The organism is Variovorax sp. KBS0712, assembly GCF_006323185.2.
Taxonomy (GTDB): domain Bacteria; phylum Pseudomonadota; class Gammaproteobacteria; order Burkholderiales; family Burkholderiaceae_C; genus Variovorax; species Variovorax boronicumulans.
The window spans coordinates 1-115,343 of sequence record NZ_VCCD02000006.1; the positions used below are offsets into that span (position 1 = coordinate 1).

At 68.3% G+C, this 115,343-nt stretch carries 90 protein-coding genes, 1 tRNA gene and 3 pseudogenes (1 of these 94 running past the window's edge); 50 read left to right on the forward strand and 44 right to left on the reverse strand.

The window, feature by feature from the left end; all coding sequences use genetic code 11:
* Both FFI97_RS32685 and FFI97_RS32690 read left to right on the forward strand, forming a co-directional pair.
* The coding region (locus FFI97_RS32685) for a dipeptide ABC transporter ATP-binding protein (RefSeq protein ID WP_144004559.1) at positions 1-1,356 on the forward strand (1,356 nt) is incomplete at its 5' end.
* Between the two features lie 140 nt (positions 1,357-1,496).
* The gene (locus tag FFI97_RS32690; protein ID WP_139706256.1) at positions 1,497-2,492 is read left to right on the forward strand and encodes a cupin domain-containing protein; all 996 of its coding nucleotides are present in this window, start codon (positions 1,497-1,499) and stop codon (positions 2,490-2,492) included.
* Here FFI97_RS32690 and FFI97_RS34245 read toward each other — a convergent pair.
* From FFI97_RS34245 to FFI97_RS32725, 6 genes and pseudogenes are all read right to left on the reverse strand, one after another.
* Positions 2,383-3,408 (reverse strand): annotated as a pseudogene (locus FFI97_RS34245) (ATP-binding cassette domain-containing protein); the annotation flags it as partial. The gene FFI97_RS32690 and the pseudogene FFI97_RS34245 sit on opposite strands and share 110 nt — an antisense overlap.
* On the reverse strand, positions 3,405-4,220 hold the full coding sequence (locus FFI97_RS32705) for an ABC transporter permease (RefSeq protein WP_139706260.1): 816 nt from the start codon (positions 4,218-4,220) through the stop codon (positions 3,405-3,407). The pseudogene FFI97_RS34245 and the gene FFI97_RS32705, both read right to left, overlap by 4 nt.
* The gene (locus tag FFI97_RS32710; RefSeq protein ID WP_139706261.1) at positions 4,217-5,161 is read right to left on the reverse strand and encodes an ABC transporter permease; all 945 of its coding nucleotides are present in this window, start codon (positions 5,159-5,161) and stop codon (positions 4,217-4,219) included. The genes FFI97_RS32705 and FFI97_RS32710 overlap by 4 nt, the downstream gene beginning before the upstream one ends.
* A 15-nt stretch (positions 5,162-5,176) precedes the next feature.
* Positions 5,177-6,775, reverse strand: a complete 1,599-nt coding sequence (locus FFI97_RS32715; RefSeq protein WP_139706264.1) for an ABC transporter substrate-binding protein — start codon at positions 6,773-6,775, stop codon at positions 5,177-5,179.
* A gap of 38 nt (positions 6,776-6,813) precedes the next feature.
* Positions 6,814-7,911: a C45 family autoproteolytic acyltransferase/hydolase gene (locus tag FFI97_RS32720; protein WP_095745749.1), complete on the reverse strand. Its 1,098-nt coding sequence runs from the start codon at positions 7,909-7,911 to the stop codon at positions 6,814-6,816.
* A gap of 53 nt (positions 7,912-7,964) precedes the next feature.
* Complete coding sequence (locus FFI97_RS32725; protein ID WP_260685262.1) at positions 7,965-9,323, reverse strand: aspartate aminotransferase family protein; 1,359 nt, start codon at positions 9,321-9,323, stop codon at positions 7,965-7,967.
* 163 nt (positions 9,324-9,486) lie between these two features.
* Between FFI97_RS32725 and FFI97_RS32730 the strand changes: the two genes are divergently transcribed.
* The 3 genes from FFI97_RS32730 to gabT are packed head-to-tail and all read left to right on the forward strand — an operon-like array spanning position 9,487 to position 13,010.
* Positions 9,487-10,434 carry a GntR family transcriptional regulator gene (locus FFI97_RS32730; protein ID WP_185993773.1) on the forward strand — a complete coding sequence of 316 codons (948 nt, stop codon included), beginning with the start codon at positions 9,487-9,489 and terminating at the stop codon, positions 10,432-10,434.
* Positions 10,435-10,450: 16 nt separating this feature from the next.
* Positions 10,451-11,689 (forward strand): serine hydrolase domain-containing protein, encoded by a 1,239-nt coding sequence (locus FFI97_RS32735; RefSeq protein ID WP_260685263.1) that lies wholly within the window; start codon positions 10,451-10,453, stop codon positions 11,687-11,689.
* Positions 11,690-11,720: 31 nt separating this feature from the next.
* Positions 11,721-13,010: a 4-aminobutyrate--2-oxoglutarate transaminase gene (gene gabT / locus FFI97_RS32740; RefSeq protein WP_139706272.1), complete on the forward strand. Its 1,290-nt coding sequence runs from the start codon at positions 11,721-11,723 to the stop codon at positions 13,008-13,010.
* Between the two features lie 4 nt (positions 13,011-13,014).
* Here the strand turns inward: gabT and FFI97_RS32745 are convergent, their stop codons facing one another.
* On the reverse strand, positions 13,015-13,398 hold the full coding sequence (locus FFI97_RS32745; RefSeq protein ID WP_062473196.1) for a response regulator: 384 nt from the start codon (positions 13,396-13,398) through the stop codon (positions 13,015-13,017).
* Between the two features lie 236 nt (positions 13,399-13,634).
* Between FFI97_RS32745 and FFI97_RS32750 the strand changes: the two genes are divergently transcribed.
* The 4 genes from FFI97_RS32750 to FFI97_RS32765 all read left to right on the forward strand — a co-directional run bounded on the left by FFI97_RS32750 (position 13,635) and on the right by FFI97_RS32765 (position 17,271).
* A complete protein-coding gene (locus FFI97_RS32750; RefSeq protein ID WP_139706274.1) occupies positions 13,635-14,432 on the forward strand; it encodes an acetoacetate decarboxylase family protein in 798 nt (265 codons plus the stop codon).
* Between the two features lie 46 nt (positions 14,433-14,478).
* Positions 14,479-15,294 carry a helix-turn-helix transcriptional regulator gene (locus tag FFI97_RS32755; RefSeq protein WP_139706276.1) on the forward strand — a complete coding sequence of 272 codons (816 nt, stop codon included), beginning with the start codon at positions 14,479-14,481 and terminating at the stop codon, positions 15,292-15,294.
* Positions 15,295-15,325: 31 nt separating this feature from the next.
* Positions 15,326-16,321, forward strand: a complete 996-nt coding sequence (gene dusA / locus FFI97_RS32760) for a tRNA dihydrouridine(20/20a) synthase DusA (RefSeq protein WP_139706278.1) — start codon at positions 15,326-15,328, stop codon at positions 16,319-16,321.
* 164 nt (positions 16,322-16,485) lie between these two features.
* Positions 16,486-17,271 (forward strand): IclR family transcriptional regulator, encoded by a 786-nt coding sequence (locus FFI97_RS32765; protein ID WP_062473201.1) that lies wholly within the window; start codon positions 16,486-16,488, stop codon positions 17,269-17,271.
* Positions 17,272-17,406: 135 nt separating this feature from the next.
* Here the strand turns inward: FFI97_RS32765 and FFI97_RS32770 are convergent, their stop codons facing one another.
* Complete coding sequence (locus tag FFI97_RS32770; protein WP_095947169.1) at positions 17,407-18,054, reverse strand: GntR family transcriptional regulator; 648 nt, start codon at positions 18,052-18,054, stop codon at positions 17,407-17,409.
* Positions 18,055-18,184: 130 nt separating this feature from the next.
* Here FFI97_RS32770 and scpA point away from each other — a divergent pair, with 130 nt between their 5' ends.
* Genes scpA through FFI97_RS32805 form a run of 7 tightly spaced genes read left to right on the forward strand, consistent with a single transcriptional unit; the run spans position 18,185 to position 27,071 of the window.
* Positions 18,185-20,350 (forward strand): methylmalonyl-CoA mutase, encoded by a 2,166-nt coding sequence (scpA, locus tag FFI97_RS32775; RefSeq protein WP_139704975.1) that lies wholly within the window; start codon positions 18,185-18,187, stop codon positions 20,348-20,350.
* An 11-nt stretch (positions 20,351-20,361) separates the two neighbouring features.
* Entirely contained in the window at positions 20,362-20,835 is a 474-nt protein-coding gene (locus FFI97_RS32780) for a GNAT family N-acetyltransferase (RefSeq protein ID WP_139704974.1), read from the forward strand.
* Positions 20,829-21,878: a methylmalonyl Co-A mutase-associated GTPase MeaB gene (gene meaB, locus FFI97_RS32785; RefSeq protein WP_139704972.1), complete on the forward strand. Its 1,050-nt coding sequence runs from the start codon at positions 20,829-20,831 to the stop codon at positions 21,876-21,878. The genes FFI97_RS32780 and meaB overlap by 7 nt, the downstream gene beginning before the upstream one ends.
* Positions 21,879-21,937: 59 nt before the next feature.
* Positions 21,938-23,482, forward strand: a complete 1,545-nt coding sequence (locus tag FFI97_RS32790; RefSeq protein WP_062473211.1) for an acyl-CoA carboxylase subunit beta — start codon at positions 21,938-21,940, stop codon at positions 23,480-23,482.
* 21 nt (positions 23,483-23,503) lie between these two features.
* Entirely contained in the window at positions 23,504-25,552 is a 2,049-nt protein-coding gene (accC, locus tag FFI97_RS32795) for an acetyl-CoA carboxylase biotin carboxylase subunit (protein ID WP_139704970.1), read from the forward strand.
* A complete protein-coding gene (gene bioB, locus FFI97_RS32800; protein WP_062473215.1) occupies positions 25,552-26,589 on the forward strand; it encodes a biotin synthase BioB in 1,038 nt (345 codons plus the stop codon). Before accC ends, bioB begins: the two co-directional genes overlap by 1 nt.
* Positions 26,586-27,071: a VOC family protein gene (locus FFI97_RS32805; protein WP_139704967.1), complete on the forward strand. Its 486-nt coding sequence runs from the start codon at positions 26,586-26,588 to the stop codon at positions 27,069-27,071. The genes bioB and FFI97_RS32805 overlap by 4 nt, the downstream gene beginning before the upstream one ends.
* Here FFI97_RS32805 and FFI97_RS32810 read toward each other — a convergent pair.
* Positions 27,061-27,558: an Lrp/AsnC family transcriptional regulator gene (locus FFI97_RS32810; RefSeq protein ID WP_062473217.1), complete on the reverse strand. Its 498-nt coding sequence runs from the start codon at positions 27,556-27,558 to the stop codon at positions 27,061-27,063. The two genes, FFI97_RS32805 and FFI97_RS32810, sit on opposite strands and share 11 nt — an antisense overlap.
* A 116-nt stretch (positions 27,559-27,674) precedes the next feature.
* Here FFI97_RS32810 and yedA point away from each other — a divergent pair.
* Positions 27,675-28,599: pseudogene (yedA, locus tag FFI97_RS32815) on the forward strand (drug/metabolite exporter YedA).
* Between the two features lie 12 nt (positions 28,600-28,611).
* Here the strand turns inward: yedA and FFI97_RS32820 are convergent.
* The 4 genes from FFI97_RS32820 to FFI97_RS32835 all read right to left on the reverse strand — a co-directional run bounded on the left by FFI97_RS32820 (position 28,612) and on the right by FFI97_RS32835 (position 32,705).
* The gene (locus FFI97_RS32820) at positions 28,612-29,247 is read right to left on the reverse strand and encodes a LysE family translocator (RefSeq protein WP_139704965.1); all 636 of its coding nucleotides are present in this window, start codon (positions 29,245-29,247) and stop codon (positions 28,612-28,614) included.
* Complete coding sequence (locus FFI97_RS32825; protein WP_139704963.1) at positions 29,244-29,876, reverse strand: RnfABCDGE type electron transport complex subunit B; 633 nt, start codon at positions 29,874-29,876, stop codon at positions 29,244-29,246. The genes FFI97_RS32820 and FFI97_RS32825 overlap by 4 nt, the downstream gene beginning before the upstream one ends.
* Positions 29,877-29,895: 19 nt before the next feature.
* Positions 29,896-31,353 (reverse strand): polyhydroxyalkanoate depolymerase, encoded by a 1,458-nt coding sequence (locus FFI97_RS32830; RefSeq protein ID WP_139704962.1) that lies wholly within the window; start codon positions 31,351-31,353, stop codon positions 29,896-29,898.
* A 155-nt stretch (positions 31,354-31,508) separates the two neighbouring features.
* Positions 31,509-32,705 carry an amino acid aminotransferase gene (locus FFI97_RS32835; RefSeq protein WP_139704960.1) on the reverse strand — a complete coding sequence of 399 codons (1,197 nt, stop codon included), beginning with the start codon at positions 32,703-32,705 and terminating at the stop codon, positions 31,509-31,511.
* Between the two features lie 105 nt (positions 32,706-32,810).
* On the opposite strand from FFI97_RS32835, the gene uvrB reads away from it, so the two are divergent.
* The 10 genes from uvrB (at position 32,811) to FFI97_RS32885 (ending at position 41,556) form a co-directional block, all read left to right on the forward strand.
* Complete coding sequence (uvrB, locus tag FFI97_RS32840; RefSeq protein WP_139704957.1) at positions 32,811-34,928, forward strand: excinuclease ABC subunit UvrB; 2,118 nt, start codon at positions 32,811-32,813, stop codon at positions 34,926-34,928.
* A gap of 238 nt (positions 34,929-35,166) precedes the next feature.
* Positions 35,167-35,703 carry a Fe-S cluster assembly transcriptional regulator IscR gene (iscR, locus tag FFI97_RS32845; RefSeq protein WP_056580055.1) on the forward strand — a complete coding sequence of 179 codons (537 nt, stop codon included), beginning with the start codon at positions 35,167-35,169 and terminating at the stop codon, positions 35,701-35,703.
* A gap of 88 nt (positions 35,704-35,791) precedes the next feature.
* Positions 35,792-37,012, forward strand: coding sequence for an IscS subfamily cysteine desulfurase (locus FFI97_RS32850; protein WP_139704955.1), 1,221 nt, complete (start codon positions 35,792-35,794; stop codon positions 37,010-37,012).
* A 50-nt stretch (positions 37,013-37,062) separates the two neighbouring features.
* Positions 37,063-37,485 (forward strand): Fe-S cluster assembly scaffold IscU, encoded by a 423-nt coding sequence (iscU, locus tag FFI97_RS32855; RefSeq protein ID WP_062473231.1) that lies wholly within the window; start codon positions 37,063-37,065, stop codon positions 37,483-37,485.
* 1 nt (position 37,486) lies between these two features.
* Positions 37,487-37,810, forward strand: a complete 324-nt coding sequence (gene iscA / locus FFI97_RS32860; protein WP_007828190.1) for an iron-sulfur cluster assembly protein IscA — start codon at positions 37,487-37,489, stop codon at positions 37,808-37,810.
* Between the two features lie 63 nt (positions 37,811-37,873).
* Positions 37,874-38,392 (forward strand): Fe-S protein assembly co-chaperone HscB, encoded by a 519-nt coding sequence (gene hscB / locus FFI97_RS32865; protein WP_139704953.1) that lies wholly within the window; start codon positions 37,874-37,876, stop codon positions 38,390-38,392.
* A gap of 6 nt (positions 38,393-38,398) precedes the next feature.
* Positions 38,399-40,261: a Fe-S protein assembly chaperone HscA gene (gene hscA / locus FFI97_RS32870; RefSeq protein ID WP_139704951.1), complete on the forward strand. Its 1,863-nt coding sequence runs from the start codon at positions 38,399-38,401 to the stop codon at positions 40,259-40,261.
* A gap of 13 nt (positions 40,262-40,274) precedes the next feature.
* Entirely contained in the window at positions 40,275-40,613 is a 339-nt protein-coding gene (gene fdx, locus FFI97_RS32875; protein WP_070061051.1) for an ISC system 2Fe-2S type ferredoxin, read from the forward strand.
* 85 nt (positions 40,614-40,698) lie between these two features.
* Positions 40,699-41,406 (forward strand): DNA polymerase III subunit epsilon, encoded by a 708-nt coding sequence (gene dnaQ / locus FFI97_RS32880; RefSeq protein WP_095745690.1) that lies wholly within the window; start codon positions 40,699-40,701, stop codon positions 41,404-41,406.
* A gap of 75 nt (positions 41,407-41,481) precedes the next feature.
* Positions 41,482-41,556 (forward strand) — tRNA-Val (locus FFI97_RS32885).
* 109 nt (positions 41,557-41,665) lie between these two features.
* Here the strand turns inward: FFI97_RS32885 and gmd are convergent.
* The 20 genes and pseudogenes from gmd to FFI97_RS32980 all read right to left on the reverse strand — a co-directional run bounded on the left by gmd (position 41,666) and on the right by FFI97_RS32980 (position 73,024).
* Positions 41,666-42,703 (reverse strand): GDP-mannose 4,6-dehydratase, encoded by a 1,038-nt coding sequence (gene gmd / locus FFI97_RS32890; protein ID WP_139704949.1) that lies wholly within the window; start codon positions 42,701-42,703, stop codon positions 41,666-41,668.
* Positions 42,704-42,738: 35 nt separating this feature from the next.
* Complete coding sequence (locus FFI97_RS32895) at positions 42,739-44,226, reverse strand: mannose-1-phosphate guanylyltransferase/mannose-6-phosphate isomerase (RefSeq protein ID WP_139704947.1); 1,488 nt, start codon at positions 44,224-44,226, stop codon at positions 42,739-42,741.
* 60 nt (positions 44,227-44,286) lie between these two features.
* Positions 44,287-45,033 carry a LuxR C-terminal-related transcriptional regulator gene (locus FFI97_RS32900; protein WP_062473275.1) on the reverse strand — a complete coding sequence of 249 codons (747 nt, stop codon included), beginning with the start codon at positions 45,031-45,033 and terminating at the stop codon, positions 44,287-44,289.
* A 40-nt stretch (positions 45,034-45,073) separates the two neighbouring features.
* A complete protein-coding gene (gene galE, locus FFI97_RS32905; protein ID WP_139704945.1) occupies positions 45,074-46,183 on the reverse strand; it encodes a UDP-glucose 4-epimerase GalE in 1,110 nt (369 codons plus the stop codon).
* Positions 46,180-47,451 carry a glycosyltransferase WbuB gene (locus FFI97_RS32910; protein WP_139704943.1) on the reverse strand — a complete coding sequence of 424 codons (1,272 nt, stop codon included), beginning with the start codon at positions 47,449-47,451 and terminating at the stop codon, positions 46,180-46,182. Before FFI97_RS32910 ends, galE begins: the two co-directional genes overlap by 4 nt.
* The gene (locus FFI97_RS32915; RefSeq protein WP_139704941.1) at positions 47,448-48,716 is read right to left on the reverse strand and encodes a polysaccharide biosynthesis protein; all 1,269 of its coding nucleotides are present in this window, start codon (positions 48,714-48,716) and stop codon (positions 47,448-47,450) included. The genes FFI97_RS32910 and FFI97_RS32915 overlap by 4 nt, the downstream gene beginning before the upstream one ends.
* Positions 48,713-49,669, reverse strand: coding sequence for a hypothetical protein (locus FFI97_RS32920; RefSeq protein ID WP_139704940.1), 957 nt, complete (start codon positions 49,667-49,669; stop codon positions 48,713-48,715). The genes FFI97_RS32915 and FFI97_RS32920 overlap by 4 nt, the downstream gene beginning before the upstream one ends.
* 25 nt (positions 49,670-49,694) lie before the next feature.
* Positions 49,695-50,648: a hypothetical protein gene (locus tag FFI97_RS32925; protein WP_139704937.1), complete on the reverse strand. Its 954-nt coding sequence runs from the start codon at positions 50,646-50,648 to the stop codon at positions 49,695-49,697.
* Positions 50,645-51,736: a glycosyltransferase gene (locus tag FFI97_RS32930; RefSeq protein WP_139704936.1), complete on the reverse strand. Its 1,092-nt coding sequence runs from the start codon at positions 51,734-51,736 to the stop codon at positions 50,645-50,647. Before FFI97_RS32930 ends, FFI97_RS32925 begins: the two co-directional genes overlap by 4 nt.
* Before the next feature lie 24 nt (positions 51,737-51,760).
* A complete protein-coding gene (locus tag FFI97_RS32935) occupies positions 51,761-53,074 on the reverse strand; it encodes a hypothetical protein (protein WP_139704934.1) in 1,314 nt (437 codons plus the stop codon).
* A 19-nt stretch (positions 53,075-53,093) separates the two neighbouring features.
* Positions 53,094-54,071, reverse strand: a complete 978-nt coding sequence (locus tag FFI97_RS32940; RefSeq protein WP_139704932.1) for a GDP-L-fucose synthase family protein — start codon at positions 54,069-54,071, stop codon at positions 53,094-53,096.
* 37 nt (positions 54,072-54,108) lie between these two features.
* Positions 54,109-54,792, reverse strand: coding sequence for a sugar transferase (locus tag FFI97_RS32945; protein ID WP_139704931.1), 684 nt, complete (start codon positions 54,790-54,792; stop codon positions 54,109-54,111).
* Positions 54,789-57,068, reverse strand: a complete 2,280-nt coding sequence (locus FFI97_RS32950; protein WP_070061038.1) for a polysaccharide biosynthesis tyrosine autokinase — start codon at positions 57,066-57,068, stop codon at positions 54,789-54,791. The genes FFI97_RS32945 and FFI97_RS32950 overlap by 4 nt, the downstream gene beginning before the upstream one ends.
* Positions 57,069-57,114: 46 nt before the next feature.
* Positions 57,115-58,293, reverse strand: a complete 1,179-nt coding sequence (locus FFI97_RS32955; RefSeq protein ID WP_062473261.1) for a polysaccharide biosynthesis/export family protein — start codon at positions 58,291-58,293, stop codon at positions 57,115-57,117.
* 28 nt (positions 58,294-58,321) lie between these two features.
* Positions 58,322-59,245 (reverse strand): hypothetical protein, encoded by a 924-nt coding sequence (locus FFI97_RS32960; protein WP_062473263.1) that lies wholly within the window; start codon positions 59,243-59,245, stop codon positions 58,322-58,324.
* A complete protein-coding gene (locus FFI97_RS32965; RefSeq protein ID WP_139704929.1) occupies positions 59,238-60,059 on the reverse strand; it encodes a serine aminopeptidase domain-containing protein in 822 nt (273 codons plus the stop codon). The genes FFI97_RS32960 and FFI97_RS32965 overlap by 8 nt, the downstream gene beginning before the upstream one ends.
* Positions 60,056-60,829, reverse strand: coding sequence for a 4'-phosphopantetheinyl transferase family protein (locus FFI97_RS32970; protein WP_139704927.1), 774 nt, complete (start codon positions 60,827-60,829; stop codon positions 60,056-60,058). Before FFI97_RS32970 ends, FFI97_RS32965 begins: the two co-directional genes overlap by 4 nt.
* Positions 60,830-60,831: 2 nt before the next feature.
* On the reverse strand, positions 60,832-64,353 hold the full coding sequence (locus FFI97_RS32975) for an amino acid adenylation domain-containing protein (protein WP_260685264.1): 3,522 nt from the start codon (positions 64,351-64,353) through the stop codon (positions 60,832-60,834).
* A gap of 158 nt (positions 64,354-64,511) precedes the next feature.
* Positions 64,512-65,831: pseudogene (locus FFI97_RS34250) on the reverse strand (condensation domain-containing protein); the annotation flags it as partial.
* Entirely contained in the window at positions 65,828-73,024 is a 7,197-nt protein-coding gene (locus tag FFI97_RS32980; RefSeq protein WP_139704925.1) for a polyketide synthase, read from the reverse strand. The pseudogene FFI97_RS34250 and the gene FFI97_RS32980, both read right to left, overlap by 4 nt.
* A gap of 1,245 nt (positions 73,025-74,269) precedes the next feature.
* Between FFI97_RS32980 and FFI97_RS32985 the strand changes: the two genes are divergently transcribed.
* From FFI97_RS32985 to FFI97_RS33000, 4 genes are all read left to right on the forward strand, one after another.
* Positions 74,270-74,392 carry a hypothetical protein gene (locus tag FFI97_RS32985; RefSeq protein WP_062479916.1) on the forward strand — a complete coding sequence of 41 codons (123 nt, stop codon included), beginning with the start codon at positions 74,270-74,272 and terminating at the stop codon, positions 74,390-74,392.
* A gap of 35 nt (positions 74,393-74,427) precedes the next feature.
* Complete coding sequence (locus FFI97_RS32990; protein ID WP_139704923.1) at positions 74,428-75,531, forward strand: NAD(P)/FAD-dependent oxidoreductase; 1,104 nt, start codon at positions 74,428-74,430, stop codon at positions 75,529-75,531.
* A 133-nt stretch (positions 75,532-75,664) separates the two neighbouring features.
* Entirely contained in the window at positions 75,665-75,961 is a 297-nt protein-coding gene (locus FFI97_RS32995) for a glycine zipper domain-containing protein (protein WP_056580064.1), read from the forward strand.
* Between the two features lie 84 nt (positions 75,962-76,045).
* Positions 76,046-76,747, forward strand: a complete 702-nt coding sequence (locus FFI97_RS33000) for a phage holin family protein (protein ID WP_139704921.1) — start codon at positions 76,046-76,048, stop codon at positions 76,745-76,747.
* A 28-nt stretch (positions 76,748-76,775) separates the two neighbouring features.
* Here FFI97_RS33000 and FFI97_RS33005 read toward each other — a convergent pair whose 3' ends face one another.
* Entirely contained in the window at positions 76,776-77,855 is a 1,080-nt protein-coding gene (locus tag FFI97_RS33005; RefSeq protein WP_139704919.1) for a quinone-dependent dihydroorotate dehydrogenase, read from the reverse strand.
* A gap of 40 nt (positions 77,856-77,895) precedes the next feature.
* Here FFI97_RS33005 and rpiA point away from each other — a divergent pair, with 40 nt between their 5' ends.
* On the forward strand, positions 77,896-78,600 hold the full coding sequence (gene rpiA / locus FFI97_RS33010; protein WP_139704917.1) for a ribose-5-phosphate isomerase RpiA: 705 nt from the start codon (positions 77,896-77,898) through the stop codon (positions 78,598-78,600).
* A gap of 49 nt (positions 78,601-78,649) precedes the next feature.
* Here the strand turns inward: rpiA and FFI97_RS33015 are convergent, their stop codons facing one another.
* The 5 genes from FFI97_RS33015 to FFI97_RS33035 all read right to left on the reverse strand — a co-directional run bounded on the left by FFI97_RS33015 (position 78,650) and on the right by FFI97_RS33035 (position 85,621).
* A complete protein-coding gene (locus FFI97_RS33015) occupies positions 78,650-79,279 on the reverse strand; it encodes a glutaredoxin family protein (RefSeq protein WP_260685265.1) in 630 nt (209 codons plus the stop codon).
* 59 nt (positions 79,280-79,338) lie between these two features.
* Positions 79,339-81,387 (reverse strand): M3 family metallopeptidase, encoded by a 2,049-nt coding sequence (locus FFI97_RS33020; RefSeq protein WP_144004561.1) that lies wholly within the window; start codon positions 81,385-81,387, stop codon positions 79,339-79,341.
* A 129-nt stretch (positions 81,388-81,516) separates the two neighbouring features.
* Positions 81,517-82,368 carry a bifunctional methylenetetrahydrofolate dehydrogenase/methenyltetrahydrofolate cyclohydrolase FolD gene (folD, locus tag FFI97_RS33025; RefSeq protein WP_062479931.1) on the reverse strand — a complete coding sequence of 284 codons (852 nt, stop codon included), beginning with the start codon at positions 82,366-82,368 and terminating at the stop codon, positions 81,517-81,519.
* A gap of 80 nt (positions 82,369-82,448) precedes the next feature.
* Positions 82,449-83,084 (reverse strand): response regulator transcription factor, encoded by a 636-nt coding sequence (locus FFI97_RS33030; protein ID WP_056580071.1) that lies wholly within the window; start codon positions 83,082-83,084, stop codon positions 82,449-82,451.
* Positions 83,081-85,621, reverse strand: a complete 2,541-nt coding sequence (locus tag FFI97_RS33035; RefSeq protein ID WP_062479933.1) for a PAS domain S-box protein — start codon at positions 85,619-85,621, stop codon at positions 83,081-83,083. Before FFI97_RS33035 ends, FFI97_RS33030 begins: the two co-directional genes overlap by 4 nt.
* Positions 85,622-85,804: 183 nt before the next feature.
* Between FFI97_RS33035 and aceE the strand changes: the two genes are divergently transcribed.
* The 4 genes from aceE to lpdA (FFI97_RS33055) are packed head-to-tail and all read left to right on the forward strand — an operon-like array spanning position 85,805 to position 92,634.
* Positions 85,805-88,534 carry a pyruvate dehydrogenase (acetyl-transferring), homodimeric type gene (gene aceE, locus FFI97_RS33040; protein ID WP_062479935.1) on the forward strand — a complete coding sequence of 910 codons (2,730 nt, stop codon included), beginning with the start codon at positions 85,805-85,807 and terminating at the stop codon, positions 88,532-88,534.
* Between the two features lie 49 nt (positions 88,535-88,583).
* Complete coding sequence (aceF, locus tag FFI97_RS33045) at positions 88,584-90,227, forward strand: dihydrolipoyllysine-residue acetyltransferase (protein WP_139706300.1); 1,644 nt, start codon at positions 88,584-88,586, stop codon at positions 90,225-90,227.
* On the forward strand, positions 90,224-90,817 hold the full coding sequence (locus FFI97_RS33050; protein ID WP_095745669.1) for an MFS transporter: 594 nt from the start codon (positions 90,224-90,226) through the stop codon (positions 90,815-90,817). Before aceF ends, FFI97_RS33050 begins: the two co-directional genes overlap by 4 nt.
* Positions 90,814-92,634, forward strand: a complete 1,821-nt coding sequence (gene lpdA, locus FFI97_RS33055; RefSeq protein ID WP_139706299.1) for a dihydrolipoyl dehydrogenase — start codon at positions 90,814-90,816, stop codon at positions 92,632-92,634. Before FFI97_RS33050 ends, lpdA (FFI97_RS33055) begins: the two co-directional genes overlap by 4 nt.
* A gap of 88 nt (positions 92,635-92,722) precedes the next feature.
* Here the strand turns inward: lpdA (FFI97_RS33055) and FFI97_RS33060 are convergent, their stop codons facing one another.
* On the reverse strand, positions 92,723-93,298 hold the full coding sequence (locus FFI97_RS33060) for a C40 family peptidase (RefSeq protein WP_062480809.1): 576 nt from the start codon (positions 93,296-93,298) through the stop codon (positions 92,723-92,725).
* 322 nt (positions 93,299-93,620) lie between these two features.
* Here FFI97_RS33060 and FFI97_RS33065 point away from each other — a divergent pair, with 322 nt between their 5' ends.
* Positions 93,621-94,673, forward strand: a complete 1,053-nt coding sequence (locus FFI97_RS33065) for a PQQ-dependent sugar dehydrogenase (RefSeq protein WP_260685267.1) — start codon at positions 93,621-93,623, stop codon at positions 94,671-94,673.
* An 8-nt stretch (positions 94,674-94,681) separates the two neighbouring features.
* Here FFI97_RS33065 and FFI97_RS33070 read toward each other — a convergent pair whose 3' ends face one another.
* Positions 94,682-95,482, reverse strand: a complete 801-nt coding sequence (locus FFI97_RS33070; RefSeq protein WP_139706295.1) for an alpha/beta fold hydrolase — start codon at positions 95,480-95,482, stop codon at positions 94,682-94,684.
* A 10-nt stretch (positions 95,483-95,492) separates the two neighbouring features.
* Positions 95,493-97,118, reverse strand: a complete 1,626-nt coding sequence (locus FFI97_RS33075; protein ID WP_139706294.1) for a 4-hydroxyphenylacetate 3-hydroxylase family protein — start codon at positions 97,116-97,118, stop codon at positions 95,493-95,495.
* Between the two features lie 128 nt (positions 97,119-97,246).
* On the opposite strand from FFI97_RS33075, the gene FFI97_RS33080 reads away from it, so the two are divergent.
* The 8 genes from FFI97_RS33080 to FFI97_RS33115 all read left to right on the forward strand — a co-directional run bounded on the left by FFI97_RS33080 (position 97,247) and on the right by FFI97_RS33115 (position 108,284).
* Entirely contained in the window at positions 97,247-97,933 is a 687-nt protein-coding gene (locus FFI97_RS33080; RefSeq protein ID WP_095745663.1) for a TetR/AcrR family transcriptional regulator, read from the forward strand.
* A 12-nt stretch (positions 97,934-97,945) separates the two neighbouring features.
* Complete coding sequence (locus tag FFI97_RS33085) at positions 97,946-98,551, forward strand: isochorismatase family protein (RefSeq protein ID WP_062480816.1); 606 nt, start codon at positions 97,946-97,948, stop codon at positions 98,549-98,551.
* A gap of 150 nt (positions 98,552-98,701) precedes the next feature.
* Positions 98,702-100,615, forward strand: coding sequence for a propionate--CoA ligase (locus FFI97_RS33090; protein WP_139706292.1), 1,914 nt, complete (start codon positions 98,702-98,704; stop codon positions 100,613-100,615).
* A gap of 195 nt (positions 100,616-100,810) precedes the next feature.
* Positions 100,811-103,687, forward strand: a complete 2,877-nt coding sequence (locus FFI97_RS33095; RefSeq protein ID WP_139706290.1) for a 2-oxoglutarate dehydrogenase E1 component — start codon at positions 100,811-100,813, stop codon at positions 103,685-103,687.
* A 54-nt stretch (positions 103,688-103,741) separates the two neighbouring features.
* Entirely contained in the window at positions 103,742-104,998 is a 1,257-nt protein-coding gene (gene odhB, locus FFI97_RS33100) for a 2-oxoglutarate dehydrogenase complex dihydrolipoyllysine-residue succinyltransferase (protein WP_070061019.1), read from the forward strand.
* Positions 104,999-105,017: 19 nt separating this feature from the next.
* Positions 105,018-106,448 (forward strand): dihydrolipoyl dehydrogenase, encoded by a 1,431-nt coding sequence (gene lpdA, locus FFI97_RS33105; protein WP_139706288.1) that lies wholly within the window; start codon positions 105,018-105,020, stop codon positions 106,446-106,448.
* Between the two features lie 82 nt (positions 106,449-106,530).
* A complete protein-coding gene (gene zapE / locus FFI97_RS33110) occupies positions 106,531-107,628 on the forward strand; it encodes a cell division protein ZapE (protein ID WP_062480826.1) in 1,098 nt (365 codons plus the stop codon).
* Positions 107,625-108,284, forward strand: a complete 660-nt coding sequence (locus tag FFI97_RS33115; RefSeq protein WP_139706286.1) for a hypothetical protein — start codon at positions 107,625-107,627, stop codon at positions 108,282-108,284. Before zapE ends, FFI97_RS33115 begins: the two co-directional genes overlap by 4 nt.
* A 21-nt stretch (positions 108,285-108,305) precedes the next feature.
* Here the strand turns inward: FFI97_RS33115 and FFI97_RS33120 are convergent, their stop codons facing one another.
* Positions 108,306-109,076: a PP2C family protein-serine/threonine phosphatase gene (locus FFI97_RS33120; RefSeq protein WP_139706284.1), complete on the reverse strand. Its 771-nt coding sequence runs from the start codon at positions 109,074-109,076 to the stop codon at positions 108,306-108,308.
* A 107-nt stretch (positions 109,077-109,183) separates the two neighbouring features.
* On the opposite strand from FFI97_RS33120, the gene FFI97_RS33125 reads away from it, so the two are divergent.
* Both FFI97_RS33125 and FFI97_RS33130 read left to right on the forward strand, forming a co-directional pair.
* The gene (locus FFI97_RS33125; RefSeq protein WP_095745658.1) at positions 109,184-109,390 is read left to right on the forward strand and encodes a YdcH family protein; all 207 of its coding nucleotides are present in this window, start codon (positions 109,184-109,186) and stop codon (positions 109,388-109,390) included.
* Positions 109,387-111,468 (forward strand): ATP-dependent DNA helicase, encoded by a 2,082-nt coding sequence (locus tag FFI97_RS33130; RefSeq protein ID WP_144004562.1) that lies wholly within the window; start codon positions 109,387-109,389, stop codon positions 111,466-111,468. The genes FFI97_RS33125 and FFI97_RS33130 overlap by 4 nt, the downstream gene beginning before the upstream one ends.
* Before the next feature lie 24 nt (positions 111,469-111,492).
* Here the strand turns inward: FFI97_RS33130 and FFI97_RS33135 are convergent, their stop codons facing one another.
* A complete protein-coding gene (locus FFI97_RS33135; protein ID WP_070061014.1) occupies positions 111,493-112,302 on the reverse strand; it encodes an outer membrane protein assembly factor BamD in 810 nt (269 codons plus the stop codon).
* Between the two features lie 14 nt (positions 112,303-112,316).
* Between FFI97_RS33135 and FFI97_RS33140 the strand changes: the two genes are divergently transcribed.
* The 3 genes from FFI97_RS33140 to FFI97_RS33150 all read left to right on the forward strand — a co-directional run.
* Positions 112,317-113,342, forward strand: coding sequence for an RluA family pseudouridine synthase (locus tag FFI97_RS33140; RefSeq protein WP_409574662.1), 1,026 nt, complete (start codon positions 112,317-112,319; stop codon positions 113,340-113,342).
* Between the two features lie 128 nt (positions 113,343-113,470).
* The gene (gene scpB, locus FFI97_RS33145) at positions 113,471-114,412 is read left to right on the forward strand and encodes an SMC-Scp complex subunit ScpB (RefSeq protein WP_139706579.1); all 942 of its coding nucleotides are present in this window, start codon (positions 113,471-113,473) and stop codon (positions 114,410-114,412) included.
* On the forward strand, positions 114,409-115,343 hold the 5' portion of the coding sequence (locus FFI97_RS33150; RefSeq protein WP_139706581.1) for a pseudouridine synthase. It continues 907 nt past the right edge of the window; only the first 935 of its 1,842 coding nucleotides appear in the window; the start codon lies at positions 114,409-114,411; its stop codon lies beyond the right edge, outside the window. The genes scpB and FFI97_RS33150 overlap by 4 nt, the downstream gene beginning before the upstream one ends.

Here is a 115,343-nt window from a genome sequence, read left to right on the forward strand (position 1 = left end):
GTGAGCGAGCAGGAGGCGCGCCGGCGCGCGCTGGCGCTGCTGGCCGATGTGGAGATTCCCGACCCCGAAAGCCGCATCGACCAGTACCCGCACCAGTTCTCGGGCGGCATGCGCCAGCGCGTGGCGATTGCGCTCGCGCTGTGCGCCGAGCCGCAGCTGCTGATTGCCGACGAGCCCACCACCGCGCTCGACGTGTCGGTGCAGGCGCAGGTGATCCGCGTGTTCCGGCGCGTCTGCCGCGAGCGCGGCACGGCCGCGATGCTCATCACGCACGACATGGGCGTGATCGCCGAGGCGGCCGACCGCGTGATGGTGATGTACCAGGGTCGCGTGCTCGAGACCGGCCCGGTGCGCCAGGTGCTCGACCACCCGCGCGAGCCGTACACGCGCGCGCTGATGGCCGCCATTCCTTCGGTGCACGACAGGCTGCATCGGCTGCCGGTGCCGGAGATCGGCGCGGACATCGCGGTGGCTGCCGCGCTGCCGCCTGCGCAGATCGAGACCGTGGCGGCGCCGGCCGACAGCGCGCCGCTGATCCGCGTGCAGGGCCTGTCGCGCGAATTCGATCTTTCGGCCGGCTGGTTCGTCCGCACGCTCGCACGCCAGCCGAAGAAAGTGCTGCACGCGGTCGACGGCGTGAGCTTCGACATCGCGCGCGGCCGCACCTTCGGGCTGGTCGGCGAGTCGGGCTCGGGCAAGTCGACCGTGGCGCGCATGATCGCCGGCCTCACGCGGCCCACGGCCGGCAGCGTGCATTTCGACGGCATCGACCGCTGGGGCGACGCCGCGCAGACGGCCGCGCTGCGGCGGCGCTTCCAGATGATCTTCCAGGACCCGCATGCCAGCCTCAACCCGCGCTGGCGCGTGGACCGGCTCATCGCCGAGCCGGTGGAGGTGCTGGGCCTGGCCGCCAGCGCCGACGAAACCGCCGAGCGCGTCGCCCAGGCGCTGCGCCGCGTGCGCATGTCGCCCGACGACGGGCGGCGTTACCCGCACCAGTTCTCCGGCGGCCAGCGCCAGCGCATCGCCATCGCACGGGCGCTGGCCAGCCAGCCCGAGTTCATCGTCTGCGACGAACCGACCTCGTCGCTCGACGTCTCGGTGCAGGCCCAGGTGCTGAACCTCATGCGCGACCTGCAGGACGAGTTCGGCCTGACCTACCTGCTGATCAGCCACAACCTCGCGGTGATCCGCCACATGTGCGACGACGTGGGCGTGATGCAGCGCGGGCGGTTGGTGGAGCAGGGCAGCGCGAGCGAGGTGCTCGACGCGCCGAAGCACGCCTACACGCGGGCCTTGATGGCGGCGGTGCCGGACATGCGCGGCGCGCAGGCGCCTGAGGCGATACGCGTCTGAGGCTTCGAGGTCGTCGTGGGATGAGCGCTTGCCATACGCCCCCCCGCCGTTGCTGGCCCGGTGCCATCATCGCCCAGGCATAAGCTCACGCCGATTCGTTCTTTGGTTCCGCCCGGGTGCTCGGCCACACTCGGGCCCCTATGTCTTTCGTACGACAGTTCGATGCCTGCGTTCCTTCCGTCGATACCGCCGATGCCGGCGCGGACGCACAGGTCGACCGCGTGGTCGACTGGCTGCTGGGCAGCCTCGAATGGAACGCCACGCTGTTTCATGTCGGCCAGTACTGCGGTCGCTGGCGCGCCTCGACGGCGGGGCGTGCGCGGGCCAGCTTTCACCTGATCCTCGAGGGGCGCTGCTGGCTGCACATGCCGGGGCGCGCGTCGGTACAGCTGTCGCCGCGCGATGGCGTGTTCCTGATGCGCGACGTGCCGCACTTTCTCTCGCCCTATGCCGACCCCGGCATCGACTGTGCGCCGCGGCAGATGCAACCCTTGTCGGGCAGCGCCGCCCTCGGCGAAACCGGCCTGGCCTGTGGCTTCTTTTCCTTCGACGGGCCGTTTCGCGACGTGATCGCCAGCGCCTTTCCCGATTGCCTGGTGCTGCGCGCGGGCGACCTGGCCATGGCCTCGGCGGGCACGCTGTTCGACCTGATGCGCAGCGAGGCCTTGCGCGTGGGCGCCGAGCCCTCGGTGGCGATGGACCGGCTCGCGGGCCTGCTGTTCTTCTATGGCCTTCGGCACGTGGCGCACAGCGAAGTGCATGCACAGGGCCTGTGGACGCTGCTGCGCAAGCGCGGCTTTGCGCCGCTGCTGGCCGACATCCTGCAATCGCCCGCGCGCGACTGGAGCGTGGCCGAGATGGCGCGTCGGGTGAACCTGTCGCGCACCGCATTCTTTCGCCAGTTCGGCGAAGCTTGCGACCAGTCGCCCTTGCAATTCCTGCTGCTGTTGCGCATGCAGCTGGCGGCGCGGCGCGGTCGGCGCTGCGCACGTCGTCGCCGCGAAACAGGATCTGCCCCGCGTGCGACGGCGCGAGCCGCAGGATGGCGCGGCCCAACGTGGTCTTGCCCGAGCCGCTGCCGCCCACCAGCGCGACCATCTCGCCGGGGTGGATGTCCAGGTCGAGCTTGTCGATGACCTGCACCGGCGCATGACGCTTGAAGAAGCCGGCGCGCGCGCCGGGGTAGCTCACGCACAGGCCGCGCACCTGCACCAGCGGTTGCTGCGCCGCGGCCGGGGCCGGCTTCGCGGCCTGGCGACGCGGCAGGGCGTCGACCAGCTTGCGGGTGTAGGGCTGCTTCGGGTCGACGAGGATGGCGGGCACGTCGCCGGTCTCCACCAGCTTGCCTTTTTCCAGCACGATGGCGCGCTGCGCATAGCGCCCGACGAGCCCGAGGTTGTGCGTGATGAGCATCACGGCCGTGCCCTGGTCCTTCGCGAGGCCGACCATGAGGTCGAGCACTTCGCGCTGGCTCAGCGTGTCGAGCGCGGTGGTCGGCTCGTCGGCAATCAGCAGGCGCGGCTGGAGCAGCATCACGCTGGCCAGCATGATGCGCTGGCGCATGCCGCCCGAGAACTCGTGCGGGTAGGCGTGCAGGCAACGCTCGGGGTCGGCGATCTGCACGCGGCGCAGCATGTCGAGGCAGCGCGCGCGAATCTCGGTGGCCGACAGCTTCGTGTGCATGCGCAGGCCCTCGGCCATCTGCTCGCCGATGCGGTGCACCGGGTTGAGCGAGACCATCGGTTCCTGGAACACCATGCCGATGCCGGGCCCGCGGATGGGGCGCATGGCCTTCACGTCCCGCGTGCTCAGGTCTTCGCCGTCGAACACGATCTGCCCGCCGCTTTGCGCGATGCCGGGCGGCAGCAGCTGCAGGATGGCGCGCGCGGCCATGGTCTTGCCGCTGCCCGATTCGCCCACCACGGCAAGGAACTCGCCGGGGCGCACGTCGAATGAGAGGTCGTGCACCAGTGTCTGGGCGCCGCCGTGCAGGTCGATCTTCAGGTGCCGCACCGAGAGCACGGGCGCTGCGGAAGTAGAGGGATGGGTCATGACTTCTCCGTGCGCGGGTCGAGCCGGTCGCGCAGCGATTCGCCCAGGAGGTTGATGCCCAGCAGCGTGAGCGCGATGCACAGGCCTGGCACCAGGCACAGCCACACGGCCGAGGCCATGTAGGGGCGTGCGCTGGAGAGCATGTTGCCCCAGGTGGGCGCGGGCGGCGGCACGCCCAGGCCGAGGAAGCTCAGGGCGCTTTCCGACAGCAGCACCCAGCCGAACATGCTGGTGGCCAGCACGGCGACGGGCGCCACGCAGTTGGGCAGGATGTGGCGCCACATGGTGTAGATCTCGCCGTTGCCGATCATGCGCGAGGCCTCGACGTACTCGCGCTCGCGCAGCGACAGCACGGTGCCGCGCACCACGCGCACCACCGAGGGCGCGTAGGCCATGCTCAGCGCGAGCACGATGCCCCACTGGTTGGCGCCCACGATCACCATCACGCCCAGCGCCAGCAGCAGGCCCGGAAAGGCCAGCAGCGTGTCGTTGAAGGCCATGAGCACGCGGTCGGTCCAGCCGCGCACGAAGCCGGCGAGCACGCCCACCACGAGGCCGACAGCGGTGGCCAGCGCCACCGTGAGCAGCGCGATGAGGCAGCTGGTGGAGGCCGCGCGCATGGCGCGGCTGGCCACGTCGCGCCCGAACTCGTCGGTGCCCAGCCAGTGCGCCATCGACGGCGGCTGCAGCTTGCCGCGCAGGTCGATGCCCAGCGGGTTGTAGGGTGTCCACAGCGCGGCCACCAGTGCCAGGACCAGCAGCACGCTGATGAGCACGCCGCCCACGAGGGTATGGGTCTTGAGCTTTTTCACTGCACCGACACCCGGGGATCGAAGAGGGGATAGCACATGTCCACGATCAGGTTGATGACCACGTAGATGCAGGCCGTGAACAGCAGGCAGCCCTGCAGCACCGGGTAGTCGCGCGCGAAGATCGAATCGATCATCAGGCGGCCCAGGCCGGGCAGGGTGAACACCGTTTCGAGCACCGCGATGCCGCTCAGCAGATGGCCCAGGATGAGGCCGATCATGGTGAGCGTGGGGTTGAAGGCGTTGGGCAGCACGTGGCGGCGCAGCACCTGCGACTCGGGCACGCCCTTGGCGCGCGCGTGCGTCACGTACTCGAGCCGCAGCACCTCGATGGTACTGGCGCGCGACATGCGCGTGAGCACGCCGGTCTCGACCAGCACCAGCGTGACGATCGGCAGGATGACGTACAGCAGGCCCTGCGAGAAGTCTTCCGACATGGGCACGTAGCCCACCACCGGCAGCCAGTGCAGGTACTGGCCGAAGAACATCAACAGCAGCAGGCCGAGCCAGAAGCTCGGCACCGACAGCATCAGCGTGGCCGCGCCGATGATGGCGAGGTCGGTCGGCCGGTCCTTGCGCCAGGCGGCGACGAGGCCAGCGGGCACGGCGATCAGCGAGGCCAGCGCCACGGCGGTGAGCACGATCACTGCGCTCACGTGAAAGCGCTCCCAGATCAGCGGCAGCACGGCCAGGCCGTTGGTGGTCGACACGCCCAGGTCGCCGGTGAGCGCGTGGCGCAGCCACACGACGTACTGGGTGACCAGGGGCTGGTCCAGCCCCATCTGCTGGCGGGCGAGTTCGAGCTGCGCGGGGTCGGCGCCTTCGCCGAGCATGAGCTGCACCGGGTCGCCCGGAATCAGCCGCATGAGCGTGAAGACGGCAATCGACACCAGCAGCAGCGTCGGGATCGTCATGGCGATCCGGCGCAAGAGGTAGGCAAGCATGGCGGCGGCGCCCCGTCAGCCGCGCGCGTCGAGCCGGACGTTCCAGAACCGCGGCTTGGCCGGCGCCCAGCCCTTGAAGCCGGTCACGCTCTTGCGCATGGCGGTGGCGTCGCTGGCGTTGAAGAGCACGACCATCGGCACGTCCTGCAGCATCTGCTTGTGCAGCTCGTCGAACAGCACCTGGCGGCGCGCCTTGTCGCGCGAGACCATGCTTTCGGTGAGCCGCGTCTGCGCGGCGGCGCTGTCCCACACCTTGCGCGGCTGCGTGGCCTTGTCGCCGGACACCATCTCGTAGTTGAGCGAGGGGTCGATGCGCGCCGAGTAGATGAAGGCCATGCTCTGGTACTGGCCCTTGGTGTAGCGGTCGAGCTGCGTGGCCCAGTCGAGCACTTCGAGTTCGATGTTGATGCCGGCTTCGGAGGCCATGGCCTGCACCAGCACGGCGGCCGAGTACAGCGCCTCGTAGCGCTTGTTGGCGACGAGCTTGATCGGCTGGCCGCGGTAGCCGGCTTCGGCCAGCAGCTTCTTGGCACCGGCGATGTCGCGCTTGTAGCCGCCGGCCTGCACGGGGCTGTAGAACGGGCTGGACGAGGGCACGACCGAGTTGTTGACGGCCGACAGGCCCTCGGTGACCGACTTGGCGATCTCGGGCGTGTCGAGTGCCAGTGCCAGCGCACGGCGGATGCGCACGTCCTTCAGCAGCGGGTCGGTGGTCTGCAGGAGCAGCGCCACCATGGTCATGACCGGCGTGGTGTCGACGCGCACGTCGCTGCGCCCGCGCATCTCGACCACGTCGGCCGGGCTGGGGCTGATGAAGGCGTCGATGCCGCCGCTGTACAGCGCCGCCTTGGCCGCGGCCGAGTCGGGAATGACGACGAAGCGCAGGTTCTCGATCTCGGCCTTCTTGCCGCCCGTGAGGCCGTCGCGGGCTTCGGGGCGCGAGGTGTAGCCGTCGAAGCGCGTGAGCTCGATGTACTGGCCGCGCTTCCACTCCTTGATCTTGTAGGGGCCGGTGCCCACGGGCTCCTTCCACTGGCCGTCCGCGCCCAGCGAGCTGCGGTGCAGGATGGCGGCGCCGCCGCAGTCGGGGCGCGCCATCATGGTGAGAAACAGCGCGCTCGGGCGCTCGATCTTGAACACCACCGTCTTCGGCGTGGGCGCTTCCACCGCGAGCACCTTGGTCATGCCCTTGCCGTCGAACTCGGGCAGGCAGCGCCAGCCGCTGGTGGGCTTGAGGTAGCGCTGCCAGCTCCACACCACGTCGTCGGCCGTGAGCACCGCGCCGTTTTGGAACTTCACGCCGTCGCGCAGGGTGAAGGTGTAGGTCAGGCCGTCGGCCGAGGTGTCGACCTTGCTCGCGAGCATCGGGCCGACCGAGGTGTCTTCGCGCAGCGCGACCAGGCCTTCGACCACGTGGATGAGCACGTTGTCGGTGTTGTCGTCGCGGTTGCCGCCGGGGTCGGTGGAGCGGATGTCGGAGTTGATCTGGATCCGCATCGTCTGGCCGGCCGGGGCCTGGGCGAAGGCCGCGCTGGCGGCCAGGCCGAGACCGAGGGCCAGTGCGGCAGCGGCGCGCGCAGCGGGAGGGAGGGACGGGGGCGTGGGCAGGTTCATGGCAACACTCCTGGCGATGGCTGGGCGGGGCGGGCGGATCAGAGGGAATACTCGGTGAAGCGGTGCGCCTTGAAGGGCGCCGGCGCGATGCGCATCTTTCGTGCCGCCGGGTCCATGACGATGGTCGCCACGGTGGCCGACGAAGCACCGCCGGGGCCTGCGCTCGGGCTGCGGCACACGGCGCGCGGCGCGCCGAAGCGGTCCTGCAATGCGTCGAGCACGTCCTGCTCGGTGAGCAGACCGGCCGCGCGCTTGTTGTGCAGCGCCTCGGTCACGCGGCGGTCGCGGTAGAGCGAATCGGGCGTGGTCTCCAGGCTGCGGTCGACCACGCGCGCCAGCGCGGCCGGGGTCTTGAAGTGGTTGGCGTGCACCAGGATGCCGCCTTCGGGCTGTTGCCAGAACACCTGCTCGGGGCAGGTCTCCAGGCTCACGGCCTCGCCCTCGGCGTGCGTGATGATCATGTTGTTGGAGATCGAGCGCGCGCTGCGGCACACCACGCCCAGTGCGTTGGCGTACAGCGTCGACTGCAGGATGCCGCGGCGGATCAGCGCCAGCGGCACGCCTTGCTGCTTGCCGTCGTTGTCGGCCTTGATGAAGTTGCCGGTGACGGCGATGCCCGCGCTGTTGAGCCCCGCGCGCGCCAGCGTGCCGGCCTCGGCGAAGGTGAGCATGGCCGGGCCTTCGTCCGGCTGGATGCGCAGCACCACGCCGAGTTCGAGGCTCTCGACGCGCCAGTCCCAGTTCTGCGCATGGATGAGCTTGCCGTCGCGCGCGGCCGAGGGCATGACGACCACGCCGGTGCAGCCGTCGGGCGGCTCGGTGGCTTCGAGCTGCTGGAAGGCGTAGAGCATTTCGCTGCGCGCGTTGAGCGCCACGATGTCCTCGGCCGGCACGCCTGCGCCTTCACCCACGCCCTCGATCTCGCGCAGCATGCCGGCGTCGAAGGCCTCGACCATCGGCATGAAGCGGCGCGCCAGCGCGCGCGTGCGCTCCCAGCTCAGGCCCACGCGCTCGAAGGCGGCGCGGTAGGTGCGCAGGCTCAGGTCGATGCGGTCGCCGGCGGCGCGGCCGTACTGGCGCCCGCGCTGCTGTGCGTCGCCTTCGATGTCGTACAGGGGGAACGATTCGATGTCCATGGTGTGTCTTGTCTCCGGGGCTTGTCTTGTGTGTGCGATGCGGCCTGAGGTGCTCAGGCCGCGGTGTCGGTGGCTTGTGCGGTCTGCGCGATGGCGGCGCGCAGGCTGTCGATGATCTGGTCGATGTGCCGGCGCTCCAGCGTGAACGGCGGCGACAGCGCAATGGTGTCGCCCACCGAGCGCACCAGCACGCCGCTTTCGTCCAGGCAATGTTGCGCCACGGCCTGCGCATGCGTGCCGGGGCCCGAGGCCCAGCCTTGCAGCTCGATGCCGGCCAAGAGGCCGACATTGCGCACGTCGATCACACCCGGCAGGCCGCGCAGGCTGTGCAGGCCGTCTTCGAAGTAGGGCGACAACTCGGCGGCGCGGGCGATGAGGCCGTCTTCGGTGTAGGCGTCGAGCGTGGCCATGGCGGCGGCGCAGGCCAGCGGATGGCCCGAGTAGGTGTAGCCGTGCGACAGCTCGACGGCGCTCACGCTGCCGTGCATGAAGGCGTCGTGCACCGCGCCGCGCATGAGCACCGCGCCCATGGGCACGGCGCCGTTGGTCAGGCCCTTGGCGGTGGTGATGAGGTCGGGCGTCACACCGAACAGGTCGGACGCGAAGTTGCTGCCCACGCGCCCGAAGCCGGTGATGACCTCGTCGAAGATCAGCAGGATGCCGTGCCTGTCGCAGATCTCGCGCAGGCGCTTCAGGTAGCCGCGCGGCGGCGGCAGCACGCCGGTGGAGCCGGCCACGGGCTCGACGATCACGGCGGCGATGGTCGAGGCGTCGTGCAGCGAGACCAGCGCTTCGAGCGCGTCGGCCTTGTCGATGCCGTGCGGCGGCTCGCCGCGCGAGAAGGCGTTGCGCGCCAGGTCGAGCGTGTGCGGCAGGTGGTCCACGCCGTTGAGCAGCGGCCCGAAGGTGCTGCGCTGGCGCCCGATGCCGCCCACCGAGATGCCGCCGAAGCCCACGCCGTGGTACGAGCGCTCGCGCCCGATGAGCCGGTAGCGGCCCGCGTCGCCGCGCGCCCGGTGGTAGGCCACGGCGATCTTCAGCGCGGTGTCGACCGACTCCGAGCCCGAGTTGGTGAAGAACACGTGGTCCATGCCGGCCGGCGCCATCTGCGTGAGGCGCTGCGCCAGCGTGAAGGCGGCGGGGTGGCCGATCTGGAAGTTGGAGGCGTAGTCGAGCACGTCGATCTGCGCCTTCATCGCCGCGCTGACCCGCGGGTTGCGGTGCCCGGCGTTCACGCACCACAGGCCGGCGATGGCGTCGAGCACGCGGCGGCCGTCGGCCAGGTCGTAGTACAGGCCCTCGCTGCCGACGATGAGGCGCGGCGCTTGCTTGAACTTGCGGTTGGGCGTGAAGGGCATCCAGAACGCGTCGAGCGAACCGGGTGGCGTTGTCAGGGTATCGGCGGAAGCCACGGTGTTTTTCTCCTTGAGGAAACGACCCGTCGTCCGGGTCGGCGTGGGGCCGATCTTGAAATCCAAATTGTATTTTTGGCGCGAGATGTACATGGTTTTTGGGGTCAAAATACAAAAGACCCGCGATGATCGGCACCCAGCCCGTGTTTCAGGAGACCCATGGATGGCCCCGCAGCAGCAGATGCAGACGCAGATGGACAACAAGTCGGTCCTGCCGCTCACCCAGCGCGTGAGCCGCTACATCCTCGACCAGGCCCTGGCCGGCGGCTACGAGAACGGCCGCCACATGACCGAGACCGACCTCGCGGGCCGGCTCGGCATTTCGCGCACGCCGGTGCGCGCCGCGCTGCGTCTCTTGCACGAGCGTGCGCTGCTGGCGCACGTGCCCAACCGCGGCTACACGCTGGTGGCCGACCGCGAGGCGCTCGACCGCGCGCGCCGCGAGATGCCGGAAGACGAAGAGAAGACGCTCTATTACCGCGTGCTGCGCGACCGCCTCGCGGGCAAGCTGCCGACGCGCGTCAACGAACTCGAGCTGGCCCAGACCTACGGCGTGCCGCGCCCGCTGCTGCGCAACGTGATGACCACGCTGCTGCAGGACGGCGTGCTGCGCGGTCGCCACTACCAGCGCTGGGAGTTCACTGAAACCCTCGACTCGGTCGAGAGCGAGCGCGAGAGCTACCGCTTTCGCCTGGTGGTGGAATGTGCGGCGCTGCGCGAGCCGGGCTTCAAGGTCGAACACGAGCGGCTGCTGGCCTGCCGCGAACAGCAGCAGACCTTGCTGACGCACGCCTCGCGCCATTCGTGGATGGAGTTCTTCGAGGCCAACGCGCAGTTCCACGAGCTGCTGGCCAACGCCTCGGGCAACCGCTTCATCCTCGATGCCGTGAAGCAGCAGAACCGGCTGCGCCGCATCTCCGACTTGTCGGACTACCCGCTCGTGAACATCGACCTGCTGCGCAAGTCGTGCCGCGAGCACCTGCAGATCCTCGACGCGGTCGAAGAGAACAAGCTCGAAGTCGCCGCGAAGCACATGCACGCCCACCTGAGCCGTGCCAGCGACATCCTGGAGCGCCGTGTGATGGGCGACCTGGATGCGCTCGGCGAATGAGCCACGACACCCTTTTATGACCCCCCAAGAAACGACGGCTCCCGATGCCGCGCTGGCCGACGGCTGGCGCGATGGTTTTTCCACCGCCGGCACCGCGGTGCAGCGCCCGCGCGAACGCCCGATCTTCCAGGTCCCCGAGAACCGCTGGGCCTTCTCGCACCTGCGCGAGCTGCAGCCGACGCGCAACGTGTCGCGCGGCACTGGGCCGGTGTCGGTGCTGCCGCGCGCCGAGCGGCCGGAGCTCGACACGCTGGCCTTCACCTTGCCCGCCGACGGCTCGCGCACCGACTGGCGCAGTGCGCTCACAACGATCTGTGCCGACGGCGCGGTGGTGCTGCACCGCGGGCGCATCGTCTACGAGCGCTACTTCGGCGCGCTCGACGAGCACGGGCAGCACATGGCGATGTCGGTCACCAAGTCGGTCGTCGGCACGGTCGGCGCGATGCTCGCGGCCGAGGGTGTGCTCGATGAGCATGCACAGGTGCGGCACTACATCCCCGAGCTGGCGACGAGCGCCTTCGGCCACGCCACCGTGCGCCAGGTGATGGACATGACGACGGGCATCGACTACTCGGAGGACTACACCGACCCCGACGCCGGCGTGTGGAAGCATGCGCGCGCCGGCCAACTGCTGCCGCGTCCCGCGGGCTATGTGGGCGCTGAGGGCTACCGCCAGTTCCTGCAGACCGTGCAGGGGCAGGGCACGCACGGAGAGGCCTTTGCCTACCGCACGGTGAACACCGACGTGCTGGGTTGGCTCATCAGCCGCGTGGCGGGCCAGCCGCTGGCGCGGGTGCTGGGCGAGCGCATCTGGTCGCGCCTGGGCGCCGAGCAGGACGCGGCCTTTGCCGTGGACGGGCAGGGGGCCGAGTTCGCGGGCGGTGGCCTGTGCACCGGCCTGCGCGACCTTGCGCGGCTGGGCGAAATGATGCGGCTGGGCGGCGCGTTCAACGGCATGCAGATCGTGCCCGAGGCCGTGGTGGCCGACATCCGCCGCGGCGCCGATCCGGCGCGCTTTGCGCTCGCGGGCTACACGCGGCTGGCCGGCTGGAGCTATCGCAACATGTGGTGGGTGGCGCACGACGCGCGCCGCACCTTCACCGCGCAAGGCATCCACGGCCAGGCGCTGCATATCGACCCCGAGGCCGAGATGGTGGTGGCGCGTTTCGCCTCGCACCCGCTGGCCGCCAACGCGCACCTGCCGACCTCGATGCCCGCCTTTCGCGCGCTGGCCGAGCACTTGATGCGCGGCTGATTTCCGTCTCTTCTCTTTCTATTTTTTCTTCATGCTCACCCAAGTCACGACCAACGCGAGCCTGCAGGCCCGCAAGAACGCCGCCTGTGCGCAGGGCATCGGCACGCTCACGCCGCACTTCACCGCCTGCGCCGACAACGCCGAGCTGTGGGACGTGGAAGGCCGGCGCTTTGTCGACTTTGCCAGCGGCATCGCCACGCTTGCCACCGGTCATCGCCACCCGCGCATCGTGGACGCCGTGCGCGCGCAGCTCGACGACTTTCACCACACCTGCTTCCACGTCACGCCCTACGAGGAATACGTGGCGCTGTGCGAGCAGCTGAACCGCGTGGTGCCCGGCCCCAGCGCGAAGAAGAGTGCGCTCTTCACGACCGGCGCCGAGGCCATCGAGAACGCGATGAAGGTGGCGCGCGCTGCCACCGGCCGCAGCGGCGTGGTGGCGTTCTCGGGCGCCTTCCACGGCCGCACCTTCATGGGCATGGCGCTCACCGGCAAGGTCGCGCCGTACAAGGCGGGCTTCGGCCCGATGCCGGGCGACGTGTGGCATGTGCCGTTCCCCGCCGCGCCGCTGGGCGTGACGGTGGACGACAGCATCGCGGCACTCGAGCGGCTGTTCAAGACCGACGTCGATCCGCAGCGCGTGGCCGCGATCGTCATCGAGCTGGTGCAGGGAGAGGGCGGTTTCTACGTGGCGCCGCCCGCACTCATGGAACACCTGCGTGCGGAGTGCGACCGCCACGGCATCCTGCTGGTCGTCGACGAAATCCAGACTGGCTTCGGGCGCACCGGCAAGCTGTTTGCGCTGGAGCACTACGGCATCGAGGCCGACCTGGTCACGACCGCCAAGAGCCTGGCCGGCGGCTTTCCGCTGTCGGCGCTCACGGGGCGCGCCGAACTCATGGACGCCACGCGCGTCGGCAGCCTCGGCGGCACCTACGCGGGCAACCCGCTGGCGGTGGCCGCGGCGCTGGAGACGATGCGTGTCATCGAGGACGAAGGGCTGGTCGCACGTGCCCGCATGCTCGGCGAGCGATTGACGGCGTGCCTCGCGGCGCTGCGCACCGAGGTGCCGCGCATCTGCGACGTGCGCGGTCTGGGCGCGATGGTGGCGGTGGAGTTTCGCGATCCGCACAGCGGCGAGCCCGACGCCGAGTTCACGAAGCGCGTGCATGCGGCGGGGCTCGAGCGCGGCCTGCTGCTGTTGACCTGCGGCGTGCACGGCAACGTGGTGCGCTTCCTGTTTCCGCTCACCATTCCGGAGGCGGTTTTTGAAGAAGGGCTGGGGCTGCTGGCCGAATCAATTCGGGCGGCCAACGTCTGAACGACTAACGGCGCGGCGCAATGCCGAGCGTGCGGCAGAAGTCGTAGAAGTCTTCGAGCTGCAGTGACTTGTCGAACACCGCATCGACGCCTGCCGACAGCGCGCCTTCACGCACCTCTGAGGTCGCGTGGTTCATGAACACCACGGTGCGCTGCGCGGGCGACTTGCGTTCCCTCAGGTGGTTGGCCACGGTCAGGCCGTTGCCTTGCGCGAGGAACACGTCGATCACGGCGGCGTCCCAGGCGTCGGGGTTCGCATCGAGCCAGTCGATGGCTTCATCGCTGCTGCTGGCGGTGGCGACGACTTCGCATCCGGAGAATTCCCTCAGTCCATCGGTCAGGGTGGTGGCGATCAGGGGGTTGTCTTCTATGAGGTAGATGCGGGTCATCGGTGCGTAGCCTGGAAATGAAATGCGTCGGCTCGTCTGCGCTTGTGGCGCGGGTCTGCCGGGCCGGTCCATTGTCACGAGGCGAGGGCGGGCCGGAGTCGGACAACGCCGCCACATGGCGTCCCCCGCGCACGCGAAAGCGCTGTTTGTGCATTGCATCACTGGCGTACAAGACGCGGGCGCGGGGCGTGCCTATCTTGCGGGGCTTCTTTGACTCCGTCACGACAGGTTGTTTGATGTCGCCTTCTTCTTCGTCTTCCTTCGCTCCACCCTTCACCGCCTCGGGCCGCAGCGCGCTCGTGCAGGCGCCGCCGTGGCACTACGCCGGGTGGCTGGTCAACGTGGACTTCTCGTTCGATGCCGCACACGGCGCGGCGCTGGTGCCGCCAGAGGTCGGCGTGGCCACGGGCCATGGCTGCGTGCACTTCGCCGACTGGCAATCGTGCGGCGACGACGGGCGCGAAATGCTCGACCCCGTGTACGCGCAGTACCGCGAGACCATCGTGGTGCTCGAGATCGAACCGGCGCGCGGCGACACATCGCGCCGCTGCTTCTACTGCCCGCTCATCTACGTCGACCAGGACATCTCGATGCTGCGCGGCTGGCTGCAGGGCTGGCCCAAGAAGATCGGCCAGACCTGGCTCACGCGCAGCCTGCCGCTGATCCATCCGGCCGCCGCGCCGATGGCCGCCGGCAGCCGGCTCGGCGCGAGCCTCAGCGTGAAGGAGCGTCGACTCGTCGATGCCTCGGTCACGCTGTCGGGCGAGGCGAGCGGGCCGCTCGGCTTCCTGGCCGCGCCCACCATCGGCGCCATCGGCTGGCCCGACCTGACGCAAGCAGGCAGCGTGACGGTGCCGCGCTACCTGCGCGCCGACATCATCGACCGTGTCGAAACCGGCTGGGTGCAGGGCGAGGCCACGCTGCGCTTTCACGAGCATCCGGTCGAGGAACTCGCGCTGCTCGGCCCCGTGCAGGCGACGCAGGCCAGCGCGGGCTGGATGGGCCTCACGGTGCGCGGCGCGATCGCGGTGTGAGGAGAGCGCTGCCTCCGGTGGACGGCTGCGCTACCCTCGGCGGGTCATGACGCTTCCCGCCCCGACGACCTCGCATGTGATCGGCCTGCCGCTGGCCGACGGCACGCCGGTCGAGGTGATGTTTGCGGGCGATCCCAAGGCGCACTTCGCGCTGCACTGGCATGCGGAGTGGAGCGTGGGCGCGATCGTCGAAGGCCGCTGCGAGTTCGTCTGTGCGGGCGCGCCCCGTTCGGCACAGGCTGGCGAGCTGGTGCTGATGCCGCCGTTCGCGCTGCACACGGCCGGCGTGAGCGCGCAGGGCTTTCGCATGGTGATGCTGTATGTGCCGCACGCCTGGGTGGCGGCGCGAATGGAGTGGCCGAATAGTCGGCGCGGGTTGTTGCGGCAGGACGTCTGGCGCGACGAGGCGAGCGTCGATGCGCTCGCGCAGGCGGCATCGGCGAAGGACGGTGCGCGCATCGGCGCGCTGCTCGACGGCATCTTCCGCACGCAGACGACCGACCCGCTCGTGGCGGTCGCACGGGCCGCGGGCGATGCGCGCGTCGAGGCCGTGTGCGACCTGCTCGCGACCGAGGACATCTGCCGCATCGAACCCACGTCGCTCGCCGAACGGCTCGGCGTGTCGCGCGAGCATTTCCATCGCCTGTTCCGCGCGGCGGTCGGCATGGCGCCGGCGCAGTACGCGCGGCTGGCGCGCATCGCCCGCGCCAAGGTGCTGCTGCGCGAGGGCCATGCGCCCGCCGAGGTGGCCGCGCAATGCGGCTTTGCCGACCAGGCGCATTTCTCGCGCTGGTTCCGCCGCTGCTTCGGCGTGACGCCGGGGAACTACCGGGCGGGCGGCTCGCCAAAAACCGTCGCGTGAGAAACTACGCCCCCGAGCGAGCGCCCCGCGTATGAACGACAAGTCCTTGAATCTGAAAGAAAAAATCATCTCCGTCGCGCCCATGATGGATTGGACCGACAGGCATTGCCGCGTTTTCCATCGCCTCATGACACGCCACGCGCTGCTCTACACGGAGATGGTGACCACCGGCGCGCTGATCCACGGCGACGTGCCGCGCCACCTGCGCTTTCATGAAGAAGAACACCCCGTCGCGCTGCAGCTCGGCGGCAGCGAGCCGCACGACCTCGCGCACTGCGCGAAGCTCGGCGAGGAGTGGGGCTACGACGAGATCAACCTGAACTGCGGCTGCCCGAGCGAGCGCGTGCAGCGCGGCGCGTTCGGGGCCTGCCTCATGAACGAGCCGCAGTTGGTGGCCGATTGCGTGAAGGCGATGGTCGACGTGATCGATGTGCCGGTCACGGTGAAGCACCGTATCGGCATCGACAAGATCGAGAGCTACGAGTTCGTGCGCGACTTCGTCGGTGCGGTGAGCGAGGCCGGCTGCGGCACGTTCATCGTGCATGCGCGCAACGCCTGGCTGCAGGGCCTGAGCCCGAAGCAGAACCGCGAGATTCCGCCGCTGCGCTATGCGCTGGTGCACCGCCTGAAGCACGACTTTCCGGCGCTGCAGTTTTCGATCAACGGCGGCATCGCCACCAACGCGCAGGTGCACGAGCACCTGCGGCTGCTCGACGGCGCCATGATCGGCCGCGAGGCGTACCACAACCCCTGGTGGCTGGCCGAATGGGACGCCGAGTTCTACGGCGACGCCCCGCAGACGCTCACGCGCGAGGACATCGAGGCGCGGATGTGCGACTACATGGTCCGCGAGGCGGCCGAACACGGCACCAACTGGTGGTCGATCGCGCGTCACATGCTGGGTCTGCGCAACGGCCTGCCCGGCGCGCGCCGCTGGCGCCAGGTCTGGAGCGACCACCGCCTGAAGACCCGCCCGCCGCACGAAGTGATGGCGCTGGCGCACGAACCTGCCGCACAGGCCGCCTGAATTCCGGCCTCGTCGCCCCGACTTTGTAGACAGTCAACACAATTGAGCGAAGTTGACGCTCGATGGAACACAGTTTCATGACAATGCAACAACAAGTGTGAGCGAAGCACCTGTTTTTGCTCAAGAATAAGGCGGTCAGGGAAACAAGAAAAAGGTTCTGTCTTATGAGTGAAGCTGCAGGCAGCAAGGAAGAAGTCAGTGCGCTTGCCAGGGGGTTGTCGCTGCTGAAGGTCATCGGGATGGCGGCAGCGCCCGTCGGAAACCGGGAATTGGCCGACACCACCGGCATTCCGAAGGCCACGGTGTCGCGCCTCACGGCGACGTTGGTGGGGGCGGGGTATCTGCGGCAGTCGCAAGACAGCGAGCGTTTCAGCCTGGGGCCGGTGTTGCTTGACATGAGCAGCCGCTACCTGCGCAATTTCGACCTGAGGGCGCTGGCGCGTCCCCATCTGAGCAACCTGGCCGAACTGTCGGGCGCCAGCATCCACATGGCGGTGCGCGACGACCTGGACATGCTGGTCATCGATTCGCTGCGCCCGCGCTCGGCGCTCATCAGCTCCCGCATCGACGTCGGCTCGCGCATGTCCATCGCCACCTCGGCCTCCGGCCGCGCCTACATCGGCGCCTTGCCCGGGCCCGAGCAGTCGGCATTGCTGGAGCAGATCCGCCTCGAAACCGGTGAGAACTGGCACGCCATCGAGCCGCGCCTCATCGCCAGCCTCGAAGAGCACGCCCGCCTGGGCTACTGCACCTCCTTCGGCGAATGGAACCCCCAGATCCACGCCCTGGGCTTTGCGCTCGAAGGCCCGCGCGGCGAACGCTACGGCGTGAGCTGCGGCGGCCCCGCCTACCTGCTGCCGAGGGAGGCCATGCTCAGCCGTGTCGCCCCGCGCATGCTGGAAATCGCCCAGCGCATCGCGACAGAGGCAGGCACTCTCACACTGGGCTGAAAAAGGGGTTAGACCGCGCCCGAAGGGCGCCGGTCACCTTCGTGAGACGCCGCGGAACCGGCTCTGCCGGGCCGCAGGCGTCGCCCCCGAAGGGGATTGGCGAAGCGACACGAAGTGCGCGCAGCCTGGGGGAACTCAGACTGCGGCTTCTAGGCCGTTGAGGAAGTGCTCGCGCATGCGAGCCATGGCCGTGGCGGCGTCGCGCGCCTCGATGGCCGCCATCACCGCGCGGTGCTCCGCCAGCGATTCGGCAATGCGCCCCGCCTTCAGCAGCGAGTTGTGACGATTGAGCTTCATCACCTTGCGCAGGTCGGCCACCATCTGGTCGCGCCACTTGTTGTTGGCGATGGCCAGCAGGCTCATGTGGAAGCGCTCGTTCACCGCAAAGAAGTGCTCGCGGTCTTCCTTGCCGGGGGCGGCGGCGGCTTCCAGCTCGGCGTGCAGCGCCTTCAGCTCGGCGCGCTGGGCGTCGGTGGCGCGCTCGGCCACCACGCCGGCGGCGTCGCTCTCCAGCAGCGAGAGCAGGTGGTACACGTCGGCCAGGTCCTGCTCCGACACCTCGGTGACGTACGCGCCGCGGCGCACCTTCATCGTCACCAGCCCTTCGGCGGCCAGCACCTTCAGCGCCTCGCGCAGGGGCGTGCGGCTGATGCCGTATTCCTCGGCCAGCTTGAGCTCGTCGATCCAGCTGCCCGGCTCCAGCTCGCGGCGGAAGATCCGTTGGCGCAGGAGCTCGGCCACCTCTTCATAGAGGGCGCGGGGGGTCAGGGTGACGGCGGACATGGGCTGAACTGTACTTCAAAATCGCGTTTGAATTAATAATTACAGATGGGTTAGACTTGTGAACGGCTTGCAAATCCGTGCAAGCGACCTTGCGAATCCCGTCAGACCACCGCCTGGAGCGGCGCCTTCCATGAGCAGCAGCACACCCGAACCCACCTACAAGCCGGCCGACCTCGACGCCTGGGCCAAGTCCGCCGCCAAGTCGGCGCCCGGCGGCGACGTGAATGCGCTGAACTGGATCACGCCTGACGGCATCAGCGTGAAGCCGCTGTACACCGCGGCCGACCTGCAAGGCCTGAAGTACACCGACACGCTGCCCGGCTTCGAGCCCTACCTGCGCGGCCCGCAAGCCACCATGTACGCGGTGCGCCCCTGGACCATCCGCCAGTACGCCGGCTTCTCCACCGCCGAAGAATCGAACGCGTTCTACCGCAAGGCCCTGGCCGCCGGCGGGCAGGGCGTGAGCGTGGCCTTCGACCTGGCCACCCACCGCGGCTACGACAGCGACCACCCGCGCGTGACTGGCGACGTCGGCAAGGCCGGCGTGGCGATCGATTCGGTCGAGGACATGAAGATCCTGTTCGACCAGATCCCGCTCGACAAGGTGAGTGTCTCGATGACCATGAACGGCGCCGTGCTGCCGGTGCTCGCGGGCTACGTGGTCGCGGCCGAAGAGCAGGGCGTGGCGCAAGATCAACTGAGCGGAACCATCCAGAACGACATCCTCAAGGAGTTCATGGTCCGCAACACGTACATCTTTCCGCCGGCGCCGAGCATGCGGATCATTGGCGACATCATCGAGTACACGGCGCAGAAGATGCCGAAGTTCAACTCGATCTCGATCAGCGGCTATCACATGCAGGAAGCCGGCGCCAACCAGGCGCTGGAGCTCGCGTTCACGCTGGCCGACGGCAAGGAGTACGTGAAGACCGCGCTGGCCAAGGGCCTGGACGTCGACGGCTTTGCCGGCCGCCTGAGCTTCTTCTGGGCCATCGGCATGAACTTCTACCTCGAAGTGGCCAAGATGCGCGCGGCGCGCCTCTTGTGGTGCCGCATCATGAAGGAGTTCAACCCCAAGAACCCCAAGAGCCTGATGCTGCGCACGCACTGCCAAACGTCTGGCTGGTCGCTCACCGAGCAGGACCCGTACAACAACGTGGTGCGCACCACCATCGAGGCGATGGCCGCGGTGTTCGGCGGCACGCAGAGCCTGCACACCAACGCGCTCGACGAAGCCATTGCGCTGCCCACCGAGTTCAGCGCCCGCATCGCGCGCAACACGCAGCTCATCATCCAGGAAGAGACGCACATCACGAACGTGATCGACCCCTGGGCCGGCAGCTACATGATGGAGAAGCTCACGCAGGACATGGCCGACGCCGCCTGGACCATCATCGAAGAGGTCGAGGCGATGGGTGGCATGACCAAGGCCGTGGACAGCGGCTGGGCCAAGCTCAAGATCGAGGCCGCCGCCGCCGAGAAGCAGGCGCGCATCGACTCGGGCAAGGACGTGATCGTCGGCGTCAACAAGTACAAGCTCAAGAACGAAGACGCGATCGACAGCCTGTCGATCGACAACGTCAAGGTGCGCGAGCAGCAGGTGGCGCGCCTGCAGAGCATCCGCGCGTCGCGCGACAACGCCAAGGTGCAGGCCGCGCTCGACGCGCTCACCGACGCCGCCGAAAGCAACACCGGCAACCTGCTGGCGCTGAGCATCGACGCGGTGCGCGCCCGCGCCACCGTCGGCGAGATTTCCGACGCCCTCGAAAAATCCTTCGGCCGCCATCGCGCCGACACGCAGAAGGTGACCGGTGTGTACGCTGCCGCCTACGACTCGGCCGAAGGCTGGGAAAACCTCAAGACCGAGATCAACGCGTTCGCCGAAGCGCAGGGCCGCCGCCCGCGCGTGATGATTTCCAAGCTGGGCCAAGACGGGCACGACCGCGGCGCGAAGGTGGTGGCCACCGCGTTCGCCGACCTGGGCTTCGACGTCGACATGGGCCCGCTGTTCCAGACGCCCGAAGAGTGCGCGCGCCAGGCCATCGAGAACGACGTGCATGCCGTGGGCGTGAGCACGCTCGCCGCCGGCCACAAGACGCTTGTGCCGGCCATCATCGAAGAACTGCGCAAGCAGGGCGCGGACGACATCATCGTCTTCGTCGGCGGCGTGATTCCGCGCCAGGACTACGACTTCCTGTACGAAGCCGGCGTCAAGGGCATCTACGGCCCGGGCACGCCCATCCCGGCCAGCGCCAAGGACGTGCTGGAGCAGATCCGCGCGGCCGTCGCAGTCTGAGACGAAGCGACGTGGGCGATCTCTTGTCGCGGCTGTCGCTGCAGCCCGTGGATTCCAGCGATTTCGAAGACATGCTGGCCGTGCGCATCGATGCGATGCGTCCGAGCCTGGAGCGTGTCGGCCGCTTCGACCTCACGCGCTCGCGCGAGCGCCTGTCGGCCGGTTTCGTGGTCCCGTACATGCACCACATCGTGCTCGACGGTGAGCAGCGCCTGGGCTTCATCACGCTCAAGCCCGAGGACGCGGATGCGCTGCGCCTCGATCACCTGTACCTGCGCACCGGCTTCCAGGGGCGCGGCATCGGCGAATGGGCGCTGCGCTGGGCCAAGGCGCAGGCGCGCGAACAGCAGCTGGACATCAAGCTCACCGCGCTCGTGAAGAGCGACGCCAACCGCTTCTACCAGCGGCACGGCTTCGTGCTCGAAGGCGAGGAGGGCGTCGACCTGCACTACCGTTGGCGCGTGGCGTCGGAGGCCGCGTGCTGAACACCGTCGGCGCGCTCGAACGCGCGCTCGCCGATGCGCCGGGCATGGCGCAGCGCCGTGCCATCGCCAAGGCGATCACGCTGCTCGAATCGACGCGCGCCGACCACCGCGCGCAGGCCGACGAACTGCTCACGGCCTTGCTGCCGCGCACCGGCGCCTCGTTTCGCCTGGGCATCTCGGGCGTGCCCGGCGTGGGCAAGTCGACCTTCATCGAAACGCTGGGCCTGCTGCTGATCGGCAAGGGCCACCGCGTGGCGGTGCTCACCATCGACCCGTCGTCCACCGTGTCGGGCGGCTCCATCCTGGGCGACAAGACTCGCATGGAGCGCCTGTCGGTGCACGAGCGCGCCTACATCCGGCCCAGCCCCTCGAGCGGCACGCTCGGCGGCGTGGCCGAGAAGACGCGCGAGGCCATGCTGGTCTGCGAGGCCGCGGGCTACGACATCGTGATCGTCGAGACCGTGGGCGTGGGCCAGAGCGAAACCGCCGTGGCCGGCATGACCGACATGTTCGTGCTGCTGCAGCTGCCCAACGCGGGCGACGACCTGCAGGCGATCAAGAAGGGCGTGATGGAGCTGGCCGACCTGGTCGCCATCAACAAGGCCGACATCGACCGCGACGCCGCCACGCGCGCGCAGGCCCAGATCACTTCGGCGCTGCGCCTCTTCGGCCACCAGGGCAACCCCGACCATGCGCACGCGGTGCACGACGCGCACAGCGGCGTGGAGCGGCGCTTCTGGCTGCCCAAGGTGCTGCAGCTCAGTGCGCTCGCCGGCACCGGCGTCGACGCCTTCTGGGACGCCGTGCTCGAATTCAAGGCGCTGCAGACCGCCAACGGCAAGCTCGCCAAGCGCCGCGAAAAACAGGCCACCGCGTGGATGTGGGAACGCATCGACGCCGGGCTCAAGCAGGCGTTTCGCCACCATGCGCAGGTGCGCGAGCTGCTGCCGCAGCTCACGCAGCAGGTGGCGCAAGGCAGCCTGCCGGCCTCGACGGCGGCGCGCCAGCTGCTCGCCGCGGCCGCCATCACTGCCCGGGTGTGACACCCCGGCCTCCACAAGACTCTCCCAGCAATCCAGAACCACAGCTTCGGAAGCACACCATGCAAGAACTGATCGAACAACTCGAAAAGAAGCGCGCCCAGGCGCGACTCGGCGGCGGGCAGAAGCGCATCGACGCGCAGCACGCCAAGGGCAAGCTCACGGCGCGCGAGCGCATCGAGCTGCTGCTCGACGACGGCACGTTTGAAGAGTGGGACATGTTCGTCGAGCACCGCTCGGTCGACTTCGGCATGGCCGAGCAGAAGATCCCCGGCGACGGCGTGGTCACGGGCTACGGCATGATCAACGGCCGCCTCGTGTTCGTGTTCAGCCAGGACTTCACGGTCTTCGGCGGCGCGCTCAGCGAAGCCCACGCCGAGAAGATCTGCAAGGTGATGGACCAGGCCATGAAGGTCGGCGCACCGGTCATCGGCCTGAACGATTCGGGCGGCGCCCGCATCCAGGAAGGCGTGGCGTCGCTGGGCGGCTATGCCGACGTGTTCCAGCGCAACGTGATGGCCTCGGGCGTGGTGCCGCAGATCAGCATGATCATGGGCCCGTGCGCGGGCGGCGCGGTGTATTCGCCCGCCATGACCGACTTCATCTTCATGGTGAAGGATTCGAGCTACATGTTCGTCACCGGCCCCGAGGTGGTGAAGACCGTGACGCACGAGAGCGTGACGGCCGAGGAACTGGGCGGCGCCATCACCCACACCACGCGCAGCGGCGTGGCCGACATGGCGTTCGAGAACGACGTCGAGGCGCTGATGATGCTGCGCCGCCTGTACAACTACCTGCCGCTGAACAACCGCGAGAAGCCGCCGGTGCGCCTGGGCAACGACGGCCAGGGCGACCCGGCCGACCGGCCCGACTACTCGCTGGACACGCTGGTGCCCGACAACCCGAACAAGCCCTACGACATCAAGGAACTGATCCTGAAGGTGGTGGACGACGGCGATTTCTTCGAGCTGCAGCCCGACTACGCGAAGAACATCGTGATCGGCTTCGCGCGCATGGAAGGCCAGACGGTCGGCATCGTGGCCAACCAGCCGCTGGTGCTGGCGGGCTGCCTGGACATCAAGAGCAGCATCAAGGCGGCGCGCTTCGTGCGCTTTTGCGATGCCTTCAACATCCCCGTCATCACCTTCGTCGACGTGCCCGGTTTCATGCCCGGCACCGGCCAGGAGTACGGCGGCATCATCAAGCACGGCGCCAAGCTGCTGTACGCGTACGCGGAGTGCACGGTGCCCAAGATCACCGTCATCACGCGCAAGGCCTACGGCGGCGCGTACGACGTGATGGCTTCCAAGCACCTGCGCGGCGACGTCAACCTGGCCTGGCCGCGCGCCGAGATCGCGGTGATGGGCGCCAAGGGCGCGGTGGAGATCATCTTCCGCGAAGACAAGAACGACCCCGAGAAGCTCGCCGCCCGCGAGGCCGAGTACAAGGCCCGCTTCGCCAACCCGTACGTGGCCGGCGCGCGCGGCTACATCGACGACGTGATCCTGCCGCACGAGACGCGCAAGCGCATCTGCCGTTCGCTCGTGATGCTGCGCGAGAAGAAGCTCGAGAACCCGTGGCGCAAGCACGGAAACATTCCGCTCTGAGCCGCACGGAGAAAGAAGAACATGTTCAAGAAGATCCTGATTGCCAACCGCGGTGAAATCGCCTGCCGCGTGATTCAAACGGCCAAGAAGATGGGCATCCTCACGGTGGCCGTCTACTCCGACGCCGACAAGGAAGCCCGCCACGTCGAGCTGGCCGACGAGGCCGTGCACATCGGCGCCGCGCCCAGCCGTGAGAGCTACCTGCAGGCCGACCGCATCATCGCGGCCTGCAAGAAAACGGGCGCCCAGGCCGTGCACCCGGGCTACGGCTTCCTGTCGGAGAACGAAGCCTTTGCGCGCAAGGTCGAGGAAGAGGGCATTGCCTTCATCGGCCCGAAGCACTATTCGATCGCGGCCATGGGCGACAAGATCGCCTCGAAGAAGCTGGCGAACGAAGCCCAGGTCAACACCATTCCCGGCTGGAACGACGCCATCGAAACGGCCGAGCGTGCCGTCGAGATCGCCAAGGACATCGGCTACCCGGTGATGATCAAGGCCTCGGCCGGCGGCGGCGGCAAGGGCCTGCGCGTGGCCTTCAACGACAAGGAAGCCTTCGAAGGCTTCACCTCGTGCCGCAACGAGGCGCGTAACAGCTTCGGCGACGACCGCGTGTTCATCGAGAAGTTCGTCGAGGAGCCGCGCCACATCGAGATCCAGGTGCTGGGCGACTCGCACGGCAACGTCATCTACCTGAACGAGCGCGAGTGCTCCATTCAGCGCCGTCACCAGAAGGTGATCGAGGAGGCGCCGTCGCCCTTCATCACCGACGCCACGCGCAAGGCGATGGGCGAGCAGGCCGTGGCACTGGCCAAGGCCGTGAAGTACCAGAGCGCGGGCACGGTGGAGTTCGTGGTCGGCAAGGACCAGAGCTTCTACTTTCTGGAGATGAACACGCGCCTGCAGGTGGAGCACCCAGTGACGGAGTGCATCACCGGCCTGGACCTGGTCGAGCTGATGATCCGCGTGGCGGCCGGCGAGAAGCTGCCGCTGGCGCAGGCCGACGTGAAGCGCGACGGCTGGGCCATCGAGTGCCGCATCAACGCCGAAGACCCGTTCCGCAACTTCCTGCCCTCGACGGGCCGGCTGGTGAAGTTCCAGCCGCCGGCCGAGAGCATGTTCGCGAGCGACACCGGCCACCTGCACGGCGTGCGCGTGGACACCGGCGTGTACGACGGCGGCGAGATCCCGATGTACTACGACTCGATGATCGCCAAGCTCATCGTGCACGGCAAGGACCGCAACGAGGCGATCGCCTTGATGCGCGAGGCGCTCAACGGCTTCGTGATCCGCGGCATCAGCAGCAACATCCCGTTCCAGGCTGCACTGCTGGCGCATCCGAAGTTCGTGGCGGGCGATTTCAACACCGGCTTTATCGCCGAGCACTACGGCAAGGGCTTCCATGCGGAAGACGTGCCGCACGCCGACCCGGCGTTCCTGGTGGCGCTGGCCGCCTTCGTCAACCGCCGCTACCGCGCGCGCGCCTCGGGCATCAGCGGGCAGCTCGCGGGCCACGGCGTGAAGGTGGGCGAGCAGTTCGTGGTGGTCGAGCTGGGACCCGAGGGCAAGCACGTGCACCACGCGGTGTCGGTGAGCGACTTCCAGGGCAAGACCGGCGCCAGCGCCGTCACGGTGGGCGACAAGCGCTACCAGATCGAGAGCGACTTCGCGCTCGGCGCGGTGCGCGTGCAGGGCACGGCCAACGGCAAGCCCTTCACGGCGCAGGTGGAGCGCGGCGCGGGCAAGAACCCGCTGGCGCTGCGCGTGTCGCACGACGGCACGCAGATCGAGACCATGGTGCTGTCGCCGCTGGGCGCGCGCCTGCTCGAGCTGATGCCCTACAAGGCGCCGCCCGACCTCAGCAAGTTCCTGATGTCGCCGATGCCGGGCCTGTTGGTCGAGGTGTCGGTGCAGCCGGGGCAGCAGGTCCAGGCCGGCGAGAAGCTGGCCGTGATCGAGGCCATGAAGATGGAAAACGTGCTGTTCGCCACGCAGGATGGCGTGGTGGGCAAGATCTCGGCGGCCAAGGGCGAATCGCTCGCCGTCGACCAAATCATTCTGGAGTTCAACTGATGGGTGCCAACGACCTGCAACAGGCAGCAATCACGCTGCACCGCCCGGCCAAGGCCGTGGCGACGCCCCAGGGCCCCTGGTCCGTGGAGGCCATCCAGGCGCTGCTCGACAAGCCTTTCATGGAACTGCTGTTCGAGGCGCAGACCGTGCACCGCCGGCATTTCCCCGAAGGCGACATCGAGCTGGCCACGCTGCTGTCGGTGAAGACCGGCGGCTGCCCCGAGAACTGCGGCTACTGCCCGCAGTCGGCCGAGTTCGACACCGGCGTGAAGGCGCAAAAACTCATGGAGGTCGACGAGGTGGTGCGCGCCGCGCAGGCCGCCAAGGACGCCGGCGCCACGCGCTTTTGCATGGGCGCCGCCTGGCGCGCGCCCAAGGACCGTGACGTCGAGAAGGTGGCGGTGCTGGTCGAGGCCGTGAAGGGCCTGGGCCTGCAGACCTGCGCCACGCTGGGCATGCTGGAGCCGCACCACGCGCAGCAGCTCAAGGCCGCGGGCCTCGATTACTACAACCACAACCTGGACACCGCGCCCGAGTACTACACCGACGTGGTCGACACGCGCACCTACCAGGACCGCCTGGACACGCTGGCGGCCGTGCGCAGCGCCGGCATCAGCGTGTGTTGCGGCGGCATCGTGGGCATGGGCGAGCAGCCGGTGCACCGCGCCGGGCTGATCGCGCAACTCGCGAACATGGACCCGTACCCGGAGTCGGTGCCGATCAACAGCCTGGTGCGCGTGCCCGGCACGCCGCTGGCCGATTCGGAGCCGGTCGATCCCTTCGACTTCGTGCGCATGATCGCCGTGGCGCGCATCACGATGCCGACCGCGCGCGTGCGCCTGTCGGCCGGCCGCCAGCAGATGGGCGAGGCGGTGCAGGCCCTGTGCTTCATGGCCGGCGCCAACTCGATCTTCTACGGCGACAAGCTGCTGGTCACCGGCAACCCCGACGTCGACGCCGACGTGCAGCTGCTGCGCAAGCTCGGCCTGCGCTCGCATCGCACGCAGGAGCAGGCGGAAGAAGGCGGCTGCGCATGACCACGCCGCGTCCCTTCAAGGTGCTGGGCATCCAGCAGATCGCCATCGGTGGCCCCGACAAGCTGCGCCTGCAGAAGCTGTGGGTCGACATGCTGGGGCTCGAGGTGACGGGCACCTTCCGCAGCGAGCGCGAGAACGTCGACGAAGACATCTGTTCGATGGGCAGCGGCCCGTTCAAGGTCGAGGTCGACCTGATGCAGCCGCTGGACCCCGAGAGGAAACCGGCGGTGCACACCACGCCGCTGAACCATGTCGGCCTGTGGATCGACGACCTGCCCAAGGCCGTCGAATGGCTCACGGCGCAGGGCGTGCGCTTTGCGCCGGGCGGCATCCGCAAGGGCGCGGCCGGTTTCGACATCTGCTTCCTGCACCCCAAGGCCAACGACGAGTTCCCGATCTCGGGCGAGGGCGTGCTGGTCGAGATGGTGCAGGCGCCGCCCGAAGTGGTGACGGCTTTCAACGCGCTCGCCGCTACGCGCTGAGCGCCTTGCGCACCGGCGGCTTCACGTCGGCGCGCTGCGGCGGCAGCATCGGCTGGTGCTCGCGCGCCGGGTTCAGGATGATCGAGGTCGCGGTCTCGGTCAGGATGCAGAACTTGGCGAGCACCGCATCGAGGTGCGGCACGTCGATCACGGCGATCTCGAGGATCCAGCTGTCCTCGCCGGTCACGTTGTAGGCATTGACGCATTCGGGCGTCTCCTGCACCAGCTTCACCACGAGGTCGTAGTCGGCGCGCCCGACGCGGATGATCCCCCGGATGCCGTAGCCCAGCCGTGTGAGGTTCACGGTGGCGCGGTAGCCGGTGATGACGCCGGCGGCTTCCAGCTTTTTCACGCGCTCGGTCACGGCCGGCTGGCTCAGGTGCACGCGGCGGCCCAGCTCGGCCATGCTCAGGCGCGCGTCGGCCTGCAGTTCGGCCAGGATGCGGGTGTCGTGGGCGTCCAGCGTGGGGGTCAAGGTGAAGTCCATGGAAGTCCTTTAATTCGACGGTGCGGTGCGAGCAGAACCATGAAATTCGCATGGCTGCCGGGCGGTGGCTTTCATACCATGACGGGCATCCGATACCAAGAAGAGACACCCTCGATATGTCGACACTCGCCACGCCCGCGCAGGCCGCGCCTGCCGCTTCCTCCTCGCGCCCCCGGCTGACGCCGCTGCTGTGGCTGTGCCTGGCCGCCACCTGGGTGGTCTGGGGCTCGACCTACCTGGCCATCAAGTACGCGCTGATCAGCTTTCCGCCGTTCCTGCAGATGGGCTCGCGCTTCCTGGTTGCGGGCGTGTTGCTGGCGGCGTGGATGCGCTGGCGCGGCACGCCCTGGCCGACGCGCCTGCAGTGGCGCAATGCGCTGGTCGTCGGTGCGCTGATGCTCGGCGGCGGCATGGGTGGCACGGCCCTGGCCGAGGTGTCGATCGGCTCGGGGCTGGTGGTGGCGTTCATCGCCGTCATTCCGTTGTTGATTGCGCTCTTGAACCTGATCTGGGGCGTGAAGCCGGCGCGGCTCGAAGCGGCGGGCATCGCGCTGGGGCTGGTCGGCGTGCTGATGCTCACGCAGGGCAGCGGCTTCAAGGCCTCGCCCGAGGGGCTGGTGGCGATCTGCGTGGCCTGCATCTGCTGGTCGCTCGGCAGCGTGCTGAGGCCAGCGCAAGCTGCCGCTGGCACCCGGCGCGATGGGCTTCGCGAGCGAGATGCTGTGCGGCGGCGTGGTGCTGATGGTGCTGGCCGCGGCGTCGGGCGAAACGATGAGTTGGCCGCCGCAGCCGGTGGCGCTGGGGGCTTGGGTCTACCTCGTGGTGTTCGGCTCGCTGATCGCGTTCAACGCCTACATGGTGCTTCTCGCACAGGCGCCGGCCGGGCTGGCGGCGAGCTACACCTTCGTCAACCCGGTGATCGCGATGCTGCTGGGCGTGTGGATCGCCCACGAGACGGTCACGCGCTTCGAGTGGTACGCCGTGGGCGTGGTGCTGGCGGGCGTGCTGCTGTTGCTGTTCAAGCGCCCGCAGAAGGGCTGAGTTCGACGATGCTCAGGCCGGGCGGCGCCAGAAGGCGAGGGTGGCGGCCAGCAGCCACATGCCGACCGCGCAGCTGCGGTTGAGCACCTTGAGGCCGCGGCGCGAGAGCCAGCGCACGGCCTGCGTGCCGGCGCCGGCATAGGCCAGCATCACGCAGGTGTCGAGCACCACGAAGATCGCGCCCAGCACCAGGTACTGCATGCCCTGGGGCTTGGCGGTGTCGATGAACTGGGGCAGGAAGGCGGCGAAGAACAGCACTGTCTTCGGGTTCGACAGCGCCACCATCAGGCTGCGCACGAGGGCGATGCGCCCGTGCGGACGGACCTCGACGGCCGACTTGGCCAGTGCCGCGCCCAGGTCGGTCGCCTCGCTGCGCCACAGCTTGATGCCGAGCCACACCAGGTAGGCCACGCCCGCGACACGGATCGCGTTGAAGAGCCATTCCGAGGCCGCGAGCAGCGAGCCCAGCCCGAGCGCCACGACCGCGATCAGAGAGACGCTGCCCAGCGACGCGCCCGCGATGCCCCAGCTGGCGCGGCGCATGCCGCCGTCGATGCCGTTGGACAGCGCCAGCAGCATGGTCGGACCGGGGATCACCGCCAGGGCAAGCGAGGCGACGGCGTAGATCAGCAGGGTGTCGAGGGTCATGGTTTGGTGGCGGCCTGGCGTTGTTCGGCGGCGGCCCGGGCGCGCGCGAGGGCGGCTTCGACGATCGAGCGCTTGCGCGTGTCGGCGGCTTGCGGTTCGGCAGCGGCAGGTGCGGGTTCGGCCTCGCGCTTCGCGGTGTCGCGATGTTGGGCGTGCAGCTTGTAGCGCTGCAGGGCGGCCTCGGCTTGTGCCTGCGACCACGCCTGCCAGCCGCTGCGGCCAGGGGTTTCAATCTCGAGCGAGATGCAATCGACCGGGCACACCGGAATGCACAGCTCGCACCCCGTGCAGTGCGCCTCGATCACCGTGTGCATGCGCTTGTGGATGCCGATGATCGCGTCGGTCGGGCAGGCGTCGAGGCAGAGCGTGCAGCCGATGCACCAGGCCTCATCGATGACGGCCATGGCGCGCGGGCCTTCGGTGCCGAACTGCGGATCGAGCGGCCGCGCGCCGCGGCCCGTGAGCAGTGCGAGGCGCTCGATGCCTTCGGCACCGCCGGGCGGGCACTGGTTGATGTCGGCCTCGCCGTCGGCGATGGCCTGCGCGTAGCCCGCGCAATCGGGGTAGCCGCACCGTGTGCACTGCGTTTGAGGCAGTACATCGTTGATGCGTGCGGCCAGCCCGTTCACGGTGGGTGATGCGCGCGGCTCAGCGCGCGGCGCTGGCGCGGGGCTTCTTGGCCGCGGCCGGCTTCTTGGCGGCCGGCGCGGCCTTCACAGCGACCGCCTTCTTGGCGGCGACCGGCGTCTTGCGGGCCGCCGCGGTGGCCACGGCCTTCAGCTTCTGGCCCGGCTTGATGCGGTCTTCGGCCGGCAGCTCTTCGCGGGCACCGGCGCGGCGCTGGGGTTCGTCGCTGGCGGCGATGAAGTTGCGCACCTTCGGGTAGACCAGGTCGCGCCAGCGGCGGCCGCTGAAGATGCCGTAGTGGCCCGCGCCCTTGACCTCGTAGTGCTCGCGCTTGGCATCGGCGATGCCGGTGCACAGGCTGTGCGCGGCCTGGGTCTGGCCCGAGCCGGAGATGTCGTCGAGTTCGCCTTCGACGGTGAGCAGCGCGGTGGCGTGGATGTCCTGCGGACGCACGCGCTCCACCTGGCCGGCGGGGCTCTTCACGTCCCAGGTGCCGTTGACCAGGTCGAAGTCCTGGAACACGGTGCGGATGGTCTCCAGGTAGTAGTCCGCGTCCATGTCGAGCACGGCGTTGTACTCGTCGTAGAACTTGCGATGGGCTTCGGCGCTGGCGTCGTCACCCTTGATCAGGTCCTTGAAGTAGTCGTAGTGGCTGCTGGCGTGGCGGTCGGGGTTCATGGCCACGAAGCCCGTGTGCTGCAGGAAGCCCGGGTAGACCTTGCGGCCCGCGCCAGGGAAGCCTTGTGGCACGCGGTAGATCACGTTGTTCTCGAACCACTCGAAGCTCTTGTTGGTCGCGAGGTTGTTCACGGCCGTGGGCGATTTGCGCGCGTCGATCGGGCCGCCCATCATGGTCATCGTGAGGGGCAGCGGCTCGCCGCGGCTGGCCATGAGCGACACGGCCGCCAGCACCGGCACGGTGGGCTGGCACACGCTCACGACGTGGCAGTTGCCGTACTCGGCCTGCAGGCGGCGGATGAACTCCTGCACGTAGTTGATGTAGTCGTCGAGGTGGAACTCGCCATCCGACAGCGGCACCAGGCGCGCGTTCTTCCAGTCGGTGATGTAGACCTTGTGGTCCTGCAGCATGGTGCGCACGGTGTCGCGCAAGAGCGTGGCGTAGTGGCCCGACAGCGGCGCCACGATCAGCACCACGGGCTGGCTCTTGAGCGTCTTGAGGATGTGCGGTTCGTCGGTGAAGCGCTTGAAGCGGCGCAGTTCGCAGAAGGGCTTGTCGAGCTCGACGGCCTCCTGGATCACGACCTCTTCGCCGTCGACCTTGACGGACTTGATGTTGAACTCGGGCTTCTCGTAGTCCTTGCCCAGCCGGTACAGCAGGTCATAGCCGGCGGCCATGCGCTGTGCCATCGGCAGTTGGCTCCAGACGGCGCCGGGACCGTAGAGCTTGGAGGCGGCCTGGGCGAAGTCCGAGAAGGGCTCCATCAGGGAACGCTGGGCTTCGTAGAGTTGATAGAGCATCGCGGGTCTTTGAGTGGATGTTGCAGTGCAATATATCAGTGCATTTGCCGCGGCGCAGGGGGCCGAACCCTAGCCCGGAGCGGGCTGGATTCGCCTTCTGTGGCCGAATGTGAACGAATCGTCAAAAAGTCGATTCACTCACACCCGGTTGTCACCTAGATGACCTTCGCAATCGACGCGCAGACGTAGTCGATGTTCTTGCTGTTGAGCGCGGCGACGCACATGCGGCCGGTGTCGGTGCCGTACACGCCGAACTCGTTGCGCAGGCGGACCATCTGGTCCTTGGTCAGGCCCGAGTAGCTGAACATGCCGATCTGGGTGGTGATGAAGCTCATGTCTTCCTTCACGCCGGCGGCCTTCAGGCCGTCGACCAGCTTCTGGCGCATGGCCTTGATGCGCACGCGCATCTCGCCCAGTTCCTTTTCCCACAGGGCGCGCAGCTCGGGGGTGCCCAGCACCGCGGCCACCACGGCGCCGCCGTGGATCGGCGGGTTGCTGTAGTTGGTGCGGATGGCGATCTTGAGTTGCGACAGCACGCGGCCGGCTTCTTCCTTGTTCTCGCACAGCACCGACAGGGCGCCGACGCGCTCGCCGTACAGGCTGAAGCTCTTGGAGAACGAGGTCGACACGAAGAAGGTCAGGCCGGCGTCGACGAACTTGGCGACGGCCGCGCCGTCTTCCTTCAGGCCGTAGCCGAAGCCCTGGTAGGCCATGTCGAGGAAGGGCACGAGGCCCTTGGCCTTGACGGCGGCGACCACCTGGTCCCACTGCGCGGGCGTGATGTCGTAGCCGGTCGGGTTGTGGCAGCAGGCGTGCAGCACGACGATGGTGCCGGCCGGTGCCGCGTTCAGGGCGGCCAGCATGCCGTCGAAGTTGATGCCGCGCTGGGCAGCGTCGTAGTAGGGGTAGCTCTCGACCGTGAAGCCGGCGTTGGTGAACAGCGCGCGGTGGTTTTCCCAGCTCGGGTCGCTGATCAGCACGGTGGCGTTGGGGTTGAGCTTCTTGAGGAAGTCGGCGCCGACCTTCAGGCCGCCGGTGCCGCCGATGGCCTGGATGGTGGCCACGCGGCCGGAGGTGACGGGCTCGCTCTCGGGGCCGAAGACCAGGCCCTTGACGGCGTTGTCGTAGGCCACGATGCCGTCGATCGGCAGGTAGCCTCGGGCCGAGGGGGCCTTCATCATGTTCTGCTCTGCGGCCTGCACGCACTGGAGCAGGGGCAGCTTGCCGTTGTCGTCGTAATACACGCCGACGCCGAGATTGACCTTGTGGGGGTTGGTGTCGGCTGCAAATTGCTCGTTGAGGCCGAGGATCGGGTCGCGCGGCGCCATTTCGACCGCGGTGAACATAGACATGGAAAGGTCCTTTGGGATGAAAGCTTCGCTGGCAACCGGAGGAGGCTTTATCCTTTCCGGTTGCCTTGAATTTTACCGGCGCCACGCCACCTGTCGGGAACAGCCATGCCAGAGAACACCGAAGCCATAGCAGACCTGAAGAAACTCGACCCCATCGGGCCGGCGAAGCAGGGCGAATTCATCCGCTACCCCGATTCGCCGTTCGAGCTGTTCCAGCCCTATCCGCCGGCGGGTGACCAGCCCGCGGCCATCGACGGCCTGGTGGCCGGGGTGCTCGACGGCGAGGTGTTCCAGACCCTGCTGGGCGTGACCGGCTCGGGCAAGACCTTCACCATGGCCAACGTGATCGCCCGCCTGGGGCGCCCGGCCATCGTGTTCGCGCCCAACAAGACACTGGCGGCGCAGCTGTACAGCGAATTCCGCGAGTTCTTCCCGAAGAACGCCGTCGAGTACTTCGTGAGCTACTACGACTACTACCAGCCCGAGGCCTACGTGCCGCAGCGCGACCTGTTCATCGAGAAGGACTCCTCGATCAACGAGCACATCGAGCAGATGCGCCTGTCGGCCACCAAGAGCGTGCTGGAGCGGCGCGACACGGTCATCGTGGCCACGGTGAGCGCCATCTACGGCATCGGCACGCCCGAGGACTACATGGAGATGCGGCTGATTGCCCGCGTGGGCGACAAGGTCGGCCAGCGCGACCTGATCTCGCGGCTCATCCGCATGCAGTACACGCGCAACGAGCAGGACTTTGCGCGCGGCACGTTCCGGGTGCGCGGCGACACCATCGACGTGTTTCCGGCCGAGCACAGCGAGCTGGCGATCCGCTTCGAGCTGTTCGACGACGAGATCGAGTCGCTGCAGCTGTTCGACCCGCTCACCGGGCGCATCCGCCAGAAGGTGCCGCGCTTCACGGTGTACCCGTCGAGCCACTACGTGACGCCGCGCGACAAGGTGCTGGCGGCGGTGGAAACCATCAAGATCGAGCTGGCCGGCCGGCTCAAGGAGCTGACCGGCTCCGGCAAGCTGGTCGAGGCGCAGCGGCTGGAGCAGCGCACGCGCTTCGACCTGGAAATGCTGGCCGAGATCGGCCACTGCAAGGGTATCGAGAATTACACGCGGCACCTTTCGGGCGCGGAGCCTGGCGACCCGCCGGCGACGCTCACCGACTACATGCCGAAGGACTCGTTGATGTTCCTCGACGAGAGCCATCAGATGATGGGCCAGCTCAGTGCCATGTACAACGGCGACCGGGCGCGCAAGGTCACGCTGGTCGAATACGGCTTTCGGCTGCCGAGCGCGCTGGACAACCGGCCGCTCAAGCTCGAGGAGTTCGAACAGCGGGTGCGCCAGTGCATCTTCGTGTCGGCCACGCCCGCGCAGTACGAGAAGGACCACGCCGGCAACGTCGTCGAGCAGCTGGTGCGGCCGACCGGGCTGATCGACCCCGAGGTCGAGGTGCGTCCCGCCACGCACCAGGTCGACGACGTGCTGGGCGAGATCCGCATCCGAGTCGAGAAGAACGAGCGCGTGCTGATCACCACGCTGACCAAGCGCATGGCCGAGCAGCTCACCGACTACCTGAGCGACAACGGCGTGAAGGTGCGCTACCTGCACAGCGACGTCGACACGGTCGAGCGGGTCGAGATCCTGCGCGACCTGCGCCTGGGCACCTTCGACGTGCTGGTGGGCATCAACCTGCTGCGCGAGGGGCTGGACATTCCCGAGGTGTCGCTGGTGGCGATCCTCGATGCCGACAAGGAAGGCTTCCTGCGCGCGGAGCGCTCGCTGATCCAGACCATCGGCCGCGCGGCGCGCAACCTGAACGGCAAGGCCATTCTTTATGCCGACCGGATGACCGAGTCGATGAAGAAGGCCATGGGCGAGACCGAGCGCCGCCGCAACCGGCAGATCGCCCACAACGAGGCGAACGGCATCACGCCGCGCAGCATCGTGAAGCAGGTGCGCGACCTGATCGACGGCGTCTACAGCGAAAAGACGGGCAAGGAAATGGCCAAACTCGACCTGGAACGCGCCAAGGTCGAGGACATGAGCGAGAAGGACATTGCCCGGGAAATCAAGCGGCTCGAAAAGCAGATGCTGGAGCACGCCCGCAACCTCGAGTTCGAAAAAGCGGCCCGGGTGCGCGACCAGCTGGCGCTGCTGCGCGAGCAGGCGTTTGGGGCGTCGGGCGGCGACAACATCGCCGGTTTGGCGTCCTGATTTCGGTTAGGTCATAAGTTCGCTTTCTTCAAGCGAGCCGCGCTGGGGTTTACCCGAGCAGATCTCAGGGGCTTCTGCTATACTTGACCGAAATACTCAACAACAAAGAACTTCGCGATGAAGGACCGACTCCTACCGGCTGGTTCACCAGCGTCGGGGTCGGGCAGGGCGGAGACGAAGTCACCGCGGCCCAAGGCTGTGGTGTCATTTCAACGGTAAGCACTTGAAGGAGCTTGCGATGCGTCTCACTACCAAAGGCCGTTTTGCGGTCACAGCAATGATCGATCTGGCGTTGCGTCAGAACACCGGTCCGGTCACGCTGGCTGCGATCAGCCAGCGGCAGCAGATTTCGTTGTCGTACCTCGAACAGCTGTTCGGCAAACTGCGCCGCCACGAGCTGGTCGAGTCGACCCGCGGCCCCGGCGGCGGCTACAGCCTCGGACGCAAGGCGGCGGACATCACGGTCGCCGACATCATCGTGTCCGTCGACGAGCCGATCGATGCCACCCAGTGCGGCGGCAAGGAAAACTGCCTCGGTGAGCAGGGCCGCTGCATGACGCACGAGCTCTGGGCCTCGCTGAACCAGCGCATGGTCGAGTTCCTCGACTCCGTCACGCTGCAGAAGCTGGTCGACGACCAGATCGCCAAGGGCGTGCAGATCGAGAACAAGCCGGTCGTCAAGCGCGCCATCTCGGCCCAGCCGGTGGTCAAGCCCATCCGCGTGAACGCACCGAATTCGGTCTTCGCCCTCGGCAACGTCTTCGCGAAGTCCTGACCCCGATGAGTCCGGCGATGCCTTCGGGCATCGCCCTGAGTTTGCCCTGATCCCAGAACACAACCCCCCACGCCAGCCCGAGCCAGCCATGGACGTCACTCCTCATTTTCCGATCTATCTCGATTACGGCGCCACCACGCCGGTCGACCCGCGTGTGGTCGACGCCATGATTCCCTGGTTGCGCGAACATTTCGGCAACCCGGCATCGCGCAGCCACGCCTGGGGCTGGGAAGCCGAAGAGGCGGTCGAGAAGGCGCGCGGCCAGGTGGCCGACCTGATCAACGCCGACCCGCGTGAAATCGTCTGGTCGTCGGGCGCCACCGAGTCGATCAACCTGGCGCTCAAGGGCGCGGCCCACTTCTACAAGGGCAAGGGCAAGCACCTGATCACCCTGAAGACCGAGCACAAGGCCGTGCTCGACACCATGCGCGAACTCGAGCGCCAGGGCTTCGAAGTGACCTACCTCGACGTCGAGGAAAACGGCCTTGTCGATCTCGACAAGTTCAAGGCGGCCATCCGCCCCGACACCATCCTGGCCAGCGTGCTGTTCGTGAACAACGAAATCGGCGTGATCCAGGACGTGGTCGCGCTGGGCAATGCCTGCCGCGAAAAGGGCGTGATCTTCCACGTCGACTCGGCCCAGGCCACCGGCAAGATCGACATCGACATCACGAAGCTGCCCATCGACCTGATGAGCCTGGCGTCGCACAAGACCTACGGCCCCAAGGGCATCGGCGCGCTGTACGTGCGCCGCAAGCCGCGCATCCGCCTCGAAGCGCAGATGCACGGCGGTGGCCATGAGCGCGGCATGCGCTCGGGCACGCTGCCCACGCACCAGATCGTCGGCATGGGCGAGGCCTACCGCATCGCCAAGCTCGAGATGAAGGACGACATCGCCCATGCGGCGCGCCTGCAAAAGCGCCTGCTCGACGGCCTGAAGGATGTCGAACAGGTCTTCATCAACGGCGACCTCGAGCGCCGTGTGCCGCACAACCTGAACATGAGCTTCAACTACGTCGAAGGCGAGTCGCTGATCATGGGCATCAAGGGCCTGGCGGTGTCGTCGGGTTCGGCCTGCACCTCGGCCAGCCTGGAGCCCAGCTATGTGCTGCGCGCCCTGGGCCGCAGCGACGAGCTGGCCCACAGCAGCCTGCGCATGACCATCGGCCGTTTCACGACCGAAGAAGAAATCGACTACGCCATCTCGACCATCAAGCACAACGTCGCCAAGCTGCGCGAGCTGAGCCCCCTGTGGGAGATGTTCCAGGACGGCGTCGACATCAGCACGATCCAGTGGTCGGCCCACTGACCCAGGCCAGCCCAAGGCTCCACGATTGAACAAAGTTTGAGAGGTACACCATGGCATATTCTTCCAAGGTCATCGACCACTACGAAAATCCCCGCAACGTCGGTTCCTTCGAAAAGGGCGACGACTCGGTAGGCACCGGCATGGTCGGCGCACCGGCCTGCGGCGACGTGATGAAGCTGCAGATCAAGGTCAACCCCGAAACCGGCGTGATCGAAGACGCACGCTTCAAGACCTACGGCTGCGGCTCGGCCATCGCCTCGTCGTCGCTCGTGACCGAATGGGTCAAGGGCAAGACGCTCGACGAAGCGGCAGCCCTCAAGAACGCGCAGATCGCCGAAGAACTGGCGCTGCCGCCGGTCAAGATCCACTGCTCGATCCTCGCGGAAGACGCCATCAAGGCGGCCGTGAGCGACTACAAGGCGAAGCACGGCGCCAAGACCCCCGAGTCGACCGCCGAAGCTGCTGTTCACTGAGATGGCCGTCACGCTGACCGAAGCCGCTGCGCGCCACGTCACCCGCTACCTCGGCAAACGGGGCAAGGGCGTGGGCGTGCGGCTGGGCGTGAAGACCACCGGCTGCTCGGGCCTGGCCTACAAGCTCGAGTACGTCGACGAGTTCACGCCTGAAGACGTGGTGTTCGAAGACCACGGCGTGAAGGTGCTGGTCGACCCGAAGAGCCTGGCCTACATCGACGGCACGCAGCTCGACTTCGTGCGCGAAGGCCTGAACGAGGGCTTCAAGTTCATCAACCCGAACGAACGTGATCGCTGCGGCTGCGGCGAAAGTTTTCGCATCTGATGCGTCGTCGCTGACCGCGACCACAGCCGCCACCATGTCATGTGCTGGCGGTTTTTTCTTGCCATGAATCTGAACGACACCGACTTCCAACTGTTCGCCGTCCCGGCGACCTTCGCGCAGGACCGCGCCGTGCTCGACGCGCGCTGGAAGGAGCTGCAGCGCGAGGCGCACCCGGACCGCTTCGCCGCGCAGGGCGCCGCCGCGCAGCGCGTGGCCATGCAGTGGTCGGTGCGCATCAACGAGGCCTACCAGCGCCTCAAGGACCCGATCCGTCGCGCGAGCTATCTCTGCGAGCTCAACGGCGCGCCGTTGAACGCGGAGAACAACACCGCGATGCCGGGCGCTTTCCTCATGCAGCAGATGGAGTGGCGCGAAGCGCTCGACGACGCCCGCGACATCGCCGCCGTCGAACTGCTGCAGGCGGACGTCGAAACCACGCGCGCCCGCGCACTCTCGTCGCTCGACTGGCTGATCGACGAAAAGGGCGACTACCCCGGCGCCGTGCAGCAGGTGAGAGCCCTCATGTTCATTGAGCGCTTCGGGCAGGACGTCGAAACCAAAATCGATCAGTTGGGACAATAGGCCCTTATGGCTCTTCTTCAGATTTCCGAACCCGGCCAGGCGCCCGACCCGCACCAGCGCCGGATCGCCGTGGGCATCGACCTGGGCACCACGCATTCGCTGGTGGCCTCGGTGCGCAACGGCGTGGCCGAGTGCCTGCCCGACGACCAGGGCCGCGTGCTGCTGCCCTCGGCCGTGCGCTACCTCGACGGCGACCGCCGCCAGATCGGCTTCGACGCCGTGGCCGCGCGCGCGCAGGACCCCGCCAACACCATCACCTCGGTCAAGCGGCTCATGGGCCGCGGCCTGGCCGACATCGCGAACCGCGATGCCATGTCGTACCGCATCGGCGGTGACGACGGCGGCATGGTCAAGGTGCAGACCTCGGCCGGCGAGAAGTCGCCCGTCGAGATCAGCGCCGAAATCCTGGCCACGCTGCGCTACCGCGCCGAAGACACCTTCGACGACGAGCTCTACGGCGCCGTCATCACAGTGCCGGCGTACTTCGACGAAGGCCAGCGCCAGGCGACCAAGGACGCGGCGCAGCTCGCGGGCCTGAACGTGCTGCGCCTCATCAGCGAGCCGACCGCCGCCGCCATTGCCTACGGCCTGGACAACGCGAGCGAAGGCGTCTACGCGGTCTACGACCTGGGCGGCGGCACCTTCGACATCTCGATCCTGCGGCTCACGCAGGGCGTGTTCGAAGTGATCGCGACGGGGGGCGATTCGGCCCTGGGCGGCGACGACTACGACCATGCCATCGCCGACTTCGTGCTCGCGCAGACCGGCCGCCAGGCCGGCAGCGACAACGACCGCGCCGCGCTGCTCGTGGCCGCACGCGCCGCCAAGGAAGCACTGACCGATGCCGACTCGACCCTCTTCAGCGCCGCGCTGGCGGGCGGCCATGCCGAGTTCACGCTGACCCGCGCGCAGTTCTTTGCCGCCACGCAGGCGCTCACCGACCGCACCCTTGCGGCCGTGCGCAAGGCGTTGCGCGACGCGAAGCTCAAGCCCGAGGAATTGCAGGGCATCGTGCTCGTCGGCGGCTCCACGCGCATGCCGCAGATCCGCAGCGCAGTGGCTGCGTATTTCGGCCGCGAGCCGTTGATCAACCTGAACCCCGACGAGGTCGTGGCGCTCGGCGCCGCGATCCAGGCCAACCAGCTCGCCGGCAACAACGGCGCGGGCGAACTGCTGCTGCTCGACGTGATCCCGCTGTCGCTCGGCATCGAGACCATGGGCGGCCTGGTCGAGCGCATTGTGCCGCGCAACCAGACCATCCCGACCGCGATGGCGCAGGACTTCACGACCTACCAGGACGGCCAGACGGCGCTGGCGCTGCACGTGGTGCAGGGCGAGCGCGACTTGGTGTCCGACTGCCGCAGCCTCGCACGCTTCACGCTGCGCGGGATCCCGCCGATGGCGGCCGGTGCGGCGCGCATTCGCGTGACCTTCACCGTCGACGCCGACGGCCTGCTGAGCGTGAGTGCCAAGGAGCAGGGCAGCGGCGTCGAGGCCAGCGTGGCGGTCAAGCCCTCGTACGGCCTGTCGGACGACCAGATCGCGACCATGCTGCAGGAGAGCTTCTCCACCGCTCAGCAGGACATGCAGGCCCGTGCGCTGGTCGAATCGCGCGTCGATGCCGACCGCATGCTGCTGGCGACGCAGAGCGCGCTCGATGCCGACGGCGATCTGCTGAGCAACGAGGAACGCGCCGCCATCGACGCTTCGATGGCACGGCTGCGCGACGTTGCCAAGAGCAGCAACGAAGCCGCCGTGATCGAAGCCGCTACGAAGGCGCTGGCCAACGACACCGAGGCCTTCGCCGCCCAGCGCATGAACGCGGGCATTGCACGCGCGCTCGCAGGCCGCAAGGTCGAATCCCTGTAGACAGAACCATTTCATGCCCACGATCAAGATCTACCCGCATCCCGAGTACTGCCCGCAAGGCGCCGAGATCACCGCGCCGGCCGGCACCTCGATCTGCGAGGCCCTGCTCGACCACGACATCAACATCGAGCACGCCTGCGAGATGAGCTGCGCCTGCACCACCTGCCACGTGATCGTGCGCGCGGGCTTCGACTCGCTGAACGAAGCGGAAGAGGGCGAAGAAGATTTGCTCGACCGTGCCTGGGGCCTGGAGCCGCAGTCGCGCCTGAGTTGCCAGTCGATCCTGGCGCAGGAGAATGTGACGATCGAGATTCCGAAGTACTCGATCAACCACGCCAAGGAAAACCACTGATGAGCGCAGCGCCGGGCCGCCCCAAGCAAGCTCGCACCCCCTCGGGGGGCGGCGAGGACACGAAGTGCCGAGACAGGGGGCACGCATGAGTCGCCAGATCGTTCTCGATACGGAAACCACGGGCCTGTCTGCGGAGAACGGCGACCGCATCATCGAGCTGGGCTGCGTGGAGCTGTTCGCGCGCAAGCTCACCGGCAACGACCTGCACATCTACTTCAACCCCGAGCGCGAGAGCCACGAGGACGCGCTCAAGGTCCACGGGCTGACCACCGACTTCCTGCGCGACAAGCCGAAGTTCGCCACGCTGGGCAAGGACATCATCGAGTACCTGCGCGACGCCGAGCTGATCATCCACAACGCGGCCTTCGACGTCGGCTTCCTCAACAAGGAATTCGAGCGCGCCGGCCTGCCGCCGCTCAAGACCTTCGTGAGCGAAGTGACCGACACGCTGGCCATGGCCAAGCTGGTCTACCCGGGCAAGCGCAATTCGCTCGACGCGCTGTGCGACCGCTTCGGTGTCGACCGCTCGAACCGCACCTTCCACGGCGCCAAGCTCGACGCGCAGCTGCTCGCCGACGTCTACATCAACCTCACGCGCGGGCAGGACGCCCTGCTGATCGACGTGGCCTCGAACGAACCCGCGCAGGGCACGACGGTCGTGGCCATCGACCTGAGCCAGTTCGAGCTGCCGGTGATCGCGGCGGCCGAGCATGAACTCAGCGCGCACGAGGCCGTGTTGTCGCAACTCGACAAATCCAGCGGCGGAAAAACTTTATTTCGCCAAAACAGCTGAAAAGCTATGGCATAATCTGAGGCTTCGCACAACGCGATACGTGTTCAAGACACTGAACTCAAAAGCAGTGTCTCAGGGCGGTTAGCTCAGGGGTAGAGCACAGCATTCACACTGCTGGGGTCGGAGGTTCGAAGCCTCCACCGCCCACCATTTCAGACCTACGACAGACGGCACCATCAGGTGCCGTTTTCGTTTGTCCTGTGTAAATCTCGGTGCAATTCAAGATGGTGCAGCCATGTGGCCCGACCCGCCGCTGCGCTCAGAAGGACCGGCCTTCGCGGTTTCGCTGCAAGTCGGCCTCCACCATCATCGCGCACAGCTCCTCCAGCGTCGTCCGCGGCTCCCAGCCCAGCGTCCTCCTGGCATGCGACGCATCGCCGATGAGCAGTTCCACCTCCGCCGGGCGATAGAACTTCGGGTCGATCCTCACGAGGACCTTGCCGGTCTCGCGGTCGATGGCGACCTCTTCCTGCGCCGATCCTTCGAACCGGAGTTCGTAGCCCGCGGCCCTGAAGGCCATGTCGACGAAATCCCGCACGGTTTCCGTGCGGTTGGTGGCGAGCACGTAGTTGTCCGGCTTGTCGGCCTGCAGCATGCGCCACATGCCATCGACGTATTCCTTCGCATAGCCCCAGTCGCGCTTGGCGTCCATGTTGCCCAGCGTGAGTACATCGAGCTTGCCGAGCCGGATCTTGGCCGCCGCGTCGGTGACCTTGCGTGTCACGAATTCGCGGCCGCGCAACGGACTCTCGTGGTTGAAGAGGATGCCGCAGCAAGCGAAGAGCCCGTAGCTCTCGCGGTAGTTCATCGTCATCCAGTGGGCGAAGAGCTTGGAGACGCCATACGGGCTGCGGGGATAGAAGGGCGTGTTTTCCTTCTGCGGAATGGCCTGGACGTTGCCGAACATCTCCGACGTCGAGGCCTGGTAGTACCTGATGCCGCGGTCCGTCAGGCGGATCGCGTCGAGCAGGTGGAGGGTGCCCAGTCCGTTGATGTTCGTGGTGGCTTCGGGCTGGTTGAAGCTCGCGCCCACGTAGCTCTGCGCCGCCAGGTTGTAGACCTCGTCGGGCTGCGCATCGCGAATGAGCGTGATCGAACTGCCCAGGTCCGTCAGGTCGTACTCCACGAGATGAAGCTCCGGATGGTCCTGGATGCCGAGCGACTCGATGCGCCAGAAGTTCACCGAACTGGTTCGGCGGAAGGTTCCGTAGACGGTGTAGCCCTTGCCCAGCAGCAGCTCGGCCAGGTACGCCCCGTCCTGTCCGGTAATGCCAGTGACGACAGCACGTTTTTTCATGGCTTCAATGAGGTGAGAGGAAGGGAAGGGACGGGTCAGGCCGGCGCATCGACGCCGCGTTCGGCCGTGGGCTGCAGGGCCGCTTGCAACGCGAGTGCCTCGCGCTTCTCGGCCGCGGGGCAGCGGCCGTAGGTGTCGTCGAAGCGCACGATGTCGTCTTCGCCGAGGTAGCTGCCGGTCTGCACCTCGATCACTTCCAGCATCGTCTTGCCGGGGTTCTCCAGCCGGTGGATGGTGCCCGAGGGCAGGTAGATCGACTCGTTCTCCCGCACCAGCAGCACCTCGCCGCCGCGCGTGGCCTTGGCCGTGCCCTTGACGACGATCCAGTGCTCGGCGCGGTGGTGGTGCATCTGCAGCGACAGCTTGCCGCCGGGCTTGACGGTCAGGTGCTTCACCTGGAAGCGCTCGCCGGTGTCGATGCTGTCGTAGGCGCCCCAGGGCCGCACCACGCGGCGATGCTCGGTGGCCTCGACCGTGCCCTCGCGCGCCAGCATACGCACCACCTCGGCCACCTGTTCGGCGCAGTCCGCGCCCGCGACCAGCACCGCGTCCGGCGTGTCCACGATGATCAGGTCCTCGGTGCCGAGCGCTACCACGGGCCGGTGCGGCGCATGCACGAAGGTGTTGCGCGAATTCAGCACGCTGCCCGCGCCGCTCACGCGGTTGCCCGCCTCGTCGGCCGGGTGCAGCTGGGCCACGGCGTTCCAGCTGCCCACGTCGCTCCAGGCACCCTCGAAGCGCACCACCGCGACGTCGGCGTGCTTTTCGAGCACCGCGTAGTCGATGCTGTCGCTGCGGCAGCCTTCGAAGGCCTCGCGGTCCAGCCGCACGAAGCTGCCGTCGACCGACACCGCGGCGGTCGCGCGTTCGCAGGTGGCGAGGATGTCGGGCGCATGCGTGCGCAGTGCCGCGACCAGCGTGCGTGCCTGGACCAGGAAGATGCCCGCGTTCCAGCAGTAGTTGCCTTGCAGGATCAGCGTTTGTGCCACCGCCGCCGTCGGCTTCTCGACGAAGCGCGCCACCGCGTGGCTGGGGCCATGGCCCGTGGCCCCGGCCGCCTCGATGTACCCGTAGGCCGTGCTCGGAAAGCTGGGCGCGATGCCGAAGGTGACGATCTTGCCTGCCAGCGCTGCTTCGACGCCGCTGCGCATCGTGGCCTCGAACAGCGCCACGTCGGGAATGTGGTGGTCCGCGGGCGCAAAGAGCAGCAGGTCGTCGGGCTCGGCCAGCAGCGCGGCCGCGGCCATGGCGGCGGCCGTGTTGCGGGGCACGGGCTCGAGGATCTGGCGGCCCTGCGCGTGCGCGTTCTCGATCGCCTCGCGCACCAGGAAGCGGTGCTCTTCCGACGCGACGCAGGTGATCGTCCGGTTCAGGGTCGCGAGCCGTTCGAGCGTGAGGTGCAGCAGGCTCTTGTTGCCCACGATCGGTGCGAACTGCTTGGGAAAGGCCTTGCGCGACAGCGGCCACAGCCGCGTGCCGCTGCCGCCGCACAGGACCACGGGATGAATGGTGGGGGTGTTCATGGTGACCAGCCTTTGTGTGTGCAGTGGGTGACGAACCGGATCGCTTCGAGGGCGTGCCGCTCAGATCAGGCCCGTGTGGACGGCGAGGTTCACCGCCTGGGCGCGCGAATGCACATGCAGCTTCTTGTAGATGCTCTTGATGTGCACGTTGACCGTCTGGCCGGTGATGCCGAGCTTGGCGCCGATCTCCGCCGAGACGTAGCCCGACGCCACGTGGCGAAGGACCTGGCTCTCGCGCGGTGTCAGCGTCGTGTCGCGCAGCGGCGATGCGTCGTCGGCGGGCTGCGGCTCGCGGGGCTGGTGGTTCAGGCGGTGCAGCAGGCGCCGCGCGAGCCGCGGCGTGATGACGGCGCCGCCGTTCACCACATGCAGCACCGCGTCGGCGAAGCTCTGCAGCCAGGCGTTCTTCAGCAGATAGCCCGTGGCGCCCAGCTCGAAGGCGCGCAGCACGTGGGCATCGTCCTCGAGCGCGGAGATCACGATGATCTCGCCGTTGCCATGGTGGCGGCGCGCCTCGGCGATCAGCTCGAAGCCCATGCCGTCGCTGAGCCGCAGGTCGACCATCAGCACGTCGAACGCATGCGTGGCCAAGAGCTTGCGCCCCTCGCGGATGCTGTCGGCCTGGCCTTCGAGCTGGATGCGCAGGTCCGACAGCAACTCCTGGGCGATCACCCGGCGCATGTACTCGTCGTCGTCGATGAGCAGCACGCGCACCGGCGATTTTTCCTGGCCCGTCATGAAGTCCGGCCACAGCCTCGCGGCGGGCGCGCACACGGGGGCGGACGGGCCCGGGCGGCGCGGCGCCATCACGGCGGGGGTGGGGTCGCCAGAGGGTGTGAGCGTGTTTTCAGCCATGTTCTTGCCCCGGTTGAAGTGAGTGAGGAACGGCGGTCGGTGCGGCGCCGTCGGCGGCGCGGACCGGGAAGCCCGGCACCGGTTCGTCGAAGCCGCGCGGGTTCGCCAGCTGCCAGCGCCAGCTGTCGGCGCACATCTGGTCCAGGCTGCGCTGCGCGCGCCAGCCCAGCCGGTCCTGGGCGTGCTGCACGTCCGCCCAGTAGGCCGGGGCGTCGCCGGGACGGCGCGGACCGATGTGCACCGCGATGCGGTGCCCGCATGCGCGTTCGAAGGCCGCGATCACGTCGAGCACCGAGGCGCCGTGCCCCGTGCCCAGGTTCACCGTGAGCAGGCCCCGATGCAGCGTCGCGTACCGCAGGGCCGCCACATGGCCTTCGGCCACGTCCATCACGTGCACGTAGTCGCGCACACCGGTGCCGTCGTGCGTCTCGTAGTCGTTGCCGTGCACGACGACGTGCCCGCGCTCGCCCACCGCGACCTGCGAGACATACGGCACCAGGTTGTCGGGCGGTCCCTGCGGGTGTTCGCCCAGCAGGCCGCTCTCGTGCGCGCCGATCGGGTTGAAGAAACGCAGGCACGCGATGCCCCAGCGCGGATCGGAGCGCGCGAGGTCCGCGAGCATGCGCTCCACCATCACCTTGGAGCGCCCGTAGGGGTTGACGGCCGCGTACGACGCGCTTTCCCGTATCGGCGAGCGCGGGATGTCGCCGTAGACCGTGGCCGAGGACGAGAAGATCAGCGTGCGCACGCCGGCACGCTCCATGGCACGCGCCAGCGCGAGGCTGCCCGCCACGTTGACGTCGTAGTAGCCGAGCGGGTCGCTCACCGAGCGGCTGACCGCCTTCAGCCCCGCCAGATGCAGCACCGCGTCGACCCCGTGCTCGGCGAACACGCGGTCGAGCACCGCCGCGTCGCGCACGTCGCCGCGCACGAGCTGCGGCTGCACGCCGCAGATGCGTGCCACGCGCTCCAGCGAACGCGGGTCGCTGTTGACCAGCGTGTCCAGCACCACCGGCAGGTAGCCGGCCGCGATCAACGCCACGCAGGCGTGGCTTCCGACGAAGCCGGCGCCACCCGTCACGAGAATCTTTGAGTGGGTCATGGTTGGGACTCGCGCAGTGGGGATGGCGTGGCCGTGCCTCGGTCCGCCACGCAGCGAAGCAGCTCTTGTTCGAGGCGCGACAGGATGGCGTCCTGGTCGAGTTCCGTCTGCGCGAACGCGCGGCCCGCCGCACCGAGCGCCTGGCGCAGGCCCGGCGAGCACGCGAGCTGCGCGATCGCGTCGGCCAGCACGGCCGCATCGCCCGGGGGCACCACGACGCCACGGTCCGCGACCACGCGGGCGAGTTCGGTGCCCGGGTGCGCCGTGGCGATCACGGCCTTGCCGCTCGCGAACATGCCGGCCAGCTTCGAGGGCATCACGAGGTCGGCGGCATCGGCGCGCTGCGGCAGCACGTGGATGTCGGCCATGCCCAGCAATTCGTTGAGCCGTTCAGCGGGCTGCAGGTCGAGAAAGTGCACGCGGTCCAGGCCGGCGCAGGCCGACATCAGCGGGCCGCGGCTCGGGCCGTTGCCGCAGATGACGAAGTGAATGTTCCGCCGGTCGGCCAGCAGGCCCGCGGCCTCGGCCAGCAGTTCGATGCCCTGCTTGGCGCCCAGGCTGCCCGCATAGAGCACGACCACGGCATCAGGCGCAATGCCCAGTTCGGTCCTGTAGCCGCTGGCCACGCGGGGAGCGGGGCGGATCGCCGAGATGTCCACCCAGTTCGGAAAGAGAACCAGCCGGCCTTCGCAGATGCCCTTGCTCCTGGCCTTGTCGACCATGGCCGCCGAGATGGTCGAGACGCGGTCGAACCTCGACAGCAGCCATCGTTCGAGCGACAGCGCGACGCGCCGCATGCCCGCGCCGCGCACGAGGCCCAGGCCGAACGCCGCATCGACTTCGAAGTCCTGGATGTGCAGCCACGACCTGATGCCGAGCAGCTTCGCGAAGCACAGCACCGCGGGCGCGCAGAAAAGAGGCGGCTCCACGACGAACACAAGGTCGGGCTTCCAGCGTGCCTGCGCCAGCAGCAGCGGCATGCTCGACAGCATGAACGAGCACAGGTGTGCCACGCGCGCCAGCGCACGCGGCTGCGAAGGCACCCAGGTGGGCGCGCGCCAGACCGTGAGGCCGTTGCGCCCGGTGGTCTTGCGATAGGCCCAGGCCGAATGGCCCTCGAACACCGCCCAGTGCGGGAAGAAGGGCGGCGCCGCGATCACGCGCACGTCATGGCCCTGGGCCTGGAGCCAGTCGGCCATCTCGCCCGAGTACTTGCCGATGCCGGCCAGCTCGGGCGCGAAGTTCATCGAGTACAGCAGGATCTTCACGGCGACCTCCCCATGACCGGGCGCAGCAGGCGCACGATCGGAAAGAAACCGAACAGCGCGCGCATGCGCAGCTCGTACAGCACGAAGTCGGTGACGAAGGCGATGAAGAAGACGTAGTGCGGCTTGTCCGGAAAGAGCGCGATCACGACGCCATACGAGGCCAGCCGCAGCGCGAACTCCAGCAGCGTCCACCATCCGAGCGAGCCCATCGTGGCGTTCAGCGAGAGCATCGTTTCGTGATGGACCGTGTAGGTCCTCAGCAGGAAGTACGGCGCGATGCACACGAAGATGTCGCGCGCCTCGGGGCCGAGCTTGAGCAGCGGCGCGGCCACCGCCATCAGGCCCGCCAGCCCCACGAAGAGCACGCAGCCGAGCAGGAACGAATGCCGTGCCAGCCGCAGCTTCTCGATCGTCAGGTTGGCCGCGTTGGCGTCCAGCATCGCCGGCGTCTTCGTGACGAGAAAGGCCTGCACGAACTGCGAGGGCGCCTCCGCAAGCAGAAAGGCCAGCTTGAACGCGCCCACATAGCCCAGCGGCATGAAGAGCGCCACCAGCAGCAGGTCTGACTTGCGCAGCAGGAAGGTCAGCAGCGCATACACCGTGGCGCTGGCCTGCGACGCGAGCGCCAGCACGGGCGGCCCGGCCGGCGGCGCCGCGCCGTTCGCCGGCAGGAAGATGGCCGCGCCCACGAGCACCAAGGCCAGCAGATTGATGGCGAGCAGGTGCGCCACGCCGATCTCCAGGCCGAGCGCAGCGAGCGTCGCCACGCCCAGCACCAGCACGGTCGCGCGCACGCCCGACTCCAGGTTGAGCAGGCCCGCATGGCCCAGGCCCCGGCTGTACGACAGGCGCAGGCTGTTGAAGGCGAAGACCGCGAGCGACAGCACGATCAGCATGAAGGGCGCACCGGCCACCGGCAGGCGCTGCGCGCCCACGACGCCGGCCGCGAGCAGTGCGGCCAGCGGCAGCCCGATCGCCAGCGTGCGCACCAGGTCGCCGCGCGTCACCCGGGGCGGCACGCTCGCGGCATTGCGCGAGAACAGCAGCGAACTGCCCAGCGTGCCCACGACCAGCGCCACTTCGAGCACCGACTGGTAAACGGAGTACTCGCCGAAGCGCGCGGGCGCCACCTGCGCCGCGATCAGGAAGATCGCCAGGAAACCCGACAGGTACACATACAGCCGCGACGCGAGCGCCCCCAGGCCCAGGCGCTGCGCCAAGCGGGCGCCGGGCAGGGCGAACGAGGTGCCGGCGGCGTGCTTCATGGCGTGCTCCCGTCCGCGGGGTGCTTCGGTGTTGGCGCATCCGCAAAGCCCAGGGTGTCGGCCATGCGGCGCGCGCGCGACGCGATCCGGTGCGCGTTGTTCTTGGCCCGGCGCGCCATCTGCAGTGCCCAGGTCAGCGCTGCGACCGTGTACACGCGGCGATGCAGCGCGGGCTGCATCGCCAGCTTGGCGGCGCCCTGGAAGTGCAGCGCGAGCACGCGCACCGTGTCGCCCGCCGGCGTCTGCAGGCAGGGCTGGCCGTCGATGAAGGCCAGGCGCTTGGCGCCGCCGCGCACGCGGAACTCGCGCACGAAGTGGTTGGTGCCGCCGTTGACGTTGTGGTCGATCACCTGGCCGTCGAACACCCGGTTGATCGGCACGGTGTTGCCGCTGGCCTGTGCCCACAGGTACAGCAGCGTCATGTCGGACACCCCGCCGCGCACGCTGCGGGTCGCGAAGCGCTCGGCGATCTCGCGCAGCTGGTGCAGGCCCGCGGGCGTGCTGTACATGCGCAGGAGGCAGGCGACGAAGTCCTGTAGGCCGGCCGCCGTCCAGTAGCTCACGTGCGGCGAGATCTGGCAGGGGTTCCAGCCGTCCGTGGGCAGGATGCTGGAGCCGGAAAAGTCGGCCTTGCCCACCAGGCGTGCAATGTGCGCGCCGACGCCTTGAAACAGCAGCACGTCGCTGTCGATCAGCACGAAGGCGCGGCAATCGGGGTGCGCTGCGAGATGGTTCGCCAGGAGGAAGTAGCGCCGGAAGCAGATCTTCTCGAACGCCGGCGTGTTGCTCGACAGGTGCACGTAGGCCTGGCAGAAGCGTTCGTACGCCGGGCCGGCGTCGGTGTCCGACAGGACGACCAGCGGCTCCTGCGCCATGGCCGCGGATTCGCAGCACAGGCGCAGGGCCGTGTTCTGGCGGTCTTCCACAACGATGAAGGGGAGGGCGTGGTCCATGGTCGGGCAAGCGGGTTGGTACGGGTCAGGGCCGCGGCGCGGTGGCGCTGCGTACCAGCGCGACGTGGGCGGGAAGAAAGTGGAAGTCGGCGTCCAGCGGCATGTCGAGCGTGAGCATTCCGCCCCGCGCGTTCGCGTCGCCGATCCAGCTGCGCAGCTGCGCGGCCGAGAAGCGCGGTGCGCTCGGCTGGGCCCAGGAGGCGCCCAGCGGCGTCAGCACATGCAGCCGGAGTTCGGAGGGCGGCGAGGCCAGGCGTGCGGCGGGCTGCAGGTACTCGCCCGCCATGAGGTTCTGGCACGGCGCGCTCTTGAGGCTGAAGCGCGCCGCCCCCTCGCCGGCATTGAAGGCCAGCCACCGGGTGGGGGCGCCGCTGCGCGCGGCCGCGCAGAACCGGTCCCAGTCGCGCGTCGTCATGCCCGTCGTGTTGTAGACGCCGTCGAACCACCAGCCCGTGGCGAGCGCGCCGTAGCGCTGCGACCAGTGCTCGATCACGGTCGACCAGGCCGCGATGAAGCGCTGCGGCGGTGGCAGCTGTTCGGAGACATCGCCCAGGCACTCCATCAGGTAGGCATCCCCTTGCGGCGCGCGGAACGGCAGGTAGAGGATCAGCGCGATGCCGTGGCGGCGCAGCGCGCGGCCGATCTCCATCGGCAGGTCGCGCGGTGAACGGTGCGCGGCGCTGCGCGGGCACAGCGCTTCGAGGGCGGCGTTCGGCGCGATGAACTGGCCGTTGTTCTGCCCGAGCGTGAGGATGAGATGGCTGGCGCGCATCTCCGCGAGCGAAGCGGCGAAGGCGTCGACGTCGAAGCGCCCGATGCCGGCGATGGACTGCTTGTCGGGCAGGTAATGCACCATCACGCCGAAGCCCGGTGCGCCCGGCGTTTCGGGCGGTGTGGCGACGGCGGGCTGCGCCCATCCGGCCAGCCCGAGCGCCAGCAGCGCGAGCGTGCGAAGCAGGGACTGTGCGCGGTTCGTCATGGCGTGGCCCTCGCCAGCGACGCGTCGCCGCGCTTCAGCGTGAGGTAGCTCGCGGCCACCGCGCCCGGCGTGCAGGCCCGCGAGAGCGACCATGCGGGGCGCGTGCGCTGGTGGGCGGCCAGGTAGCGCTCGATGCTGCCGAGGCCGACGAATTCATTGCCGATGAAGAACGCGTAGCCCGCGAAGAGCTCCCGGTGCACCGGAAGGTCCGAGAGCAGCAGCGGCACGCCCAGCGTGGCCGCCTCGGCGGCCGACAGGTTGAAGCCCTCGAAGGTGGACAGCGAGATGAAGGCCGTCGCGCCCCGGTACAGCCGCAGGAGCTCGTCCCGCGACACCAGCCCCCGGTGCCGCACGCAGGCGCGGAACGCGGGCGCCATGGCCGAGATCATGCGTTCGACCTCCCTGGCGCCGTTGCCGGTGATGTCGAGGTAGTCGATCAGGCCCTGGCGCTTCATGCGCACGAAGAGCTTCAGGATGCCTTCGAAGTTCTTGTGCGGGTAGTAGTGGTAGGCCGCGATCAGGTAGCGCCCGCCGGGCGCGGCCGTGCTGTCGGCGCGCTCCCTGGCGGCGCCCGCATCCACGGGATTGAAGATCACCGCCGGGTGCGCGCAGCGTCCGAAGTGCCGCTCGAAATCTTCCTGGCTGCTGCGGCTGATGAAGACCACGTCGGCGGCGCTGCGCGCGACGCGGTGCAGGTTCCAGTCGAGCCACAGGCGCTTGCGCGCGGTGAAGTACTGCGGGTACGACTTGTACTGCACGTCGTGCACCACCACAATCGAATCCCGATGGCGGCCGAAGGGCGCCAGCAGCGAGAACGGCAGGAAGTAGTTCGGGAACAGCGAGTACACGCGCTCCCCGCGCAGCCACCCGCGCAGCAGGTGGACGTTGTAGAGCAGCGTGTCGAGGATGAAGCGGCTGATCTTCAGCCGCCGCGCGGCCGCGTACAGGTGCGGATGGCGCTCGCTGACCGGCTGCACCTCGTGCTCCGGCGCATCGCGCATGCTCTCGAGCAGCACCTCGGACACGTTCAGCACCCCGCCCGCCGACGCGTTGAGCCGGATGGTGTCGTAGAAGAGGTAGGTGGCCATGGTCGCTCCCGGGTGCGTGCGTTCTCATGCGGTCGGCAGGCTGGCGCGTGCCGGTCGGGGGGCGGGCCTGCGGAACCACGCCGCGAGGCTGCCGGCGACGACGGCCGCGACCAGCCCCGAGACGGCGAACGGTCCCCAGCCCAGGATCGGTCCGCGCAGGAACGGCACGTAGGCCGCCAGCAGCACCAGCGCGCACAGGTAGCCGGTCGTCAGCGTGCGTTGCGGATCGACGGCCTTGTCGACGACGCGAAAGAGCGCCGAGACCGCGAAGCCCAGCAGGGCCGGGCCCGCCAGGCCGAAGTCGAAGTAGGCGGTGGTGAAGGGCGGCAGCGACAGGTTGCTCTGCGAGAAGTTGCCCAGCACGGCCGGCCAGCCGAGCGGGTCGTAGCCCGGGAACATCTTCAGTTCGCGCGGCAGGATGAAGGAGAAGGCCGAGAGCAGGTAGCGCCCGTAGCCCAGATCGGGCGAGGGCGCACGCTCCAGGATGCCCGCGACGACGAACATCGCGTCGAAGTCCTGGCTGAAGGGGTACGACGCCAGCTCCGCGCCCCACATGGCGTCCCGCGAGATCAGGTTCAGCACCGGGCCCAGGCCCGCGATGGCGCCGAAGATCACGATGGCGAGCGTCCACCGGTGGCGCCGCCCCAGGGCATGGATGAGCAGCGGCAGCAGCCCGATCAGGATGACCTGGCGCGCCGTGTTGACCGGGTTCGCGGCGATGGCGGCCAGCGCGAACGCGAGGCCCGCGACGCACCAGGCCCACAGCGTGCGCTGGCGCGTGGCGTGGATCGCGAGTGCCACGCAGCACAGCAACACCATGAGCTTGGGCAGCGTGGAATAGACGATGTACTGGACCGGCGCGGCCTCCTCTTCGGAAATCACGCCGCGCGCCGTGAAGTTCATGTCGGGGCGCAGGAAGAGCATGGCGAACGCCACCTCCAGGCAGGCCAGCAGCAGGAAGGGGTGGGCGACGCCGGCAATGAGCGCGCGCTGCGCCGGCCGGGGCGCGGCGGGCGGCTCGGGCAGGCCCAGCCGTGCGGCTTCCACGCCGGCCATGTACAGCAGCACGAGCATCAGCCCCTGCGTGTGCGCGGCCTGGCCGACGATGCCGACCTCCCAGAAGTCGGTGTCGGTCGCGATCTGCATCGCCGGCGCCAGCGAGAAGTAGATGAGAACCGCCGTGTAATGGATCAGCAGGAACACGCTGTCGCTGGCGGTGCCCAGCATCGACAGCTGCACCACCGTCAGCACGAACACCACCCCGTAGCCCCAGACAGGATCGATCAGCCCGCACAGTGCGGCGCAGACGATGCCGGACCAGAAGACGAGGGTTCTCATGGCGAGGTCCGTTTCTGCTTCAGGCGTGCTCGGCCTCAGCGGCGGTCCGGCGCGCGGTCTGGTAGTCCGCATAGGTGCGGCGCAGCCCTTCGGCCAGCGGCACCGTGGCACGCCACCCGAAGCTGGCCGCGCGCGACACGTCCAGCAGCTTGCGCGGTGCGCCGTCGGGCTGGGCCAGGTCGTAGTGGATGCTGCCCTCGTAGCCCACGACCTCGCGGATGTGCTCCACCAGCTCGGCGATCGAGACGTCCTCGCCCGTGCCGAGGTTGATGTGGCCGCGCATCGGATCGGTGTGCTGGTCGTAGGCGGCGCGCGACAGGTTCATCACGTCCAGGCAGCCTTCGACCATGTCGTCCACGTAGAGGAATTCGCGCCGTGCCCGGCCGCTGCCCCAGATCAGCACGCTCGGCGTGCGGCTGATCTTGGCCAGGTGAAAGCGCTGGATCAGCGCCGGCACCACGTGGCTGTTCTCCAGGTGGTAGTTGTCGCCGGGGCCGTAGAGGTTGCTCGGCATCACGCTGCGGAAGTCGACGCCGTGCGTGGCGCCGTACTGCCGGTTGTAGCTCTCGCACAGCTTGATGCCCGCGATCTTGGCGATCGCGTAGGGCTCGTTGGTGGGCTCGAGCTTGCCGGTGAGCAGGGCCTCTTCGCGGATCGGCTGTTCGGCCAGGCGCGGGTAGATGCAGCTCGAGCCGAGGAACAGCAGCCGCTTGACGCCGGCGAGAAAGGCCTGGTGCGTGAGGTTCGCCGCGATCAGCAGGTTCTCGTAGATGAACTGCGCGGGGTAGGTCATGTTGGCGTGGATGCCGCCGACCTTGGCCGCCGCCACGTAGACCTGGTCGATGCGCTCGGTCGCGAAGAAGCGCGCAACGGCCGCCTGGTCGAGCAGGTCGAGCTCGGCGTGGCTGCGCGTCACGACCTCGTGGCCGAGTTCGCCCAGGCGCCTCGTGAGCGTCTGGCCGACCATTCCGCGATGACCTGCAACATAGATTCGCATGGCGTTCTTTCAGTGAAGGAAGAGGGGACTGCGGGTTTCAGCGCGAACCGCGCGCCCCGAGCACGACGCGGAAGGTCTTCAGCAGGATCACCACGTCGCGCAGCAGCGACAGCGTGGCGACGTACTCGGCGTCCATGGCCGCGCGGCGGCGGTAGCTCACCTCGTTGCGTCCGCTGATCTGCCACAGGCCCGTGATGCCCGGGCGCACGGCGCAGTAGTACGCCCAGTACGGGCCGTAGAGCTCCTTCTGCGCAAACATGCAGGGGCGCGGGCCGACCATGCTCATGTCGCCCTTGAGCACGTTCCAGAATTGCGGAAACTCGTCAATGCTGTAGCGGCGCAGGAAGGCGCCGAAGCGGGTGATCCGCGGGTCGTGCTCGAGCTTCTGGAACTTCTCCCATTCGCGCCGCGCCGCGTCGTTCTCGCGCAGGTGGCGGGCCAGCAGGGCATCGGCGTCGGGCGCCATGGTGCGGAACTTGTAGAAGCGGAAGATCCGCCCGTCGCGGCCGTAGCGCGGCTGCACGTAGATGGCCGGGCCGCCCGAGGTCAGCAGCACGCCGAGGGCGATCAGCGCGTAGGCCCAGCCCAGGAACAGGAAGAAGGCGCCCGCCAGGAGGATGTCCATGGCGCGCTTGGCGGCCTGCAGGAGCCGCGAGCCGCCCACCGGCACGGGGCGCGCGGCGGTGCTGCGGTGCGGCGTGCGTGAAAGGTGCGTGCTCATGATGTCGCGCGCTCCGGTTCGGCGCGGGGGGTGTGCCCCAGCGCGGGCGGATAGATGTTCGGCGGCAGGCCGTAGGGCCCGTAGTCGTAGCCGTAGGCGTTGTGGCGTTGCCGCGCGTCCTGCGCGTTGAGCACCACGCCGTGGAACGCCGCGCCCACGTGCGCCAGCCGCTTCGCGCTCTCCACCAGGTCGCCCAGCTCGCTGTCGCCGGCGCGGGCCACGAGCATCAGGGTGCCCACGTCCGGTGACATCGCCACGGTCTCGGTCGCCAGCAGGATCGGCGGGGCATCGATGACCACGGCGTCGTACAGCGCCGAGAGGGTCTCCAGCAACCGCGTGAACGCAGTGGAACCCATCATCGTGGCCGGATCGAGCGGCAGCTTGCCGGTGGTGATCACGTCCAGGTGCGGCAGCACCTGCGCATGCACCGCTTGCGCGAGCGTGGCGGTGCCGGCGATCAGCTCCGACAGGCCGGTGGTCGCCTTGAGCCCGAACTGGCTCGCCAGCTTGCCGCGGCGCATGTCGGCGTCGATCAGCAGCACGCGCCTGCCGGAGGCCGCCAGCACGGCCGAGAAGTTCGCCGACAGGAAGGTCTTGCCCGCACCCGGCGTGGCGCTGGTCAGCAGGATGCGGTTGTTCTGCGCGCCCGCCATCAGGAAGCCCAGCGCGGTGCGCAGCCTGCGCACGCCTTCGAGCGCCGGGTCGTCCGGATGCGAGGCCGCCAGCAGCTTCACGCCGGGCTTGCCCTGGCGGATGGCGCGGTCGAGCGTGCCCTGCCGCGTGCTGAGTGCGATCGTGCTGTAGACGTTCAGGCCGGTGCGCATCTCGATCTCGTCGGGGGTGGCGACCGTGTTCTTGAGCACCTTGCGAAGCACCGACGTGACCGCGCCCAGGAACAGCCCCACGACCAGCGCCAGCGCCATCACGATCACCGCCTTGGGCCGCACCGGCTTCTCGGGCGACAGTGCCTGGTCGAGCACGCGCACGTTGCCGATGCGGCCTTCGCGGGCCAGGCGCATCTGCAGCGAGCTGTTCAAGAGCGACGAATAGAGCTCGGTGTTGACCTTGATGTCGCGCTGCATGCGCAGCGAGTTCTGCTGCAGCATCGGCATGCGGCGGATGCGGTTGTCCACGCCGCCCAGCTCCTTGCGCAACGAGGCGATCTGCGCGTCGAGCGTGATCAGCATCGGGTGCTGGCTGGTGAAGCGGCTTGCCAGGTCCAGGCGCTTCTGGCGCGCGTCGAGCAGCTTGGCCTGCAGGTCGACGTTCTGCGACAGCGCGTTGCGCGCCTCGTCGTCCAGGCTGATGGTTCCGTTCTGGTTGCGGTACTGGTTGTAGGCCTCTTCGGACTGTTCCAGCTGCTGCTTGAACTTGGGCAGCTCGGTGCCCAGGAAGTTCAGCGTGCGCTCGGCCTGCGCGGTCTTCTGGTCGATGTTCTGGCGCATGTACAGGCGCGCCACTTCGTTGAGCAGGTTTGCCAGGTGCTCGCGATCGTCGGTCTGCCAGCTCACGTCGATCACGCTGGACTGCTTGCCCTTCTCGATCACGCGCAGCTCGCGCTGCAGCTCGAGCATGGTGAGCTGCGTGGAATGCCGCGTCAGCTCGAAGGCGCCGCCGGGCCGGGCGTCGATCGAGGCCACGAGCAGGTGGACCGTGCCGCCCGGCACCGAGCTGTCCTGCGGCTCGCCGACCCGGCCGTGCAGCGGGGTGTCGAGGTCGGGGTGCGTCAGGGTGTAGGTGCCGTCCTTGCCGGCGGTCAGCAGGAACTTCTTGCCCTCGAGGGCCGGCGGCACGTCCATCTGCGCGACCGCGATCCGCTCGGTGCCCGACACATAGCCGCGCATGCCGAGGAAGCCCGGCCTGGACAGCGTCTTCGAATGCCGTGCGATGAAGGCGCCCACGACCGGGATGTAGTGCGGCCGTGCCTTGATGAACAGCTTGGTGTTCTCGATCGCCTGGCCGAGCACCATGCGCGACTTCAGGATCTCGGCCTCGCCCGAGGTCGGCGTCTTCACGCCCACGCCGTTGACCGCGGCATCGCCCGCGCCGCCGGGCGAGCGTTCGGCATCCTCGAGCTGGATCAGCACGTTCGCTTCGTACACGCGCGGCCCGAAGAGCGCGTAGCCCGCGCCCAGCACCAACACCGCGGCGGTGACCGAGGCAATCAGCCATCGGTTGTCCAGCATCAGATCGACGTATTCCTTGAACCGCGAGTGCGGGCGCTCGGGTTCCGGGCTGTACGGTGCGGGAAGCGGGGGGTACCAACGCGCATTCATGGGCTTCACCTTCTTTGTCGTGTTCGGGCCGGGGCGCTGCGCAGAGCTACCTGCTGCGGGCGGTGTCGCGCGCGAGGTTGATCACCTGGGCGGCGGGAAGGATCAGGTTGGCGACCCGGTTCCACGAGACCAGCGGCACGCGGTCGACATAGACGACGTCGCGCGGCCGCAGCTCGAAGCGGTCGGCCAGGGCGAGCGCGGCCGGGTTCTTCGCGTTCAGGCTGAAGATCTGCGGCGTGTCGGGCGTCTGCGGCGAGTTTCGGATCACGTAGATCTGCCCGGGGTCGGCCGTGAGCAGGTCGGGCCCGCCCGCATCGCCGAGGGCCTCGTTCAGGCTCATGCGGCCGTTGCGCATCAGCAGCGCCGAGGGGCGCAGGATCTCGCCCATCACGTAGATGCGGCTGTCGTCCCGGCTGCCGACGTACACGATGTCGCCGTTGCGCAGCGGGATGTTGTTGGCGTCGGCGCCGAAGCGCTTGAGCTGCATCAGGTCGATGACCACCGTGCGGTCGCCGCGCGTGAGCGTCACATGCGAACGGTCGCCCCCGGCGGTGATGCTGCCCGCGCGGTTGAGCGCCTCGGACAGCGTCATCGGGATGTCCGTGAAGATCTGCAGCCCCGGCGTGCGGACCTCGCCCTCGACATAGGCGCGCTGGCTGCGGAACGACTGGATGCGCACGCTCACCAGCGGTGCCTTGATGATGCTGCCGATGCGCTTGGCGATCAGCTCGGACGCACCGCTTTCCGTCAGGCCCTGCAGCCGGGTGCGGCCGATGTAGGGAAAGCTGATCTCGCCCGCGGCATCGACGATGAAGCCCGGCGCCACGGTGACGCCGGTCGGGTCGCTCTGCTGCGCGATCACCGCGCCCAGGTTGGGCTGCAGCTCGGGATTGTTGTAGACGGTGATGCCCACCACGTCCCCCGGCCCGATGGTGTAGGGCGCGGGCCGGCCGAACAGCGCCTTCACGTCGGGCGGGATGCCCGTGTTGCCGGCGAGTTGCGCGCGGACCAGCTCCGGCGTGATGGCCGCGATCCTGCCGCCGGCCGTGCCGTCGGCCGACTGCAGCGGGCCCGGCGTGCCGAAGCCGGGTGCGCAGCCGCACAAGCCGAGCGACAGCAGCAGCGCCATGGCACGCGACCGGAAGCGGCCACCGGGAAGGGCGCGGGCGCCCTCGGTGGCGAGGAGGCGCTCGCCGCGCGGGTTCGCTGGGGTTGCGGATGTCATGGCAATCTCCTTGGCTTCGGTTGTTGTTTCAGGGCGCGGCGAGGGTGGCCGGGATCGCGCGCGGTGTGCCTGTCGCCGGGCGGTCCTGCCGCTGCGGGCTGCCGGTGGCCAGGCAGTGCTCGACGACCCAGTCGCCGACGGACTGCAGGAAGAGCTGCTGGCCCTTCACCGTGCAGACGGTGTGGTCCACGTCCCGCATGAACTCGTACTGCAGGCCCTGCATGAACGGTTCGCGGCGCAGGGCGCCGAGCTGGTCGCGGTCGCGGTCGCAGACATGCAGCGACCCCGAATACAGCAGCTGCACCGCCACCTCGCGTTCGACCAGCCGCTTCATCGTGGCTTCGAACCAGATCGCGTTGACGTTGGGCGGCCGCCGGTCCACGAAGTAGCCCGGCAGCGGCTTGCCCACCGTGCTGCCCGGCAGATGGCGCAGCACCCAGCGCCGCGCCTTGCCCGGGAACGACGGGTGCAGCGGCGCCGCGAGCGCGCGGCGCACCGTGAGCTCCCAGCGCGTGCGCCGCTGGGGGAAAGCAAAGCCGTCGAACAGCGAGAGCGCCACCATGCGCGCGTCCACCGCGGCGGCCGACATGGCGTGCTCCACGCCCGAGCACATGGCCACGGTCGCGAACTGGCCGATGCCCTGCATGCGTTGCACGAGGTCCATGGCGGCCTGCAGGCTGTGCACCGCGCGCGTCTGCAGGTCGGGCCCGGTGTCCAGCGCCTCGCTGTCGCCGATGCCGCCCAGGTCGAAGCGCAGGCTGCCCACGCCGCGCGCGGCCAGGAGGTGCGCCAGCTTCACGTTGATGCGACGCGGCCCCACGCGGTGGTTCGCGCCCATGTTGAACATCAGGCAGGCGACGGGCGCCGGCACGCGCTGCGCGGGAAGGGTGAGCATGCCCATCAGTGCGTTGCCGGGGCCGAAGCACACCGGGGTCTGCGTCATGTCATTCATGGATGGCTCCCTGCAGGCGGTTGAGCGCATCGGCCGGCACCATCGCGCTGTGGGGAAAGGGGTCGGACGTCCAGTCCAGCGGGTGGCTCAGGTAAGCCAGGCGCACCGGCATGTGGCGCGACTGCTGCTCGGCCGCCCATTGCGCGGTGGACGTGTCGTCGGGCGGGGCCAGCACCAGGGTGTCGTGCAGGGCCGTGAGCGGCAGCGACTGCGGCGTGAGGGCGCGCAGCTGCGCCTGCAGCGCCGGCGAGAGACGCACGCCCAGCGCCTCCTCGGGCAGTGCGTCCGGGTCCCGCGCGAGGTGACGGCGCCAGGACAGGTCGGGAATGCAGAAGGTCGTGTCGATCGCCTCGACGTGCCGTTCGCGCAGCAGGCGCGCGTAGCCCGGCCCGTCGATCACCGGCTCCCAGAGCACCAGCCGCGCCGGGTCGCAGCGCCCGTTGCGCGCGGCCAGCACGGCCAGGGTGGCGCCCAGCCGCGCGCCGATCCACACGATGGCGGCATGGGGTGCGTGCCGCCGCAGTTCCTCGTGCGCCGCGCACAGGTCGCGGCGCCAGCCGTCGAGCTCGCCCTCGCTCTCGTCGCCCGGCGAGTCGCCGGAGCCGTAGAAGTCGAAGCGCAGCGTGGCGATGCCGGCGCGCGCGAGGCGTTCGGCCAGCACCTTGAAGAAGCGGTGGGTGCGCAGGCCCTCCTGCCCGAAGGGCGGGCACAGCAGCACCGCGGTGGGCTCGCCCCGGACGTCGTCGGCCGCGTGGAACGCGCCGAAGACCTGGCGCGAGGCCGGTCCGAACATGAGGGGCGTGAAGAGGGTCATGCGACACCCCCTGCGCATCGCGCTTCGCTCATCCCCTTGCGCGGATTCAGGGGGCGCATGCGGCGGCCTTCGGGGTCGGCCTGCGAGGGTCGCGCGCGGGCTTCGGTATGGCGCCATTCGGCGAGCGAACCCACGCTGTCCGCCCGCGCGGGCGCCGGCCCCAGCGCCAGCACGAGGATGCGGCCGGCCACCGGCAGCTCGACGCTGCGGCTGTCCGGGGCCAGGCCCACGTCGAAACTCTGCGGCGACACCAGCAGGCCCACGCCGATGGCCTTCAGGCAGGCTTCCTTGCGGGTCCAGCAGGTCAGGAAGGCGCGGTCGCGTTCGTCGGCGGGCAGGGCGGCCAGTGCCTCCTGTTCGCGCCGCGTGAAATGCGCCGCCGCCAGGTCGTCAGCGTCCGGCATCGGGCGCAGCAGCTCGACGTCGGCGCCCAGCGGGCCGCGCCCGCCGATGGCGATCAGCGCCAGGCCCTGGCTGTGGCTCAGCGAGAACTGGGTGCGCGGGTGGCCCGCGAGCGACGGCTTGCCGAAGGCGCCGGTGGCCAGCGTCAGTGCGTCGGGCGCCAGGCCCGTGTACGCGCACAGCGCCTGGCGCAGCGCGACATGGGCCGCCACGAAGCGCTGCCGGTCGACGGGAAAGCGCAGGTTCTCGGCGCGTGCGCGCTCTTCTTCCGACAGCACCTGGGCGGGCAGGGTGTCGGTGAAGCTGTCCAGCTCGACGTACCGGCAGACCGGTGCGTCGATGGACAGTGCGTTGGCGGCGCCGGTCATGGTCACCCCTTGCGCAGCCAGCTGCCGAGTGCGCCGAGCAGCCCGCCGCGCTGTGCATGCGCGGCCGTGCCGGCGGCCAGGTCGGCGAGGTCCGAAGGCACGCCGTGCGGCGTGCCATGCGCCGAGGACGCGATCTGCCCGAGGTTCTCGAACAGGTAGCGGCGCGGCTCCACGCGGTGCCCCAGCGTCTGCGTCGCCTGCTGCACGGCGCGCAGCACCAGCAGCGAGTCGCCGCCGAGGTCGAAGAAGTTGTCGCTGGCGCGGATCTCGTCGACGTCGATGCCGATCACGTCGGCCCAGATCTGGGCCAGCTGGGCGTGCTCGGGGCTGAGCAGGCCCCGCTTCGCCTCGCGCTCGTCGCCGTTGAGGGGCTCGGCCGGCGCGCCCTTGTCCGCATCGTCGGCCGCCAGCTTGCGCAGATAGCGCGCGCTGGCCGAGCCTTCGGCGCTGGCGATCTCCGCGAGCGTGGCGTTCGGGTGGTCGGCGACGCGGCCCAGCACCTCGAGATAACGCTCGCGCAACTGGGCGCCGGTCTCGCGCAGGTAGACGTCGGCGTTGTAGAGCAGCGCGCCTTCCAGGCCGTGCGGCTTGTCCATCAGCCACACGCCGACGTCGTCGGTGGCGCCGTGCTGCATCACGTGCACCTGGCGGGTCTGCAGGCTGCCGACGGTGCGCGCGCGCTCGCGGGCGTCCTGGAACGAGAACATCGCCTGGTAGGGCCCCGAGGCCTTGATCTGTCCCGCATAGCCGGGCTCGGCCATCAGGCGCTCGAAGGGCACCTGCTGGTGGTTCATCATCGACAGCAGCTCCTGCTTCACGTAGCGCATGAAGTCGGGCAGCGGCAGCGCCATGTCGACCGCGAGCGAGACCGGCAGCACGTTGTTGAAGAAGCCCATGACGTCTTCCGTCTCGGCCTGCTGGCGCCCGCGCACCGGGTTCGCGATGACGATGGCTTCGTTGCCGGTCGCCTGGGCCATGGTCAGCGCGTAGATGCCGAAGGTCAGCATGCTGAGCGTCACGTCCATGTCGCGCGCCACCTCGCGCAGCCGCTGCGTGCTCTGCAGGTCGATGTGGATCCAGTGCGCGCCGCCCTGGCCGCTCTTGCCCGCGCGGCGCGGCATGTCGGTGCGGGGCGGGCGCACGGCCCTGGCGCTTGCGAGCCGGCCGCGCCAGAACGCGAGCTGCTCCTCGCAGGCAGGCTCGGTCAGCCACTTCTCGAGCCACTCGGCGTAGTCGCCGTGGGTGGTGGCGAGCGCGGGCAGGTTGTGGGGCCGGCCGCGTTCGGCGGCGTCGTAGAACGCGCCCAGTTCGCGCTGCATCAGGTCGAAGGACCAGCCGTCCCAGATCAGGTGATGCGGCACGAACAGGAAGACGTGTTCGTTGTCGTCGAGCTGGAACAGGGTCGCGCGCATCATCGGTGCGCTGTGGATGTCGAGCGGCCGGTCTGCCAGCTCCTGCATCTGCTCGACCAGCTCGGCCTCGCGCTGGTCCGCGGGCAGGCCGCGCAGGTCGACCAGCGGCAGGGCGAATTCCACCGACTCTGCGATCGACTGGATCGGGCGACCCGTGTCCTCGTCGAAGCCGATGCGCGTGCGCAGCGACGGCTGGCGGCGGATCATTTCGCGCAGCGCGCCTTCGAAGCGCGCGGCGTCGAGCTTGCCGGTGAGCCGCTGGGCCGAGGGTGCGTTGTAGACCGACCGGCCCGTGTACAGCTGCTCCATGAAGCGGATGCGTTCCTGCGAGGGCGTGAGCGGCGCGCTGCGGCGATCCGGGTGGCAGGCAATGGGCGCCTGCAGGCCGACGCCCGCGCCCTGCAGCGCCTCGATGACCGCGGTCAGCTTCTCGGCCGTGGGCGCCTCGAACAGCGCGCGCAGCGGCAGCGTGACCTGGAACTCGCGGCTCAGCAGCGTGGTGAGCCGCGCGGCCAGCAGCGAGTGGCCGCCCATGGTGAAGAAGTTGTCGTGCATGTCCAGGCCCGGCAGGCTCAGCACCTTCTCCATGACCGCGAGCACCTTGCGCTCGTGCGCGTTGCGCGGACCGGCGCCGCGCCGCACCTCGTTGCGCGCCACCGCCTGCGGCGGCGGCAGCGAGACGCGGTCGACCTTGCCGTTGGCCAGCGTGGGCAGGGCGTCGAGCGTCACCACGTGCTGCGGCAGCATGAAGGCCGGCAGGTGCTTGCGCAGGTGCACCATCAGTACATCGAGGTCGAAGCCGCCGCCGGGCAGCAGCGCCAGGTAGGCCACCAGGCGCACGTCGCCGGGGTTGTCCTCGCGGGCCACGACCACGCTGCGCGAGACGCCGGCCACTTCGCAGCAGCGCACCTCGATCTCGCCGGGCTCGATGCGGTAGCCGCGCACCTTGACCTGGAAGTCGAGTCGCCCGAGGTGGTCGAGCAGCCCGTCGTTGCGCCAGCGGCCGCGGTCGCCGGAGCGGTAGACCTTCTTCGTGGCACCGAAGATGCGCACCGTGACGAAGCGCTCGGCGGTCAGCGCGGGGCGGTCGAGGTAGCCCAGCGCCACGCCTTCGCCCGCGATGCAGATTTCGCCAGGCACGCCGATCGGGCAGGGCTGCAGGTCGGCGTCGAGGATCCAGATCTCGGTGTTGTCGACGGGCCTGCCGATCGAGATGCCGCGCGAGGCGATCTCTTCGGGACGCACATGCCAGGCCGTGGAGTACACCGTCGTCTCGGTCGGGCCGTAGCCGTTCCACAGGCCTTCCATGCGCTCGCACAGCGCCAGCGCCATGCTCGGGCGCAGCGCCTCGCCGCCGGTCCAGCCGCGAAAACCGGGCGTGCCGCCGGCCCACTGGGCATCGAGCAGCAGCTGCCACATGCCGGGCGTGGCCTGCAGCAGCGTGATCTGTTCGTCGTCGAGCGCCTGCGACAGGCGGTTGCCGTCCATGGCGACCTCGCGCTGCACCATCACGAGTTCGGCGCCGGCCGCCAGCGGCAGCAGCAGGTCGGGCACGGCCATGTCGAACGACAGCGTGGTGACGGCGGCGATGCGGTCGGACGGGCCGATGCCCGATTCGCGCTGCATCCACTGCAGCAGGTGCGCCACGCCCCGGTGGTGCGCGATGACGCCCTTGGGCAGGCCGGTCGAGCCGGAGGTGTAGATCACATACGCGGCGTCTTCGGACCCGGGGTCGTCGCTGCTCGGCGGCAGCGCTTCGCCCGACAGCTGGCGCCAGGCGGTGTCGCGATCGATCTCGAAGACGCGCTGGTCGGCGTCGGCGCGCCAGTCGCGCGGCGCCACCGCGATGTCGGACGAGGTCAGCATCAGGCTGAGGGTGGCGTCGCTGGCGTAATGGTCCAGCCGCGCCTGCGGAAATGAGGTGTCCATCGGCACGTAGGACGCCCCCGCCTTGAGAATGCCCAGCATGGCGACGACCATCTCCAGGCTGCGTTCCAGGCACAGCCCCACGCGCTGGCCGCGGCCCACGCCGCGCGCGCGCAATGCACGCGCCAGGCGGTTGGACAGTGCGTCGAGCTCGCCGTAGCTGCAGCTGCGCGCGCCGTCGCGCACCGCCGGGCGGAGCGGCTGCTGCGGCACGCGCGCCACGAAGCCGGCATGCGCCAGCGGCGCGCCGCGCAGCAGCGCACGCGCGCGGGCTGCAGCGCCAGCAGCGCACGCGCGGCGCCGGCGGACAGCACGTCGAGCCCGCCGATGGTGTCGTCGGGCTTGTGCGCGGCCGACTGCAGCACGCACTCGAACATGTCGAGCCAGCGCTGCACGCTCACGTCGTCGAACAGGTCGGTGTTGTATTGCGCCTCGACCTGCAGGCTGCCGGCGTGCGGGCGCAGGTTCACGAAGAGTTCGAAGTTCTCGTAGCGGCGGGCGATGGTGTCCTGCACCACGTCGAGCGTGGTGAAGGCCTGCGCGCTGCTCGCCACGTCGGGATCGACGTTGAAGGTCACGCTCACCAGCGGCAGGCGGCTCGGGTCGCGCTCGAGCGACAGCTGGCCCAGCAGCGCGCCATAGGTCAGGGCCTGGTGATCGAACGCGTCGAGCACGGCGGTGCTGCATTCGTCCATCAGCGCGTCGAAGCGCATGGCCGGGTGCGCGGCGATGCGCAGCGGCAGCAGGTTCACGCAATGGCCGACCAGGCCGGGCACGTCGTGCGCGAGCTGGCCCGAGGTCGGGATGCCGACGACGATGTCTTCCTGCCCCGTGAGGCGGTGCAGCGTCGCGACGAAGCCGCTGAGCAGGCCCGTGAACAGGCTGACGCCGGCCTTGGTGCTCGCGATGCGCACGGCGCCGACCACGCGCCGGTCGAGCAGGCGCTCGGCGCGGCGCGAGTTGAAGGTGCGCGCGGCCGGACGGGGGCGGTCCAGCGGCAGGTCGAGCACGGGCTGCGTGTTGCCCGCGAAGCGCTCCAGCCAGTAGTCGATGTGCGCCTGCATGTCGGGGCTCGCGGCCGCGACGGCTTCCTCGGCGGCGAAGTCCGCGAAGAGCGGCGCGGCCTTGAGCTTGAGCCCGATGCCGGTTTCCTCGGCATAGAGGTGGCCCAGCTGCTCGGTGATGACCGCCCACGACCAGCCGTCGCAGACCACGTGGTGCGCCGACATCACGAGCTCGTGCTCGTCATCGCCCAGGCGGTACAGCACCGCCCGGAACAGCGGGCCGTGTTCGAGCGAGAACGGCGTGCAGACCGCCTCGTCGTGGGCCGCGTGCAGCGCCTGGGCGAGGGCTTCGGGCGCCAGCCCGCCCAGGTCGTGGCGCACCAGCTGGTTCCCGACCGGCGGGCTGACCAGCATGAAGGTGCCGTCCGGCGAGATCGTGGCGCGCAGCGCCTGGTGGCGCTCGAGCAGCCGGTCGGTGGCGCGCGCCAAGGCGTCACCGTCCAGCGCGCCGCGCAGGCGCAGCACGACCGACTCGTTGTAGGCCATCGAGGCCTCGGGGCTCAGCGTGGCGCCGAGCCAGATTTCGCGCTGCGACTCGGTGGTCGCGATGATGCATTCGACGAGGCCACCGCTCGCGGTGGGCTTGAGTGCGGCGTTCATGCTGCGGCCTTTCCGTTGATGAGGCGCTCGTGCAAGGCGGCGTCTTCGGGTACGTACCAGTACGGCTGGCCATCGCTGTCGCGGGCCAGCACGCTGCCGTCCTCGACGGGCTTGCGCGCGTCGAAGCGGGTGGGGGCGGGAGCGCGGCGCGGAAGGAAGCCGGATTCCTGCATCTCGGCGACCGATTCCTTGAAGGCGCGCTGCAGGAAGGCGATGTCCTCGGCGCTGTGCGCGCTCGTGAGGAAGCACGGGAAGTTGTCCAGGATGTGCACGCCGCGGCTGCGCATCATGGCGAACAGCAGGTCCTGCAGCGGCTGGTCTTCGAGCCAGCTCACGCGCCACAGCGAGGCGAAATGGCGGATCTCGATCGGCGCGCCGACCTCCTGGCACCAGCCCGAGAGCTCCGTGGCCATGGCGGTCGTGCTGGCGGTGAGCCCGGCCTGCAGCGCGGGCCCGGCCTCCTTCAGGTGCGTGAGCGAGGCCTTGGCCGCCGCGAGCGCGAGCGGGTGGCGCACGAAGGTGCCGGCGAAGTAGGTCACGCCCACGCCCGGGATCGAGTCGTCGCCGTACTGCCAGGCGCCGCCGTCGAGCGCGTCCATGAACTCGCGCTTGCCGGCGATCACGCCGACCGGAAAGCCGCCGCCGATCACCTTGCCGTAGGTGGCCAGGTCGGCGCGCACGCCGAACAGTTCCTGCGCGCCGCCCAGCGCGCTGCGAAAGCCGGTGATAACCTCGTCGAAGATGAGGCAGCAGCCGTTCTTCGCGGTGACGTCGCGCACGTCGTGCAGGAACTCGCGCGGCTGGAAGTCGGGGCGGCGGCTTTGCACCGGCTCGACCAGCACGGCCGCCAGGTCCGCGGCGTTGTCGCGGATGAAGGCCAGCGCCTCGGGCGTGCCGTAGTCGAGCACGCGGATGTCGCCGAACATGCCGCTCATCACGCCCGGCGCGGCCGACAGGCCCTTGCCGCCCTTGCCGGCGCGCACCAGCACTTCGTCGAAGGTGCCGTGATACGAGCCCGTGAAGGCCACCACCGTGCTGCGCCCGGTGACGGTGCGCGCGATGCGCAGCGCCGCCATCACGGCCTCGGAGCCGGTGTTGCACAGGCCGGCGCGCTCGCTGCCCGTGAGTTCGCAGATGAGGCGGGTCACGTCGGCCGCGAGCGGATGCTGCGGTCCGATCTCGTAGCCCGCGTCGAGCTGGGCGCGCACGGCGTCCTGCACGAAGTCGGGTTGCCAGCCGAACAGGTTCAGCCCGAAGCCGTTGAGCGCGTCGACGTACTCGTTGCCGTCGAGGTCCCAGAGCCTGGAACCTTTGGAGCGTTCGATCACGATCTGGTAAGTGATCTCCTTGGTCAGCGGACGGAAGCCGTTGACCACGCGCGGATCGGCCATGTGGGCGCGGTTGTCCTCGGTGAAGCGCTTGCTCTTTGGCGTGCGCTCGACATAGCGCCGCACGAAGGTCGCCAGCCGCGCCTTCTGCCGCGCGCTGGGTTCGGCGGTGCGCTGGGTGTGGATGCGGGCGATGGCGCCGAAGGCCTTGTTGACGTCGTAGCGAAGCGGGGCTTCGGCGGGCGGCTGCGGCTGCGCGGCGGGTGCGGCCTCGGCCGACACGGGCATCGCTGCCACCGCCACTGGCGCGGCGGCGCCGGACAGGAGCGCGAGCTGCTGGCGCATCAGCTCCATCTGCTGCGCGATCACCTGGTTCAGCAGGCCGGTGGGCTGCGGGAGCCCTGTGGCTGGCATGGACGCCTGCACGGCGGAGGCCGCAGGCACGGTGGGCGTGGCGGGCACAGCCACCGGCTCGGCCTCGGGCGGCAGGCTCTGCAGCAGGTACGCGGCCAGTGCGTCGAAACTGCGGTAGTTCTCCATCAGCTGACGGAAGCTCAGCTCGACCTTGAAGCGTTTCTTGATCTGCGTGGCGGCCTGGGTCAGCGTGAGCGAGTCCATCCCGATCTCGCCGAACGGGGCCTGGCCCTCGGCCTGGGCCATGTCGATGCCCGAGATGTCTTCGAACAGGGCCCGCAATCGGCTGTCGACCGACGCCGCGCGCGACGCCTCGGACGGCGGGGAAGAAGGCAGAGGAAGGTCAGGCGAGGGCGCTGCAGCGGTCACGATCGGCTCCAATGAAACAGGCAGGGCGGGCGCAAGGGCCGGCGACACCGGCGCGGTGGGCGCGATGTCGACCCAGAGACGCTTGCGTTCGAACGGGTAGGTGGGCAGGCACACGCGCCGGGCGCCGGCGCGCGGTGCCAGCAGGGCGAGATCGACCTCGGCGCCGCAGGTCCACAGGCGCGCGGCGGCCAGGCGCAAGGTCCGGGTCTCGTCGGCCGGCTCGCCGTGCAGCAGCGACACCGCCACGGCGCCGGCCTTCGACGCCGGAGCAAGCCCTGGCAGGCGGTGCTGGCGCACCAGTGCGGCCAGCGTGTTGCGGGGGCCGACCTCCACGAACACCGGATGGGTGGCGTCGTCCGCCGCGCTCTGCAGCGCCGACGAGAAGCGCACGGTGCTGCGCAGGTGCTGCGACCAGTAGGCCGGGCTCATGGCCTGCGCGTCTTCGAGCAGGTGGCCGGTGAACGTGGAGTAGATGGGGATCTGCGGTGCGTGCAGCGCCACCTGGCCCACGAGCGCCTCGAAGGGCGCCACCGCGGCGTCCATCATGGCGGAGTGAAAGGCGTGCGAGGTCTGCAGCAGCCGGCAGGCGACGCCCTCGGCTTCGAGCGCGGCCTGGAGTTCGGCGATGGCCTCGGTGGGGCCGGCGGCCACGCAGGCGCCGGGTGCGTTCTCCGCGGCGAGCGAGACCTGGGGCGAGGACGCGAGCCGCGGGGCCAGCGCGTCCGCACCGAGCCGCACCGACAGCATCGTCCCCGCGGGCTGTGCCTGCATGAGTGCGCCACGGCGGGCAATGAGCCGGGCCGCATCTTCCAGGCGCATCACGCCGGCGATCACGGCCGCGACGAATTCGCCGACGCTGTGGCCGATCAGCGCGTGCGGGCGCAGGCCCAGCGACAGCAGCCGCCGCGCAAGCGCGTACTCGAGCGTGAAGAGCGCGGGCTGCGTGACGGCCGTCGGCGCGAGCGCCTGCGGGTCGTCTGCGAACAGGCGCTCGCGCAGGTCGAAGTCCAGTGCGCCTTCGAAGGCGCGCAGGCAGTTGTCGAACGCGGCCGCGAACACCGGGTCGCCGGCATGCAGCGCGCGGCCCATGCCCGGGTACTGCGCGCCCTGGCCCGGGAACATCAGCACGGGCTGCGGCGCGCGCTCGGCGATCCGGTCGCTCACGCGCCACGCCGTGTTCTCCGAGCGCAAGGCCTCGATGGCCTGCGCCGCATCGCCGGCCACCACGGCGCGGCGGAAGGCATGGGCCTTGCGGCCGACGCACAGGGTGAACGCCGCGTCGGCCAGGCAAAGCCCGGGCTGTTCCTCCAGGTGCGTCGCGAGCCGCTGCGTCGCGACCGCCAGCGCGGCCTCCGAGCGGGCCGACAGCGCCAGCACATGGACGCTCGGCTGCGTGGTGCGTGCCTGACGCGCCGGCGCTTCCTCGAGCACGACGTGCGCGTTGGTGCCCCCGACACCGAACGAGCTGACCCCCGCGCGGCGCGGCAGGTCGGCCCGCGGCCACGGCTGCAGCTGGTTGCTGACGTGGAACGGCGTGCGCGCGAAGTCGATCGCCGGGTTCGGCGCCGTGAAGTGCGCGGTGGGCGGAATCAGTTCGTGGTGCAGCGACAGCGCCGTCTTGATGAGGCCGGCGGCACCCGCCGCCGTGACCATGTGGCCCACGTTGCTCTTGAGCGAGCCCAGCGTGCAGTAGCCCCGCGCGTCGGTGTGCTCGGCGTACGCGACGGCCAGCGCCTCGACCTCGACCGGGTCGCCCATCGGCGTGGCGGTGCCGTGCGCTTCCACGTAGGAAATGCTGCGTGCGTCCACGTCCGCCGCGGCCAGCGCGGCGCGGATCACCGCCGCCTGGCCGTCCACGCTGGGCGCGGTGAAGCTGGCCTTGGCGCCGCCGTCGTTGTTGACGCAGGCGCTACGCAGCACGGCATAGACGGTGTCGCCGTCGGCCTGCGCATCGGACAGCCGCTTGAGCAGCACCACGGCGGCGCCGTCGCTGAACACGGTGCCCTTGGCCTGCGCGTCGAAGCTGCGCGTGTGGCCGTCGGGCGAGAGCATCGAGCCCTCGTTGTAGAGGTAGCCGCTGCGCGGCGGGCAGGTGACCGAGGCACCGCCCGCCAGCGCCATGTAGCACTGGCCCGTGCGCAGCGCATGGAAGGCCTGGGCCACCGCGACCAGCGAGGTCGAGCACGCGGTGTTGACGCTCACCGCCGGCCCGCGCAGGTTGAGCCGGTTGGCCACGCGGGTGGTGATGTAGTCCTTCTCGTTGGCCAGCATCACCTGGAACTCGCCGACGGCTTCCACCAGGTCGGGGCGCGAGGCGACGTGGCGCTGGAAGTAGGTGGCGTTGTACGTGCCCGCGTACACGCCCACCGGGCCCGGCGCTTCGTCGGGCACGTAGCCCGCGCGCTCCAGGCACTCCCAGCAGATCTCGAGGAACACGCGGTGCTGCGGGTCCATGAGCGCGGCTTCCTTCGGGCCGATGCCGAAGAAGGCGGCATCGAAGCCCTCGATGCCGTCGATCACGCCGCGCGCCCGCACGTAGGCCGGGTCGCGGCGCAGCGACTCGCCGACGCCGGCGTCCAGGCTGGCGTCATCGAAGAAGCTGATGGTGTCGCGCCCGGCGACGAGGTTGTCCCAGAACTGCTCCACATCGCCCGCGCCGGGGAAGCGACCGGCGGTGGCGATGAGAGCGATGGGCTCGGGGACGCTGGCGGCGTCCTCGCGCACGGGCACAGGTTGCGGCGCCTGCGGCGCCTCGCCAGCCGACTGCAACTGCGCCGCGATGGCGCCTGGCGTCGGGTGGCGGAAGAAGAGGTTGGTCGACAGCGGCGGCGCGCCTTCGCGCTGCAGGTCCGCCAGCACCTGCAGCACCAGCAGCGAGCTGCCGCCCAGGTCGAAGAAGTTGTCGTGACGCCCGGCCTTGTCGATGCCCAGGGCGCGCGCGAAGGCATCGCACACCTGCTGCTCGAGCGCGTCGCGCGCGGCCTCGAAAGGCTGCGCGAGTTCGGGCCGCTCGGCGGCCGGTTCGGGCAGGGCGTTGCGGTCGAGCTTGCCGTTGGGCGTGACGGGGAGCTGCGCGAGCCACACCTGCGCCGACGGAAGCATCACCGCGGGCAGGCGGGCCGCCAGATGCGCGCGCAGCGTGTCCCACGCCAGCTTCTGCGTGCGTGCGACCAGGTAGGCGACCAGGCGCAACTGGCCGTCGCGACCGGGCCGCGCGACCACCGCGCAGGACTGCACCGCGGGGTGCGCGAGGATCGCCGCCTCGACCTCACCGGTCTCGATGCGGTGGCCGTGGATCTTGACCTGGCCGTCGATGCGGCCGATGAATTCGACGGTGCCGTCGGGCAGCCAGCGCGCGAGGTCGCCGGTGCGGTAGAGCCGCTCGCCCGGCGCACCGAAAGGATCGGGCACGAAGCGCGCGGCCGTGAGTTCGGGCTGGCCCAGGTAGCCGCGCGCCAGGCCGTGTCCGCCGATGCACAGCTCGCCCACGAGTCCGCTGGGAAGCAGCTCGAGCGTCGGGCTCAGCACGCGCAGCACGGTGTCCTTGATCGGGCGCCCGAGCGGTACCGAGCGCGGGCCCGCTGCGATCGCGGCGCGCTCGATGCGATGGGTCGCCGCGAAGGTCGTGCACTCGGTCGGCCCGTAGCCGTTGCTGAGCGTGAGCCCGGGGAGTGCGTCGAGCGCGCGCCGCACATGGGGTACCGACAGCGCCTCGCCGCCGGTGAACAGGTGCGCCAGGCCAGCGAGGTGCTGCGGATCGCCGTCGACCACGGCGTTGAAGAGCGAGGCCGTGAGCCAGGCGGTGTGGACCTCGTGGCGGGCGATGGTGCGCGCGAGGCCGGCGCCGGTGGGTACCCGTTCGCCGTGGATCACGCAGCGCCCGCCGTTGAGCAACGGTCCCCAGACCTCGAGCGTCGAGGCGTCGAAGGCGAGCGGCGCCGCATGCAGCATCGCGCGCCCGGGTGCGAGTTCGATGTAGTCGACATCGACAACGAGCCGCAGGATGGCGCGATGGCCGATCTCGATGCCCTTGGGTACGCCGGTCGAGCCCGAGGTGTACATGAGGTACGCCAGCGATTCGCCGTCGAAGGCCGGCGGTGTCCATGGCGCGTCCGCGCCGTCTTCGGGCGCGTCGATCCGCACGGTGGTGCAGTGGGCCGGCACGAGAGAGGCCAGCGCCTCGGTCGTCACGACCCGGGTCATGCCGGCCTGGTCGAACATCGTGGCGACGCGTTCGGGCGGGAAGTCGGTCGGTACCGGCACATAGGCCGCGCCCGCCTTGAGGATGCCGAGCATGGCGACGATGGCGGCCATCGACCGCTCGAACACCATCCCGACGGGGTCGCCCGGTTGCACACCCGACTGCTGCAGGCGCCGTGCGAGCCGGTCGCTGCGCGCGTCGAGCTCGGCGTAGGTCATCGTTTCGTCGCCTTCCACCAGCGCCACGGCGTCGGGCATGGCCGCGGCCCGGCGGCCGAACACGGCGGGCACGGTGAGCGACAGGTCGGGCGCGGCGGGCGGCGTGGCCCATGCGGCGAGCTGGTCGCGGCGATCGGCGTCGGGCAGGGCGCGGATGTTGTGGAGTGCCGCACCGGGATGCACCAGCAGATCGGCGGCGGTGTCGGCGATGGCTGCGAGCAGGCGGCTGGCGCAGGGCCCGTCCATCAGGCTCGCGTCGACGTCCAGATGCAGGCTGGCGGGGAGTTCTGTCCGGGCTTCGAGCCGCAGGGGCGGCAGGGCGTCGGCGGTGTGCGGCGTGGTCCGCCGGTCGAGGTCGAGCTGGGTCAGCCACGCGCTGGCGGTGCCGGGCAGCGACGTCGGCATGCCGTGAGACCCCGGCAGGGCCGCGCCCAGCCAGCGCGATTGCAGCAGCAGCCAGGCACCCACGAAGAGCGTGTCCGGCAGGTACCCCGTGGTGCCCAGCGAGGCGAGCCAGCGCTGCGCGAACCCGGCTTCGAGGGCCAGCGAGACGCCGAGCCGTTCGCCTGCCGCCGTGCGCGCGGGCGGCGACACGAACAGATCGCCCAGCGCGGCCAGCGAGGCCACGGCGGCCTCCGGCGACGAAGCAATGTGGGTTTCCATGCAATTACCCGGCTGCAGACTGTGAATGGGAAATTCAATTGAAGGAATCGAATTGATTTCAATTGGATTTGGTTCTTGGTTTGTCGCGATCCTATGAACTTGGCGAGCCTTCTGTTTGGCTCTTTTCTCCATGTTTACATTTTGATATAAATATTTCCGAATCGAACTACCTAAGCCATGACATTTGAGGTACCAAGGCCATTTGTAGTGGGCGTTTTGTCACCCCTGTAGGAAGCCATGATGGAACGTCGATTCAAAAAAATGGCCATTCTTCTTCGCTATGTCTGCAGACCTGCGAGTCTGAGTTTCGGCATCAATTCGGTGAAAATTTCTAGAATCAGACAAGTTTTGACGATTGACAAGAAACTTTTCGCGAATTGAGACAGTTGGAAGGAATCGGCATTCGAGCGTTGAGCACTCTGAATGGGGTAGATATTTTTCTTCTGTGGAATGGTTTTTCGTCTTTTGGTTAACTTGAGGGTGGATTTGAAAATTCTCAAAAGGCCTAAAAGATCTAATGAAAAATGTTACTTGTCATCTAATTTCTGGTGTCTGCGCTGCAATTTTTTCGTGATTCTCGGCGATCATTGAAATTCAAATGGTGCCCATTGTTTTAATGAAATAAAGGGCAATGGGGGTCGAGGTACTTTCCCCTCTGTCAGCGCACGGAGCGCGGGGATGCATTGCGACAATCGCCGGCGAATTTCGGAAAGGCGGTCGCGCCATGGGTACCGGCATTGATCCCGGCTGATTTCTGTCGCGCCGGCCGGAAGGCCCGAACCGGGTCCGGGCATCGATGCAGCGGGCCCGTCATTTCGTCCGCAATTCACCGCCGGACCGCGGCGCGAATGCTTTGCGGGCACGGGTTTTTTCAGGCCGGACAGACGGCGTTTTTTCGACGCGACCAGCGGGTCGTGGGGGCCGCGCCGGGCACGCGGTCCCAGGCAGGCGCTTTGTCACGCTCGCATGCACGCCGGGCAGGGCGCATGGCTCCCTCACCAAAGGGCGCTTCGCTCATGTGCGAAGGCACGGCGATGCCTAGACTGGCCCTGCCATGCATCGTCCACTGTGATCCTCCCTGTGTGGTGTGGGAGGGGCGAGGACACAGCAGCGTGCGTGGCCCTGTTGCTGGAGTGCCTGGGCGAAGGCCTTGTCGGTGCGCACCGACGACGCCTTCCGCCACGGGCCGCTTGCAGGCGCGTGAGAACGCGCTAGAACGAAGAGATGGAACGAAGGAGTGCAGCCATGGCCACCCAACCCGATCTTCCGTCTCCGATCACGCCCGACCTGCCGGTCGAGCCCGACGAAGGGCCGGAGCACGCGCCCGACGAGCCCACCGACCCCGAGCCGCCGCCCAGCGCGAGGTAGGCCGAACGCCCGCCGCGCCGCGCTAAGCTCGCGCGATGGATGAAATCGATTGCGCCGTCATCGGTGCCGGCGTGGTGGGTCTGGCCGTGGCGCGCGCATTGGCGCTCGCGGGCCGGGAGGTGCTGGTGCTGGAGTCCGAAGGGGCCATCGGCACGGGAACGAGTTCGCGCAACAGCGAGGTGATCCACGCGGGCATCTACTACCCGCAGGGTTCGTTGAAAGCGACGCTGTGCGTGGAAGGACGCGACGCGCTCTACAGCTACGCGCAGGCGCGCAGCGTGCCGCACCGCCGTTGCGGCAAGCTCATCGTGGCGACCTCGGCCGAACAGGTGGGGCAGCTCGACGCGATCCGCGCGAAGGCCGCGGCCAACGGCGTGGACGACCTCGTGCTGCTCACCGCACAGCAAGCCAACGCCATGGAGCCGCAACTGCATTGCGTGGCCGCGCTGCATTCGCCGAGCACGGGCATCGTCGACAGCCACGCGCTGATGCTGGGCCTGCTCGGCGACCTCGAGAACGCAGGCGGCATGCTGGCGCTCAAGTCGCCCGTCGAACGCGCCGAATGCGGGGGCGGCGCCGTCGTGCTGATCGCCGCCGACGGCACGGCCCTGCGCTGCCGCACCGTGGTCAATGCCGCGGGGCTGGGCGCGCCGGCACTGGCGCGGCGCTTCGAAGGCATGCCGGCGTCGGTGGTGCCGCGCGAGTACTTCGCCAAGGGCAGCTATTTCACGCTCGCGGGCCGCGCGCCTTTCGGCCGACTCATCTATCCCGTGCCGGAGCCGGGCGGGCTCGGCGTGCACCTGACGCTCGACCTCGGCGGGCAGGCCAAGTTCGGGCCCGACGTGCAGTGGGTCGAGGCGGCCGACGATCTCGTGGTCGATCCCGCGCGCGGCGAGCGCTTCTACGACGAGGTGCGCAGGTACTGGCCGGCGTTGCCCGACGGGGCGTTGATCCCGGGCTATGCGGGCATGCGCCCGAAGATCTCGGGGCCGGACGCGCCCGCGGCCGATTTCGTGATCGCGGGGCCGGCGTCGCATGGGGTGCCGGGGCTGGTCCATCTCTTCGGCATCGAGTCGCCCGGACTCACCAGTTGCCTGGCCATCGGACGGCACGTTGCGTACCTGCTCGCCGAGGCCTGATGCATGCACTCGGGCACAACTGAGCACATCTGTCGCGCATGAGGGGCTTTCGAGCCTGTAACATGACAGCACGCCATATGCTGGCGTGAAGCCGCCGGCGCGGTGCCGGTGTCATCACGGAGGAAAGATTCCAATGAGTGCATCCAACAATCTTGAAGCAGCAGCCGAAGACATCGCAAGCGACGTGCGCGGCGTGCTGGCCAGCAAGGACCTGGATTCGGTTCCCCACATCAAGGCGCTGCGCCAACGCATCGACACCAAGCTCGCCATCGCGCGCGAGCTGGCTTCCGAAAAGAGCAAGCTGGCCGCCAAGAAGGCGCGCCAGGCGGCCACCGCCACCAACACCTACGCCCACGACGAACCTTGGCAGGTTGCCGGCGCCGCACTGGCCGTCGGCGTGCTGGTGGGCCTGTTGCTTGGCCGCCGCTGAGCGTCACTGCACCGGCCTGAGCGCGCACCGCCATCCCTTCGTTCGCCGTCGCCACACTGTGGCCGGTGAGGGCGGAGGCGGCGCATGAGACTGCTGTCCCTGTTCGGGCTCGATGCCCGCATCCGCCGGTTGCGCATCGCCGCCGCCGAAGGTGCGCTGGCGGCCGAGGACCGGGTGCAGTTGCTGCGCATGGCCTGGGAGGACGAGAAGCAGCGTCTGAAGCTGACCCTCGTCCTGGTCGTCGCCGTGCTGGGGCTGACCACCGTCGCGGTGGCGTTGCTCTCGATGGCGGTGGTCGTGCATTACTGGGACACGCCGTACCGCGTCACCGCCGCCTGGGTGGTGGCCGGTGTCTGGGCGGTGCTGTGGCTGGCGGCCGTCATCGGCCTGATGCGCAGCCTGAGCAACGCCTCCAACAGCTTCGTTCCGACCTTTCAGGAGTTCGAGCGTGACTGGGCCTGGGTCCAGGACCGCTTCAATCTCGGCAAGGACCCGGAGCTGGACGACGAAGCGCCGCGTCCGCCGCGCCCCGCCACGCGCGAGGAGCTGCTGGCCCGCATGGAGCGTCAGCGTGAACGCATCGCCACCCTGCAGGGCGGTCGCGAGACGCAGCCGGCCTCGGGCGAGCCCGTCAACGAATCGGCCGCGGCAACCGCGTTGCGCATTGCGCGCGAACACCCGGTGGCCGCCGGGGTGGTCGCTGCCGCTGCCGTGGCGGTGATCCGTCCGAAGCGGCTGCTGCGCTGGGCCACGGTCATTGCACCGGTGCTCTGGCGCATGCGCTGAGCCACCGGCAGCAAAGAGAAGAACCGGCTCAGGCCTTGCGACGATCCCGTTGCAGCGCCTGGGCCGTTTCGCGGACCAGCCCGGGGCCGCGATAGATCAGGCCGGTGTAGATCTGCACCACGTCCGCGCCCGCGGCGATCTTGGCCTTGGCATCGGCCGCACTCAGGATGCCGCCCACCCCGATGATCGGAAAGTCCTTGCCCAGCGCCGCGCGCAGTTGCGCGATCACGCGGTTGCTGGCTTCGCGCACCGGCGCGCCCGAGAGGCCGCCGGCTTCCTGCGCGTGCGGCAGGCCGGCCACGGCGTCGCGTGCGAGCGTGGTGTTGGTGGCGATCACGCCGTCCATGCCGTGGCGCTGCAGCGTGGCGGCAATCACCGCGACCTGCGCGTCGTCGAGGTCGGGAGCGATCTTCACGAACAGCGGCGCGCGCTTGCCGTGGCGCGTGGCCAGCGCTTCGCGCCGCTCGGCCACGGCGCCCAGCAGGGCGTCGAGCGCCTCGTCGCTCTGCAGCGAGCGCAGGTTGGCCGTGTTGGGGCTGGAGATGTTGATCGTCACGTAGTCCGCGTGCGGGTAGACGCCGTCCAGGCAGGCCAGGTAGTCGTCCACCGCGCGCTCGATCGGCGTGGCTGCGTTCTTGCCGATGTTCAGGCCCAGCAGCATGGGCGACTTGCCGCCGCCGGCCTGCTTGCGAAAGCGTGCTTTCTGCACGTTGGCCAAGAAGGCGTCGAGCCCTTCGTTGTTGAAGCCCAGGCGGTTGATCAGCGCGTCGCGCTGCGGCAGGCGGAACATGCGCGGCTTCGGGTTGCCGGGCTGGCCCTTGGGCGTGACCGTGCCGACCTCGACGAAACCGAAGCCCATGGCCGCGAAAGCGTCGATGCAGCGCGCGTTCTTGTCCAGCCCGGCGGCCAGGCCGACGCGGTTGGGGAAATTCAGGCCTGCCAGCTGGATCGGGTCTTCGACGCGCGTCGCCGCGTAGGCGCAGGCCAAGGGCGTGTTCTGGGTGCGGGCCAGGCCGTCGAGGGTGATTTCATGGGCGTGCTCGGGGTCGAAACCGAACAGAAAAGGGCGGGCCAGGCCATAGAGCGAAGAGGGCAACAGCAGGGGCATCGGATAATTCTCGACTTCAATGAGCCAAGGATTCTCCGTGATGACCGCACCCGCCTCCCCAACCCCTCTTTCCCAGGATGAACTCAAGGCCCAGGTCGGCCTTGCCGCGCTGGCCTACGTGGTCAAGGGCGAGATCGTCGGCGTGGGCACCGGCTCCACGGTCAACAAGTTCATCGACGCGCTGGCCACGATCAAGGACGAGATCAAGGGCGCCGTCTCCAGTTCGGTCGCGTCCACCGAGCGCCTGCGCGCACTGGGCATCCCGGTGTTCGACAGCAACGGGGTGGAAGAACTGGCCGTCTACATCGACGGCGCTGACGAGATCGACCACCGGGGCTTCATGGTGAAGGGCGGCGGCGCGGCGCTCACGCGCGAGAAGATCGTCGCGGCGCAGTCCAAGCGCTTTGTCTGCATCGCCGACGCCTCCAAGCTGGTCGAGACGCTCGGCGCGTTTCCGCTGCCGGTGGAAGTGATTCCGATGGCCGTGCGCCGCGTGATGCGCCAGTTCGCCGGCCTGGGCGGCATCGCCCAGGTGCGCGAGAAAGACGGCCTGCCGCTGGTGACCGACAACGGCCAGCACATCGTCGACGTGACCGGCCTGCGGATCACCGACCCGCGCGCCTTCGAATCCGAAGTGAGCCAGTGGCCTGGCGTGGTGACGGTGGGGGTCTTCGCCCATCAGAAGGCCGACGTGTGCCTGCTGGGCACGGCGTCGGGCGTGAAGACGTTGCAGTTCGCCGGCTGAACGGCGGCGATGCAACACGGGGAGCACGGGGGCGGGGCCCCCGTCGTTCCTAGAACTTGATGCCGGCCGGGTTGTTCGGGCCCGGTGCGTTCGAGGGCGGTGCCGGCGCGGGGTTCGGCGGCTGCAGGGGCGTGTCGGTCGCACGGGGCGCGGCCGCCGCCGGTGCCTGCTGCGCGACGAGCGGACGCGCGGCGGGCGGGCGGTAGCCCGGGGGCAGGCTGTTGCTCTTGGGATAGCCGGCCGCGTCGAGGTAGCGCGACCATTCCACATCCGAGAAGCCTTTGAGCTGCTGCGACCCGACGGTCAGCAGCGGCAGCGCGTTCTGTCCGCTCAGGCGCTGCAGGGCGTCGACGTCCTCGTTGCTCTTGATGGTGCGTTCCTCGAAGGGAATGCCGCGCGTGGTGAGCAGCGTGCGCGCCTCGTTGCAGGGGCTGCAGCCCTCGCCGCTGTACAGCGTGACGGGGTAGCGCTGTGCCACCTGGCGAAGTTCGTAGGGAAGCCCGCTGTTCGTCGGCGCGTTGACGCCGGCGGGCTGGGGCCCGCCCGTCGGTGCGTTGGTGACGACAGGGGGCTGGTCCGAGAACGTGACCTTGCCGTTCTTGTCGACCTGGCGGTAGACCGCCTGCGCCAGCACGCTGGCGGTCGATAGCACGAGGACCAGGCCGATCAGGCCGCGCATCGGGAGTTTGTAAAAAGTCGGATACATATCTCCCGAGTATCGCAAGCTTCAGCGCCGTATCAAGCGGGCTGGGCCTGGGCCATGCCCTGATGTCGCAGCAGCGCATCAAGCTGCGGCTCGCGGCCGCGGAAGGCCTTGAACGAATCCATGGCGCTGCGGCTGCCGCCGGCCTCCAGGATGGCCTGGCGGTATCGGCGGCCGGTCTCGATGTTGGGTTCGCCGTCGGCGCCCACGGTTTCCTCGAAGGCCGCGTAGGCGTCGGCGCTCAGCACCTCGGCCCACTTGTAGCTGTAGTAGCCGGCCGCGTAGCCGCCCGAGAAGATGTGGCTGAAGGTGTTCGGCGTGCGGCTGAAGGGCGGCGAGGGCATCACGGCGACCTCGGCGCGCACCTGGCCGAGCAGCGCCATCACGGCGCCCGGGGGGGCGGCCGCAGCCTGGTGCTCGGTGTGCAGCAGCATGTCGAACAGCGAGAACTCGATCTGGCGCAGCGTCTGCAGCCCGCTCTGGAAGTTCTTGGCGGCGGTCATCTTGTCGAAAAGGGCGCGCGGCAGCGGCTCGCCGGTGTCGACGTGGGCCGTCATGTGGGCGAGCACGTCCCACTCCCAGCAGAAGTTCTCCATGAACTGGCTCGGCAGCTCGACCGCGTCCCACTCGACGCCGCTGATGCCCGACACGTCGCGCTCGTTCACCTGCGTGAGCATGTGGTGCAGGCCGTGGCCGAACTCGTGGAAGAGGGTGGTCACGTCGTCGTGCGTGAGCAGTGGTGGCTTGCCGTCGACGCCGCTGGCGAAGTTGCACACCAGCTGCGCGATGGGCGTCTGCAGCACGCCGTCGTCGGGGCGCAGCCAGCGGGCGCGCACGTCGTCCATCCAGGCGCCGCCGCGCTTGGCGGCGCGGGCGGAGGGGTCGAGGTAGAACTGGCCGACCTTCTGGCCGGCCCGCTCGATGCGGTAGAACTCGACGCTCGGGTGCCAGGTGGGCGCGTTGTCGCGGCGGATCGACACCTCGAACAGCGTCTCGACGATCTTGAACAGGCCGGCCATCACCTTGGGCGCGGGGAAGTACTGCTTCACCTCCTGCTCGCTGAAGGCGTAGCGCGCTTCCTTGAGCTTCTCGCCGACGTAGGTCCAGTCCCAGGCCTGCGGGTCGACGAGGTTCAGTTGTTCGGCAGCGAAGGCGCGCAGGTCGGCCAGGTCGCGCTCGCCGTAGGGCTTGGCCTTGGCGGCGAGGTCGCGCAGGAACTTGACGACCTGCTCGGGCGATTCGGCCATCTTGGGCACGACCGAGAGTTCGCCGAAATTCTTGTAGCCCAGCAGCTTCGATTCTTCCTCGCGCAGCGCGAGGATCTCGGTGATGAGCGCGGTGTTGTCGAACTTCGGATCGCCGAGTTCGCTGGCGCGCGTGACGTAGGCGCGGTACAGGGTTTCGCGCAGCGCGCTGCTCTTGGCGAACTGCATCACCGGCAGGTAGCACGGCATCTTGAGCGTGAGCTTGTAGCCTTTCTTGCCTTCGGCCTCGGCGGCCGCGCGCGCGGCGCTCACCACGTCTTCGGGCACACCGTCGAGTTCACCGAGCTGCGCGTAGTGCGCGAAGGCGTCGGTGGCGTCGAGGGCGTTTTCGCTGAACTTCTGGCTCAGTTCGGCCTGGCGTTCCTGGATGTCGGCAAAGCGCTGCTTGGCCTCGCCCTGCAGCTCGGCGCCGCCGAGCACGAAGTTGCGCACGGCGTTCTTGTGCGCCTGGCGCTGTTCGGGGTTGAGCGTGGCCGGGTCGATGGCCTTGTACTTGGCGTACAGGCGTTCGTCGGAACCCAGGCGGGTCCAGAAGGCGGTGACGCGCGGCATGGCCTCGTTGTAGGCGGCGCGCAGCTCGGGCGTGTCGGCCACGGCGTTGAGGTGGCCGACAGCGCCCCAGGCGCGGCTGAAGCGTTCGGAGGCCACGTCGAGCACCTTGGAGATCGCGATCCAGTCGGCCGGAAATTCGGGCGCCGTCACCGTCTGTAGCGCGGCCTCGGCATCGGCCAGCAGCGCGTCGACCGCGGGCGACACGTGTTCGGGCTTGATGCGGTCGAACAGGGGGAGGTCGGTGAAGTCGAGGAGCGGATTGGTCATGTGAAAGATCCTGGGCGAGCGTAGCGAAGCCATTTCGGGAACCACCGCGGAACCCGCTTTGCCGGGCCGCCGGTGGTGCCCCTTGAGGGGGAGGCGGCTACACGCAGTGAGCCAACAACGGGGTGGTTCTTATCTTGCGGCGCGTTCGGCCGCTTCAAGGGTGTTGACGAGCAGCATCGCGCGCGTCATCGGGCCGACGCCGCCGGGCACGGGGGTGATCCAGCCGGCCACTTCCTTCACGCCGTCGAAATCGACGTCGCCGGCCAGCTTGCCGTCCGCCTTGCGGTTCATGCCCACGTCGATGACGACGGCGCCGGGCTTCACCATGTCGGCGGTCAGCAGGTCGAGCTTGCCCACGGCGGCGACGACCACGTCGGCCTGGCGCGTGAGGGCGCCCAGGTCTTTCGTGGCGCTGTGGCAGATGGTGACGGTGGCGCTCTTGGCCAGCAGCATCATGGCCATCGGCTTGCCGACGATGTTGCTGCGGCCGATGACCACCGCGTGCTTGCCGCGCAGGTCGTAGCCGATCGATTCGAGCATCTTCATGCAGCCGTGCGGCGTGCAGGGCCAGAAGCCCGGAGCGCCGGTCATCAGCGCGCCGGCGCTGGCCACGTGGAAGCCGTCGACGTCCTTGGCGGGCGAGATGGTCTCGATGACCTTCTGGCTGTCCATGTGCTTGGGCAACGGCAACTGAACGAGGATGCCGTGCACCTTCGGGTCGTCGTTGAGGGCGCGGATGCGCGCCAGCAGGTCGGCCTCGCTCAGGTCGGCGGGGTAGGTCTCGAGCGTGGCCGAGAGGCCGGTCTCGGTGCTGTCGTTGACCTTGTGCTTGGTGTAGACCTGGCTCGCCGGATCGCTGCCCACCAGGATGATGGACAGGGCCGGGTTCACGCCGCGGGCCTTCAGCGCAGCGGTGCGGCCGGACACCTCGGCGCGGATGGTTTTGGCAAGGGCGTTGCCGTCGATCAGTTGGGCGGTCATCGGTTTTGATTTTCCAAGTAAAAACGCCCGCTTGCGCAGGCGTGGGGAAGGTGCGTGGCTATCGCAGGGATAGCTGCAGCTCAGGAGGCCTTGGCAGCTGGGGCCGCTTGCCCGAGCGCGATCTTGAGCAGATCGGCCACGGTGTTGGCGTTGAGCTTTTCCATGATGTTGGCGCGGTGCGCCTCCACCGTCTTGATGCTGATGCCCAGGTCGTCGGCGATCTGCTTGTTCAGGCGGCCGGCGACGATGCGCTCGAGCACCTGCGCCTCGCGGCCCGTGAGCTTGGACAGCAGTGCGTCGCGGCTGGCCGACTGCTGGTGCTGCGTGAAGGCGCCGCGTGCGTGTTCGAGCATGCGCTCGACCAGCGACACGAGTTCTTCGTCGTTGAAGGGCTTCTGGATGAAATCCATCGCGCCCTTCTTCATGCTGTCGACCGCCATCGGCACGTCGCCGTGGCCGGTGATGACCACGATCGGCAACGGAGAGCGCCGTTCGATCAGTCGATCCTGCAATTCGAGGCCGGTCATGCCGGCCATGCGGATATCGACGATCAGACAGGCGACTTCGCGCGGGTCGTATCGGGAGAGAAAGGATTCGGCGGACTCGAAACAGCGGACTCTGTAGTCCTTGCCTTCGAGCAGCCATTGCAGCGAATCGCGTACGGCTTCGTCGTCATCGACGACATAGACCGTGCCCTTCTTCGGAATCAAACTCATGCAGGTACCTTTGCCTCGTCGCTTGCTACGGAACTGATAGCGTCCAACACCGGAATCCAGAAGGAAAAACGGCATCCGATCACATCCGGGCCATTGTAGATGTTCTCCGCCTGCATCCGGCCGCGGTGTGACTCGACGATGGTGCGGCACAGGTTGAGCCCGATGCCCATGCCCTCGGGCTTGGTGGAGAAGAAGGCCTCGTAGAGCCGGTCCATGACCTCGGGGGAGAGTCCCTTGCCCGTGTCCTGCACCGAGAACTCGATGGCATTGTGCCCCTCGATCACCTTGGGCAGCACGCGCAGCTCGACGCTGCGGCGCGCCAGCGGGCGGTCGGCGATGTCGATGGATTCGGCCGCGTTCTTCAGCAGGTTGACCATCACCTGCTCGATGAGGATCGGGTCGACGCGCACCACCGGCAGCCGCGCGGCCACGTAGTGGTTCAGGCGCACGTTGCGCCGGCGCAGCTCGATGCCCGCGAGTTCGACCGCCTCGCTCACCATGGTGGCGACGTCGGCCGGAGTGCGGTTGGGCTCGCTGCGCTTCACGAAGGAGCGGATGCGCTGGATGATCTGGCCCGCGCGCTGCGCCTGCTTCGAGGTTTTCTCGAGCGCGGCGAGCAGGGCGTCGTTGTCGATCGTCTGGCCCTTGATGCGCGACATCATCCCGTTGCAGTAGTTGGCGATGGCTGTGAGCGGCTGGTTGAGTTCGTGCGCCACGCTGGAGGCCATTTCGCCCATGGTGATCAGGCGGCTCGCGGCCTGGGCCTTGTCGGCCTGCGCGGCGGCCTGCTCTTCGGCGTCGCGGCGCGGCGTGATGTCGGTGGCGATCACCAGCTGCGCCAGGCGGCCGTCGACCCAGGTCAGGTAGCGCGAGCGCACCTCGAGCCACTTGCCCAGGTGCGGCACGAAGATCTCGTTGTTCGCGGTCTGGGCGGCGGTGAGCGTGTCAATCGGCAGGCCGGCGTAGGGGTCGACGTCGTCCAGGCCTTCGTCGTGCGCGTTCGACGGCGGCACGCCGGCCTGCGCCACCATGCCCAGGTGGCCCACGGTATCGGAGCCGAACCACAGGCGGTACAGCTTGTTGGCGAACAGCAGTTCTTCGCTGCCGATGGGCGCCACCGACACGGCGGCGTCGAGTGCTTCGAGCACGGTGGTGAAGCGTTCGTACGAGGCGGACAGCTGCTCGCGGATGCGCGTCGGTTCGGTGATGTCGGTCATCGACGTCATCCAGCCGGTCTGGTGGCCGCGCGCGTCGATCAGCGGCGACACATACAGGCGCGCGTTGAACACGCTGCCGTTCTTGCGCTTCACGCGCACCTGGAAGCCGCCGGGCAGGGCGCGGCCGTGCAGTTCTTCTTCGAGGCGCTCGTTCATCACCTCGCGGTCGGATTCGAGCCAGTACGGGAAGGGCGGCGTCTGGCCGACCAGTTCGTCTTCGCTCCAGCCCGTCATGGCGCAGAACGCGGCGTTCACGTAGGTGATGCGGCCTTGCAGGTCGAGCACGCGCATGCCGGTCAGCATGGAGTTTTCCATCGCACGGCGGAAGTTGGTCTCGGCCACCAGCCGCTGCTGCGCCTGCAGGCGGCGGCGTGTGTGGCGCCAGGTGCCGATCAGCATCCAGCTGGTCATCACGCTGAGGGCGCACACGAGCCAGAAGAGGCCGTTGCCCACCACGCCCTGCGAGGTGCGGTAGGCCTGCGCGCGCAGCATCAGCGCATTGCCCACGGGCGACACCGGCACTTCGTATTCGTTGGTGGCTTCGGTCCAGGGCAGCAGGCGGGTGCCGCTGTTCTTCAGCGGCGTGGTGTTGCCGGCGATGACGTTGCCCTTGGCGTCGAGCAGCGAGACGGCATAGCGCGCCTGCACCTCGGAGGGCATGCCGTAGCGCAGCAGGCCGTCGATGGAGAACTCGCCGAGCACGACGCCCGCGAACAGGCCCTGGTCGAACAGCGGGATGTGCAGCTGCAGCATCGCGGCCGGTTCGCCGCCGGCCACGGGTTGCGAGTACACCGGCTGGCGCAGCTCGCGCGCCAAGGCGTAGTTGCTTTCGATGTCGCCGGGGCGCAGCACGTCGCCGATCAGGTGCTGTTGCGCCGGATGCACGCTGGGCGCGGCATAGCCGGCCTTGAAGCGGCGGCGGTCGTCGATCCAGCTGATGGTCTGCAGCTCGGGGAACTGGCTCACCAGCGACTCGGCGCGGCTCGTGAACTCGACCGGGTCGATCTCGCGGTTGGAGGCATCGCGCGCGATGCGCATCAGCTGTTCCTGCCGCTCCAGCAGGCGAAGTCGCATGCGCTGTTGCGCGTACTCGACATCGCGTCGCACCGACTCCTGCTCGCGCTCGACTTCTTCAGAGCGCAGGTACCAGAACGCCGACACGATGGCCGCGAGAAACAGCAGCACGGCCGCCATCGGCGCGAGCATCGCGACGGCGTCCTGCAGCACGGGTGTCTGCTTGCGCCACCACGTGCGCCACCAGGACAGCGGCGAGGCTTTGACGGCACTGCGGGCGACCGCGAGCGGGGAGGAAAGGGGCATGGGCGGAGTTTAGGTGATGGCCCTCGCGGGCAAGAGGCCCTGCCGGGGACGTGCTTCCTTGATATTTCACAATAAGGAATCAACAAGCACTATTTGAAATAGGGAAACTTCTATGAGAAACTCCGGCGCGCTCGGTGCCCAGCGCACTAAATTACAGCCACAGCCCTAAAAGGAGAGACAAGCATGTCGGCAAATCCCGAGAACCTGTTCGGCTCGGCCGCAAACGATGCGGACGCCCAGGAGACGCGTGAATGGATGGATGCACTGTCTTCCGTCATCCAGAGCGAAGGGCCCGAGCGGGCGCACTTCCTGCTCGAACAACTGCTCGAACATGCGCGCCAGAACAGCGTCGACATGCCGTTCTCGGCCAACACCGGCTACGTGAACACCATCGAGCCGGGCGTGGAAGCCCGCAGCCCCGGCAACCTCGAGATCGAACAGCGCCTGCGCGCCTACATGCGCTGGAACGCCATGGCCATGGTGGTCAAGGCCAACCGCATCCACCCGCCCGAAGGCGGTGACCTGGGCGGCCACATCGGTTCCTTCGCCTCGCTGGCCAGCATGTTCGGCGCCGGCTTCAACCACTTCTGGCACGCCGAGAGCGAAAACCACGGCGGCGACCTGCTGTACATCCAGGGCCACGTGTCGCCCGGCATCTATGCCCGCGCCTACCTGGAAGGCCGCCTCTCCGAAGACCAGCTGCTCAACTTCCGCCAGGAAGTGGACGGCAAGGGCCTGTCGAGCTACCCGCACCCCAAGCTGATGCCCGAGTTCTGGCAGTTCCCCACGGTGTCGATGGGCCTGGGCCCGCTGATGGCGATCTACCAGGCGCGCTTCCTGAAGTACCTGCACGCCCGCGGCATCGCCAACACCGAGAACCGCAAGGTCTGGGTGTTCTGCGGCGACGGCGAAATGGACGAAGTCGAATCGCTGGGCGCCATCGGCCTGGCCGCGCGCGAGAACCTCGACAACCTGATCTTCGTCATCAACTGCAACCTGCAGCGCCTGGATGGCCCGGTGCGCGGCAACGGCAAGATCATCCAGGAGCTCGAAGGCGAGTTCCGCGGCGCCAACTGGAACGTCATCAAGCTGATCTGGGGCAAGGGCTGGGACGCCCTGCTCGAGAAGGACCATGACGGCGCGCTGCGCAAGATCATGATGGAGTGCAACGACGGCGACTACCAGTCGTTCAAGGCCAACGACGGCGCCTATGTGCGCAAGAACTTCTTCGGCCGCGACCCGCGCACGCTGAAGATGGTCGAGCACCTGACCGACGACGAGGTCTGGAACCTGCAGCGCGGCGGCCACGATTCGCAGAAGGTGTACGCCGCCTTCCACGCCGCCCAGAACCACAAGGGCCAGCCCTCGGTGCTGCTCGTCAAGACCGTCAAGGGCTTCGGCATGGGCAAGATCGGCGAAGGCAAGAACACGGTCCACCAGACCAAGAAGCTCGGCGACGAGGACATCAAGGCCTTCCGCGACCGCTTCAACATCCCGATTCCCGACAGCCAGATCGCCGAACTGCCGTTCTACAAGCCGGCCGACGACACGCCGGAAATGCGCTACCTGCACGAGCGCCGCAAGGCCCTGGGCGGCTACCTGCCGCACCGCCGCGTCAAGGCCGACGAGAGCTTCACGGTGCCCTCGCTCGACACCTTCAAGGCGGTGATGGAGCCCACGGCTGAAGGCCGCGAGATCTCGACCACGCAAGCCTACGTGCGCTTCCTCACGCAGCTGCTGCGCGACAAGGCCCTGGGCCCGCGCGTCGTGCCCATCCTGGTGGACGAGGCCCGCACCTTCGGCATGGAAGGTTTGTTCCGCCAGATCGGCATCTACAACCCGCACGGTCAGCAGTACACCCCGGTCGACAAGGACCAGGTCATGTACTACAAGGAAGACAAGGCCGGCCAGATCCTGCAAGAGGGCATCAACGAAGCCGGCGGCATGTCCAGCTGGATCGCGGCGGCCACGTCGTACAGCACGAACAACCGCATCATGGTGCCGTTCTACGTGTACTACTCGATGTTCGGCTTCCAGCGCATCGGCGACCTGGCCTGGGCGGCCGGCGACATGCAGGCCCGCGGCTTCCTGCTGGGCGGCACCTCGGGACGCACCACGCTGAACGGCGAAGGCCTGCAGCACGAAGACGGCCACAGCCACATCCTGGCCAACACCATCCCGAACTGCGTGAGCTACGACCCGACCTTCGCGCACGAAGTCGGCGTGATCCTTCACCACGGCTTGAAGCGCATGGTCGAGAAGCAGGACAACGTCTACTACTACCTGACGCTGCTGAACGAAAACTACGCGATGCCCGGCCTGCAGCCCGGCACCGAAGAGCAGATCATCAAGGGCATGTACCTGTCCAAGCAGGGCCCGGTGGTCAAGGCCGCCAAGGGCGCCAAGGAAGCGCCGACCGTGCAACTGCTGGGCAGCGGCACCATCCTGCGCGAAAGCTTCGCGGCGCAGGAACTGCTCGAGAAGGAGTGGGGCGTGTCGGCTTCGGTGTGGAGCTGCCCGAGCTTCAACGAGCTGACCCGCGACGGCCAGGACGCCGACCGCTGGAACCTGCTGCACCCCGACCAGACGCCGCGCGTGCCCTTCGTGGCCGAGCAGCTCGGTGCTTCGACCGGCCCGGTGATTGCGTCGACCGATTACATGAAGGCGTACGCCGAGCAGATCCGTCCGTTCGTGCCGAAGGGCCGCAACTACAAGGTGCTGGGCACCGACGGTTTCGGTCGCAGCGACTTCCGCGCCAAGCTGCGCGAACACTTTGAGATCAATCGTCACTACATCGTCGTGGCCGCGCTCAAGGCGCTGAGCGAAGATGGCACCGTGCCGGTGGCCAAGGTGGTGGAAGCGATCAAGAAGTACGGCATCAATGTCGACAAGGTCAACCCGCTTTACGCTTGAACATCAACAACCAACGAACGAACGGCGCCTGACGGCGGGAGACAACGATATGGCAGCAGTGGAAGTGAAGGTGCCGGACATCGGCGATTTCGATGAAGTCGCGGTGATCGAGGTGCTCGTGAAGGTGGGCGACACGGTCAAGGCCGAACAGTCGCTCATCACGGTCGAATCGGACAAGGCGTCGATGGAAATCCCGTCGTCCACGGCCGGTGTGGTCAAGGAAATCAAGGTCGCCGTGGGCGACAAGGTCAAGGAAGGCTCGGTGGTGCTGGTGGTCGAGGCCGAGGGCGCGGCTGCCGCCGCCCCGGCGCCGGCCGCTGCGCCTGCTGCCGCAGCGCCTGCACCGGCCGCTGCCGCACCGGCAGCCGCGCCGGTTGCTTCGGGCCCGGTCGACATCAAGGTGCCGGACATCGGCGACTTCAAGGACGTCGCGGTCATCGAGCTGCTGGTGAAGGTGGGTGACACCATCGCCGCCGAGCAGTCGCTGATCACGGTGGAGTCGGACAAGGCCTCGATGGAAATCCCGTCGTCGGCTGCCGGCGTGCTGAAGGAACTCAAGGTCAAGGTGGGCGACACCGTCAACATCGGCGATCTGATCGCGGTGCTCGAAGGCGCCGCAGGTGCCGCGGCACCAGCACCCGCGCCGGCACAGGCTGCGGCTGCCGCGCCCGCTGCAGCAACCGCCGCCGCACCTGCGCCGGCCGCCGCAGCACCTGCTGCAGCCGCCCCGGCCCACCAGCCGACGTCGGCCCCCACCGGCAGCCTGCCGCACGCCTCGCCCTCGGTGCGCAAGTTTGCGCGCGAACTCGGCGTGCCGCTCGAAGAGGTCAAGGGTTCCGGTCTCAAGGGCCGCATCACGCAGGAAGACGTCCAGAACTTCACCAAGGCCGTGATGAGCGGCCAGGCCAGCACCAAGGCCTCGGCGGCCAAGGCGCCGGCAGGTGGTGGTGACGGCGCGGCGCTGGGCCTCATTCCGTGGCCCAAGGTCGACTTCACGAAGTTCGGCACTGTCGAGCGCAAGGACCTGTCGCGCATCAAGAAGCTCAGCGGCGCGAACCTGCACCGCAACTGGGTGATGATCCCGCACGTCACCAACAACGACGAAGCCGACATCACCGAGCTCGAGGCCTTCCGCGTCTCCACCAACAAGGAGAACGAGAAGTCGGGCATCAAGGTCACGATGCTCGCCTTCGTGATCAAGGCGGTGGTCGCGGCGCTGAAGAAATTCCCCGACTTCAACACCAGCCTGGACGGCGACCAGCTCGTCTACAAGCAGTACTACAACATCGGCTTCGCGGCCGACACGCCCAACGGGCTCGTGGTGCCGGTGCTGAAAGATGCCGACAAGAAGGGCATCCTGCAGATCAGCGCCGAGATGGGCGAACTCGCCAAGAAGGCGCGCGACGGCAAGCTCGGCTCGGCCGACATGCAGGGCGGCTGCTTCTCGATCAGCTCGCTCGGCGGCATCGGCGGCACGCACTTCACGCCCATCATCAACGCCCCCGAAGTGGCCATCCTGGGCCTCTCCAAGGGCCAGATGAAGCCGGTGTGGGACGGCAAGCAGTTCGTGCCGCGTCTCACGCTGCCGCTGTCGCTGTCGTACGACCACCGCGTGATCGATGGCGCCCTGGCTGCGCGTTTCAACGCCTACCTGGGGCAAGTGCTCGCAGACTACCGCCGCATCCTGCTATGACCACCGTAGTGGCCGTCCGCAAAGGCGGCCAGGTCACGATGGCGGCGGACTCGCTGGTGACCTTCGGCGACACGCGCATGTCGCACAACGCCGAAGCGAACCAGAAGATCTTCACCGTCGAGGATGCCGCGGGCCAGAGCCTGTTCGCGGTGGCGGGCGCCGCCGCGCACCAGCTGGTACTCCAGCATGCGCTGGCGGCCCAGCCGCGCGAGGCGCTGCAGTTCGGCAGCAAGCACGAGGTGTTTCACACCTTCACGCAGCTGCATCCAGTGCTGAAGGATTCGTTCTTCATGCAGACCAAGGAAGACGAGCACGAGCCCTACGAGTCGAGCCAGTTCACGATGCTGCTGGCCAACCCGAGCGGCATCTACGGCATCTACAGCTACCGCGAGGTGTTCGAGTTCAAGCAGTACTGGGCCATTGGCTCGGGACGCAGCTTCGCGCTCGGCGCCATGCACGCGGCCTATGACAACAAGTCGCGCAACGCGCGCGACGTGGCGGAGGCGGGCATCGCCGCCGCCTGCGAATTCGATCGCAATTCGGCCCTGCCGGCCGACGTTCTCACACTCAAACTGAAAGTGTCCAAATGAGCGAACAACACATCAAGGTGCCGGACATCGGCGACTTCGACGAAGTCGCGGTGATCGAGGTGCTGGTCAACGTCGGCGACACGGTCAAGGCCGAGCAGTCGCTCATCACGGTCGAATCGGACAAGGCCTCGATGGAAATCCCGTCGTCGGCCGCCGGCGTGGTGAAGTCGCTGGCCGTGAAGGTGGGCGACAAGGTCAAGGAAGGCTCGGTCGTGCTGACGCTCGAGGTCGACGGGGCCGCTGCGGCCGCGCCGGCTGCTGCACCCGCACCGGCGGCAGCTGCGCCTGCGCCCAAGGCGGCCGCACCGGCCCCTGCCGCGACAGCGTCCGTGGTGGTGTCCAGCTACGGCGGCAAGGTCGATGTCGAGTGCGACGTGGTCGTGCTCGGCGCCGGCCCCGGCGGCTATTCGGCGGCCTTCCGCGCGGCCGACCTCGGCCTGAAGGTCGTGCTGATCGAGCGCTACGCCACGCTCGGCGGCGTGTGCCTGAATGTCGGCTGCATTCCCTCGAAGGCGCTGCTGCACGTGGCGTCCGTCATGGACGAGGTGAAGCACTTCGCCGACCTGGGCGTGAGCTTCGCCGCGCCCACGGTCGATCGCGCCAAGCTGCTCGGCCACAAGAACAAGGTGGTGGGCAAGCTCACCGGCGGCCTCACGGCGATGGCCAAGATGCGCAAGGTGACGGTGCTGCGCGGCGTCGGTAACTTCATCGACCCGTACCACCTGGAAGTCGAAGAGACCTCCGGCACGAGCTGGGACACCACCGGCAAGAAGCAGACCGTCAAGTTCCGCAACGCGATCATCGCGGCCGGCTCGCAGTCGGTGAGCCTGCCCTTCATGCCGAAGGACCCGCGCGTGGTCGACTCGACCGGCGCGCTCGAAATGGGCACCGACCCCAAGCGCATGCTGGTGCTGGGCGGCGGCATCATCGGCCTCGAAATGGGCACCGTGTATTCGACGCTGGGCGCGCGCCTGGATGTGGTCGAGATGCTCGACGGCCTCATGCAGGGCGCCGACCGCGACCTCGTGAAGGTCTGGCAGAAGATGAACGCGCCGCGCTTCGACAACATCATGCTCAAGACCAAGACGGTCGGTGCCGAAGCCACGAAAGAAGGCATCAAGGTCACCTTCGAGGGCGAGAACGCGCCGAAGGAACCGCAGGTGTACGACCTCGTGCTGCAGGCCGTGGGCCGCAGCCCGAACGGCAAGAAGATCGGCGCCGAGAAGGCCGGCGTCACGGTGAGCGACCGCGGCTTCATTCCGGTCGACATCCAGATGCGCACCAACGTGCCCCACATCTTCGCCATCGGCGACATCGTGGGCCAGCCCATGCTGGCGCACAAGGCGGTGCACGAGGCGCACGTGGCGGCTGAAGTGATTGCCGGCGAGCAGAAGGGCGACAAGGAGCTGTCCAGCGCCGCCTTCAACGCCCGCGTGATCCCCAGCGTGGCCTACACCGATCCCGAAGTGGCATGGGTCGGTCTCACCGAAGACCAGGCCAAGGCCGAAGGCATCAAGGTCAAGAAGGGCCACTTCCCGTGGACCGCGTCGGGCCGCGCCATCGCCAACGGCCGCGACGAAGGCTTCACCAAGCTGTTGTTCGACGCCGAGACGCACCGCATCCTGGGTGGCGGCATCGTCGGCACGCATGCCGGCGACATGATCGGCGAGATCGCGCTGGCCATCGAGATGGGCGCGGACGAGATCGACATCGGCAAGACCATCCATCCGCACCCGACGCTGGGCGAAAGCATCGGCATGGCGGCCGAAGTGGCGCACGGCACCTGCACGGACCTGCCGCCGGCGAAGAAGGCCTGAGCGACATATAAGAAGGGCGCCGAACTGGCGCCCACAAAAAATCCCGCCGCGGCGGGATTTTTTTCGTCCGGGATTCGGGGAAATCGAATCAGTCGCTAGCGGTGCCCATGGCTGCCGCCTTGACCTCGTCGCCCTGGCCGCTGAGCACGCGGCGGGCGCCGTCGAAGCGGCGCTGCCAGTAGCTGCCGTTCATGTCTTCGACACGGACCTGGGCACCGGAGCGGGGGGAATGGATGAACTTGCCTTCGCCGACGTAGATGCCGACGTGGCTGAAGGTGCGGCGCATGGTGTTGAAGAACACGAGGTCGCCGGGCTTGAGCTGGCTGCGGTCGATCTTCTCGGTGGCGGCGGCCTGTTCTTCGGCGCGGCGCGGGAGCACGTGGCCCACCGTCTGGTTGTACATGGCGCGGACGAAGCCGCTGCAATCGAAGCCGGATTCGGCGGTGTTGCCGCCACGGCGGTAAGGAACGCCGAGGAAACCGATGGCGGTCACGACGAGGTCGGACGTGCGCTCTGCGACGGTCTGGCGAACCTGATGGAACTGGCCGACCAGGCCGCGTTCGGCAAGGATTCGGTCCATCTCATCCGATCGATCCTGTTGAGGGGGGGCGGCGTGGACGGCCACGGCGAACAGGAGGGATACGGGTAGGACGAAAAAACGCATGGCGCGTAGGATATTGATGACGCGCAGTTATGTCAATTTAATCTGAATTGTTGAAGGCGTGCGTAAACCATTGATTTACATGGACTTTTTCGATCCGGCGGAAGAAAAAATGTAACGGTGAACGTTTATGCGGCATAAGGATTCGAATGTAAACGCCTCGGTCGATATGAATTTGCGGTCTTAAAAGTCGGTATGTGCGTTTCATTTGTTGTCAAGATGGCCTCAAATTCAGGAAATCTTCATGAACTTGCGAAATTTCTCCTTTCGTCGCTCCCTGGGAAGCCTCGTGGTGCTCGCCGGTTGCGGCTTGGCTGGCGCGGCCATGGCGCAAGTGCGTGCCGAAACCGTCGCCTCCGGTCTTGAGAACCCCTGGGGCGTGGCCTTCCTGCCGGAGGGCCGTTTCGTGGTCACCGAGAAGCCGGGGCGCCTGCGGCTGGTGGCGGCCGACGGCAAGCTGGGCGCGCCGATCCAGGGCCTGCCGCCCATCGCGGCGGGCGGGCAGGGCGGGCTGCTCGACGTACTGGCTGACAGCGGCTTCGCGCAGAACCGCACCCTGTACTTCTGTTATTCGGAACCCGAGCCGGGCAGTGGATCGGCCAACAGCACCGCGCTCGCACGCGCGCGCCTGTCGGCCGACGGCACGAAGCTGGAAGCATTGCAGGTCATCTTCAGCCAGAAGCCCAAGGTCGCGAGCCGCGCGCACTTCGGCTGCCGCATCGTCGAGGCCCGCGATGGCAATCTTTTCCTCACGCTCGGCGACCGCTTCAGCCGCAAGGACGACGCGCAGACGCTCGACAACCACCACGGCAAGGTGGTGCGCGTCGCCAAGGACGGCAGCGTGCCGAAAGACAACCCCTTCGTCGGCAAGCCGGGCGCGTTGCCCGAGATCTGGAGCTACGGTCATCGCAACAGCCAGGGCGCGACGCTCGCGCCCGATGGCCGCTTCTGGATGACGGAGCACGGCCCGCAGGGCGGCGACGAGATCAACATCCCGCGCGCCGGCGTCAACCACGGCTGGCCGGTGATCACCTACGGCGAGAACTACGGTGGCGGCAAGATCGGCGACGGCATCACCCGCAAGGACGGCATGGAACAGCCGCTGCACTACTGGGTGCCGTCGATCGCGCCCTCGGGCATGGCCTTCCTCACCAGCGACCGCTATGGCGCCGGCTGGAAGGGCAACCTGTTCGTGGGCTCGCTGAAGTTCGGCTATCTCGACCGCATCGAACTGAAGGACGACAAGGTGGTCGCCGAGCACAAGCTGCTGGCCGACGGCCGGGCCCGCATCCGCGACGTGAAGCAGGGGCCGGACGGCCTGCTCTACGTGCTCACCGACGAGTCCGACGGCAAGCTGCTGCGCCTGCGGCCGAACTGAAGGGCGCCTCAGCCGGGGCAGCCTGGCAGTGGCAGCGTTGGCAGCAGGCGGCGCCAGAGCCGCCGCCATTCAGGCCAGTCGTGCCCGCCTTCGGTCGTGACCACGCGTTCCGCCGGCAACGCCCCGACCAGCAACCGGTGGCTGAAGGCGAAGCGGTCGTCGAGCGCGTAGCCCAGGTACAGCGGCGGCCGGTCGCCGAAGGTGCGTGTGTGGCCGACGTAGCCGCGCAGCCATTGCCACAGCTGCGTGTCGCTGGGCGTGCGTGGGTCGCTGCCGGGTGGTGCTTCGAGCGGGCCGCGCCAGCGCGCCACGCCGCCGGCATTGGCGATGTCCTGGCTCAGCACGCGTTCGCCCAGGTAGGGCGCCAGCACGACCAGGCCGGCGAGATCGCCAGGGTGCGTCTGGGCATACAGCAGCCCGCCGAAACCGCCGACCGAGATGCCTGCGATCCAGATTGCCTTGTAGCCCTGGCGGCGCGCCGGTGCGATCACGTCCTCCGCCAGCCGATCGAGGATGGTCTTGTTGCGGTAGTAGCCCATGTGGGCGTCGACACGCAGGGTGTCGACCGCGAGCCGGTTCTCGTTCAGTGCGTCGATGAAGCCTTCGCGTACGAACTCCTCGGGCGCCGAGTAGGCGCCGGGCAGCAGCACGATCAGCGTGTCGGCGCTGCGGGTGCAACTGCTCTTTTCCAGTGTGGTGGCCAGCGGCGCCTCGGCGGCACGCAACCCGCTGCAGCCGGCGAGCAGCAGCAACGAGGCGGCGCCGAGGAGCAGGGCGAGGCGGCGGCGCAGGAGCGACAGGGTCTGCATCCGCCGGAGTCTAGGCGCGCGACACCGGAACCGGCAGGTCGACCATCACGGGCTGCCCCGGCACGGTGCAGCCGGTGTCGCAGCACTTGCCGGGCTGGCGGTTCTTCGTGATGGCGCGGCGCGGGTCGTGCGGCGCGGCGGCCGGTGTGCCGTCGGCCGCGATGCCGCGCTCGAGCAGGCGCTCGACCAGCTCGACCTTCGAGCCGACTGGGTAGTTGCGCCAGATCTCCTGCTTCATCGCCGCCGGCGAGCCGCCGCCGTGCAGGCTGATCACGCTGTACCAGCCGCCCTGGTAGCCGGCCGTGAGGTCTTCGATGAAGCGGGCCGTCTCGATGCGCTGTTCGTAGGGAATGGCGGGGTTGGCGCGCAGCACGTCGGACAGCCGCGCCGCGGTCTCGGGGTTGTGGTCCTCGTCCGGGCCGGGCAGGGTGACGATCAGGCCGCCGCTCACGTAGTGCGCGATGCGGTGCATGTCGTAGATCTTCGTGGCCAGCAGCAGCTTGCCGATGTTGCTGAACACCGGGTCGGGCATGAAGACCTCGCAGCGGTCGTCGGCCTTGCCGTAGACGCTGGCCGCCACGCCGCAGGCAAAGAAGCTCTCGGTGATGGTGATGAGCTCGACCATCTGCTCGCGCAGGTGGCTTTCCTTGCCGGGGTCGAAGCCATTGGCCTCGCACATCAGCGCGCCGGCGCCGATCAGCAGGTCGCCGAAGCCGGCGCGGGCCGCAATGCAGCTGTGGCGGTGGTGCGTGGCGTAGCTGTAGGTCAGGTGGCCCGAGTGCTCCCATTCGCCGGCATAGAACACGCGCTCCCACGGCACGAACACGCGGTCGAACATGCACACGCCGGTGCTCTGGCCGTACTTGCGGCTGAACAGGGCATCGCCGTGCTCGAGCTTCTCGCCGGGCCGCCCGGCCGGCCGCGCGACGATGGTGAGCCCGGGCGCATCGAGCGGCACGGCGCAGCAGACGGCGAAGTCGGCGTCTTCCTTGCCCATGTTGCGGCAGGGCATGACCAGCAGTTCGTGCACATAGGGTGCGCCAGTCACGATGGCCTTGGTGCCCGAGATCACGATGCCGCGCGCGTTGCGCTCGACCACGTGCAGGTAGCTGTCGACGTTCGCCTGCTCGTGCGGCCGGCGGCTGCGATCGCCCTTGGCGTCGGTCATGGCGACGCCCAGGGTCAGGTCCTGGTCCTGGATGCGGTGCAGGTAGTCGTGGAAGCGGGCCGTGTGTTCAGTGCTGCCGCGCGCGTCGTCGATGCGCGCCGACACCTGGGCGATGGCGTTGAGCGCGTCGTGCGTCAGGTAGCGCTGGGCGCAGCCGGTTTCCTGGCAGACCAGCCGCACGGCCTCGAGCTTGTTGAGCAGGTCGCCCGAACTGGTGTTGATGTGCGAAAGGCGGTTCACGCGCTTGCCGCTGGTGTGCTGCACGGCGGTCATGAGCGGCGCGTACTCGGACTTGAGCGCGTGGTCGTAGGTGAGGGCGATGGCGTTGATGCCGGGCTGGAAGGCGGGCTCGTCGGCCACGCTGGCGACGCGGCGGCCGTCGACGAACACGGTGGGCGTGTAGCGGCGCAGCGATTCACGGTAGTCGGCGCCGGACATGAGGAGGGCGTCGGAAGGCGGGGCATTCATGCGTGTTGTCTCCAGGGGCTCGTGGGGGTTTTTGGACCGTTTGGCGCGGAGATTTAAACACTGTTCAATTTTTAGATCAATGTTCGAAAAAATGATCGGAGACCAGATCGAGGGCTATAGTCCCGCCCATGCACGCCAAGCTCCAACGCCGCCAGACCCTCACGGACGCCCGCCGCGCCCTGGTGCTCGACGCCGCCCGAACGGTGTTCGCCGAGGCGGGCATCGAGGGCGCGAGCATCCGGGAAATCGCCAAGAAAGCCGGCTACACGCCGGGTGCCATCTATTCGTACTTCGAGAGCAAGGAGGCGATCTACGCGGCCTTGCTCGACGAGTCGCTGCTGCGCCTGCAGGCCGCGGTGGCCGAGGTGGCGGTGTCCGAGCGCCGGCCCGACCAGACCCTGGCCGCCAAGGCCCAGGCCTGGTTCGACTTCTACGCGGCAAACCCGCGCGACCTCGACCTCGGCTTCTATCTGGTGCACGGCATGCGGCCCCGGGGGCTCACGCACGCGCTCGACCACGAACTGAACGACCGCCTCTACGACGCCCTGCGTCCCTGTGAAGAGGCGTTGCTCGCTTTGGGCCTCGATGCCGACCTCGCGCAGCAGGAGAACACGGCGCTGTTCGCGCATGGCGTCGGCCTGCTGCTGATGCAGCACACGGGGCGCATCCGCATGTTCAGGCAGTCGGCCGATGCGCTGTTCAAGACCTACCTCGCGCAGTTGGTGCAGCGATCTTCCCCAGTGGCAACGGCGGACGATCCCGCGAAACCCGCGCTTTTCGGTGGTACGGTTCAGCCCAGTTCAACCGATACCTGAAAGAAGAAGTCCATGCTGCTCGACGCCACGCAATCCCAACTCGTCCTGGTCGATTACCAGGCGCGGCTGATGCCGGCGATCTTCGAAGGCGAGGCGGCGGCGCGCAATGCGGCGCGCCTGGGCCAGATGGCGCAGTGGGTCGACGTGCCGGTCTGGGGTACCGAGCAGAACCCGTCCAAGCTGGGCGAGAACCTGCCCGAGATCCGCGCCTTCTGCCGCAAGACGCTGGCCAAGATGCATTTCAGCGGCGTGGAAGAGGGGCTCGGCGAATGGCTGCGTCCGCCCGCCAAGGCGGCACCGCAGGGCAACGCCCGCAGCCTGCCCAAGCACCTGCAGAAGCCCCCGGCCGCGGCCGAAGAGCGCAACACCATCGTCATCGCCGGCTGCGAAGCCCATGTCTGCCTGCTGCAGACCGCGCTCGACCTGCTCGAGGACGAGTTCGACGTGTGGGTCGTCACCGATGCCTGCAGCTCGCGCACCGAGCGCAACCGCGACGCCGCCTTCGACCGGCTGGCCGGCGCGGGCGCCGAGCTCGTGACCACCGAGATGGTCGGCTTCGAGTGGCTGCGCACCGCCGAGCATCCGGCGTTCCGCGACCTGCAGGCGCTGATCCGCTGATCTACTGAATTGCTGTTGAGGGGCGGCCCGGCAAGGGGGTCGCCCGGATTGCCGCGGCTGTCAGCTTCCCGCAAGATCGACTCCCATAATTATGAATTCAGTTTCGGCGCGAGTCCGGAACGGCATCCATAAAACAGGAGACAGATCCCGATGAGCCGCTATGAAGAGTTCTACCGCCAGTCCGTCGATGCGCCCGAGGCCTTCTGGGCCGAGCAGGCGAAGCTGATCGACTGGCACACGCCCGCGCAGCAGATCCTCGACGCCAGCCAGCCACCGTTCGCGCGCTGGTTCGTCGGCGGCACCACCAACCTGTGCCACAACGCCGTCGACCGGCACCTAGCCGATCGGGGCGACCAGCCGGCGCTGATCTTCGTGTCGACCGAGACCGGCACCGAGAAAAGCTACAGCTTCGCCGAGCTGCATGCCGAGGTGCAGCGCACCGCCGCCAGCCTCGTCGAACTGGGCGTGGGCAAGGGCGACCGCGTGCTCATCTACATGCCGATGATTCCCGAGGCCGCTTTCGCGATGCTGGCTTGCGCGCGCATCGGCGCCATCCATTGCGTGGTGTTCGGCGGCTTCGCCAGCGGCTCGCTGGCCACCCGCATCGAGGACGCCGAGCCCAAGGTGGTCGTGAGCGCCGACGCCGGGTCGCGCGGCGGCAAGGTCATCGCGTACAAGCCGCTGCTCGACGAGGCCATCCGCCTGTCGAAGCACAAGCCCGAGGCCGTGCTGCTGACCGACCGCGGCCTGGCGGCGATGGCGCTGGTGGCCGGGCGTGACCATCTGGCGGGCGAGCTGCGGCACAAGCACCTGGATGCGCAGGTGCCTTGCACCTGGCTGGCCTCGACCGACATCAGCTACACGATCTACACGAGCGGCACCACCGGCAAGCCCAAGGGCGTGCAGCGCGACGTGGGCGGCTATGCCGTGGCGCTGGCCGCGAGCATGAAGCACATCTTCGACGGCCGGCCCGGCGAAACCTACTTCTCGACCAGCGACATCGGCTGGGTCGTGGGCCACAGCTACATCGTCTACGGCCCGCTGATCGCGGGCATGGCCACCATCATGTACGAGGGCCTGCCCACGCAGGGCCTCGACCAGCAGCCTGACGGCGGCATCTGGTGGCGCCTGGTCGAGAAGTACAAGGTGACGGTGATGTTCAGCGCGCCCACCGCCGTGCGCGTGCTCAAGAAACAAGACCCGGCGCTTCTCAAGAAGTACGACCTGTCGACCCTGCGCGCGCTGTTCCTGGCCGGCGAGCCGCTGGACGAACCGACCGCGCGCTGGATCAGCGACGGCCTGGGCGTGCCGATCATCGACAACTACTGGCAGACCGAGTCGGGCTGGCCGATGATCACCATCGCCAACGGCGTGGAAGCCAAGCCCAGCAAGTTCGGCAGCCCGGGCGTGCCGATGTACGGCTACCGCATCAAGATCCTGCACGAGTCGACCGGCGAGGAACTCACCGGCGCGAACGAGAAGGGCGTGGTCGTGGTCGAGGGCCCGACGCCGCCCGGTTTCATGCAGACCGTGTGGAAGGACGACGCCCGCTTCGTCAACACCTATTGGAAGAGCGTGCCGGGCAAGATGGTCTATTCGACCTTCGACTGGGGCATCCGCGACGCCGACGGCTACTTCTACATCCTGGGCCGCACCGACGACGTGATCAACGTGGCCGGCCACCGGCTGGGCACGCGCGAGATCGAGGAGAGCATCTCGGGCCATGCCAACGTGGCCGAGGTGGCGGTGGTCGGCGTGGCCGACACGCTCAAGGGGCAGGTGGCGATGGCCTTCGTCGTGCCGAAAGACGGCCTGGCCGTGACCGATGCCGATGCGGCGCTCCAGCTCGAGGGCGAGATCATGAAGGTCGTGGCCGACCAGCTCGGCGCCCTGGCGCGGCCCGCGCGCGTGCGCTTCGTGAGCGGCCTGCCGAAGACCCGCAGCGGCAAGCTGCTGCGCCGGGCGATCCAGGCCGTCTGCGAGCAGCGCGACCCGGGCGACCTGACCACCATCGACGATCCGGCCACGCTCCAGCAGATCAAACAGTTACTGTCCGCCACCTGACCGCAGGCGCGAATCGGGGTAGGGTTGCGGGCCTTGCGCAGCCGCGTTCTGTCGTCATATGGTTGACGTGGCACAATGCCAAGGTACTCAGGCCCTTCCCCAGCCACAGTCGCATCCGCCAATCGGTCCAGCCGTGTCGCGGAAGGTTTCTTAACCAACTCGTGCTTCCTCCAGGGAAGCGAAGGTCAGCGGATCATGAGCGATTCCTCTACGCCCACGGCGTACACCGCCTATCAAGGCAACACCTACCTCTTCGGCGGCAATGCGCCCTATGTCGAGGAGATGTACGAAAACTACCTCGCCAACCCCGGCAGCGTTCCCGACAACTGGCGCACGTATTTCGACGCCCTGCAGAACGTTCCCGCCGCCGACGGTACCAGCGCCCGCGACGTCCCCCACCTGCCGGTCATCAACGCCTTTGCCGAACTGGCCAAGCAGGGCACGACCCGTGTCGTGCAGGCCAGCGGCGCCGACTCCGAGCTCGGCCGCAAGCGCACGGCAGTCCAGCAGCTGATTGCCGCCTACCGCAACGTCGGCGCCCGCTGGGCCGACCTCGACCCGCTCAAGCGCGCCGAGCGTCCCGCCATTCCGGAACTCGAGCCCTCGTTCTACGGTTTTGCCGACGCCGACCTCGAGACGGTGTTCAACACCAGCAACACTTTCTTCGGCAAAGAGACCATGTCGCTGCGCGACCTGCTCAATGCCTTGCGTGAAACGTACTGCGGCACGATGGGTGCCGAGTACATGTACACCACCGACCAGAACCACAAGCGCTGGTGGCAGCAGAAGCTCGAAAGCGCCCGCACCAATCCCAAGCTCAGCGCCGAGCAGAAGAAGCACGTGCTCAACCGCCTGACGGCCGCCGAAGGCCTCGAGCGTTTCCTGCACACCAAGTACGTCGGCCAGAAGCGCTTCTCGCTCGAAGGCGGCGAAAGCTTCATCGTCGCGATGGACGAACTGATCAACCAGGCCGGCGTCAAGGGCGTGCAGGAAATCGTGATCGGCATGGCCCACCGCGGCCGCCTGAACGTGCTGGTGAACTCGCTGGGCAAGATGCCCGCCGACCTGTTCGCCGAGTTCGACCACACCGCCCCCGAAGACCTGCCCTCCGGCGACGTCAAGTACCACCAGGGCTTCAGCTCGGACGTGACCACCCCCGGCGGCCCGGTCCACCTGAGCCTGGCGTTCAACCCCTCGCACCTGGAAATCGTGAACCCCGTGGTCGAAGGCTCGGTGCGCGCCCGCATGGACCGCCGCGGCGACCCGCTGGGCAAGCAGGTGCTGCCCGTGATCGTGCACGGCGACGCCGCCTTCGCAGGCCAGGGCGTCGTGATGGAAACGCTGGCACTGGCCGAAACCCGTGGCTACTCCACCGGCGGCACGGTGCACATCGTGATCAACAACCAGATCGGCTTCACCACCAGCGACCCGCGCGACAGCCGCTCGACGCTGTACTGCTCGGACATCGTCAAGATGATCGAAGCGCCGGTGCTGCACGTGAACGGCGACGACCCCGAAGCCGTGGTGCTCGCCACCCAGTTCGCTCTTGATTTCCGCATGGAATTCCAGAAGGACGTGGTCGTCGACATCATCTGCTTCCGCAAGCTGGGCCACAACGAGCAGGACACGCCGTCGCTCACCCAGCCGCTGATGTACAAGAAGATCGCGGCCCACCCCGGCACGCGCAAGCTGTACGCCGACAAGCTGGCCGCGCAAGGCCTGGGCGACACGCTCGGTGACGACATGGTCAAGGCGCAGCGCGCCGCCTTCGACGAAGGCAAGAACACCGTCGACCCCGTGCTCACCAACTTCAAGAGCAAGTACGCCGTCGACTGGAGCCCGTACCTCAACAAGAAGTGGACCGACGCCGGCGACACCGCCATTCCCTCCGCCGAGTGGAAGCGCCTGGCCGAACGCATCACCAAGGCGCCCGAAAACTTCACCGTGCACCCGCTCGTGAAGAAGGTGCTGGACGACCGCGCAGCCATGGGCCGTGGCGACGTCAACGTCGACTGGGGCATGGGCGAGCACATGGCCTTCGCCTCGCTGGTGGCCAGCGGCTACCCGGTGCGCCTGTCGGGTGAAGATTCGGGCCGCGGCACGTTCACGCACCGCCACGCCGTGCTGCACGACCAGAACCGCGAGAAGTTCGACACCGGCACCTACACGCCGCTGCAGAACGTGGCCGAGAACCAAGCCCCGTTCGTCGTCATCGACTCGATCCTGTCCGAAGAAGCCGTGCTGGCCTTCGAATACGGCTACGCCTCGAACGACCCCAACACGCTCGTCATCTGGGAAGCCCAGTTCGGCGACTTCGTGAACGGCGCGCAAGTGGTGATCGACCAGTTCATCGCGTCGGGCGAAGTCAAGTGGGGCCGCGTCAACGGCATCACGATGATGCTGCCGCACGGCTACGAAGGCCAGGGCCCCGAGCACAGCTCGGCACGCCTGGAGCGCTTCATGCAGCTGAGCGCCGACACCAACATGCAGGTGGTGCAGCCCACCACGGCCAGCCAGATCTTCCACATCCTGCGCCGCCAGATGGTGCGCAACCTGCGCAAGCCGCTGATCATCCTCACGCCCAAGTCGCTGCTGCGCAACAAGGACGCGACCTCGCCGCTGTCCGAGTTCACCAAGGGCAGCTTCCAGACCGTCATCCCCGACAGCAAGGGTCTGAAGGCCGAGAAGGTCAAGCGCCTGATCGCCTGCTCGGGCAAGGTCTACTACGACCTGGCCAAGAAGCGCGAAGAGCAGGGCAGCGACGACGTGGCGATCATCCGCGTCGAGCAGCTCTACCCGTTCCCGCACAAGGCGTTCGCCGCCGAGGTCAAGAAGTACCCCAACCTCGTGGACATCGTGTGGTGCCAGGACGAGCCGCAGAACCAGGGCGCCTGGTTCTTCGTGCAGCACTACATCCACGAAAACATGCAGGAAGGCCAGAGGCTCGGCTACTCCGGCCGTGCCGCCTCGGCATCGCCGGCCGTCGGCTACTCGCACCTGCACCAGGAACAGCAGAAGGCGCTGGTCGATGGCGCATTTGGCAAGCTCAAGGGCTTCGTGCTGACCAAGTAAGAACCGTCCCTTTTCACACGAACACCCTCAAGAACAAAACGGAGCTCACTCCAAATGTCTATCGTAGAAGTCAAAGTCCCCCAGCTTTCCGAATCCGTGGCCGAGGCCACCATGCTCACGTGGAAGAAGAAAGCCGGCGAAGCCGTCGCCGTCGATGAAATCCTGATCGAGATCGAAACCGACAAGGTCGTGCTCGAAGTGCCGGCACCCTCGGCCGGCGTGCTGGTCGAGATCGTTCAGCCCGACGGCGCCACCGTGGTGGCCGAGCAGCTGATCGCCAAGATCGACACCGACGGCAAGGCCGCCGCCGCGGCACCCGCTGCTGCAGCAGCCCCCGCCGCCGCACCGGCCGCTGCTGCTCCCGCAGCGGCAGCCGCCGCCACCGGCGGTTCGAAGGCCGACGTCGCCATGCCCGCCGCTGCCAAGCTGCTGGCGGACAACAACCTGAAGACCAGCGATGTGGCCGGCACGGGCAAGGACGGCCGCGTGACCAAGGGCGACGTGCTCGGCGCCGTGGCTGCCGGCGCCAAGCCTGCCGCGACCATCGCCGCACCGGCTGCCAAGCCCGCGCTGCAACAGGTCGCCGCGCCCGCCGCACCCGACCTGGGTGAGCGTCCGGAACAGCGCGTGCCGATGAGCCGCCTGCGCGCGCGCATCGCCGAGCGCCTGATCCAGTCGCAATCGACCAACGCCATCCTGACCACCTTCAACGAAGTGAACATGGCCCCGGTCATGGACCTGCGCAAGAAGTTCCAGGACGCGTTCACCAAGGAACACGGCGTGAAGCTCGGCTTCATGAGCTTCTTCGTGAAGGCCGCGGTGCACGCGCTGAAGAAGTACCCGGTGCTCAACGCCTCGGTCGACGGCAACGACATCCTGTACCACGGCTACTTCGACATCGGCATTGCCGTCGGGTCGCCGCGCGGCCTGGTGGTGCCCATCCTGCGCAATGCAGACCAGATGAGCTTCGCCGACATCGAGAAGAAGATCGCCGAGTACGGCAAGAAGGCCCAAGACGGCAAGCTGGGCATCGAGGAAATGACCGGCGGCACGTTCTCCATCTCCAACGGCGGCACCTTCGGCTCGATGCTCTCGACCCCGATCATCAACCCGCCCCAGTCGGCCATCCTGGGCGTGCACGCCACCAAGGACCGCGCCGTGGTCGAAAACGGCCAGATCGTCGTTCGCCCGATGAACTACCTCGCCATGAGCTACGACCACCGCATCATCGACGGCCGCGAAGCCGTGCTGGGCCTGGTCGCCATGAAGGAAGCGCTGGAAGATCCGTCGCGCCTGCTGTTCGACATCTGATCCGGGGAGCAAGAACCAGATGGCAAACAAGCAATTCGACGTCGTCGTCATCGGCGGCGGTCCTGGCGGCTACATCGCGGCGATCCGCGCTGCGCAGCTCGGCTTCAACGTGGCCTGCATCGACGAGTGGAAAAACGGCAAGGGCGGCCCCGCACCGGGCGGCACCTGCACCAACGTCGGCTGCATTCCCTCGAAGGCGCTGCTGCAATCGTCGGAGCACTTCGAGCAGGCCGGCCACCACTTTGCGGATCACGGCATCAAGGTCGAAGGCCTCGGCCTGGACATCGACAAGATGCTGGCCCGCAAGGACCAGGTCGTGAAGCAGAACAACGACGGCATCCTGTACCTGTTCAAGAAGAACAAGATCAGCTTCTTCCACGGCCGCGGTTCGTTCGTGAAGGCGGACGAAGCCGGCTACGAGGTCAAGGTGGCGGGCGCCGCTGAAGAATCGATCAGCGGCAAGCACATCATCATCGCCACGGGTTCCAACGCCCGCGCGCTGCCGGGCACGCCGTTCGACGAGGAAAACATCCTCTCGAACGACGGCGCGCTGCGCATCGGCGCGGTGCCCAAGAAGCTGGGCCTGATCGGCTCGGGCGTCATCGGCCTCGAAATGGGCTCGGTGTGGCGCCGCCTCGGTGCCGAGGTCACGGTGCTCGAAGCACTGCCGACCTTCCTGGGCGCCGTGGACGAGCAGATCGCCAAGGAAGCCAAGAAGGCTTTCGACAAGCAGAAGCTCAAGATCGAACTCGGCGTGAAGGTCGGCGAGATCAAGTCGTCGAAGAAGGGCGTGAGCGTCGCCTGGACCAACGCCAAGGGCGAAGCCCAGACGCTGGAAGTCGACAAGCTGATCGTCTCGATCGGCCGCGTGCCCAACACCATTGGCCTGAACGCCGAAGCCGTGGGCCTGAAGCTCGACGAGCGCGGCGCCATCGCCGTGGACGACGACTGCAAGACCAGCCTGCCCAACGTGTGGGCCATCGGCGACGTGGTGCGCGGCCCGATGCTGGCGCACAAGGCCGAGGAAGAAGGCGTGGCCGTGGCGGAGCGCATCGCGGGCCAGCACGGCCACGTGAACTTCAACACCGTGCCGTGGGTGATCTACACCAGCCCCGAGATCGCATGGGTCGGCCAGACCGAGCAGCAGCTCAAGGCCGCAGGCCGCGCCTACAAGGCCGGCACCTTCCCGTTCCTGGCGAACGGCCGCGCACGCGCGCTGGGCGACACGACCGGCATGGTCAAGTTCCTGGCCGACGCCGCCACGGACGAGATCCTGGGCGTGCACATCGTGGGCCCGCAGGCCAGCGAACTGATCTCCGAAGCCGTCGTGGCAATGGAGTTCAAGGCGAGCGCCGAAGACATCGCGCGCATCTGCCATGCGCACCCGTCGCTGTCGGAAGCCACCAAGGAAGCGGCCCTGGCCGTGGACAAGCGCACGCTCAACTTCTGATCTCCGGTTCTTGAGCGAACCCGGCCCCGATCGACCCTCGCGGGGCGGTCGGGGCTCTCCATTTTTGAAGCGATCCGATCCCTTGAGCGTCAAACAGGCTTACGAAGCGGAACTCGCGGCACGCGGGTTCAAGAGCGATCCCGCACAACTGGCGGCCGTCGAGGCGCTCGACCGCTGCGCCACCGAGTGGGGCGAGTACAAGGCCCGGCGCTCCAATGCGCTGAAGAAGCTCATCAACCGGCCGGAGCTGCCGCGCGGCGTCTACATGTACGGCGGCGTGGGGCGCGGCAAGAGCTTCCTGATGGACCTGTTCTTCAACGCCGTGCCGCTGCGGCGCAAGACGCGCCTGCACTTCCACGAGTTCATGCGCGAGGTGCACCGCGAGCTGCGCGACCTGCAGGGCACCGTGAACCCGCTCGACGAGCTGGGGCTGCGTATCTCCAAGCGCTACAAGCTGATCTGCTTCGACGAGTTCCATGTCGCGGACATCACCGACGCGATGATCCTGCACCGGCTGCTCGTGGCGCTGTTCGACAATGGCGTGGGCTTTGTCACCACCTCGAACTTCAAGCCCGACGACCTGTACCCCGGCGGCCTGCACCGCGACCGCATCCTGCCCGCCATTGCACTGCTCAACCAGAAGCTCGAGGTGCTGAGCGTGGACAACGGCACCGACTACCGGCGCCGCACGCTGGAGCAGCTGCGCATGTACCTCACGCCGAACGACGCGGCGGCCGAGAAGGAAATGCGCCACGCCTTCGACAAGCTGGCCGAAACCGCCGACGAAAACCCGATCCTGCACATCGAGCAGCGCGAGATCCGCGCGCTGCGCAAGGCCGGCGGCGTGGTGTGGTTCGACTTCAAGACGTTGTGTGGCGGCCCGCGCTCGCAGAACGACTACCTCGAGATCGCGAGCCAGTTCCACACCGTGCTGCTGTCCGACGTGCCGCACATGCCGGTGCGCATGGCCTCGGAAGCACGCCGTTTCACCTGGCTGGTCGATGTCTTGTACGACCGGCGCTGCAAGCTCATCATGTCGGCCGAGGTTCCGCCCGAGGCGTTGTACACCGAGGGGCCGCTGGCGCACGAGTTTCCGCGCACGGTGTCCCGGCTCACCGAAATGCAGTCGAGCGAATTCCTCGCCCTGGAACGCCGCATCGTCGACACCCGACTCACATGAAAAAAACCGCTCTTGCCCTGTTCCTGGCCTTGGCCAGCCTGCCGCTGTGGGCCCAGTCCAACGCGGCGGCGGGCAACGCTGACCTCGAAGCCGAACGCAGCCGCCTGGCGGCCGAGCGCGAGGTCATCGAGTCGCGCTACGCGAAGGAGCGCGCGGCCTGCTACAAGAAGTTCGCGGTCGAAGACTGCCTGCGCGAAAGCCGCAGCCGCCGTCGCAAGGAAACCGACCACATCAAGCGACAGGAAACCGCGATCAACGACATCCAGCGCCAGCGCAGCGGCGCGGCCGAGCTGCAGAAGCTCGACCAGAAGGCCGCCACCCAGCGCCCGCAGGATTCGCGCGAACAGCGCGAAAAGTCGCAGGAAGACCAGAAGGCGCGTGAGCAGCGCGCCGCCGACCACGCCGCGAGCCGCGCCGCGACCGCGGCCGACGCCGCCGAGCGCCAGCGCCAGTTCGAGAACAAGCAGAAGGCCCATGCCGACGAGCAGGCCAAGGCGGCCCAGCGCCGCGCCGAAGCGCCGGCCGCGACCACGCGCTTCGAGGACAAGCAGAAGCGGGCGGCGGAACACCGCGCCAACCGCGAACGCCAGAACGCCGAGCGCACCAAGCCGCGCGGCGCACCGTTGCCACCGGCACCGGCGGCTTCCTCGCCCTGATCCTTGAAAGAGGGCGGGCGCTCAGACCGCCGCGGGCAGCCGGTCGAGCTTGAGCACCGCGATCGAGATGTTGTCGCCCGTGCCGCGCGCACGGCGCCGCGCTTCTCCCACCAGAATTTCCACCGCATCGCGCGGCGGCTGCGCGTACAGCACGCTGGCCAGTTCCTCGGGCGAGAAGTAGTGCCACAGGCCGTCGCTGCAGGCCATCAGCAGGTCGCCCGGCTGCAGCTTGGCGATGTGGTGCGGATCGACGGGCGGCGGCGTGGTCGTCATGCCCAGGCAACCCAGCAGGATGTTGCCCTGCGGATGGATGTTGGCCTCGGCCTCGCTGATCTGGCCGCGATCGACCAGCGCCTGCACGTACGAATGGTCGCGCGTGCGCTTGACCAGCGCACCGTCGTTGAAGTGATAGATGCGCGAGTCGCCTGCGTGGATCCAGGCGCAGTCGCCCTTGGGGTTCATCAGGAAGGCGGCCAGCGTGCTGTGCGGTTCCTGCTCGCTCGACAGCGCCGTGAGCTTGATCACCGTGTGGGCGTCTTCGAGCAGCTGGCGCAGCACGACGGCGGGGTCGTCGCGCTCGGGGCTGTAGCGGGTGAAGAGCTGGCGCGCGGTCATGAGCACCTGGTCGGACGCCTTGCGCCCGCCGCTGCGCCCGCCCATGCCGTCGGCGATGACGCCGAGCACACAGCCCGGCGTGCGGGGATGGCTCATCAACAGCACCTGGTCCTGCTGGTAGGGGCGATCCCCCTTGTGGAGGCCGGTGGCGGCGGCGAGTCGAAAGCCTTGGGTCATGAGCGCTGGGGCGCCAGAGGCGCGCTTTCTGTCTTCTCTGGGGTTCGTGTCAGGACGTATTATCGAATGAACACGCGCGGCCCCATGCGGCACGCGCACCCCCACCGTTGGACTCCAATCTTCATTCCCTTTCCCGTCAGCTGATCGAGCTGCGCATCGCGCATGCCGACCTCGACGCGACCATTGACCGGCTCTCGGAAGACGGCGTGCCGCAGGACGAACTGCTGATGCGCCGCCTGAAAAAGCGCCGCCTCGCCCTGCGCGACCAGATCGCCCAGCTCGAGAACGCGCTCGACCCGAAAGAGCCGGCGTGACGTCGCCGCTCGAAAACCAGGTGCGCGATGCGTTCGCGCAGGACGGGGTGCTGTCGCAGGCCGCCGAGCAGTTCCGCGAACGCGGCGGCCAGACCGAGATGGCGATGGCCGTGGCCCGCACCATCTCCGACGGCGGCATGCTCGTGGTCGAGGCCGGCACGGGCGTGGGCAAGACTTTCTCGTACCTCGTGCCCGCATTGCTGAGCGGCGAGCGCGTGCTGCTCTCGACCGCCACCAAGACCCTGCAGGACCAGCTGTTCGGCCGCGACCTGCCGCGCCTCGTCGAGGCCTTCGCACTGCCGATACGCACGGCGCTGCTGAAAGGGCGGGGCAGCTACCTGTGCCTGCACCGGCTCGACATGGCCCGACACGACGCCTCGCTGCCCGAGCGCGGCAGCCTGCGCACGTTGGCAAAGATCGAGCAGTGGTCGAAAGCCACCCGCACCGGCGACCTCGCCGAACTGCCGGGGCTCGACGAGCGCTCGCCGTTGATCCCGCTGATCACCTCCACGCGCGAGAACTGCCTGGGCGCGCAATGCCCGCAGTTCAAGGCCTGCCACGTCAACCTGGCGCGGCGCGAGGCGCTGGCGGCCGACATCGTGGTCATCAACCACCACCTGTTCTTTGCCGACCTCGCGGTGCGCGAGACCGGCATGGCCGAGTTGCTGCCGACCGTGAGCGTCGTCGTGTTCGACGAGGCGCACCAGCTCAACGAAACCGGCGTGCAGTTCCTGGGCGCGCAGCTCGGCAGCGGGCAGGCGCTCGACTTCGCGCGCGACATGCTCGGCGCCGGCCTGCAGCATGCGCGCGGGCTGGTCGACTGGCAGCAGCTGGTGGCGGCGGTCGAACGCGCGGCGCGCGAGTTGCGGTTGGTGGTCGGCAAGCAGTGGCCGGGCGCCAAGCTGCGCTGGATCGGTCCGGCCCCGGAGGGCGTGAATGCCGAGGCCTGGCAGGGCGCGCTCGACGACCTGCAGGACGCCTTCGTGCTGGCCGCCGACGGGCTGGACACGGTGAGCGAAATCTCGCCCGACTTCGTGCGCCTGCACGAGCGCGCGCGACAGCTCGCCAAGCGCACGGCGCGTTTCGCGCAGCCGTGCGAACTCGACTCCGTGCGCTGGGTCGACGTGGGCACGCAGCTGCGGCTGATCGAGTCGCCGCTCGACATCGCCGATGCGATGCGCAAGCGCGTGCTCAAGCTGGCCGACGAGCCTGTGGAGCCCGACCTGCCCTATGGCGACGACGAGGAAGACCCCGAGCACGGCGCCGTCCCACCGCCACCGCAGGAAGACAGCCGCCGGGCCTGGGTCTTCACCTCCGCCACGCTGGGCGACGACCCGACGCTGCGCTGGTTCACCGAACCCTGCGGCCTGCGCGACGCCGAAGTGCTGCGCGTGCAAAGCCCCTTCGACTACGCCTCGCAGGCAGCAATCTATGTGCCGCGGGCCTTTCCGAAGCCCAACGATCCCACGCACAGCCAGCAGGTGGCCAAGCTGGCCGCGCACGGCGCCGCGGAGCTCGGTGGTCGCACGCTGGTGCTCACCACCACGCTGCGCGCGCTGCGCACCATCGGCGATGCGATGCGCCAGCAGTTCGAGCTGCTCCAGACAGAAGCACGGCCCGAGGTGCTGGTGCAGGGCGAGCTGCCCAAGCGCGTGCTCATGGACCGCTTCCGCGAAGGCGCGAGCAACGGGCGCGCGGGCTGCGTGCTGGTGGCGTCGGCCTCGTTCTGGGAAGGCTTCGATGCGCCGGGCGACGCCCTGCAGTTCGTCGTGATCGACAAGCTGCCTTTCCCGCCGCCCAACGATCCGCTGGTGGAGGCCCGCTCGCAGCGGCTCGAAGCGCAGGGGCGCAGCTCGTTCAGCGACTATTCGCTGCCCGAGGCGGCCGTGGCATTGAAACAGGGGGCGGGGCGCCTCATTCGCCGTGAAAGCGACAGCGGCGTACTCGCGATCTGCGACACGCGCCTCGTGGCGATGGGCTATGGCCGGCGGCTGCTGGCGGCGTTGCCGCCGATGCGCCGGCTGGAAACCGAAGCGGATTTCGAGAGCGCGATCGACGCGCTCAGGAAACCCTATTGATATCTACCACCGGGAGGCGCTGGATTACCAGAGCTTCCACCAGGGGTCGGTGCTGCCCTTGAAACCGTTCGCCAGGTAGGTGCTCTGCGGGTAGTTGGTGGTCAGCACGCGTTGTGCGTCGTCGCGCAGGTCCTTCATGCCGAGCGCGTCGTACGACTTCACCATGATGTACAGGGCTTCTTCGAGCGCCGGCACTTCGCGGTAGTCGGACAGCGCGATCTGTGCCCGATTGATGGCCGCCAGGTAGGCGCCACGCGAGTAGTAATAGCGGGCCACGTGAACTTCGTACTGCGCGAGCGAGTTCACGATGTAGTTCATGCGCTGGCGCGCGTCGGGCGCGTAGCGCGACTCGGGAAAGCGCGTCACGAGGTCGCGGAAGGATTCGAACGATTCCTTGGCGGCCTTCTGGTCGCGCTCGGACAGGTCCTGGCGCGTCAGGAACGCGAACATGCCCAGGTCGTCGTTGAAGTTGATCACGCCCTTCAGGTAGAGCGCGTAGTCGAACGCCGGGCTGGCCGGGTGCAGCTTCATGAAGCGGTCGAGCGTGGCGATGGCGTTGGCCTTTTCGCCGGCCTTGTGCTGGGCGTAGGCCTTTTCGAGCTGGGCCTGCTGGGCCAGCGGCGTACCGGCGGCACGGCCTTCGAGCTTCTCGTACAGCGGCACTGCCTTGTCGTAGGCGCCGGAGCCGACTTCGTCCTTGGCTTCCGAGTAGATGCGGTTGGGGCTCCAGTTCGCGGTCTTGTCTTCCTTGGTGGTGGAACCGCAGCCGGCGACGAGAAGGGCCGCCGCGCTGAGCGCGATCCAGGCAGGGACCGATAATTTGGCGCGAAACATCACATACGGCTTTCGTGAAACAGTTGCCCTCAATTATATCGACCGACCCCCTGACCGATCCCCCGGAAGGGCCTGAACCTGAAGAGGGCGCCGATCTCGCAGAGCCCAGCGAGCTGCGTCCCTTCGCCATTGACCAAGCGCAGCACGGCCAGCGGCTCGACCGCGCATTGGCTGCGCTGGTGCCCGAGTTTTCGCGCAGTTACCTTCAGCAACTCATTGAAGCTGGCGCCGTCGAGCTGCAAGGGCGCACGCTCACCAAGGTTTCTGCCACGGTGCGCGCGGGCCAGTCGGGGCGCATCGAGCTGCGGCCCACGCCCCAGAGCCAGGCCTTCCGGCCCGAGGCGATGGACCTGGTCACCGTCCACGAAGACGAGCACCTGCGAATCATCGACAAACCCGCCGGCCTCGTGGTGCATCCGGCGCCGGGCCACTGGAGCGGCACGCTGCTGAACGGGCTGCTGGCGCTCGACCCGAAGGCCGTGCTGCTGCCGCGCGCGGGCATCGTGCACCGCCTCGACCGCGACACCAGCGGCCTGATGGTGGTGGCGCGCACACGGGCCGCGATGGACGCGATGGTGGCGCTGATCGCCGCACGCGACGTGAAGCGGCAGTACCTGGCGATGGGGCACAAGGCCTGGGAAGGCGCGGCGGCGCGGCAGGTCGATGCGCCGATCGGGCGCGATCCGCGCAACCGGCTGCGCATGGCCGTGGTCGACCTGGAGCGCCACGCGGGCAAGACCGCGCGCACCCTGATCGAGCGGCTCGACAGCCACACCGACGGCTGCGCGGTGCGCTGCACGCTCGAAACCGGCCGCACCCACCAGATCCGTGTGCACATGGCGTCGATCGGCCATCCGCTGGTCGGCGACGCGCTGTATGGCGGCGCGCCCGCGGCGGGGCTGTCGCGGCAGGCGCTGCATGCGTTCCGGCTGGCGTTCGTGCATCCCGTCACGCAGCAGGCGATGGAGTTCCGTTCGCCGCCGCCGCCCGATCTGGCGCAGGCTTTGCAGACCTGGGGGCTGGATTACAATCGCGCCTGACGGCCCGAGGGCCGCGCCGGCCACCCGAGGCCGGCCTTGCGTTGCACTCGCCGCGTGCCGGCAACGCCTACCCCTTCCATCCATCTGAACAAGCGTCGCCAGGCGCCTTTTTCCGGATAACGCGAACCATGAATACGGCGGATGCCAAGCGCATTCTCGAAACCGCCTTGATCTGTTCGAGCCAGCCGCTGCCGGTGCGCGACATGCGCGTGCTGTTCGACGACGAGCTGGGCGTGGACACGATCAAGGTGCTGTTGCTCGAACTGCAGGAAGACTGGGCGCAACGCGGCCTGGAGCTGGTGAGCGTCGGCAGCGGCTGGCGTTTCCAGAGCCGGCCCGAGATGCGCGATGCCCTCGATCGCCTGCATCCCGAGAAGCCGCCGCGCTACACGCGCGCCGCGCTTGAGACGCTGGCCATCATTGCCTACCGGCAGCCGGCCACGCGCGGCGACATGGAAGACATCCGCGGCGTCACGATCAACTCCCTGATCCTGAAGCAGCTCGAAGACCGCGGCTGGGTCGAGGTGATCGGCCACCGCGAAACGGTCGGCCGGCCCGCGCTCTACGCGACCACCCGCCAGTTCCTCGACGACCTGGGCCTGGCCTCGCTGGACCAGCTGCCGCTGGTGGAAACGCCCGCGCAGCAGGCGGCGCTGGTTGATGCGCTGCAGCAGGCTGCGGGCGACCAGCCGGGGCTGCCGATCGACGTCGACGCGGCGGAAGAGTTGGTTGCGGAATCTGCAGAGGTTGCAGTGCCTGCGGTCGAAGAGGGTGTGCAGCCCGAACTCGGCATGGTCGATGTGCCGCCCGAGTCGGCGGAGCTGGCCGAGGTCGTTTCGACCGATGCGGCGGAGTTTGCCGAAGAGGTGGTGGCGATCACCGAGGGTGACGAAGCCGACGGGCCCGTTGATGAGGCGCCACCAGCGTCCGAGCCAGAAGCCGGTGAGCCGTCCGCCGAACCCGAAGTGGCCGCCGCGCCCGAAGAACCCGAATCTGAGGTCCCGTCCCCCGCAGCGGACGAGACCGACCCCCACGACCCCCACGCTGTTTCTCCCGGAAAAACCCCATGAGCTCATCCGACACCGACGACGCAGCGATGCTGCCGGTCGAACCCGAAGTCAAGAAGCGGAAGCGGCCAGCCACGCCCAAGAAGGTGACGGAAGTTGCTGTTGAATCCGTCGCTGCGCCCGCAGCGCCGGCAGGGGCCGAGGCCGAGGAAGCGCCGAAGAAGCCGCGTGCACCCCGCAAGAAGAAGGTGGTCGAGGCTCCGGCTGCCGATGAGCAATTGGCGAGGGCGGCGGAAGTCGCTCCCGCGGCCGAAGCCCCCGCGACGGTGGAGCCCGATGTGGCACCCGTGGTTGCTGCGCCAGCGGCGACCGAGGAAAGCGAGCCGGCACCGGTCGAAGCACAGCGTCCTCAGGCGTCCGACGAGGACGAGGACGACAACCGCGGGGATGACGAAGACGACGAGGAAGACGAACCCGACGAAGAGGAAGACGACCTCGACCGCGCCCGTCGCGCCGCCGAGCGCGAGCAGCGCAATGCGCCGCCGACCGAGCCGATCCGTTTTGCCGACGTCATCTCCGGCCAGTTCGACGCCGACGAAGAAAGCCCCGAGGTGCCGCCGCTCAAGCGCGTGCTGCTGCCCGAGGCCGATTCGCCCAAGCTGCACAAGGTGTTGGCGCAGGCCGGCCTCGGTTCGCGTCTCGAGATGGAGCAACTCATCCTGCAGGGGCGCATCTCGGTCAACAACGAGCCGGCCCACATCGGCCAGCGCATCCAGTACGGCGACCAGGTCAAGATCAACGGCAAGCCGATCCGCTACCGCATCGCACCGCCGCCGCCGCGCGTGATCGCGTACCACAAGCCCGTGGGCGAGGTCGTCACGCACGACGATCCGCAGAACCGCCCGACGGTGTTCCGCAAGCTGCCGCGTCTGCAGCAGGGCAAGTGGCAGTCGGTCGGCCGGCTCGACCTGAACACCGAAGGCCTGCTGCTGTT

What these genes read in the sequence shown, in the direction of transcription:
- FFI97_RS32995 (WP_056580064.1), top strand. Translation starts at nt 75,665, where the DNA reads ATGAGTGCATCCAACAATCTTGAAGCAGCAGCCGAAGACATCGCAAGC.
- FFI97_RS33005 (WP_139704919.1), bottom strand. Translation starts at nt 77,855, where the DNA reads ATGCCCCTGCTGTTGCCCTCTTCGCTCTATGGCCTGGCCCGCCCTTTT.
- FFI97_RS32750 (WP_139706274.1), top strand. Translation starts at nt 13,635, where the DNA reads ATGTCGCCTTCTTCTTCGTCTTCCTTCGCTCCACCCTTCACCGCCTCG.
- FFI97_RS32940 (WP_139704932.1), bottom strand. Translation starts at nt 54,071, where the DNA reads ATGCGAATCTATGTTGCAGGTCATCGCGGAATGGTCGGCCAGACGCTC.
- FFI97_RS32955 (WP_062473261.1), bottom strand. Translation starts at nt 58,293, where the DNA reads ATGACATCCGCAACCCCAGCGAACCCGCGCGGCGAGCGCCTCCTCGCC.
- hscB (WP_139704953.1), top strand. Translation starts at nt 37,874, where the DNA reads ATGAATCTGAACGACACCGACTTCCAACTGTTCGCCGTCCCGGCGACC.
- FFI97_RS32820 (WP_139704965.1), bottom strand. Translation starts at nt 29,247, where the DNA reads ATGACCCTCGACACCCTGCTGATCTACGCCGTCGCCTCGCTTGCCCTG.
- FFI97_RS32810 (WP_062473217.1), bottom strand. Translation starts at nt 27,558, where the DNA reads ATGGACTTCACCTTGACCCCCACGCTGGACGCCCACGACACCCGCATC.
- FFI97_RS32735 (WP_260685263.1), top strand. Translation starts at nt 10,451, where the DNA reads ATGACCCCCCAAGAAACGACGGCTCCCGATGCCGCGCTGGCCGACGGC.
- uvrB (WP_139704957.1), top strand. Translation starts at nt 32,811, where the DNA reads ATGCCAGAGAACACCGAAGCCATAGCAGACCTGAAGAAACTCGACCCC.
- FFI97_RS33030 (WP_056580071.1), bottom strand. Translation starts at nt 83,084, where the DNA reads ATGAGTTTGATTCCGAAGAAGGGCACGGTCTATGTCGTCGATGACGAC.
- FFI97_RS32790 (WP_062473211.1), top strand. Translation starts at nt 21,938, where the DNA reads ATGCAAGAACTGATCGAACAACTCGAAAAGAAGCGCGCCCAGGCGCGA.
- FFI97_RS32965 (WP_139704929.1), bottom strand. Translation starts at nt 60,059, where the DNA reads ATGACCCTCTTCACGCCCCTCATGTTCGGACCGGCCTCGCGCCAGGTC.
- FFI97_RS32755 (WP_139706276.1), top strand. Translation starts at nt 14,479, where the DNA reads ATGACGCTTCCCGCCCCGACGACCTCGCATGTGATCGGCCTGCCGCTG.
- gmd (WP_139704949.1), bottom strand. Translation starts at nt 42,703, where the DNA reads ATGAAAAAACGTGCTGTCGTCACTGGCATTACCGGACAGGACGGGGCG.
- FFI97_RS32990 (WP_139704923.1), top strand. Translation starts at nt 74,428, where the DNA reads ATGGATGAAATCGATTGCGCCGTCATCGGTGCCGGCGTGGTGGGTCTG.
- gabT (WP_139706272.1), top strand. Translation starts at nt 11,721, where the DNA reads ATGCTCACCCAAGTCACGACCAACGCGAGCCTGCAGGCCCGCAAGAAC.
- rpiA (WP_139704917.1), top strand. Translation starts at nt 77,896, where the DNA reads ATGACCGCACCCGCCTCCCCAACCCCTCTTTCCCAGGATGAACTCAAG.
- FFI97_RS32715 (WP_139706264.1), bottom strand. Translation starts at nt 6,775, where the DNA reads ATGAACCTGCCCACGCCCCCGTCCCTCCCTCCCGCTGCGCGCGCCGCT.
- aceF (WP_139706300.1), top strand. Translation starts at nt 88,584, where the DNA reads ATGGCAGCAGTGGAAGTGAAGGTGCCGGACATCGGCGATTTCGATGAA.
- FFI97_RS33115 (WP_139706286.1), top strand. Translation starts at nt 107,625, where the DNA reads ATGAAAAAAACCGCTCTTGCCCTGTTCCTGGCCTTGGCCAGCCTGCCG.
- FFI97_RS33015 (WP_260685265.1), bottom strand. Translation starts at nt 79,279, where the DNA reads ATGCGCGGCCTGATCGGCCTGGTCCTCGTGCTATCGACCGCCAGCGTG.
- FFI97_RS32980 (WP_139704925.1), bottom strand. Translation starts at nt 73,024, where the DNA reads ATGGAAACCCACATTGCTTCGTCGCCGGAGGCCGCCGTGGCCTCGCTG.
- FFI97_RS32925 (WP_139704937.1), bottom strand. Translation starts at nt 50,648, where the DNA reads ATGACGAACCGCGCACAGTCCCTGCTTCGCACGCTCGCGCTGCTGGCG.
- FFI97_RS32920 (WP_139704940.1), bottom strand. Translation starts at nt 49,669, where the DNA reads ATGGACCACGCCCTCCCCTTCATCGTTGTGGAAGACCGCCAGAACACG.
- iscR (WP_056580055.1), top strand. Translation starts at nt 35,167, where the DNA reads ATGCGTCTCACTACCAAAGGCCGTTTTGCGGTCACAGCAATGATCGAT.
- lpdA (WP_139706299.1), top strand. Translation starts at nt 90,814, where the DNA reads ATGAGCGAACAACACATCAAGGTGCCGGACATCGGCGACTTCGACGAA.
- dnaQ (WP_095745690.1), top strand. Translation starts at nt 40,699, where the DNA reads ATGAGTCGCCAGATCGTTCTCGATACGGAAACCACGGGCCTGTCTGCG.
- FFI97_RS32960 (WP_062473263.1), bottom strand. Translation starts at nt 59,245, where the DNA reads ATGAATGACATGACGCAGACCCCGGTGTGCTTCGGCCCCGGCAACGCA.
- FFI97_RS33070 (WP_139706295.1), bottom strand. Translation starts at nt 95,482, where the DNA reads ATGCAGACCCTGTCGCTCCTGCGCCGCCGCCTCGCCCTGCTCCTCGGC.
- FFI97_RS32830 (WP_139704962.1), bottom strand. Translation starts at nt 31,353, where the DNA reads ATGCTCTATCAACTCTACGAAGCCCAGCGTTCCCTGATGGAGCCCTTC.
- FFI97_RS32835 (WP_139704960.1), bottom strand. Translation starts at nt 32,705, where the DNA reads ATGTCTATGTTCACCGCGGTCGAAATGGCGCCGCGCGACCCGATCCTC.
- FFI97_RS32985 (WP_062479916.1), top strand. Translation starts at nt 74,270, where the DNA reads ATGGCCACCCAACCCGATCTTCCGTCTCCGATCACGCCCGACCTGCCG.
- accC (WP_139704970.1), top strand. Translation starts at nt 23,504, where the DNA reads ATGTTCAAGAAGATCCTGATTGCCAACCGCGGTGAAATCGCCTGCCGC.
- lpdA (WP_139706288.1), top strand. Translation starts at nt 105,018, where the DNA reads ATGGCAAACAAGCAATTCGACGTCGTCGTCATCGGCGGCGGTCCTGGC.
- FFI97_RS32765 (WP_062473201.1), top strand. Translation starts at nt 16,486, where the DNA reads ATGAGTGAAGCTGCAGGCAGCAAGGAAGAAGTCAGTGCGCTTGCCAGG.
- FFI97_RS33085 (WP_062480816.1), top strand. Translation starts at nt 97,946, where the DNA reads ATGCTGCTCGACGCCACGCAATCCCAACTCGTCCTGGTCGATTACCAG.
- scpB (WP_139706579.1), top strand. Translation starts at nt 113,471, where the DNA reads ATGAATACGGCGGATGCCAAGCGCATTCTCGAAACCGCCTTGATCTGT.
- FFI97_RS33095 (WP_139706290.1), top strand. Translation starts at nt 100,811, where the DNA reads ATGAGCGATTCCTCTACGCCCACGGCGTACACCGCCTATCAAGGCAAC.
- FFI97_RS32690 (WP_139706256.1), top strand. Translation starts at nt 1,497, where the DNA reads ATGTCTTTCGTACGACAGTTCGATGCCTGCGTTCCTTCCGTCGATACC.
- FFI97_RS33075 (WP_139706294.1), bottom strand. Translation starts at nt 97,118, where the DNA reads ATGAATGCCCCGCCTTCCGACGCCCTCCTCATGTCCGGCGCCGACTAC.
- FFI97_RS32950 (WP_070061038.1), bottom strand. Translation starts at nt 57,068, where the DNA reads ATGAATGCGCGTTGGTACCCCCCGCTTCCCGCACCGTACAGCCCGGAA.
- FFI97_RS32970 (WP_139704927.1), bottom strand. Translation starts at nt 60,829, where the DNA reads ATGACCGGCGCCGCCAACGCACTGTCCATCGACGCACCGGTCTGCCGG.
- dusA (WP_139706278.1), top strand. Translation starts at nt 15,326, where the DNA reads ATGAACGACAAGTCCTTGAATCTGAAAGAAAAAATCATCTCCGTCGCG.
- FFI97_RS33080 (WP_095745663.1), top strand. Translation starts at nt 97,247, where the DNA reads ATGCACGCCAAGCTCCAACGCCGCCAGACCCTCACGGACGCCCGCCGC.
- bioB (WP_062473215.1), top strand. Translation starts at nt 25,552, where the DNA reads ATGGGTGCCAACGACCTGCAACAGGCAGCAATCACGCTGCACCGCCCG.
- FFI97_RS32730 (WP_185993773.1), top strand. Translation starts at nt 9,487, where the DNA reads ATGGCCCCGCAGCAGCAGATGCAGACGCAGATGGACAACAAGTCGGTC.
- FFI97_RS33050 (WP_095745669.1), top strand. Translation starts at nt 90,224, where the DNA reads ATGACCACCGTAGTGGCCGTCCGCAAAGGCGGCCAGGTCACGATGGCG.
- FFI97_RS33090 (WP_139706292.1), top strand. Translation starts at nt 98,702, where the DNA reads ATGAGCCGCTATGAAGAGTTCTACCGCCAGTCCGTCGATGCGCCCGAG.
- aceE (WP_062479935.1), top strand. Translation starts at nt 85,805, where the DNA reads ATGTCGGCAAATCCCGAGAACCTGTTCGGCTCGGCCGCAAACGATGCG.
- FFI97_RS33120 (WP_139706284.1), bottom strand. Translation starts at nt 109,076, where the DNA reads ATGACCCAAGGCTTTCGACTCGCCGCCGCCACCGGCCTCCACAAGGGG.
- FFI97_RS33020 (WP_144004561.1), bottom strand. Translation starts at nt 81,387, where the DNA reads ATGACCAATCCGCTCCTCGACTTCACCGACCTCCCCCTGTTCGACCGC.
- FFI97_RS32930 (WP_139704936.1), bottom strand. Translation starts at nt 51,736, where the DNA reads ATGGCCACCTACCTCTTCTACGACACCATCCGGCTCAACGCGTCGGCG.
- FFI97_RS33035 (WP_062479933.1), bottom strand. Translation starts at nt 85,621, where the DNA reads ATGCCCCTTTCCTCCCCGCTCGCGGTCGCCCGCAGTGCCGTCAAAGCC.
- odhB (WP_070061019.1), top strand. Translation starts at nt 103,742, where the DNA reads ATGTCTATCGTAGAAGTCAAAGTCCCCCAGCTTTCCGAATCCGTGGCC.
- FFI97_RS32945 (WP_139704931.1), bottom strand. Translation starts at nt 54,792, where the DNA reads ATGAGCACGCACCTTTCACGCACGCCGCACCGCAGCACCGCCGCGCGC.
- fdx (WP_070061051.1), top strand. Translation starts at nt 40,275, where the DNA reads ATGCCCACGATCAAGATCTACCCGCATCCCGAGTACTGCCCGCAAGGC.
- scpA (WP_139704975.1), top strand. Translation starts at nt 18,185, where the DNA reads ATGAGCAGCAGCACACCCGAACCCACCTACAAGCCGGCCGACCTCGAC.
- folD (WP_062479931.1), bottom strand. Translation starts at nt 82,368, where the DNA reads ATGACCGCCCAACTGATCGACGGCAACGCCCTTGCCAAAACCATCCGC.
- FFI97_RS32710 (WP_139706261.1), bottom strand. Translation starts at nt 5,161, where the DNA reads ATGCTTGCCTACCTCTTGCGCCGGATCGCCATGACGATCCCGACGCTG.
- FFI97_RS33000 (WP_139704921.1), top strand. Translation starts at nt 76,046, where the DNA reads ATGAGACTGCTGTCCCTGTTCGGGCTCGATGCCCGCATCCGCCGGTTG.
- FFI97_RS33065 (WP_260685267.1), top strand. Translation starts at nt 93,621, where the DNA reads ATGGCGCAAGTGCGTGCCGAAACCGTCGCCTCCGGTCTTGAGAACCCC.
- galE (WP_139704945.1), bottom strand. Translation starts at nt 46,183, where the DNA reads ATGACCCACTCAAAGATTCTCGTGACGGGTGGCGCCGGCTTCGTCGGA.
- FFI97_RS32805 (WP_139704967.1), top strand. Translation starts at nt 26,586, where the DNA reads ATGACCACGCCGCGTCCCTTCAAGGTGCTGGGCATCCAGCAGATCGCC.
- iscA (WP_007828190.1), top strand. Translation starts at nt 37,487, where the DNA reads ATGGCCGTCACGCTGACCGAAGCCGCTGCGCGCCACGTCACCCGCTAC.
- iscU (WP_062473231.1), top strand. Translation starts at nt 37,063, where the DNA reads ATGGCATATTCTTCCAAGGTCATCGACCACTACGAAAATCCCCGCAAC.
- FFI97_RS32915 (WP_139704941.1), bottom strand. Translation starts at nt 48,716, where the DNA reads ATGAAGCACGCCGCCGGCACCTCGTTCGCCCTGCCCGGCGCCCGCTTG.
- FFI97_RS33060 (WP_062480809.1), bottom strand. Translation starts at nt 93,298, where the DNA reads ATGCGTTTTTTCGTCCTACCCGTATCCCTCCTGTTCGCCGTGGCCGTC.
- FFI97_RS32770 (WP_095947169.1), bottom strand. Translation starts at nt 18,054, where the DNA reads ATGTCCGCCGTCACCCTGACCCCCCGCGCCCTCTATGAAGAGGTGGCC.
- hscA (WP_139704951.1), top strand. Translation starts at nt 38,399, where the DNA reads ATGGCTCTTCTTCAGATTTCCGAACCCGGCCAGGCGCCCGACCCGCAC.
- FFI97_RS32720 (WP_095745749.1), bottom strand. Translation starts at nt 7,911, where the DNA reads ATGGACATCGAATCGTTCCCCCTGTACGACATCGAAGGCGACGCACAG.
- FFI97_RS32745 (WP_062473196.1), bottom strand. Translation starts at nt 13,398, where the DNA reads ATGACCCGCATCTACCTCATAGAAGACAACCCCCTGATCGCCACCACC.
- FFI97_RS33135 (WP_070061014.1), bottom strand. Translation starts at nt 112,302, where the DNA reads ATGTTTCGCGCCAAATTATCGGTCCCTGCCTGGATCGCGCTCAGCGCG.
- FFI97_RS32900 (WP_062473275.1), bottom strand. Translation starts at nt 45,033, where the DNA reads ATGGCGCCGCGCCGCCCGGGCCCGTCCGCCCCCGTGTGCGCGCCCGCC.
- FFI97_RS32935 (WP_139704934.1), bottom strand. Translation starts at nt 53,074, where the DNA reads ATGAGAACCCTCGTCTTCTGGTCCGGCATCGTCTGCGCCGCACTGTGC.
- FFI97_RS32895 (WP_139704947.1), bottom strand. Translation starts at nt 44,226, where the DNA reads ATGAACACCCCCACCATTCATCCCGTGGTCCTGTGCGGCGGCAGCGGC.
- FFI97_RS32850 (WP_139704955.1), top strand. Translation starts at nt 35,792, where the DNA reads ATGGACGTCACTCCTCATTTTCCGATCTATCTCGATTACGGCGCCACC.